This window comes from Paracoccus albus (assembly GCF_027913035.1).
GTDB classification, from domain to species: domain Bacteria; phylum Pseudomonadota; class Alphaproteobacteria; order Rhodobacterales; family Rhodobacteraceae; genus Paracoccus; species Paracoccus albus.
Genome location: NZ_CP115775.1, coordinates 731,026 through 843,572 on the forward strand (window position 1 = coordinate 731,026; position 112,547 = coordinate 843,572).

The window sequence follows — 112,547 nt, forward strand, 5'->3', positions numbered from 1 at the left end:
GCGTGACCGGCGTCATCGCCCATTCGAAGCTTGGGACGAAGCGGTCGATAAAGTCCGAACGCATCGCCTCTGCCCGTGGGCTGTCGATGCGCCAGAACAGAAACAGGGCCAGCAGAAAAAGACCAAGCAGGCCGATCAGGATACGGCGAACCGGGGTGGCAAAATCGTAACCCTTGCGGGCCATCGCGCCAGCCCCGCCTTAACTGTCGTAATCGATGACGTGGCGCAGCTGCTTTTCGAACTCAAGCGCCTTGCCGGTGCCGAGAGCCACGCAGCTCATCGGTTGATCGGCAATCGAAATCGAAAGCCCGGTCTGCTCGCGCAGTGCCAGATCCAGCTCGCCCAGCATGGCACCGCCGCCGGTCAGCATCACGCCGCGGTCAACAATATCGGCGGCCAGATCAGGGGGTGTCGCTTCAAGGGCCACCATCACCGCCTCGCAAATCTGCTGAACGGGTTCGGCAAGGGCCTCGGCAACCATCGCCTGGGTAATCTCCAGCTCACGCGGGACGCCATTCAGAAGATCGCGGCCACGCACGGCCAGCGTTGCACCGCGCCCGTCATCGGGCATCCGCGCCGTCCCGATCGATGTCTTGACCCGCTCTGCCGTCTGATCGCCGATCAGCAGGTTATGATTGCGGCGCAGATAGTTGATGATCGCCTCATCCATCCGGTCGCCGCCGATCCGGACCGAGCGCGCATAGACTACATCACCCAGCGAAAGCACGGCCACTTCGGTCGTGCCGCCGCCAATGTCGACAATCATACTGCCGGTTGGTTCGGTGATGGGCATGCCCGCCCCGATCGCCGCCGCAATTGGTTCGGCAATCAGCCCGGCCTTGCGCGCACCTGCGGAAAGAACAGACTGCCGGATCGCTCGCTTTTCGACAGGGGTCGCGCCATGCGGGACGCAGACGATGATCTTGGGCTTCGAGAATGTGGTCCGCTTGAAAACCTTCTTGATGAAGGTCTTGATCATCTCCTCGGCGCTGTCAAAATCGGCAATGACACCTTCGCGCATCGGCCGGATCGCCTCGATGCTGCCCGGCGTGCGGCCGAGCATAAGCTTGGCGTCCTCACCCACCGCCAGCACCTGCTTCTTGCCGTCCTTGACGTGATAAGCCACGACCGAAGGTTCATTCAGAATGATGCCTTTGCCCTTAACGTAGACGAGCGTATTTGCCGTCCCGAGGTCAATCGCTATGTCCGTCGAAAACAGCCCGAAGAACGCCATGCCTGTATCCTTTTCGTGCCGGTTGATCCGGTCTGTCCATATGAATCCGGGCGCTGCGGGGAATCGTCGCCGGTGCAGCGCGTCGCCCCATATAAAAGGCGAAGGCACATCGTGAAAGCCCTCTTTCCAGCTATTATTGGCTTGTGGCGAGAGGTTGCGCAGCGTTCCGGCGAGATGTTCGAACTGGTTGCCACGCAAGCCGTGCCGGGCATAACTAGTCCGCGAATGTGCCCGCAAGATTGAATACAGTGCCACTAATGAATGACAAGATCGTGGGAATTTGCCGTTTTTCCTTTCTGGGGCGCGGTGATTGGATCGGTATGCGCGGATCAAAAGCAGTTTATCCGGCGCTGCTGGAGAAACAGGCGAAGCTGATCTACGCGCCTGAACGTCTCGCGCGTCGGTTTGCGGCCTTTGAGACCGTGTTTCTGCCTTGGGTTCGCGCCCAGACCGATCAGGATTTCGAACTTTGGTTGCTGACCTCGCCCGAATTGCCGGGGCAGGCGATGGAACGTCTGCAATTGCTTTGCAACGCCGTGCCGCAGATGCGCGTCCTCACTTCGGATGAGCGCGTCACCGATAGCGCATTGGCTGATGCACTGGAACAGGCTGCGGAAGCTGCTGGTGGTCCGGTCATGCAGTTTCGCATTGACGATGACGATACGCTCAGCAGGCACTACATCGCCCGGCTTCGCGCCTGTATGCGCCGTTTCGATGGCATCGACGGTATGGCGATCAGCATGGCGGGCGGCCTGATCGTCCGAAGCTATGCCAATGAACCGCTCAGCTATTGGGCGGCCAAGCAGATATTCGGCAGCGCGGGTGCCGCTGCCCGTTTCAGCTCTGCGGCACGTTCAATCTATTCCCGCAACCATTTTGACCTTCCCCGCCATCTGACAGCTTTCAGCGAGGTGCAGAACCTGAACTATGTGCAGCTTCGCTGGGATGAGGGCGATTCCGCCCCGCGCGCGCAGGGCAACTGGGACAGACGGCATGTCGCACTTGATCCTGAGGGGTTTGAACGGCTGATCGAAGACGATTTTCCGTTCCTGCTGGGTCAGGACCTCAGCTTTATGCTGACCCCGGAATCATGAGCGTCTTGTTGCGCTGACGTCCACGCCTGCGAGCGCCCCGGCCATCATCAGTCCCGCAAGCAGGGATCCGGCAGCACAGCCGAGGATCCCAGCAAGCAACGGCAATGCCGGTTCACCTGCAAATGCCGCCGCGCCAAATGCGACAACAAAGACGCCGAGCGCGAAGGCAAATCCCGCCAGCATCAAGGGCAGTGACATCCGGGCCTGTGGAAGCGCACCGCCGATAACCAGTAATGCAACGACGATGGCATCGGCGACCATGAATTCGGGCGGGTGCGACCCTGCGAGCATGAGAAAGGCGGTAACGCCTGCGATCACGAAGGCGGCAATGCGCAATAGTTTCATAAAATATGCCTCATCAAAAATGAAAGCGCCGCCTCGGATGGGCGGCGCTTGAAGTTTTCAGTGCGAGTACATGCTGACCTGCTTGGCATCGCCATCCTTGCCGATGGCCTCGCGGCGGGCCCTCAGCCGGTTCAGCGCACCGACATAAGCTTTGACAGAGGCGAGGATCGTGTCGGTATCGGCGGCCTGCCCGGTGGCAATCCGGCCTTCCTCCTCCATCCTTACCGAAACAGTGGCCTGTGCATCCGTCCCTTCGGTCACGGCATGAACTTGATAGAGTTGCAGCACAGCCTGATGCGGGTAGATCTCTGTCACAGCGTTGAACACCGCATCGACCGGGCCATCGCCTGTGGTCGCTGCCGTCTTTTCTTCACCATCAACGATCAGCGTAAGATCGGCTGACTGCCCATCGCTGCCGCAGACGACGCGCAGATGTTTGACCTGCAGATAGTCATACTCGGTATTGGCGGCGCTGTCCTGCATCAGCGCGACGATATCCTCGTCATAGACCTCTTTCTTGCGGTCGGCCAAAGCCTTGAAGCGCACGAACAGGTCCTTCAGCTGGTTGTCGCCCACTTCATAGCCCAGATCGGACAGCTTGGAACGCAGCGCCGCGCGGCCCGAATGCTTGCCCATGACGATGTTATTTTCGTTCAGACCGATATCGGCGGGCTTCATGATCTCGAACGTCTCGACGTTTTTCAGCACGCCGTCCTGATGGATACCGGATTCGTGCAGGAAGGCGTTCTTGCCGACGATGGCCTTGTTATATTGAACCGCAAAGCCGGAAACCTGCGCGACGCGGCGGCTGATCCCCATGATTTTTGTCGTGTCGATGCCGGTATCGAAGGGCATGATGTCATTGCGCACCCGCATCGCCATCACGACTTCTTCAAGCGCCGTATTACCCGCACGCTCACCCAGCCCGTTTATCGTGCATTCGATCTGACGCGCCCCGGCCTCGACTGCCGCAAGAGAGTTCGCCGTCGCCATGCCCAGATCGTTGTGGCAATGCGTGGCAAAGATGATCTCATCCGCGCCGGGAACGCGCTCGATCAGCATACGGATCAGATCGGCGCTTTCCTTGGGTGCGGTATAGCCCACCGTGTCAGGGATGTTGATCGTCGTGGCACCGCATTTGATCGCGATTTCGACGACCCGGCACAGGTAATCATGCTCTGTCCGTGTGGCATCCATTGGGGACCATTGTACATTGTCGCACAGGTTGCGGGCATGGGTCACGGTCTGCTCGATCCGCTCGGCCATCTGGTCCATGTCCAGATTCGGGATGGCGCGATGCAGGGGCGAGGTGCCGATGAAGGTGTGAATGCGCGGCCGTTTCGCGTGCTTGATCGCTTCCCAGCAGCGGTCGATATCGGGCAGTTGCGCCCGCGCCAGCCCGCAGATCACGCTGTTCTTCGATTGCTGCGCAATCTCTGATACGGCCTTGAAATCACCTTCAGATGCGATGGGGAATCCGGCCTCGATAATGTCCACGCCCATCTCGTCCAGCATAGAGGCGATCTCCAGCTTTTCGGAATGGGACATGGTGGCGCCGGGCGATTGCTCACCGTCGCGCAGGGTGGTGTCGAAGATATATACGCGGTTCTTGTCGGTCATTGTCGTGCTTCTTTTGCTGAATGTGTCAGGGGCCGGGCGCTTGGCCTGACTGAGCGGCGGCCCGGCAGGACCCGCTCAGCGCAGCGTAAGAAGAAGCAGACCGCGGAGGTTCACGGCAAACGACGCGCCAGTCTGCGCGTTGCGGTAGGGTGCGATGTGTCGCGTCCGGGTCATGTGCGTGACTATACAAGCGCTTGCGGTGATGAAAAGCCCTTATTTTTTGTCGACAGGCGCAGGCGTGGACGGTTTGACACTGTTGGCTTCGGTGCGACTCTCCGTCGCTCGAACTTTTCGGGTGCGAACAGGTGGTGCGCCCGATTGCGTCCCGCCTGTCCGGATTTTCTCGATCCGCGCGGCCAGCTTTCTGGCGCGCCTGCGGTGATAGGCGCGGATCACAGGGACTGTCATGTAATGCGCGGCGATGGCGGCGAACGTACCCAGAATCAGGCCGCCGACGAGATAGGGCAGATACACATCGTAGAAAAAGGACCGCAACTGATCCCAATGCGCCGTTTCCGGCCCGAACGCGGCGTGAATGTTGCGCCAAAGCTGCGTCGTGGCGTCCGCGAACTCGTTCAGGATCATCTTCGGCGACAGATAGCCATGAGTGCCGAGGATCTCTCGCCCCAGCCAGGTCGACGAATAAGCGATGAAGGGGAAGGTGATCGGGTTGCCGACAAAGGTCGCCAGAAGCGAAGCCAGAATATTCCCACCGATGAGCCAGGAAATCACAGCGGCAATCAGGAAATGCAGGCCGTGCAGCGGGGTGAACGACACAAACACGCCGACGGCGACCCCGCGCCCGATCTTATGCGGCTGGTCCGGCAGCCTCCGCAGCCGGTACAGCACATACTGACCCGCGCGCAGCCAGCCGCCGCGCGGATAGATCAGTTCGGTCGCGATCTGGGAATAGCTGCGGGGCTTTCGGCGCTTGAACATGGATCGAATATCAACGACTGCCTGAGAATTGTCACCAACGCGGCGCTAGGGGGCGAGTTCCGGACGCAGCAGGCGCGTGACCTGCGCCACATCCGACTCTGCCTCAAGTGCCGTTAACAAAGCGTGAAGCTGATCACTTCCGTGCAGTTCAACCTCGATTTCCAGTCGGTAGAAATCGGGTTTGCGGTCAACAAACACCAAATTCGAGATATTCGCCCCCTGACTGCCGATCAATGTGCATATCCGGCCAAGCACGCCCGCATCATGGCGAATCGTCACCGACAGGGTGACGGCATAGGCGGGCGGGTGACGACCTTCTCGCCATTGCAGATCGACCCAACGCTTCAGATCCTCTTCGCTGTCCAGTTGGGCAAGCGCCGGACAGTCGATGGAATGAATGATGATGCCGCGCCCGCGATAGGTGATGCCGACAATCCGCTCTCCGGGAATGGGCTGGCAGCAATGCGCGCGGCCGAGTGTCTGATCGACCTCCAGCCCCGCGACGGGACGAGACGGATCGACGGTTTCCTTATGCGTACTGAGTTCGGGGTAAAGGGTCGTCAAAACGTCCTGCGCCGACATTTCAGCGCAACCGATCCGCGCCAGCAACTCATCTGAATCGGGCAGGGCCAGCTTATTGGCAGCAGTGCGCAGGGCCTTGTCGGTGACACGCCTGCCGTGATGTTCAAAGCTGATGCGCACCAGTTCCGCGCCAAGCCGGATCAGCCGCGCGCGATCCTCTTCGCGCAGCGAACGCCGGATTGCGGCCTTGGCGCGTCCGGTCTGCACGATCTCCAGCCATGCTGCCTGCGGACGCTGACCGGCGGCTGTGATGATCTCAACCAATTGCCCATTCTTGAGCCGGGTCCACAAAGGCACGCGAATGCCGTCGACCTTGGCGCCGACGGTGCTGTTGCCGATCCGCGTGTGAATTGTATAGGCAAAGTCGATCGGGGTTGCGCCTTTCGGCAACTGGATCACGTCGCCCTTCGGTGTGAAGATGAAGACCTGATCGGAATACATCTCCAGCTTGACGTGTTCCAGAAATTCGTCGTGATCCTCTCCACCCAGTCTTTCGTTCAACTGCGCGATCCATTCCGCCGGATCGACGGCGAAAGGGTTGGTCGAGCGTACGCCGTCGCGATAGGCCCAATGTGCCGCAACCCCGGCCTCGGCAACCTCGTGCATCTGGCGGGTGCGTATCTGCACCTCGACCCGCTTGCCATCGCGTCCCGTGACAGTGGTGTGTATCGAGCGGTAGCCGTTTGTTTTCGGCTGGCTGATGTAATCCTTGAAGCGGCCCGGAACCGCCCGCCAACGCCGGTGGATCAGACCGAGCGCGCGGTAACATTCACTTTCCGTGCCAACGATCACACGAAAGCCGTAAATGTCCGACAGCCGAGAGAAGGTCAGTTGCTTTTCCTGCATCTTCCGCCAGACGCTGAAGGGTCGTTTGGCGCGGCCATAGACATTGGCCTCGATCCCTTCGCGGTCCAGTTCCGTGCGGATATCCTTGGTGATCTGCGCGATCACATCGCCGGATTCCTTTTGCAGCGTCAGAAAGCGTCGGATGATAGAGTTGCGGGCTTCGGGATTGATGACCTTGAAGGCCAGATCTTCAAGTTCTTCGCGCATCCACTGCATACCCATGCGACCGGCCAGCGGCGCATAGATGTCCATCGTTTCGCGTGCCTTCTTTACCTGCTTTTCCGGTTTCATCGCCCGGATCGTGCGCATATTGTGCAGCCGGTCGGCCAGCTTGACCAGGATCACGCGAAGATCGCGCGTCATGGCCATGAAAAGCTTACGGAAATTTTCGGCCTGCTTGGAATGCGCGCCCGACAGTTCCAGATTGGTCAGCTTGGTAACGCCATCGACCAGATCGGCAATCTCGCGCCCGAATTTCTCGGACACCTCTGTCCAGGTAGAGCGCGTATCCTCGATCGTGTCGTGCAGAAGTGCCGTTACCAGCGTCGCATCATCCAGCCGCATTTCGGTGAGGATGGCGGCAACGGCGATGGGATGGGTGAAATAGGGCTCTCCGGAATGGCGGAACTGGCCCTCGTGCATCCGCTGGCCGTATTCAAACGACCGGCGGATCAGGTCTTCATCTGTGCGCGGATTGTAATTTCGGATCAGCGCAAGAAGGTCTTCGACGTCGAACTTATCCAATCGAAGCCCCGCTCCCCGCTCAGCCGCGCTCGTTCGCTTCCAGCATCATGCGAAGCATTTTCTCTTCCGATTCTTCATCGGCGGGCTTCGGACGGTCAACCTCGGCCCCAAGCAGAAGCGCCATGGCATCTTCTTCCGGCTCATCGACCTCGATCTGGGTCTGGCTGGATTCGATCATCCGTTCGCGCAGATCGTCGATCTGCTGGGTTTCATCGGCGATCTCACGCAGGGCAACGACAGGATTCTTGTCATTGTCACGCTCAACGCTCAGCGGGCTGCCGGTTGCGATTTCGCGGGCACGATGCGACGCAAGCATTACAAGGTCGAAGCGGTTCGGAACTTTATCAACGCAGTCTTCGACGGTCACGCGGGCCATGAATCACCTATCGGTTCGAATCAGAAAGGGCGGAACCGGTTACTTGGTCAACGTCGGGCGAAATGTCAAGCAAAACCCGTATTCCGGCGCGATCCCCGGTGGGCAGCCTTTCCAGCATCTGATGGACCGTCAGGCCGGTGCGCGGGTGACGCCAGCCCCCGGCAATGTCCGACAGCGGTATCAGCACGAATGCGCGGTCCTGAAGCCGCGGATGCGGCAAAACCAGCCGGTCGGGCGCGGTCTGCATTTGCTTTTCAAGCGGCAATGTCCGCCACCCGTCATGAACGGCAGCATCCGGCGCTATCGTGTCGCCCATCGCCAGCAGGTCGATATCAATCGGTCTCGCGCCCCATCGCGTGCCGTCACGGTGCCGGCCCATCTCCGCCTCGATGCGATGCAGCACGCCAAGCACTTCGTCCGGGGAAAGGGAAGTGCGCAGCGCCGCGCAGGCATTCGCATAGTCCGGCCCGCTGCCGGCGGGAAAAGCTGCCGTTAGGTAAATTTTTGACACCGACGCTAGCGTCAGGCCCGCTTCCCTGCTAATCAACCGTAGCGCGAATCGTAATGAGTGAGCCGGAGAACCTGCCGAAGAAGACAAGTTTGCGCCAAGGCCTATCAGGGCTAAATTTAACGACATTCTGGTTTCGGCAATCGTTTCCAGTGCTTGCAATTACATTTTGACACCCCTGTCGAGGAGTGTCGAGGGAGACTACGTGTTCTATAAGGATGATCGCCTCGCCCTGTTTATAGATGGTGCGAATCTATATGCGGCGGCGAAGTCCCTGGGCTTCGATATCGACTACAAGTTGTTGCGGCAGGAATTTGAACGCCGCGGAAAGTTGCTTAGGGCATATTACTACACCGCACTGCTGGAGAATGAAGAATATTCTCCGATACGACCTCTGGTAGATTGGCTGCAATATAACGGCTACGCCTTGGTCACCAAATCGGCGAAAGAATATACCGACGCTGTCGGGCGTCGGAAAATAAAAGGCAACATGGATATCGAGCTTACCGTCGATGCTATGGAGCTTGCGCAACGCATGGATCACGCGGTCCTGTTTTCCGGCGATGGCGATTTCCGCCCACTGGTTGAGGCCCTGCAACGTCAGGGCGTGCGCGTTTCCGTTGTTTCGACAACTCGCAGCCAGCCTCCGATGATAGCCGACGAACTGCGTCGCCAGGCCGACAACTTCATCGAACTGGACGCATTGCGCGATGTCATCGGGCGCCCACCGAGAGAAGTGTCTGCTCCACCGCGCGAACTGGCGCAGCCGGAGCCGGTGCGAGAAACCTGAAAATTACCCCTGCGGCAAACGCAGGGGCAGGCTGAATGAGGAGGCCCGGCGGGCGCCTTTCGTCAATTCATCCGGGTCCTAGGCTTCGGGTGAAAGCCGATAAAGCCCGCCATCATCCTCATCCGTGACGACCCAGATCGTGCCATCACCCGCGACCTTCACGTCACGGATACGCCCGATGCCGGGGTCAAACCGCTCTTCGCCCGTAACGCGCTCGCCTTCAAGCGACAGGCGGACCAGGCCCGGCGGGCTCATTGCGCCGATCAGCAGATCACCCTGCCAGTCGCCAAACAGGCTGCCTTCATAGAAATCTGCACCTGACGGAGCGATCACGGGATCCCAGTAATAGACTGGCTGCTCCATCCCGTCCTGCACGGCGATTCCGCCATTGATCGGCCCGCCGCCATAGTCGATCCCGTAAGAGATCACCGGCCAGCCGTAATTCAGCCCGGCTTCCGGCTTGTTCAATTCATCCCCACCACGCGGGCCATGTTCAATCGTCCAAAGCTGGCCCGAGCCGTCCAGCGTCGCCGCCTGCACATTGCGCAGACCACTTGCATAGATTTCTGGCTGCACACCCTCGCTGCCAACAAAGGGATTGTCGGACGGGACAGAACCATCCGGCATGATGCGAACCAGCTTGCCCAGATGGTTGTCCATCTCCTGCGCAGAGTCGCGGATCGGCGTGTCGGACCGCTCTCCCAGCGTCACAAACAGGGATCCATCTCCCGCAGGTACGATCCGGCTGCCATAGTGCTTGTCGCCGTCATAGGTCGGCGTCTGGCGGAAGATCACCTGCACATCACTGACGGACGCGCCATCCTCTGCCAGCACCATCCGGGCGACGGTGGTGCCATTGCCGCCATCGCGCGGCTCGGCATAGGACAGGAAAATCACCCGGCTTTCCGCGAAATCAGGCGACAGCGCCACATCCAGCAACCCGCCCTGTCCGCGCTCATCCACCTCGGGGATGCCGGTCACATCGGTCACGCTGCCGCCGGAATAGTATTTCAGCCGTCCCGGACGTTCGGTGATCAACGCGGCGTTTTCGGGCAGCAGTTCCACCGCCCAGGGATGCTCCAGTCCCTCGATCACGGGCTCGACCTGCAGCGTCACGCCGCTGTTCATCGCCTTGGCGCGGGTCTGCCCTTCGAATGCGGGCTGAAAATCGGTATTCGCGGCGCCCTGAGGTACGGGATCGGCCAAAGCAGGGGCCGCGATCAGCGCGACAGCGGTGCTCAGCAAAAATCTCATCTCGAATCTCCTTTTCAGACGGTTCGGCTTGTTTTCACAACGCGCGGCGCAGGCTTCGGGTCCACTGGATTTTCCCGGCCCGGCGGGTTACGTCGCAGGCATGGACCAGACAAAGCCCCCTCTGACGCTATACCTCGCCGCGCCGCGCGGTTTCTGCGCGGGCGTAGACCGCGCCATCAAGATCGTCGAAATGGCGCTGCAGAAATGGGGTGCGCCGGTCTATGTGCGTCACGAGATCGTGCATAATAAATTCGTCGTCGACGGGCTGCGCGAAAAGGGCGCGGTCTTTGTCGAGGAGTTGGACGAATGCCCCGACGACCGCCCGGTGATCTTCTCGGCCCATGGCGTGCCGAAGGCTGTCCCTGCCGAGGCGCGGCGGCGCGAGATGGTCTTTGTCGATGCCACCTGTCCGCTGGTCAGCAAGGTCCATGTAGAGGCCGAGCGTCACCACGCCGCCGGCCTGCAGATGGTGATGATCGGCCATGCCGGCCACCCTGAGGTGTTGGGCACGATGGGCCAGCTGCCGGCTGGAGAGGTTCTGCTGGTCGAAACCGTCGAAGATGTCGCCGCGATCACCCCGCGCGACCCGGATCAATTGGCCTTTATCACGCAGACCACCCTTTCGGTCGATGATACCGCCGCCATCGTCGCCGCACTTCAGGCACGCTTCCCGGCCATTATCGGCCCAGCGAAAGAGGATATCTGCTACGCCACCACCAACAGGCAGGCCGCGGTCAAGGCGGTCGCGCCCAGGATCGACGCTCTTCTCGTGATCGGCGCGCCGAACAGTTCCAATTCGCGCCGTCTGGTCGAGGTCGGAAAGGCCGCCGGTTGCGATTATTCGCAGCTTGTGATGCGTGCGAATGAAATCGACTGGCGTGCGATGCAGGGCATCCGCGCCGTTGGTGTGACAGCCGGCGCCAGTGCACCTGAAGTGCTGATCAACGAAGTCATCGACGCCTTCCGCGCCCGGTTCGATGTGACGGTCGAGATTGTCGAAACCGCGCAGGAAAATGTCGAGTTCAAGGTGCCGCGCGTCTTGCGTGAATCCGCCTGATCGGGCCTTATCGCCCTCGTTTTTGTGATGAGGGAAAGATGAAGCTCTATTCCATGCCGTCTTCCGGCAACTCCTTTAAGGTGAGGCTGCTGCTCGCGCTGCTGGGGCGTGATGCGCATATTGTTTCTGTCGAGGATGATTCACCCGCTCTGGCGGATGCCAAGCAGACCGGACGCCTGCCCTTTGGCAAGGCCCCAGTACTTGAGCTGGATGACGGTCGACTTTTGCCCGAATCCAACGCAATTCTGCATTTTCTGGGCCGCGGGACAGAATTTGTTCCCGCCGACCCGTTCGATCACGCGGAAATGCTTGCGTGGATGTTCTGGGAACAGAACGCGCATGAGGGGGTGATCGCAGTGCGCGCCGGCATTCAGCACTATCCACGCCGTCGCCACCTTGCCACCCCGGAACGCCTTTCGGAATTGCTGGACCGTGGCCACGAGATCTTGCAGGTGATGGAAGACCGGCTGTCCGACCATGACTGGTTGGCGGGCGGGGCCATAAGCCTCGCCGATATCTGCCTTTACGCATACACCCATACTGCAGGCGAACGCGGCGGATTTGACATGAGCCGCTTTCCGGGCATCAATCGCTGGATCGCGCGTATTTCCGCGCTGCCAGGATATAAGGGATTGCTTGAATGAGTTGGGATTATCTGCTGACCGCCTTCATCGTGTGCCTCGCACCCGGTATCGGCGTCGTTTATACGCTTTCGACCACGCTCGGCGGCGGGTTTCGCGCGGGTTTCTGGGCCGCCACCGGCTGCACGATTGCCACCGTGATCCATATGGTCGTCGCCATGGCGGGTCTTGCGGCGGTCCTGCACACAAGTGCGATCCTGTTTCAGATCATCAAATTCGCCGGGGTTGCATACCTGCTGTGGATGGCATGGGCGGTCCTGCGCGACCACGGAGGCCTGTCCGTCCGCCCGGCAGAGCCCGCACCAGCCGCCCAACTGATTCGCCGCGGCGTCCTTCTGAACATCCTGAATCCGAAGCTGCCCTTGTTCTTCATGGCCTTCATCCCGCAATTCATGCCGGAAGGGGCGGGAACGTGGATGCTGCTGCAACTGGGCGCAGGCTTCACGGGCATGACCTTCGCGGTTTTCATGGGCTATGTCGCGCTTGCCGCGACCGGTCGCCAGCGGGTGCTGGCCAGCGAAACGGCAATGAACTGGCTGCGCCGCGCCTTCGCGGCAAGCTTCGCGCTTCTCGGCCTGAAACTCGCGACAGAGCGCGCCTGACCGCTTCCCCCCGGCGCGGGCATCGTCTAGAAGCCCGCGCATGAACGAACTTTACGCATGGACCGACGGGGCCTGCTCCGGCAATCCCGGCCCCGGAGGCTGGGGTGTTCTGATGCGCGCCATGAAGGGCAGCGACATCGCCAAGGAACGCGAGCTGTCCGGGGGCGAGGCCGACACCACCAATAACCGCATGGAACTGATGGCCGCCATCACGGCGCTTGAAACCCTGACGCGGGCCTCGGCGATCACCATCACCACCGATTCGGCCTATGTAAAGAACGGCGTCACCAACTGGATTCATGGCTGGAAGCGGAATGGCTGGAAAACCGCTGACAAAAAGCCGGTGAAGAATGTCGACCTGTGGCAGCGGCTTGATGCGGCTCAGGCCCGCCACAATGTGACCTGGGAATGGATCAAGGGCCATGCCGGCCACCCGGAAAACGAACGCGCCGATGAACTGGCGCGGGCGGGCATGGCGCCCTTCAAGCCCTGACGGAAACCTCTATTCCTTGCTGCCCTTCATCAGATCGGCCAGCCCCGCAAAGGGCTTGCGCGATTCTTCTTCATCGGCACCGTCATCGTCGGTCGCTTCTTCCGGCATCTCGGCCCCCGGCGCGATCGGCCGTACGGGCAGGGCAAGGGCCAACGCCTCCAACGCGATATCGCCAAGCTGAATCCACTGGCCAAGCGGCTCCAGGCTTTCATCGCCCATCTCGACCTCCTCCTCATCAGGGGAACTCACATGGTGTGAAAAGATCAGCGAAACATCTTCGGAAATGTCCGTCTCAACCGGATCGAGCGTAATCGCGCAGGGCTGCACGACCTTCGCCACCAGCTTGCCTGACAGCGCCCAGTCATCTGCACCCGACGCGCGGACATTGCCGGTGAAGCGCAACTGAGGCAGGGCGATCAGATCCATCCGGGCCGCAATGCGGTCGCGCGCCGCAGCATCAGGATCAATATCGAATTCATTGTCGCGACTGGGCGACAGATGCGCGACGCGAAGTCTCTGGGGTATGGGACTGCCTTCCGACATAAGCCTTTCCGAATGGATTCCTGACACTAGACCGTGAACTTCTTGAGCGCACCGGCCGAGTTTGCTAAGCCGTTCAGGCGGCGTCAACCGGGGCCGTGCATCTGGCGGGAAAGACCACATATGTTATCGATCCGCATCGTTGTTTTTGCGCTGACGATTTTTGCCGCCGGCTGTGCGCCGGTTTATCGCCATCACGGCTATGTCCCGCCCGAAACCGATCTGGCGCTCGTTCAGGTCGGTCAGACGAGCCAGTTTGAGCTTGAAAGCATGATTGGCAGGCCCGGATCGCAGGGTCTGCTGGCCGGATCGTCATGGTATTATGTCGGCTCACGCTGGCGTCACTTCGGTGCGCTGCGGCCGCAGGAAGTCGACCGTCAGGTGGTCGCTGTTCATTTCATGCCCGATGGCACCGTCTCTAATATCGAACGTTTCGGTTTGGAACAGGGGCGCGTCGTCGTGCTGTCACGCCGCGTGACCGATTCGAACGTGACCTCGATCAGCCTGATTCGTCAGCTTCTCGGCAATATCGGCAACTTTAACCCGGCAGGTGTGTTGGGAGGGGACTAGGGGCGTGATCGTGGGCTTTCGCAAAGGCTGAAAACCGGACAAGCTCGTCCCATCCATTTGCCCGGAGGATGAAGTGCCTGACGCCCGCGAACCCATCGAGGCCCACGATCCCTCGGCCAGTCTGACTGTTTCCCGGCGCCCCGTGCCGCTGCCGACGATCCTGACGACTTTTGCCGTGGCAATCACATTCGTCGTGATCTGGAAGCTGTCATTCGTTCTGCTGATGGGTTTCGCGGCCATCCTGCTTGCCATCGCGCTGCACAAGACGGCGGGCTATGTGACGCGCTACCTGAAAATTTCGCGGAACATATCGGTCTTTCTGGTGATCGGTATCGTCCTTCTGGCTGTCATTCTGCTGATCATCAATGCCGGTCCGCAGATCACCCAGCAGATGCGTCAGCTTTTCGCCGCCATCCCAGAGGCCTGGCAGCAGGTCACCGACTGGATCAACAGCTCTGCCATCGGCAATTTTCTCTTTGAGCGAACGACCGAAGGCGGGGCGACGCCACCGGATCAGCGCAGCGGGCAGACAGGTGGCGGGATGCGCGCCACTGCGGAATCCTTCACCGGCATCTTCGGCGTCGTCCGCGGCACGGTAAATGCTGTCATCGGCGGCGTCGCCAATCTCGTTCTGGTCTGTATCACCGCGATCTTCCTGGCCTTGCATCCAAAGCCCTATATTGACGGTGTCCTGCGTCTGGTCCCGATTGGCCACCGCGATGAAGCCCATGACATCATGCGAGAGATCGGCGACAAATTGTGGAGCTGGCTCGCCGGACAATCCATAGACATGCTGATCGTCGCCGCGATGACCGGCCTGGGGCTATGGCTGCTGGGCATTCCGCTCGCACTTGTGCTGGGCATCATCGCCGGTCTGACCAACGCGATCCCCTTTATCGGCCCGTTTCTTGCCGGTATCCCGGCAGTGCTGTTCTCGCTGACGCAGGGGCCACGTGATGCCTTCTATGTGCTGCTCCTGTTCATCGCGATCCAGCAGGTGGAGGGCAATGTCATCATGCCACTCATCCAGCGTCGCGCGGCCGGGTTGCCGCCGGTCATGACGATCTTCGGTGTGATCGGTTTCGGCGTGCTGTTCGGCTTGCCGGGTATCCTTGTCGCGGCACCGCTGATGGTTGTCGCCATGATCCTCGTTCAGCGGCTCTATATCGAAGGCGTGCTTGGCGACGAACTGCCCGATGATCACCAGCCGCAGGCCGATCAGGGCTGATCGGCCGCTTGCGCCTCATCGTCCAGCTCATCGGCCACCTGGCCATAGGCCAGCACGGCAAACAGCCCTGTGCCGCCCACAATATTACCCGCCAGCGTCACAAACAGCAGCGCCAATGCATGGCCCATGCCAAGCTGCCCATCCAGCAGCAACAGGAACAACTCGGTTGAACCGGCAATCACATGCGTGAAGTCGCCCATCGCGATAAGATAGGTGAACATCATGATGACAAAAATCGCCGATGCCCGCGCCGAGGGCAACATCCACACGATTGCCGCCACAAAGAACCCCGCAGGCGTGCCACGCACAAAGGCATCCCAGGCACTCAACTCGCCATAATGGGCGGAAATTGCCATCATCCCTTCCGCGTAATCTGGCGGAACCGTCCGAACCCAGAGCGTCATCATCGCGGCACCCAAAGTGCCCGCCATATTGGCAAGGAACACGATCGCCCACAGCCGCGCTGTGCACCACGCCATCTCCCGGCTGGGCCGCGACAGCAGCGGCAGAATCGCGGTGATGGTATTCTCGGTAAACAGTTGCAACCGCCCGAGGATCACCAGCACGAAGCCAACCGTATATCCCAGATTTTCGATTGCCACGCGGTAAGGATGATCCAGAAAAATCGTGTGCAGGATCCCCTCCGCCAGCACCGATGCCGAAATGGCGATCCCCGCCGCGACACCGGACCACCAAAGCGACTTGGCGGGACGGCGCAACTCCTCCATGCCCTCTTCATGCACGACGATATAAACCGATACCGGGCTCAGGCTGTGGTTGTCGGCCGCGTCCTGCTTGTCCTCTGCGGACGCATCCAGACTGGTATCTTCACGCTCGGAGTGATGATGCTTCGCCTCGTAATGTTCAGCCATCCGGCATACTCCCCCGTGTCGGGACATGCTAGCGCGGTCCGCACAACCACGCACGTCCAAGGTTCAGGCCCGCGTGCTTCCTGATCGTCTTTGGTGCACAAATACCTCGGGGGTCCGGGGGCAGCGCCCCCGGGGCCGCAGGCTCATGCCGCTTCAGGCACGAACCGGATCGCCACCCCGTTGATGCAATAGCGCAGACCGGTCGGCGGTGGCCCATCAGGGAAGACATGGCCCAGATGCGCGTCGCATTCATGGCAGCGCACCTCGGTCCGGCGCATGCCGTGGCTTTCATCGACATGCTCGTCGATCTCGCCGCCCGGTGCGGAAAAGCTGGGCCAGCCGCAATGGCTTTCGAATTTGGCATTCTGCGTGAACAGCGGGGCACCGCAACAGACGCAGGCGAAATAACCTTCGCCCTCCGGGAAGCCCTGATGGGAAAAGGGACGCTCTGTTCCGGCCTGCCGCGTCACGAAATATTCCTCATCGCTCAGCTGTGCGCGCCATTCGGCATCGGTTTTCTGAACCTTCGGCATTGAACTCTCCTGTTGCGTCATCGTTACAAGATAGGATTATGGCGAAAACTGACAAGATTGCGGCGGCGGAGTTATGGATATGATGCTCAGGAAGGGGCGCTACATCGCCCGCCTTGCCCGGAACGGCGATGACCTGATGGCCGCGCAGCGCCTGCGTTGGCTGGCCTTTATCGGAGCCCGTGCCGTGGCAGAGGATACCACCTCGCTCGATGCTGACGAATATGACGCGGCCTGCAGACATGTCCTGATCGAGGATCAGAAAACCGGGCAGCTTCTGGCGACCTTTCGTTTCATGCTGCTGGCCGACGGATCAGAGATCGAAAACAGCTACTCCGCGGGCTTCTATGACCTGCGAAAGCTGCGTGATTTTTCCGGCCCGATGGTCGAAATGGGCCGCTTCTGCATCCATCCTCAGCATTCGGATCCTGACATCCTGCGCGTCGCATGGGGTGCGATGACGCGCTTTGTCGACGATAACAAAATCCAGCTTCTGTTCGGTTGCTCTTCTTTCATGGGCACCGAAACCAACGGCTATGCCGATGCTTTCGCGCTTCTGAAAGAACGTCACCTTGCCCCGCGCCGCTGGCTGCCGCGTGTCAAAGCGCCCAAGGTCTTCAGATTCGCCAGTGCCCTTCGCCGCAAAAAGCCCGACCTGCGCCGCGCACAGGCGGGGCTGCCGCCGTTGCTGCGCAGCTACCTGATCATGGGCGGCTGGGTCAGCGATCATGCGGTCGTGGATGACCAACTTGGCACGATCCACGTTTTCACCGGACTGGAAATCGCCGCCATCCCACCCGCACGACAAAAGCTTCTGCGCGGCGTGTCTGGCTGATGACGCTTCTGGCGGCACTGGTCCTGAGCGCAGCTTTTCTTCTCCAGAACTTTGCCGAGCTTCGCGGCGGCGGCCCCCCGGTTCCGCCATTCCTCAGGCGTGATGACAAACAAACCGTGCATCGCATCCGACGGATCGCAATGATGATCGTCAGCTTGGCCGTGCCCGCCTTGCTCTTTTTGTCGCTTGCCATGTCAGTGCCCGAACTTGGCGCGATGGCAGCGGGGGCGCTCGCCGCCAATGCGTTGGCCCAGGCCGCAGCCTCGCTCTGGTCGCGCCGCATTCAACCCGGCACGCTTCCCGGTCTGCTGCTGATGCTGCCTGCCTCGATCTGGCTGATCGTGCTGCTTGATACGGGCAAGGTCTGGCCGCTTGCGGGCGCCATAGCGATGATGCCGTCCCTCGCGCTCGTCTGGCTTCTTGCGGCGCTATTGGCGGTTGGGCAGGCGCGCTAAGTCCATTTTCGCATGAAAAAGGGGCGGTCCCGCCGCCCCCGAACTCAATTATCTACGGATCGGATCAGAAGCCGAAATTCAGCGTCCGCACGATGCCCAGACGAACCGAAGGCTGCACCTCATCCAGCACGATCGGGCTGTCAGCCGCATCGCCGATGATTCGCGAATATCTCACCTCACCAAGGATCGAGGTATTCGGCGTCAGGTGATAGCGCCCCTCCAGCGAGGCAGAGGCCGTATTGAACCCGCCGCCCGGTGTGTAGGCGTTATAATTCGTGCGCGCGGCGTCCTCATCCGTTATGCCGAAATAGGTTTCGTTGAACTCGTCATCGCCATAGCCAGCCGACAGGCCAGCCCAGAGCGTAAACTTGTCATTCGTGTCCAGGCGGTATTTCGCGCCAATGTCACCCGTCAGCCCGTCATGGCCGCCGAAACCCTTGCGCAGCGTGCCATAGGCCTGCACCGGGCCGGCGCGATAAGTCACCTTCGCGCCCAGTTCATAGGCGCGGTCGATTTCATGCACACCGGTCAGGCGGTCATCGTCGTCGCGGTCACGCGGCCCGATCATGTCGAAGCTTGGGGTGATCGAAAAACCATCACGGTCACGCCCGCTGCCATCGCCGATCTTCAGGTTGCGAAAGATCAGCCAAGGAGAGGTCTCATGCTCGTCGGATCCCGGATAGGTCGGCTTGTAAGATGCGCCCACGCCCACATCGACGGAAACGCTCTGACCCGCTAGATCCTGCGCATAGACCGGCGAAGTTGCGGCGAAAGCGGCGGCGACGATCAGCGGAAGGGTGATTTTCATATGCGGGTCCTGAGAATGAATTTGCTCGGTGGCTTCAGAATGTTGCCATGCCAACCAAGCCAAATGAAATCAAGCATGGCTCACGGGTTTTACACATGACTGTGATGTGTCCGTGACTCTATGGCCACATGCATTTGACGGTAGGCGGAAATCAGCCGCGCTCGGCCTGTTCCAAACGTTCCAACGCCTCCATCCACAGCGCTTCTGCACGGACCATTGCGTCAGAGGCTTCGGCATGTTTGCGCCCCCATTTTTCGACCTCGACGGGCTTATCATAGAGGTCGGGATCGGCCATTTTCTCGCTGATCTTGTCCAGCATCTCGGTCAGCTTTTCGACCCGCGCCTCGGATTTGCGAACTTCGGCCCGCAGCTCCAGGATTTCATCGCGGCTGGCGCGTTTGGGTTTTGGGGCAGGGGCGGGCCTGGCCGGTTTGTCCTCGGGCGATGCCAGCAGCATGGCGCGGTAATCGTCAAGATCGCCCTGCCAAGGCGTGACGCCGCCCTGATCGACCAGCCACAGCCGTTCGGCCACCAGCGACAGCAGGTGCATGTCGTGACTGACCAGCACCACCGCGCCGGTATAATCGTTGAGTGCCTCGGTCAAAGCTTCGCGGCTTTCGATATCCAGATGGTTCGTCGGTTCGTCGAGGATCAGGATATGCGGGGCGTCGATGGTGGCGATCAGCAGCGACAGGCGCGCCTTCTGCCCGCCCGACAGCCGCCCGACCTGCGTTTCGGCCTGCGCCTCCATCAGCCCGAATCCCGCCAGCCGCGCCCGCAGCTTTGGAGGCGCCTCATCGGGACGCAGGCGCCGGATATGATCCAGCGGCGTTTCCCCCAGCACCAGCTCATCCACCTGATGCTGCGCGAAATAACCCACCCGCAACTTGCCCGAGCGTGTGATCTGCCCGTCCATCGGCACCAGCTTTTCCGCCAGCAGCTTCGACAGTGTCGATTTGCCCTGACCGTTGCGGCCCAGAAGCGCGATCCGGTCGTCCTGATCAATCCGCAGGTTCAGGCCCCGCAGCACGGCGCGCTCGCCATATCCGACGCTGACACCCTCCATCGCGATGATCGGCGGCGACAGGGCCTCTGGTGCGGGGAAGGTGAAGCGGTGGAACTTGGCCTCTTCCGGCGCGGTGATCGGCTCCATCTTCTCGATCATCTTGATGCGGGCCTGTGCCTGCTTGGCCTTGCTGGCCTTGGCGCGGAAGCGGTCCACGAAACTTTGCAGATGCGCCCGCCGCGCATCCTGTTTCTTGGCCTGCGCTGCCTGCACCGCACGGCGTTCCGCCCGCGTCTTGGCAAAGGTATCGTAGCCGCCCGTGTACAGATTCAGCCGCCGCTCCTCCAAATGCAGGATATGGCCGACGGCGCGGTTCAGCAGGCCGCGGTCATGGCTGATCACAATGACGGTATAGGGATAGCGCGCCAGATAGCTTTCCAGCCACAGCGCCCCTTCCAGATCCAGATAGTTCGTCGGCTCGTCCAGCAGCAGCAGGTCAGGCTGCGCGAACAGCACGCCTGCCAATGCAATCCGCATCCGCCAGCCGCCAGAGAAATCCGCGCTTGGACGCTGCTGATCGGCATCGCTGAAGCCAAGCCCTTTCAGGATGGTCGAGGCCCGCGCCTCTGCCGACCACGCATCAATATCGGCCAGCCGCATCTGGACGTCTGCAATGCGCGCCGGATCGGTCGCAGCCTCGGCCTCTGCCATCAGCGCGGCCCGTTCGGTATCCGCATCCAGAACCGTGTCCAGCACCGAGCGGTCTGTCCCCGGCGCTTCCTGCGCCACGCCGCCGATTTTCGCACGCGGCGGCAGGCTGATCGCCCCGCCATCCAGCCCCAGTTCACCCCGGATCAGCTTGAACAGAGTCGTCTTGCCGGCCCCGTTCGGCCCGACCAGCCCGACCTTATGGCCCTCGGGGATCGTGGCAGAGGCATTTTCGAACAGCGGGCGGCCCGCGATGGAATAGGATATGTCGTCAATACGCAGCATAGGCGCTGCCATGACGCAGCCGCCCGGTTGCGTCAATGCCCCTCGACGCCTATCACCGGCTGGAATCCATAAGTTGAGGCGCAGCCGCCAGCATGAACGATGATGCTCCGTTCGAATTCGGCAAATCCGGCCATCGCGCCCGCTTCATGATCGTGACGCAACCGCGCAGCGGCTCTTACCACCTTGCATCACTGCTGGGCAGCGCACCCGATGTCACCTGTCTGGGTGAGCTGTTCAAACCCAACGCGGTCGAATTGCCGCCCTGGCTGCGCCGGCAGGTCGGCTTTGCCCGCTCCGATACCGCCCTGCGCGATGCCGATCCGCATGGCTATCTTGCCCTGCTCATGGCGCATTGTGAAAAGCCTGTATTCGGGTTCAAGGAATTCCTCGACCGGATCTATGCGCGTGGGATCGGCAAGCAGACGCTGCGTTCGCGCCACTGGCAGAAGATATTCCTTTTCCGCAACCCCATCCGCAAATACCTGTCGCTGCAGCGTGCGTTAGACACCGGCAGCTATACGAAATTTCAACCGGATGCCGCACCCGGGGACAACGCCGTGGTCCGCTTCGACCCCAAGCTGTTCGACCTGACCGTCAAGCTCGACCGTCAGCTTCGTGACCATTTCGCGGACCTGAAAGCAAAAAGGCCCCGCAGGAACATGGCTCTGGATTATCGGGACCTGAACGATCCTGCGAAACTGGCAGATGTGCTGGAGTTCATTCGCGTCGAAGCTGATCCGGCAAGCCTGACCAGCAGTTACTATCGTCAGAACCCTCTGTCCTTGCGCGATAGCTTTGTTGATTACGATATTATGGCCGCCCATGCGCTTGCGAGCGGCTTTGCCGCCGAGCTGGAAGACGCGGAACATCCCGAAGCCTGACAGAAGAATTGCGCCTATACGGCATTGCTGGATGATTATTCGCGAAGTTTTCTTCTTTCTGATGATGTCGTGATTATTTTTGACCGGGATCTGGGAATCAAAGGCACGGCAGGAAAATGGCGGATATTCCTAGCGTCCCGACAATGTATATACAGAATATGGACGCGTTATTTACAGAATAAATACAGCGCCCGGATGCCCCGGATACGGCTTTTCAACATTCCGCACCCGTGATACGAGCCGCGCAGATTTTCCGCGCGGATACACGCCGCGCCAACCTTCACGGAGTATCCAATGGCTACCGAGCTGACCCTCTCGATCATCAAACCCGACGCCACCAAGCGCAACCTGACCGGCAAGATCATCTCGAAATTCGAAGATGCCGGCCTTCGCGTCGTCGCCTCCAAGCGCATCCATCTTTCGCCTTCACAGGCTGGCGCTTTTTACGCCGAACACAGCGAACGTCCTTTCTACGCTGAACTCTGCGAGTTCATGTCGTCAGAGCCGGTCGTGGTTCAGGTGCTGGCCGGTGACAACGCCATCGCTAAGAACCGTGAAGTCATGGGCGCCACCGATCCGGCAGAGGCTGCCGACGGCACCATCCGCAAGGAATTCGCTGTTTCCAAGGGCGAAAATTCGGTCCACGGCTCCGACAGCCCGGAATCCGCTGCACGCGAAATCGCCTTCTTCTTCTCCGGCCTCGAACTGGTCGGCTGATCCTGCAGCGCAGGTCTTGTGGGGGGCGCGGGCCGGTCGGTCCGCGCCCTTTGACATTGCCGTGTTCCTTTCGTCGGGTTAGGACGGTAAAAACCCGAAAGGTGACAAGAACATGCGTGCATTCGTTTTTCCGGGCCAGGGCGCCCAGACCATTGGCATGGGACGTGAGCTGGCCGAAGCTTACCCTGTCGCGATGGATGTTTTTCGCGAGGTAGATGAGGCGCTTGGCGAAAACCTCTCGAAATTGATCTGGGAAGGCGAGGCCGAGGAGCTGACTCTGACGCGCAATGCACAGCCTGCGTTGATGGCGACATCGATGGCTGCGTTCCGCGCGCTTGAAAGTGAAGGGATCAATATTTCCGCCGCCGATTATGTGGCGGGTCACTCGCTTGGGGAATATTCTGCGCTATGTGCTGCCGGGGCGTTCAGCCTTGCCGATACCGCGCGGCTGCTGCGTCTGCGGGGTCAGGCCATGCAGGATGCGGTGCCGGTGGGCGTTGGCGCGATGGCCGCGATCCTCGGGTTGGATTTCGCCGCCGTTGACGAAATCGCACGGGAGGCCGCAGGCGAAGATGTTTGCCAGGCCGCCAATGACAACGATCCCGCCCAGGTCGTGATTTCCGGGCACAAGGACGCAGTAGAGCGTGCGGCGGCCCTGGCCAAGGAACGCGGTGCGAAGCGCGCGCTGATGCTGCCGGTCTCGGCACCGTTCCATTCGGTCCTGATGCAACCCGCCGCTGCCGCGATGTCCGACGCACTTGCCGCTGTCGAAATCCAGCCGCCCGCCGTTCCGCTTGTCGCCAATGTCCGTGCCGAGCCGGTGATTGAGCCGGGCGCGATCCGTATTCTGCTGGTTGAACAGGTCACCGGATCGGTCCGCTGGCGCGAGTCGATTGAATTTCTCAGCGGTGCCGGCGTCACCGAATTCTGGGAAATCGGTGCCGGAAAGGCGTTGTCAGGTATGATCAAACGCATCACCAAAGAAGCCGAAACACGCGCGATTGGCACGCCTGCCGATATCGCCGCCGTCAAGGACGCCTGATGCGGCCTATCGGAATTCTCGGTGGCATGTCCTGGGTATCTACCGCGCACTACTATGCTACGCTGAACCGGATGGCGGCGGAAAGAATGGGCGGGCTTCATTCGGCGCGGATATTGCTGCATTCGGTGGACTTTGCACCGATTGCCCAGATGCAGAAGGATGATGATTGGGAAGGTGCGGGTGCGCTTCTGGCGGATGCCGCGCGCGGGTTGGAGGCTGCCGGTGCGGGTCTGCTGCTGATCGCGGCGAATACTATGCATCTGGTCGCCGATCAGGTTGCCGCTGCGGTCGATCTGCCGCTGATCCATATCGCCGATGCGACGGCTGCCGCGATCTCTGCCGCGGGGCTGCGCCGTCCGGGGCTGATCGCTACGGCCTATACGATGGACCGGCGTTTTTACCGCGACCGGCTGGAGGCTGCGGGCCTTTCGCCCGTGCTGCCAGATGCAGATACACGGCAAGAAATTCACCGGATCATTTTCGACGAACTGGTCCGCGACGAGGTCCGCGACGAAAGCCGTCGGTTCTATGAAAAGGCGGCAGCGAAGCTGGTGGCAGAGGGGGCGGATTGCGTGATCCTTGGCTGCACAGAGGTCGGATTGCTGCTGAATGCGGGTAATGTGCCTGCACCAGTCTTCGACACCGTCGAAATTCACTGCCGGGCGGCGATCGAGGCCGCATCTTTCGAGACAGGAGAGGTATATGTTTGATCTGACAGGGAAACGTGCGCTTATAACCGGTGCTTCGGGCGGCATCGGCGGCGCGGTGGCAGAGGCGCTGCACACAGCCGGGGCGACGGTTGCACTGTCGGGCACGCGCGAGGGGCCGCTGAACGAACTGGCGGGAAAGCTGGGAGAACGCGCCCATGTCGTCACCGCGAATCTGGGCGATCCGGATGCGGTCGAAGCGCTGCCGAAAGCCGCGGTCGAGGCGATGGGCGGGGTGGATATTCTGGTAAACAATGCCGGAATCACCCGCGACAACCTATTCATGCGCATGTCCGACGAAGAATGGGCCCAGGTGATCGACGTGAACCTGACGTCAAGCTTCCGGCTGTGCCGTGGCGTACTGCGCGGAATGATGAAGGCGCGGTGGGGACGCATCGTCAATATCACCTCTGTCGTCGGTGCGACTGGCAATCCGGGACAGGGCAACTATGCCGCTGCCAAGGCCGGGCTGGTCGGCATGTCCAAATCGCTGGCGTATGAGGTGGCAAGCCGTGGCATAACCGTCAATTGCATCGCGCCGGGCTTTATCGCCACGGCAATGACGGAAAAGCTGAACGACGATCAGAAAGGCAAGATCCTGACGCAGATACCCGCAGGCGCGATGGGCAGTCCGAACGATATCGGTGCAGCGGTGCTTTACCTTTCCAGCCCCGAATCGGGATACGTCACTGGCGCGACTTTGCACGTCAATGGCGGCATGGCGATGCTGTAATGGTTAACGGTGGCAGGCATTTCCACGCCGAAAACGCCGCGAAAGCGGTTGCATGGGCGGGTTCGACTGCTATATCCCGTTGTGAGGCACGGGGGTTACCCCGGCATCGCGGCATGGCCGCAAACCTAGGGCACGTGCCCGCGAACATGAGGATAAGACATGAGCGATATCGCTGATCGCGTGAAAAAAATCGTTGTCGAGCATCTCGGCGTGGATGAGGACAAGGTCGTTGAAACCGCGTCTTTCATTGACGATCTGGGTGCAGACAGCCTCGACACGGTCGAGCTGGTCATGGCCTTCGAAGAAGAGTTCGGGATCGAAATTCCTGACGACGCCGCCGAAACCATTCAGACCTTCGGCGATGCCGTGAACTTCATCAAAGGCGCGGTCTGATCCGTTGCTGAAGTTTTAAGAAAAGCGGCGCCTTCGGGCGCCGTTTTTTTGTTCAGGCAGTTGTCTGTCCCATCAGGTGAGCGCGGTTATTACCTGCAAGGTTCGATGACGTCTGGCATGCTAGGCGGAGATCGGTTGTGATGCCAACGCTGGTCTGGCTCAACCGCCGTAGCTGCGCGATCCGGTGCGGGAGGTGGAGGACGCGCCGAAGCCGCCTCGTTGGCTGACCTGTGCCGCTGTCATCGGTGCTTTGCCGACGGTCGAGGGTGCCTTGGTGAAGGTCGAGCCAGCGACCCTGCCTGTGCCGCGATTGTTGGCGAATGTCTGCTTGCCATCAGGTGTCGCGAAGCCGCCCTGTGCGGTGCGCACCATCGGTTGCGACATGACCCCGCGCCCGCCGCCCAGCATAGAGCCGATCATGTAGCCCATCAGCATCGGCATGAAGATAGAGCCGCCGCCGGACTGGTTTTGCGCGGCGGGATCGGTTTCGCAACTGCCGGCACCGTGTTCCTGCTCGCAAAGCTCTTTCGATTCGTATCGCGGCGCGGTCTCCAGATGGGTTTCCTGCGCCGCTGCGAACTGGGTCTGGCAATCCTGTTCGGTGAAGAACAACGATCCGTTCCGTGCCTCTGCCACGCAGCTTTCCAGATCAGGGAAGGCGGCGGCGTCGGTTTTTTCTTCCTCGCAGGCAGCCAGTGTCATCACTGCCGTTCCGGCCAAAAACAATGCGACATGGCGGGAACGTTTGCGGATCGGCTTTTTGGCAGAAGCGGTCATATTCAGCCCTCGATGTAATGCGGCTTGAAGCGCGAAAGATTATGCGTGATGCGAGAGGCGTCCTCTCGGATGCCCATACCGACACAGGTTTCGCCGACAATCCAGGCCCCGATGACGGGGTAAAACCCACCAAACTCCGGCAGCGGAGCAAGGGCCTGAACGATGCGGGCATGATGGTCATAGCTGTCATCGGGTGCCCGCTCAACCTCGCGTCCGGATTGGTGGATGACCACCCCCGCACCTTCGCGCGAAAAGATCGGCTTTGTGACATGGCCGGCGCGCAACATGTCCGCCGCACCCTCAAACGCACGGGCGATGCCGGAAGGGGGCGCTTCGCCACGCATTGCGCCCGCGACATCGGCCTCGAAAAAGGCTGGCAGAAGGTTCGGATGGCCGGGGAACATCTGCCAGAGAAGCGGCAGGATCGCTTTGTTCGACACGACGGCTTTCCAGGCGGGTTCGATAAACCGTGTCCCGGAAGAGGCAAGATGCTGTGCGAAATCGTCGCGCAGCATATCTTCCCACGGGTAAAGCTTGAAAAGCGTGCCGATCACCCTGTCTTCGTCATCGGCAAACTGACCTTCCTTTGTAAGCCCAATTCCGGCCAGATCTGTAAAATGCGCACCCATACCGGCTTCGCGCGCAGCCCAGCCGAGCGCCTCCACCGTGGCATAATCTTCTGGATTGGACTTATCCGCCGCAAAATGGATGTCCGTGCCCGGCTCTGCGATCTCAGCAATGCGGGCGACAAGCGCCTCGTGGATGGCATTGAATTGATCCGTGCCGGGCGACAACACGCCAAGGCGCTGCTGTTCTTCCAGCCAGAGCCACTGAAAGGATGCAGATTCGTAAAGTGACGTCGGCGTATCCGCATTGTATTCCAGCAGTTTCGCCGCGCCGGTACCATCGTAAGCCAGATCCATGCGGCCATAAAGTTCAGGCTCGGCCGCTTTCCAGCTGTCGGCGACGAAATCCCAATGCGCTTCGGGAACCGCCATGCGCTGCAACCATTCGTCGCTGGCAAGGGCTGTGACCACGGCCTCGCGGACCATTTCGTGCAGCGCGGTACAGGGATCTTCTATATCGTTTTCAACCTCCTCCAGCGTGAAGTGATAGGCAGAGGTTTCTTCCCAATACGGCTCCCCTCCCATATCGGCGAAGGTAAAGCCCAGCTCTTGGGCGCGGTCGCGCCAGCCGGGTCGTTCGGGCAGGTCGATTTTCTTCATGATCGGTCCGTATGACTGCGCCCTTCAAATGGCGCTTTGCCGCCGATCTTGCAAGCAATGCCTGTTAATTGTCCCAACCTGCTCTGGAATCGACGGTAGATCCGAGGCATGAAAGAGACAGTTCGTTTTATGTCGTGTCGGGAACGGTCATGCAGAATTTCATTGCTGCTGTCGTCAGCATATGTCTTTCCTCCGTATTATTGAAAAGGGGCGATTACACGCGAACCTGAGCGCGGCGGCAAGCCGTTGGGCAATATTGGTTAGGATATTCAAAGTTAAGCGGCTCTGGATTTGAGAGCCACATTTATCAGATTTGGCCACATCAGATCGGTCGGACCTTTCGGTCATTTTTTTGAGAGAACTTATGGAGTTGCTTATATGATCCGCGCCGCCAGTATTTGTTTGCTTTCAACCTTTGCGATGGCGGTCATTCCGACCACACAAGCCGCAGCACAGCCAGCACCCGGCGCGGTGGCGCAGACGCTGGAAGTGGGAACGATCACGCTCAGCGCAGAAGATGTGCCCGTCACACTCAATCTTTCTGGCGTCGCTGTCGCGAGTGAAAGCGCGCAGATCCGGCCACTGGTGCAGGGTATCGTTCAGGAAATCCGTTACAGTCCCGATCAGCAAATGGCGCCGGGCGATGAGATGTTCCAGATTGATCCAACCAGCTATGAGGCCGCGCTTGCTTCGGCAGAGGCAAACCTGCAAAGCGCAGAGGCAGCCCGTGACGAGGCGCAGTCAAACGCTGATCGCTACGAGGCGCTTGCAGGCCGTGGTGTTTCCGAAGCAGAGGCGGAATCGGCGCGTTCAGCGCTTTTGCAGGCCGAAGCCGCCGTTGCGGTTGCGCAGGCCAGCCTTCGGACGGCCCAGTTCGACCTGAACAATACGACGATCACGAGCCCGATCGAGGGGCAGGCATCGGTTTCAGAAGTTTCGGTCGGCGACCTCGTCACAAGCGGGCAGTCCGATGAACTTGCCACGGTAACACGGCTGGACCCTATCTATGCCGACCTTGCCGATACGAGCGCGAGGATGCTTCGCCTGCGTTCGATGTTCGAGGCCGGGACCGTGCAGCCGGGCGACTCGCTCGGCGTGGCGCTGATCCTTGAGAATGGTCAGACGGTCGGCGGATCGGGTGAGGTGATCTCTGTCGGTGATCAGGTGTCGACCAGCACCGGAACGTTCAACGTCAGAGTTCAGATCGCGAACCCACGTCGTCTGATCCTGCCGGGCATGTTCGTGTCGGCGCGCCTGACCATCGGTGAGCATCAGGCAATGCTTATCCCGCAGGTCGCGGCTTCGCCACAGGCCGATGGCACGCTGTCGGTCTATCTGGTCGAGGATGGCAAGGCCGTGGAACGGGCCGTGCAACCGACCGGCTCCACCGATTCAGCGTGGATCGTGCCGGAAGGGTTGGCGGACGGCGACCAGCTGATCGTCGACAATCGCGACAATCTGCGAGATGGGATGGGGGTGACCGCGGTTGCTTCGACTGTGGGAACCGGTGGCGTTGTCAGCGATGCCGGAGAGCAGGGCGAAGCCGTGTCTGAAGAGACCGGCAGCGAAGCCGGTGCATCCGATCCCGCATCGGCCGAGGCGGGGCAGTAATGTCCCGTTTCTTTATCCGCAGACCCGTCTTTGCCTGGGTCATTGCCATCGTCACGATTTTGCTTGGCGCGCTTGGGATGAACACGCTGCCGGTGTCACAGTATCCAGAGGTCGCACCGCCGACGGTCCGGATCAGCGCAAGCTATACCGGCGCCTCTGCCGAGGCCGTTCAGAACAGCGTTACCTCTGTCATCGAAGAATCGCTGACGGGTCTGGACGGGATGGTCTACATGACCTCGTCGTCGTCACGTGGCAGCTCATCCGTTTCGGTTGTGTTCGAGCAGGACGAGGATGGCGAGCAGGCCCAGATCCGCGTGCAAAACAAGGTTTCGGGCATAACGGGGCAGTTGCCATCGGCCGTCCAGCAGCGGGGTGTGACGGTTTCACGCTCAACCTCTTCTATCCTGATGATAGGTGCGCTTGTCAGCGACGACGGCAGCCGCAATACAGCCGCGCTTGCAGACATCATGTCCAACACGATTCAGGACTCGGTCGAGCGGACAGAGGGCGTGGGTGGCGTCAGCAGCTTCGGTTCCGGCTATGCGATGCGCATCTGGCTGGACCCGCAGAAGCTGCACCAGTTTGCGCTGACTCCGTCGGACGTCACCGCTGCGGTTCAGGCGCAGAACACCAATGTCTCGGTTGGCTCTATCGGCGAACAACCTGTTATCGAGGCGCAGCAATTCACCGCAGACGTCACGGCACAAAGCCAGTTGACCTCCGTCGATGAATTCCGCGCCATCATGCTGAAGACCGAAGCCAGCGGCGCGATTGTCCGGCTTGGCGATGTTGCCCGGATTGAGATCGGACAGGAAAGCTATGGCGGAGAGGCGCGGTTCAATGGCAAACCGGCGGCCGGCTTCGGGGTGAACCTGGCGACAGGGGCCAATGCGGTGGATACTGCCGAAGCCGTCCGTGCGGTGCTGGACGATCTGGCCGGTTCATTGCCGGAAGGGGTCTCAATCCAGATCCCATATGACACGGCACCCTTTGTCGAGCTGTCCATCGAAAAGGTCTATCACACGCTGGCCGAAGCGATCATCCTGGTGTTCATCGTCATGCTGGTCTTCCTGCAAAGCTGGCGTGCGACCCTGATCCCGACGCTGGCTGTGCCCGTCGTGCTGATGGGCACCTTCGGCATACTGGCTATCGCAGGATATTCGATCAACACGATGACCATGTTCGCGATGGTTCTGGCCATCGGCCTTCTGGTCGATGACGCGATCATTGTCGTCGAGAATGTCGAACGGATCATGGAAGAGGATGGCGTTGACGCCATGACCGCCACCGAAGAGAGCATGGGCCAGATCACGGGTGCATTGATCGGGACCACCGCGGTGCTTTGCGCGGTTTTCCTGCCAATGGCATTTTTCGGTGGCGCGACGGGCGTCATCTACCGGCAGTTCTCTATCACCATCATTTCGGCGATGGTGCTGTCGACTGTTTTCGCTTTGACGCTTACCCCTGCGCTTTGCGCGTCCATGCTGCGTCGGAAGGCAAAAGAACCGATTGCGCCGGCCCGCTGGTTCAATCGTGGCTTCGACCGCAGCCAGAATGGCTATGTTCGAATTCTCGGCGGGATTTTGCGTGTACCCCTTGCCGGGGTCGTGGCGCTCGCCGTGGTCGTGGCACTTGCGGTTTTCATGTATCAGCGCCTGCCTGCCTCTTTCCTGCCGGAGGAGGATCAGGGCGTTTTGATGACGATGATCAACCTGCCATCAGGCGCGACCACCGCGCAGACTGACGCCGTCATGTCCGATGTCGAGGATTATCTGCTCAACGACGAATCCGACGGTGTCGAGGCGGTGTTCGGCTCGCTCGGGTTCGGTTTCGGCGGCAGTTCACAGAATTCCGCGATGATCTTCGTGAAACTGCGCGACTATGAGGAGCGGCTGTCGCTGGACGGACAATCCGCCTCTGAAATTGCCATGCGCGCCACGATGGCTTTCGCGGCCGACCGGCGCGGGCAGATTTTCTTCATGCAGCCGCCGGCGATCATGGGCATGGGCAATACCGATGGTTTCAGCGCCTACCTTGTCGATCAGGGCGGGAATGGTCACGACGCACTTGTCAACGCTGCCCAGCAACTGGTCGCAGCGGGTCAGCAGGGCACGCAACTGACCAATCTGCGCGGTGCGGAGGATCAGCAGAAAACAGCGCTGCGCATAAATATCGACCGAGAGCGGGCAGAGCGATTTGGGCTGACCCTGACGGATGTCAACGGAATGCTGTCGACGATCTATTCCGGGACCGAGGTGAATGACTTCGAATATGGCGCGGAACTGAAGCCCGTCATCGTGCAGGGCGATGCACCCTACCGGATGCAGCCCGGCGATATCGAGGACTGGCACGCGCGCAATGCGGACAACGAAATGGTACCGTTCGGCGCCTTTACAAGCACAAGCTGGGAGGATGTGCCTGTTTCCCTTGATCGCTACGGTGGTACGGCGGCCTTGTCGCTGTCGGGGTCGCCCGCGGAAGGCGTCAGCTCTGGTGATGCGATGGACGCGGTCGAAGCGCTTGCGGCGGATCTGGATGGCGGCTATGGCATCGCGTGGAGCGGCATTTCCTATCAGGAACGTCTTTCTGGTTCGCAAGAGGTGTTCCTGTACGCGATTTCGGCGCTTGTCGTGTTTCTCTCGCTTGCCGCGCTGTATGAAAGCTGGTCTATCCCGCTGGCGGTCATGCTGGCGGTGCCGGTCGGCCTGATGGGTGCGCTTGCCGGTGCGCTGCTGTTGGGGCAGTCAAACGACGTCTACTTCAAGGTCGGACTGCTTGCGACAATCGGTCTGGCAGCGAAGAACGCGATCCTCATCGTGGAATTTGCGGTTGAGCAGCAAAGCAAGGGCATGTCCGTGCTGGATGCGACGCTGTCTGCCTCTCGTCAACGTCTGCGTCCGATCATCATGACCTCTCTGGCCTTTATCCTTGGTGTGCTGCCGCTTGCGCGCGCGACGGGGGCGGGTGCCGGGGCACAGAATGCCATCGGCTCTGGCGTCATGGGTGGTATGATTGCGGCCACGGTGTTCGGTATCTTCCTGATCCCGGTGCTGTTCCTGGTCGTCAGGCGCATCTTCGGCAGGCGCAAGGCAAAGGCCGAACCGCAACCCGCAGGTTAAGATTTGCCACGCCGATACAGCCGTTCGGCGGCTGCCTCGCCGGAGGCGCAGGCTTCAAGAAGGCAGTCTAGGTCTTGCGGCGACAGCGTCAGAAGGCGCGACCGCCTGCGTTGTGGCAGTTTGCTGGCCTGACCGACCCAGGAGGCTGGCGCCGACCCTGCGACGGCATTGCCAAGGTGTCGCGTCGTCTCGACCGGGTCGGACATCAGATCGGCGTGGCGCAGCGTTGTGATAGGGTGGTTGCGGAGCGCCGCTTCGCCGCGTTGCATCAGCGCCGACCAGAAACTGCCGCAGTCCCTCAGTGACGGCTGTCGGTTCAGTATCCGGTTCAGCGGCAGGGCGCGATCCATCCGCGAAAGGACGGGCCATATAACTCCACGCCCAAGGTGCCGCGTCGGAGAGATAGGATCAATCAGCCCAAAGCCATATTTCCATAACCAGATAGCCATTCGTCCCGGCGCGTAGTCGCGCAACGACAGAGCGGTTTCCGCACCCGAGCGCAGCAGGACAATGAGCTTCGCCTTCGTAAACCTCCGTAACAGGATCCCGGCTGCTGTAAGAGAGCCACCGGATCGCTCTGCCCAGACCGTTGGCTGCTGTGATCTGCGCGCGGCGAGCGTCCTGAACAGGAAAAGATAGTGATCAGCCAGCGTTCCATAAGCACGGGCGTCAATCATGGGGCGCAGATCATCGAAGGCGGCGTCCGGGTGATCTTCCAGATGCGGAAGGGTGATGGCAAGCAATGGCGGGCAGTTCCAAGGGTCGTGGCGCGGGTGTTTTGTCAGGTGTTAGAGGAACTCATCAGGTGCGGTATCCGGGTTTCCGATCCGTGACATTCCTGCAAGCGGCTGAGACAGGGCCCGCCAGAAGGTCGGAACATCGCAATTTGCGGGCCGAAACGCCCGTGGGCCAATCATCGCGAAGCACTCTGAAATGCTGAGCACGTCTGGATGTGCGCGCAACATATTGGACACCAAGGTCGATCCGCAACGGGCAGAGCCGAGAAGCAGCACACCAGACATGCCCCTGGCATCTTCGCACGGCGTCAGAATCTGAGAAATGCCGCTGCTCAACCCTGCTGATTTTCCAGATCGCGCAGAACGCGCAGCACCAGCACATCGGCAAGTTGCTTTGCACTGGCGGTGGTCAGTAAATCAAGCCGGTGCGAGGCACGAAGCTCGGCAAGGCCCTGAATGGCTGCGAACATGGCGGCCGCTTCCTGACGTGCATTGGGTGGCGGCAGCCTTGGCGCGGTGGCGATCAATTCCTGTGCAATCATGTCGAGAAGTTCATTGATGGCTTCCAGATACCATTCAGGGAAATTTTCAGAACGGCGCGGACCGTCAAACAGGGCGCGGAACAGCATCGGCTCCGCCTCGACCAGATCCAGGTAGTTCGAAGCAAGCGCACGAAGCCGTTCGCGGGGAGTATCTCCCGATAAGTTATTAAAAAGATCGGCGATTCTGGCGAAATTGGTTCTGTTCACTTGCCACAGTACATCGGGCAGGCTCTCGAAAAGGTTATAGATCGTGCCGGGGGTGTATCCGACGGCTTTTGCAAGCCTTCGCGCCGTCAGCGCCTCGGGGCCTTCGTCAAGGATGATCTCACGCGCCATGTCGAGCGTTTGCTGGCGAAGTTCTTTCCGAGAGCGTCGAGGGCGCGGAAATTTGTTTCCGGAAGAAGCCGGGTTATTGACTGTCATTTGCTGGGGTATATTTGCCTGAAAGTCTGATGAACTTAGTTCGGATTTAAACGTGACCTTTTAGTACGGAATGGTCAAGTTTCAACACTTGAACAGTGTTCAGGAAAGCTTGCCATGTATCTTTCATCAGAACTGCACAGGAAAATCAGCAGGCCATCCCGCCCCGTCGTTGCTGTCCGGATAGAGGGGACAGGCTGCTATCGTCCAGAGCGGATCGTGACCTCGAAAGGCATTGACCGGAGGCTCGGCTGGCAGGACGGCCATACGGAATCGCGCTATCGCATCCACGCGCGCGGTGTGGCCGAGGGGTCTGAGACAAGTTCATTCATGGCCGCGGAAGCAGCGCAACAGGCGCTTGATGCGGCGGGAGTCGCAGCGGATCAGGTCGATCTTGTTTGGCTGCCTGCGGCGTAGGAGAGCAGCCTATTCCTGCAACCGCGACATTGGTTCATCACCGGCTTGGCCTGACCGAGACAGGCATACCGGCCTATGTCATCGGCGCAACCTCCCTGTCATTTGTAACGGCGATGGATCACGCATCGCTGAAGATCGCAGCGGGTTAGGCTAGGCATGTGCTGATCGTATCGGCGGACATAGCGTCTGTCGGCCTTGACTGGACGCGGCAAGAGGCGGCGGCGATATTCGGTGACGGCGCCGCTGCGGTGGTCCTTGGCAGGGCCGATGAACGGGCAGGGTCAGGAAAAGAACCCGGACTTCTGGCGCTGCGCATGGAAACCTGGTCCGAGGGTCGTGATGCCTTTGTGCTCGCGGCGGGTGGAACGAGGGTCAATCCCCTTGTAGCGGGGGCATCGCCCCGCAAGATGCACTGTTTCATATGGACGGTCAGGCAGCCTTTCGCGTCGCGGCCCGCAGGTTGCCCAGATTTCTTGCGAGATTGATGGCTTCTGCCGGGGTGTCGCGCGATGAGATCGGCGCGGTCATCCCGCATCAGGCAAGTGCGCAAGCATTGGACCATGCGCGTGCCCTGATCGGCTTCGGCAAGGTGCAGGTCGTCGATATTTTTTCGGATCATGGCAACCAAATCGCCACTTCAATCCCGACCGCGCTGCATCACGCCACGGCCTCGGATCGTCTGCCCGCCGGAACTCTGCTGATTTCGCGACCGTGGCCCTAGGTGTTTGATCCCACGATTTGATGGTGCGATCCGTTCGCTGTAATGGAAGGAAGCATTATGGGACAAGTTCGTAAGAAACTTCGCCGCCGCCATCGCAATCGCAGCAACCATCATTCGGTCGGCCGATTGAGTCTCAACCCTAGCGCGCTTTTGCGAGCGATCAAGCTTCCGGCTGCGTTTACCGGAGGTGACATTGTCCTTTTCCCGGTGGACAGTTAAATGATTACGCCCGAACGACGGGCTGAAAACGGGCCATCCATGACACCTGCTGCACGCATAAACGCCGCAATCGGAATTTTGAACGATGTGCTGTCGGGCCAACCGGCAGAGCAGGCGCTTCTTTCGTGGTCGCGCAAAAGCCGTTTTGCCGGTTCAGGCGACCGCGCGGCTATCCGTGACCTGGTATTCGAGGCGCTTCGCCGTCGCGACAGTCTTGCCGCGCTTGGTGGCGGCCTGCACGGGCGTGGGTTAATGATCGGTTTGCTGCGTGCGAATGGGACAGATCCGGCGACCATCTTCACTGGCGAGGGATATGCGCCAGAAACGCTTAGCGCGGATGAAGTCACGGGCGGCGTCCCGGCGGCGGAAGCCACAAATATGCACGATCTTCCCGAATGGCTGTGGCCCCAATGGCAGGCGTCGCTAAAGGAAGATGCGTTGTCGGCAGCGCATCAGATGCGTTCGCGCGCGCCGATATGGCTGCGGGTGAATCCGCACAAAGCCGACCCTGCGACGATCCGCGACCAGCTTGCCCACCAAGGCATCGAAACAGAGAAGGCGCCTCAGTCTGCGACTGCCCTTCGTGTGATCGAGGGCGAGCGGCGGGTGTCGGGTTCGCAGGCATATATGGAAGGCTGGGTAGAACTGCAGGATCTTTCGCCGCAGCTGGCCTGCGAAATGCTGCCGCTGAGCACAGGAATACGGGTGTTGGACTATTGCGCGGGTGGTGGTGGCAAGTCGCTGGCACTGGCGGCCCGGGTGGATATTGAGGTGACGGCGCATGACATTGCGCCGGATCGCATGAAGGACCTGCCAGCCCGTGCAAGTCGCGCGGGCGTAGAGATTAAAATTGCGCCGACCTCACCAATTGACAAGAAATATGATATGGTCGTCGCGGATGTGCCGTGTTCAGGAACTGGAACATGGCGTCGCACACCGGATGCAAAATGGCGGCTGAAATCCGATGATCTGGAGGCCATGATTGAGACACAGGCGCAGATTTTGCGTGAAACCGCGCCACTGGTTCGTTCGGGCGGACATTTGGCCTACATGACCTGCTCCGTTCTTGAGCGAGAGAACGAAAAGCAGGCTGATAATTTCTTGCTGCATCATCCGGACTTCTCTGAGATCGCCCGTGAAAGATGGCTGAATCCGCGCGGATCGGATGGCTTCTTCCTGTCGCTGATGCAGCGCAATTGATAAGAATATTAATTGTTTCTTAAGAACTGATTCCTACCGTTTCGTTAAGCGGCGCGGGGAATCGAGATGACGAAGCTGTTAAAACGTTGGTCAGATCATCGTGGTCTGAGCGCCGCGTTTCTGGTTCTGCCAGTGATCGCTGTCGAGATCATCCTGCATGCCGCGGGGACAGGGATAACTGTCGGATCGATCTTTTTAGTCATAGGCGCCATGGCCTTGCTCGGCTCGTACTTCGTCGGTGGCGGGCTGCTCCTTGTCCGCTTGCGCCGTGGCTTTATCCGATTGGATCAGCTTGCTGACCTGCGGCCGGCAATTGCTGCGACGAGCGATGCGGAATGGGCGGTTGATTCTGATGAGATTGTCATGGCGCAATCGCCGCTGGCCCTAGAACAGTGGGGCGACTTCATCGGACGACCGCTTTCGCAACTGCTCTCGGGGCAGGTTGCGGACGCAGAAAAGGAGGCAGCGCGCATGGTCTTCCGTGCGCTTCGCCACGACAGGATAGATCTCTCGCTTCCGTCCGGCGGCATAATGAGGGCTGAACGTGCGGGCCAGCATCTGGCGCATCTGACCTTTCTACTTCACGACAGTAAAGACACCATGGCTGCCGATCTCTTTGACTATGACCGATTGCCCTTTGCCATTCTGCGCCTCAGCGATGATGGCACGGTGCAAAAGGCAAATCGCGCCGCCTCTGCCTACTGCAAGGGAGATGTCGCAGGGACACATATCTCAGAGCTTTTTGACGGCCTCGGCAGGCCATTTGCGGATTGGTTGGCGGAGGTTGCACAATCCCGCGCTCTGGCGACGCCGGAGGTTCTGCGTGCCCAAAGCGCGGGACAGGATCGCTTCATACAGGTCTCGCTTTATCCGATGGATGAAGAATGTGGGGGCCTAATCGCGGTTTTGTCAGATGCAAAGGCGATGAAAACGTTGGAGGCACAGTTCGTGCAAAGCCAGAAAATGCAGGCGGTCGGGCAGCTTGCGGGTGGTATAGCGCATGATTTCAACAATCTGCTGACCGCAATCGGCGGTCATTGCGATTTGCTGATGCTTAGGCACGATAAGGGAGACCCTGATTTCGCCGACTTGGATCAGATTCGCCAGAATGCGAACCGCGCCGCCTATCTTGTCGGCCATCTGCTGGCTTTCTCACGCAAGCAGACATTGAAGCCGCAATATCTGGACCTTCGCGAAACGCTCTCGGACCTCTCTCACCTGCTTAACCGGTTGGTGGGTGAAAAAATTGTGCTCGGACAGTCGCACGATCCGAATCTGGACATCGTTCGCGCAGATCGCGGAAAATTTGAACAAGTTATTGTAAATCTTGTCGTAAATGCGCGTGACGCGATGCCTGCCGGGGGGCGTATCGAAATCACCACGTCTAACTTTCAGGTGGATATACCAGAGCATCATGATCGTTTTACGGTTCCGCCAGGCAACTACGTTAAGATCTCAGTCGCAGATCAGGGCAAAGGGATCGAACCGGATGTCATTTCAAAGATTTTTGAGCCTTTTTTCACCACCAAGCGGATTGGTGAGGGTACCGGCCTTGGTCTGTCGACGGCGTATGGGATCGTTAAGCAGAGCGGCGGATACATCTTATGTGAAAGCCAACCTCTTCAGGGAACAACTTTCACCGTTTACCTTCCTGCGCATATTGGCGATGTGCCGACGCCATCCTGTGATGATGCCGTATCGCAAACGGTGAATCTTGAGGCCAAAGCCGAACAGCATGTCCTGCTTGTCGAGGATGAGGCACCCGTTCGTGCATTTGCAAGCCGAGCGTTGAAAATGCGTGGTTATCGGGTCACCGAGGCTTCATCGGGGGAGGAGGCTTTGTCGCTGCTGGCAGATGATCAGAAGCAGATCGACCTTTTCGTGTCGGACGTGGTGATGCCCGGCATGGACGGTGTTGCATGGGTGCGCGCCGCGCTGAAAGATCGCCCGGAAACTCCGGTCATATTCATGTCCGGCTATACCGAAGATGTGTTCGATGATGGCAGGAACCCGATCAGCAACGCGACATTCCTGCAAAAGCCATTTTCCCTGACCGATCTGATCACCAGCGTAGGCGAAAGGCTTGAAGGCAAAGCCTAGCCGACGCAGGCGTAAAGTTCGACGTCCAGCCGCAGCGCCTGCCGCAGGTCCTGCTCAATTTCCGGGGGAAGGCTGACATCCGCCTCTGGCGGGACATTCACACGGGGCAGAACAATTTCGCAACCGAGAGTTTCATCCAGGAAATGCGTGAATTTTTCGATCTCCTCATAGCGGAAGATACGATCAATCATTGGCTTTGCGCCGCCCAGAAACGCGCTCTGCGTGGCGATCCCCTGTGTGACAGATTCCGGCGCTGCGATATAGCGGCGTGCGAAATCCTCGAAACCCTTTTCCGCCGGCTGATCGGCATCCCGCAACTCGAAACGATACCAGCTCCTTAGCCACTCCACCGGTTCGCGCATCAGAGCGACAGTAGTGAACTCCTCCTCAACGGTTTCACGCAGCCAAGGCTGGATATGCCTGCGAAACCGTTGGGCATCGACGTGTTTCAGTTCCGGTGGGCGTTGTACGGCAAGGCTGGCCAAGGGCTCCAGTGCAACCTCGATTGCGGTCGAACCTGCCTTCGGAGTTGCCAGAAAGACCAGCCGTTGTTCCCAGAAAATAAGCAATGCGTCACCTCTTTGGAGCGTCGGGGCAGTTAAGCCGTGCACTCGCCGCTGTAAACCATTGGTTAAGCGATTCCTGCTAGCGATTGTTCAAACGTGCTTGCCACAAAGCAAGCATTCGCGTATGAGAACATTAACAGAACATGAACCTGCGCCGATTGAGCAGTAACAGAGGTTCTGACATAAGGAGCTGGAGTAGGCAGGATGAGCGATACGAACATGGATAAGAGATCGGCCGACAAGCAAAAGGCTCTCGACAGCGCGCTTGCGCAAATTGAACGGCAGTTCGGCAAAGGCTCCATCATGAAGCTCGGGGCGGACAACCCTGTGGCCGAAATTGAGGCGACATCTACCGGTTCCCTCGGTCTGGACATCGCGCTCGGCATTGGTGGCCTGCCCAAGGGACGTATTATCGAAATTTATGGACCGGAAAGCTCTGGTAAGACCACGCTGACGCTGCACGCAGTGGCTGAAGAACAGAAGAAGGGCGGCGTTTGCGCCTTTGTCGACGCGGAACATGCGTTGGATCCACATTACGCGCGAAAGCTGGGCGTCAATCTGGATGAGTTGCTGATCTCTCAGCCCGATACGGGTGAGCAGGCGCTTGAGATTGTCGATACATTGGTCCGTTCTGGCGCGGTCAACATGGTCGTGGTCGATTCTGTTGCTGCGCTGACGCCGAAATCGGAAATCGAAGGCGATATGGGCGACCATCAGGTCGGCGCACAGGCCCGCCTGATGAGCCAGGCGATGCGCAAATTGACTGCCAGTATCGGCCGCTCGAACTGTATGGTGATCTTCATCAACCAGATCCGCATGAAGATCGGTGTGATGTTCGGCAGTCCGGAAACAACCTCGGGTGGCAATGCGCTGAAATTCTACGCTTCTGTCCGGCTGGATATTCGTCGTATTGGTTCGATCAAGGATCGCGATGAAGTTGTCGGCAACAGCACGCGCGTCAAGGTTGTGAAGAACAAGGTTGCGCCACCTTTCCGGCAGGTCGAATTTGACATCATGTATGGTGAGGGAATTTCCAAAACGGGAGAACTGATTGACCTTGGTGTGAAGGCTGGTGTCGTCGAAAAATCCGGCTCTTGGTATTCCTATGGCGATCAGCGGATCGGTCAGGGTCGTGAAAATGCAAAACAGTTCCTGAGCGACAATCCCGACATGGCAATGGAAGTCGAAGACAAGATCCGCGCCAGTCATGGGCTGGACTTCGCAAGCTCGGAAGACGATTCCGAAGTTTTGACCGACGACTGATTTAGTTGTCATATCAATCAAAAGGGCCGGTGGTATGCACCGGCCTTTTTCGTTGCTATTGGCTGTTTCGCTGCCGGGGATGAACGGTGGCATGGGGGGCGCTGAAACTTTTCCATCGGTGGTTCGTCATCTTGCGCGCCGGACAGCCGCATCTTCACACACGCAAATAACTGCCTTTTTTACTCTGAATTCTTGTCTGCGCCGCGGGAATCTGCGAAGCCAAAGCGAAGTAGGGTCGTCGGCACCTGTCGTGATCGCGACAAGAAAGCTGCCTGATACGACCGGCAAAGCTGTCCAATCCGGGGAAGGCGCATGAGACATATCCAGTTGGTCGCGTCGGCGATTGCTTTGGCGGGCACCATTGCCCACGCCGATGTCGGCGAAGTGGCCCGCGACGTCATCGGACCGGCCTATCGGGATTTTGCCGCCGCGACGGCGGCTGCGAATGATGCAGCAATGCGGGACTGCTCTGCCGCACCGCTGCGCGATCATTATCAGGACACATGGGATGAATGGGCGAAGATCGACTTCTTCCGGCTGGGTCCGGTTGAGGAAGGGGGCAGGGCATTCGCCATCAGCTTCTGGCCCGACAAAAAGTCTTCGGGTCAACGCGCGCAGCAATCTCTTATCGACAGCAATTCCGGGGTGATCGACGATCCGGAAGCCTTTGCGACCGTCTCTGTCGCGGCTCGTGGGCTGTCGGGGTTAGAGCGGCTGCTTTATGAATCTGACCTTGAAGGTGATGAGGATGTGCTATGCCGTCTTCGCCGCGCCACGGCGGCAGACCTTGCGCGAACGGCGCAGGAAATCGCTGACGAATGGCCCTCGTTTCAGGAGCTTCTGACGAGCGCAGGTGCAGAGGGCAACAGCCGCTATCTGTCCCCGGCCGAGGCGCAGCAGGCGGTATATACGCAGATCATCACGGGGCTGGATCATCTTGTCACGAACCGCCTTGGCAGGCCCATCGGGACAGCCGAGAAACCCCGACCGGACGCAGCAGAGGCGGGCCCATCGGGTCGAAGCTTGCGCAATATTGAACTGTCACTCACCGGGTTGCGCGATGCAGCCATGGCCCTGCATCCGGAGGCCGCTGCTGTTCAGCAAAAATTTGATGAGGCGATTGCGATTGCGCAAGAGATGAACGATCCGACCCTCGCCGGAGTGGCGGATCCCGAAGGCCGCAAGCGTGCCCTGGCGTTGGCGCGGGCCGTGCTGACGGCAAAGCTGGCTGTCGAAACGGATATCGGTATGACGCTCGGCATTGGGGTGGGGTTCAATTCCACGGATGGCGATTGATGGCTGACAGAAGGACGCTGCTAAAAGGCATCGCCGCTGCTGCGATTCTGCCCGTGCGCGGCTGGGCTGCCGTCGGCGCGCCGGAATGGGTCGCCGCCGCGAAAAGACCGGATGGCAGTTACTCATTGCACGGAATCGGTGCCGACGGCGATATCACATTCGCGGTCCCGCTTCCTGATCGTGGTCATGCAGCCGCCGCCCATCCGTACCGGGCTGAGATCGTTGCTTTTGCACGGCGACCCGGCACATTCGGGTTGGTCGTCGATTGTCGCGACGGCAGCGTCCTGCACCGCCTGTCGCCGCCCGAAGGCAGGCAATTCAACGGGCATGGCGCTTTTTCGGCCGATGGAACGCGGCTGTACACGTCCGAGGTTGTGGCCGAAGGGTCTGCCGGACGTATCGGTGTCTGGGACGTCAGAAACAGGTACAGCCGGGTTGATGAGTGGGACAGCAGGGGTATCGGTCCGCATGAGTTGCGCCTGATGTCGGATGGCAATCTCGTCATTGCGAATGGCGGTATACAGACGGACCCCGAAGATCGCACGCCGTTGAATCTTGAGAGGATGAAGCCCAATCTGACGATCCTCGATGCAGCGGGGGCAGAGGTTTCGAGCAGATCGCTCGGTCCCGAGCTTGCGCAGAACTCGATCCGGCACCTAGCGTTGCTGCCAAGCGCTGTCGCCTTCGCGATGCAGTGGCAGGGCGATCCGGCAGAGCCTGTTGCTCTGCTGGGAATCGCTGCTGCGAATATGCCGCTGACCACCCATTCAGCGACAGAAGCTGACGCATATGCGATGAAGGGCTATGCGGGATCAATCGCTGCGACAACGGATATGATTGCAATCACCTCTCCGGTTGGGGGCGTCGTGATGATCCACGATGATGAAGGGGCGCATCTGACGACCTTGCGGCGGGCGGACATTTGCGGGGCGGCCACGCGTGACGGGTCAAGCTTTGCTTTGACTGACGGGGGCGGCGCGATCTGGGCGGCTGATGCCGATGGCCTGACGCTGCTATCCCGGCATGAGTTGTCGTGGGACAATCATCTGGTCAGGATATCGGCAGAAACCTAGCCGTCCTCGTCATCCTTGCCGTTTTCGTTGTCATCGCCGAAACGGGCGTCATCGTCATATTCATCCTCGCCCTCGCCGACATATTTGGCAGAGTTGCGGATAGAGATGTTGTCGTGGCCTTCGTCCATGACCACATCGGCGGGAATTTCCCCGGCCAGCCATTCGCGGACTTCTTCGCGCGCCTCTTCGGGCTCCAGGCCTTCGATTTCCGCGATATAGCGCAGGAAACGACGCTGATCCCCGTCGATTTCATCAAGGTCAGATTCGTCGGCATCCGGCCAGCGATCCACAATCGCTTCATAGAAAGCTGGCCAGTTTTCTGCCACATGATGCCATTTCATAAGTAACTCCTACAACGTTGGGCGGCAGACGGTTTCGTCTGCTGAACACGAATGCCGCCCGCCGGGTTCCCTATTGCCCGTCAGCCTTCTCCCACCAGGTTTCCGGCAGGAATCCGGGGTAATCGCCGTAGACCGGGATCTGCTCCGGGAATGTCAAACGCGCATCATGAGCCAGTCGGCTGATCGGCGAATAGCCAACCGGGATAACATAGCGGCCTGCCGTGAGGATTCGGTCAAGCGCCTTTACCGCAGCATTATACTCCTCGGGGGAGGCGGCTGTCAGCATTTCTGAAATCATCGCCTCCGCAGCGGGTGATTCCATTCCCATCCAGTTGCGCGTTCCGGGCTCTGTCACGCCAGCGGCCCCCCAATAGAGCAGCTGTTCGTTGCCCGGCGACAGTGAAAGGGCGCGGTCATACCAGGTGACGTCGAAATCGTAATTGTTGGTCCGTTCGACATATTGTGCGCTGTCCAGCGACGTGACTTTGGCCTGAATGCCATATTGCCGCAAAGCTTCGACGAAAATCTGGGCAATTTCCTTCATCTCGGACGCGCTCGTCATTGCGGCACCGGATTGGTTCAGCAGAATTTCGAACGCAAATGGCTGACCGTCGGCATTGGACAGTGCGCCGTTCTGGACGGTCCAGCCCGTCTCCTCCAGCAGCTTCAGGCCACGACGCATCGCGCGGCGGTCAACCGGCTGTTCCGACCCTTCGGGCAGCGCGTAGCCGTCTATCGTTCCGGGTGGGAGCTCTTCGGCAAAAGGTTCCAGCAATTCCTTCACGCGACCTTCGGCGGGTGCGCCTGGCGTCATCGCAAGGGTGGAGTTCGCGAAGTAAGAGGTGATCCGGTTTTCCTCACCGCCGGAAAGGGCGTTATTGATGAACGTCCAGTTGAAAGCCTCGATCATTGCCTGCCGGACACGCCAATCGGCGAAGATTGGGTTACGCGTGTTCATCACCAACCCCATGATCCCGGAGGGGCGTTCGTTCGGAATTTCGGATTGCACCACCTCGCCAGAGGCGGCGCGCGGGAAGTCGAATTCGCTCGCCCAACGGGTCGGGTCCAGCTCTCGCCAGACATCAATATCGCCTGCCTTGAATGCCTCGAACATGGCGTTGTTATCGCCGTAGTAGTCGTAGATGACCTGATCGAAGTTGTGCAGGCCCTGATTGACAGGCAGGTCCTTGCCCCACCAATCGGGATTGCGGGTGAAAGTCAGCCCACGGCCCGGATCGGCGTCCGAGATCACATAGGGCCCCGATCCGATCGGCACCTCCATCCCGCCGGCAGAGAAATCCTTGCCCTCCCATTGCGCCTTTTTCAGGATCGGCCGCATGCCCATCAACATGGCAAGTTCGCGGTCCTGCGTGTTGAAGGTGAAGCGAATTTTGTTCGGCCCGGTCTGTTCCATCTTCTCAACCTTAGACCATGCGCCGCGATAACGCGGATGGCCCTGCGTGCCGAGCGTTTCATAGGACCACATCACATCCTCAATCGTGACGGGCGAGCCGTCCGAGAAGGTGGCCTCGGGGCGCAGGGCAAATTCGACCCATGTCCGCTCCGGATCGGTCTCTACCGATTCAGCCAGCAGGCCATAAAGGGTGAATGGTTCATCCAGAGAGCGAAGCATCAGCGTTTCGGCCAACACACCCGGCATCGTGTAGACCGGCCAGGCCGGACTCCCGCGCAGCACCCAGGGCTTGAGCGAATCATATGAGCCGGGTTCTGCCATGCGAATCGTTCCGCCCTTCGGGGCGTCGGGATTCGCATATGGCAGGTGTTCGAAGCCCGCCGGCAGGGCAGGTTCACCATACATTGCAATACCATGAGCCGGTTCGGCGAGGCTTGCCAGCGGCATCGCTGCAACAGTTGAAAAGGTTAATACGACAGCGAGAATCTCGCCTGTGATCGCGCATTTGTTAGGTTTTTTGAAGATTCGCATAGGTTCCCCGGATCGCTGATGGCAAATGCCAGTGATTTCAAAGCACAGACTATCCGAGCGCATTGACCGATACAAACATGAGCCTTGGACTCACGCGCCGTTTCGCCTATACATGACTCACTGCTCGATAGGTTTCTTGCCTGTATGAAACCTGCCTCATGACTTGCGCCCGCTTCGTGCGGGCGCTTTTTTTATCGTCTCTTGGCACCGGGCATCTTGCAAGCTGCAGAGAGTTCATTCAGATCGCCGGGATACCGAAGTCAGTGAATCTGGGTCCGCGATATTCGGGCTGTGTGGAGTTCAGCGATGTCCGACCTGTCGATCCGTGATGCGCGGCGTTTCTTTTGGCATGACGCAGGCTGGCGTGCTGTGACAGCGGCTTTCACGCTGAACGGCTTGCTGTTCGGCATTTGGGCGTCGCGAATTCCCAGCTTCAAAGAGACATTTATTTTGTCTCAGGCAACGCTCGGCTTTCTGCTTCTCGGGTTGGCGGGCGGTGCAATCGTGTCCTTTCCCTTTGCCGGTGGTTTGAGCGAGCGGTTGGGCGCCGCGCGCATGACCGTTCTTTGCGGCCTCCTGTATTGTCCTGCCCTGGTTTTGCTGTCGCTGGCACCATCTGTCATTTTACTTGGTGTCGCGCTTTTCGTATTCGGCGCGCTGCATGGCTCTATGGATGTGGCGATGAATGGATGGGCTGCGAAGGTCGAGACGCGTCTGGCACGGCCCACCATGTCGATCTTTCATGCAATGTTCAGTCTTGGTGCAGGTCTAGGGGCGGCCAGCGGCTACGCGGCAGTGAAGCTTGGTCTGGCACCGTTTGCGCATTTTCTGACGCTAGCCTTGCTGGGTGGTGCGATTGCCATGTGGCAAATGTGGCCGCAACGCGATGCGACGCCACCGCAAGCCTCGGCCGTGACGGTCGAACGCAAGCTGTTTACGCTGCCGCATGGTCCGTTGCTGCTGGTTGGGCTGGTCGCGCTATCGATTTCGATGGGTGAGGGCGCCATGGCCGATTGGAGCGCGGTGTTCCTGCAGCGCGTGGTCAATGTCAGCGAGGCGCAGGCAGCGCTTGGCTACGCCGCCTTCAGCGCAACGATGGTGCTGACCCGCTTGTCGGGCGGGATTCTGGTTCAGTGGCTTGGCCCCGTGCAGGTAACGCGGTTCAGCGGGATTTTTGCCTTTGTCGGTCTGATCATCGTGATTTTCTCGCCAAGTCTGATCCCTGCACTGTTTGGTTTCGCGCTCATCGGAATTGGCTATGCGCTGATCATGCCGCTTGTCTTTTCGCGTGCCGCGAATGACCCGGATATGCCACCGGGGCCGGCCATCGCGAGTGTCGCGACCGTTGGCTATGGCGGGATGCTGCTTGGTCCGCCGGTGGTCGGCTTTGTCGCTCAGCTCGCCGGGCTTCAGGTGTCGTTCGGCTTACTTGCCCTGTTGGCCCTTTGTGCGGTGCTGCTGGCGACCGTCCTGCGACTGACGCCATCGCGCAGAAACTAGGCTTCGCCGGAATTATCTGTGGAGGTCAGCATAAGGCCGACCCGCTCACGGTCGCGGCGCAGCTTGTCAGATCGCCGCTTTGCGCATCTCATCCAGATAGATTTCGCGCAGGCGTGAGGCCACGTTGCCGGGCTTGCCGCCGCCTACTTTGACGCCGTCGATTTCTACCACCGGCATGACGAAGGCCGAGGCCGAGGTCACGAATGCCTCATCAGCCGCTTGTGCTTCTGCCACCGTGAACGCGCGTTCTTCGACCTTCATCTGGGCCTCTTTTGCAAAGCGGAGTACGGCGGCGCGTGTAATGCCATGCAGGATGTCATGGGACAGTTCGCGCGTGATGATGATGCCGTCCTTGATGATATAGGCGTTGTTGGAGGTTCCTTCGGTCACCTTGCCATCCTCAACCAGCCAAGCGTCATTTGCGCCCTTGGCCTTGGATGCCATCTTCGCCATGGACGGATAAAGAAGCTGCGTCGTCTTGATGTCGCGGCGGCCCCAACGTTCGTCCGGAACGGTGATGACCGTCCAGCCGGTCTTGGCGGCGGGGCTGTCGGCAAGACCCGGCTTGGACTGCGTGAACGCAACCACGGTTTGCGGCGTATCTTCGGGCGGATAGGTGAAGTCGCGATCACCGGGATTTCCGCGCGTGACCTGCAGGTAAATCATGCCATCTGTAATTTCGTTCCGGCTGACGAGCTCGCGGAACATGGTAAGATAATCCTCATCCGCCAAAGGGTTGCCGATCTCCAGCTCTGCAAGAGAGCGCTTAAGTCGCGCCTGATGACCGTCGAAGTCGATCAGCTTTCCGTCAAGCACGCTCACAACCTCATAAACGGCGTCGGCCATGACGAAGCCGCGATCAAAGATCGAAACCTTGGCCTCTTCTTCGGGAAGATATTCGCCATTTAGGTAAACGGTGCGGGACATTTGCGGATCCTTTTTCAGCATGACTTAAGCATTGCTTGCTTTCATGCGTCCGCATCGGGCAGCCGTCAAGCGACTGCATTCGCCAAGTTGTCATATGAATCGTTGACAGGCTGCCCTTCCGTCGTGCAGAACTGCACGAACGTCAAGCATATGTGATCGTGCCGTGACGAAACCGGATACGCAGGGTGCCGCGCGGGGAGGCAACGCACCCATATGCGGGAGGAGACAGACCCTTTGCCACGTCGCAAGGGGTCTGTTTCTTTTCAGCGCAGCCATATTGGCTGCATTCGGTGCAAGACATTCTGCCTAAGCGCGCCTTTTCGAAGTTACCGGGTTGCTCTTTCCCCGACGCTGGCGGCAGACTGCGCCCGAACCAAAGCCAAGGGGGTTGCATGGAAACGCGGTTTCATCTTGCCTATCATGTCCGCGATCTGGACGAGGCGCGCGCCTTTTATGGCGGCGTTCTGGGTTGCGAGGAAGGTCGCAGCACGGAAAATTGGGTGGATTTCGACTTCTTCGGCCACCAGATCAGCCTTCATTTGGGCGAACCGTTCCAGACGGGAAATACGGGAAAGGTTGGCGATCATATGGTGCCGATGCCGCATCTTGGGCTGGTGATGCATCAGGACGACTGGCGTGCACTGGCGGACAGGCTGGAGGCGGCGGGGACAGAATTTATTCTGGCACCTCAGACGCGTTTCAGCGGCGAACCGGGCGAGCAATCGACCATGTTCTTTACCGATCCTTCCGGCAACCCGATCGAGGTCAAGGGATTTCGCGACTGGGATGGCATCTTCGCCAAGTAGCGCAACGGCAGTCTATCGGCGCAGGGTGGCGTGTTCTGAAATATTTCTCACCGACAGGTGATGGTATTAACGCTGTGATGATCGCGCTGAAGAGGAACGGTAACGTGGCCGTGCGCGTTTCGAGGTCGAATTATCGCTGCAAGGTGATGTGCAAGTCACCGGAAAGAAAGGCATAACGGCCATATGAAAAAACTCGCTCTCGCAATCGCGCCCGTCATCGCACTTCTCGCCACCGCCCCTGCGGCGCTTGCGCAGAAGATTCCGTTGAACAACATCTCGAACTATCTGAATGGGCTGACCACGATGCAGTCCGAGTTCACGCAGATCAATCCGGATGGGACCATTTCGTCCGGCACCGTTTACATCCATCGCCCGAACCGTGTGCGCTTTGAATACAAGAACACCAACCAGCTGGTTCTGGCCTCTGGCGGTCAGGTTGCTGTGTTCGATGCGAAGTCCAATCAGGGTCCGCAGATCTATCCGCTGAGTGAGACTCCGTTGTCGATTATTCTTGCCCCCAACGTCAATCTGGCGCGTCAGGGCATGGTCACCGGCCATAGCGAGGTGAAAAACACCACCGTGGTCACCGCGCAGGACCCGGCGCATCCGGAATATGGCAATATACAGATGGTTTTCACCAACCCGACAGAGCTGCGCCAGTGGATCGTTACCGACGATACCGGCAAGAAAACAACGGTCATTCTGGGTGAGGGGCGCAAAGGCGTCAGCTTCCAGCCCTCGACCTTTGTGATTGAAAGTGAACTGCAGCGCCGCCGTTAACGCTGAGTACAATTTTCAAGGGCCGCCCGATTGGAGCGGCCCTTTTTTTGTCAGATCAACGGCAAGAGTTAAGCTGTCCGTGATACATCTCTGCCCGACGCTGGACATTGGCCGCGACCGTGATCAGCCACCCCTTGGAACGGTATGAGCCACGGGCAAAGCCAGCCCGGCCCTCGTGATAGGCGAGATACTGGGAACGGGCGTCCCATTTGGAAATGCCCAGCCGCTTGGACGAGCCGTCCATATACCAGCCCATGAAATCGGTCGCATCGCGGATATTGTCGCGGCGCGCGCGGCGTTTTCCGGTTTCCTGCAGATATTCTTCCCAGGTGCCGTCAAGCGCCTGACTGTATCCGTAGGCAGAGCTTTGGCGTCCGATCGGGATGATGCCGAGCGCGTATTGGTGCGGCGTTCGCGCATCGCCGATGAACTTGGACTCCTGGTGAATCGCTGCCATCTGAACGGCGACAGGCACGCCCCAGCGGCGTTCTGTGCTTGCCATTGCACGGTAATAAGCTGGACGCTCGCGGATGATCGCGCATGCATTGTCCAGTTCTCTGGGGGCAGAATAGTTGCCGCCGCCGCAGGATGCGACCAGCATCAGCACTGCCAGTTTCAATAGCCTGTTCATCTCTGCCTCGTTCTTCTTGTCATTCTTGTTTTCCCGCCATGATATTGGATTTGTCCCTCGGGATAAACCGCTTCCGCATCTGCCCTGTTTTTCGCCAACGCGTGGAACTTACCCTGTTCTGGCCCATTGGGTGAGGAAGGCTGACTTTTCAATGGCGGAGCAACGCGCCATCCTTGGCGGAAAGTTGCCGAGTATTGCGAGGGGCACATGTATTACAACGAAATGTTTGATGGTGAGAAGGTTCGCGAAGCCTATTCAAGCCTGTCCGACTGGATCGAAAAGATGCCGGTCGAAATACGCCAGTTGAAGCAGGCCGAGGCCGAGGCCCTGTTTCGCCGCATCGGTATTACATTTGCGGTCTATGGCGAGGGCGGGGATCCTGACCGGCTGATCCCATTCGACATGATGCCCCGCGTCTTTACGCAGGCAGAATGGCGCAGGCTGGAACGCGGCATCAAGCAGCGGGCTAAGGCGCTGAACGCCTTTCTGCGCGATGTCTACGGCCGAGGGGAGATCGTCCGGGCAGGGCGCATCCCGGCACGTCTGGTCTACCAGAACGAAGCCTATGAAAAGGCAGTGGTTGGCTTTGTACCGCCGCGCGGGGTCTATTCGCATATTATCGGCATCGACCTTGTTCGCACCGGGCGGGATGAATTCTTCGTGCTTGAGGACAATTGCCGCACACCCTCCGGCGTCAGCTATATGCTTGAAAACCGTGAAATCATGATGCGGATGTTCCCCGAACTTTTCCGCGGCAACAGGATCGAGCCGGTCGACGGCTATCCCGAATTGCTGCGCCGCACGCTGGAATCCGTGGCTCCCGCGAAATGCGAGGGTCGGCCGCGTGTCGTGATCCTTACACCCGGTCATTTCAATAGCGCCTATTACGAGCACAGCTTCCTGGCCAACCTGATGGGGGTGGAACTGGTCGAAGGCGCGGACCTGTTTGTCGAGGGCGAGTTTGTCTACATGCGCACGACCGAAGGGCCAAAGCGCGTGGATGTCATCTATCGCCGCATCGACGACGCCTTCATCGACCCGCTGTGTTTCCGGCGCGATTCCATGCTGGGTGTGCCCGGACTGATGGATGTCTACCGCTCTGGCGGCGTGTCCATTTGCTCTGCCCCCGGTGCGGGCGTGGCCGATGACAAGGCGATCTACACCTTCGTGCCGGAAATGGTGCGTTTCTACCTGGGTGAAGAGCCGATCCTGAAGAACGTCGATACCTGGACCCTGTGGAAGCCGGATGACTACAAATATGTGATGGACAATCTGGGCGATCTGGTCGTCAAGGAAGTCCACGGCTCCGGCGGATACGGGATGCTTGTCGGTCCCCGGTCGACCAAGAAGGAGATCGAGGAGTTTCGCGCGGTCATCGAAAAGAACCCGTCCAACTACATCGCCCAGCCGACCCTGTCGCTGTCGACTTGCCCCACCTTTGTCGAAGAAGGCGTGGCCCCGCGCCATGTCGATCTGCGCCCCTTCTGCCTGTGCGGCGAACGCATAGAACTCGTGCCGGGCGGGCTGACCCGCGTGGCGTTGAAAGAAGGCAGCCTTGTCGTCAACTCATCGCAGGGTGGCGGCGTCAAGGACACCTGGGTTCTGTCGGAATAAGGGGGATAATCATGCTCAGCCGTACCGCATCCAACCTGTTCTGGCTTGGTCGTCACATGGAAAGGGCCGAAACGGCCTCTCGCCTGTTCGAAGTGGGGGCGCGTATCACGCTGCTGCCCAATACTGCCGAGGGCTATCAAAATGAATGGGAATCGCTGCTTCGGGCATCCGGCTCGTCGCACCGATACAAGCAGAACTATCCCGAGGTGACCGAGGAGAACATGGAGAAATTCATGATCTTCGACCGTGATAATCCGTCCTCGGTTGCAAGCTGTATCCACGATGCCCGCGAATCCGGGCGGATCGTCCGGACGGCGCTGACCAGCCGTGTCTGGGACGCGCTGAACGTCGCCTGGCAGGAAATGCGCGGGATCGGCCCCGGAGAGGAAGATGCAGCCGATCTGGCAGATTTCGTTGCTCGACACGCTTCTACCGTTCACGGTGCGATCGACGGCACGCAACTGCGCAATGACGGTTTTCATTTCATGAAGCTGGGTTATGCACTGGAACGCGCGGACTCGACCGCGCGGGTGCTGGATGTGAAATATTTCGTGCTGCTGCCGAGGGTAGAGTTCATCGGCTCTGGTCTCGACAGTTATCAGTGGCAGGTGATCCTGCGTGCGTTATCGGCGCACCGGTCGTTTCATTGGGCCTATGGCGACGATGTCAGCGCCAGCCGTGTGGCGCATTTCCTGATCCTGAATGGCGAAGCGCCGCGTGCGCTGATCACTTCTGTGAACGAGGCGCTTTGGCATCTGGATTCGATCACACGCCGCTATGGGGACAAGGTGCCGCGCAGTGCACGCGATCGTGCACAGGCCCTGGCAGACCGGCTTGCAAGCCTAGATATCGAATACATCTTTGACGAAGGGTTGCACGAATTTCTGACCGATTTCATTCAGGAAATCGGGCAGATCGCAAACTGTGTCCAGGACGATTACTTTCACGGCAGGGGCTGAACATGCGGCTCAAGATTACGCATCATACGAACTACAATTACGAAAAGCCGGTCCGGTTCGGCGTGCAAAGCCTGCGCGTCACGCCTTCGGTTTTCGAGGGCCAGAAGGTGATCGACTGGCATGTCGACATGGGCGAGAACGGCGAAGCTGGCGCGGGTTTCCGCGACGGGGCGGGCGATTGGGTGCAGCTTTGGACCATCCACGGCCCGGCGCAACAGGTGCCTGTCCGCACAGAGGGTGTGGTTGAAACCAGCGATCTTGCCGGTGTGCTGAAAGGTCATCGAGAAATGATCAACCCGCTGGCCTATATGCGTGACACGCCTGCGACGACGCCGGATGAGGCGCTGCGCGAACTCGCCAGCCGGCCGTCTCAGGAGTTGTCAGATCTCGATCTCGCGCATGAGCTTTCGCATCTAGTTTATCAGAATGTGAAATATCAGGGTGGCGTCACCGACCTGAACACGACTGCCGCCGAGGCACTCTCTGCCGGTGCGGGCGTATGTCAGGATCATGCGCATGTGCTGATGGTGCTGGCCCGACTGAGGGATCTGCCGGCGCGATATGTTTCGGGCTATCTCCACGCCGATGCCGAGGGCAACACACATGAGGCCGCGCACGCCTGGGCCGAACTGCATATCAGCGGTCTTGGCTGGGTTGGATTTGATGCGGCCAACAAGACCTGCCCGAATGAGTTTTATGTGCGGACCGGATCGGGCCTGGATGCGCGTGATGCGGCACCCATTCGTGGGGTCACGGTCATGGGCGGCGCCGAAAAGCTTGATGTGAAGGTTGCGGTTGAACGAATCGACGCGTAGGAATCGCGACTGATCAATACTGGGCTGCTGCAGATGACTTATTGCGTTGCGCTGAAACTGAATGCCGGGCTGGTGCTGCTGTCTGACACGCGCACCAATGCTGGGCTGGATAACATTTCCACCTACCGTAAGATGTTCTTCTTCGAGGAGCCGGGTGAGCGGGTGATCGCGCTGATGACCGCGGGCAGCCTGTCGGTCACGCAAACCACGATTTCCCGACTTCAGGAAGCCATAGAATCGCCTGAATCCACTGAAAAAACCTCGATCATGAAAGCGCAGACCATGCTCGGCGTGGTCGAGATCATCGGTGACACGCTGGCCAGGACCCGCCGTGAAATCGCCATGCAATGCGCCGATCTCAAGCAAAGCCAGTCCTCTGCCAGCATCATCGTTGCCGGGCAGCGAGAGGGTGGGGATATGCGCCTGTTCCTCATCTATCCCGAGGGCAACCATATCGAGGCGACGGAGGATACGCCTTACCTGCAGATCGGCGAGCATAAATATGGCAAGCCCATCCTTGACCGGGTTGTCACCCCTGCGACTTCTCTGGAGGACGCGCAGAAAGCTGCTTTGCTTTCAATGGATTCTACGATGAAATCCAACCTGTCCGTAGGGATGCCGCTGGATCTGGCGGTGATCGAAACCGATGCTTGCCGCGTCAGCGCGAAGCGCCGCATCATGAAGGGCGACCCGCAGTTTTCGGCAATGTCGGTGGCATGGTCAGAAGCGCTGCGCGAAGCCTTTGTGGAAATGCCGCTTTAGGCTGCGTTCAGCCAGAATCTGCCTGGCGTATAGCCTCACCGAACTGCTCGGGCGTGGGGGATTGCTGGAACTGGGCGGTGCCCTCGGGCAGTGAAATCCAGCTCTGCATTCTGCTGGTCCAGATATGGGCGATGGGGCTTAAATTGTCGCTATCGTCCAGCGTACCCGCGCGCAGAAAGATCATGCCGGGCACGGCGCTGTTGCGATTGAACAGCCGGGTGAAGCAATGGGCGCAGAACACCTCTTCGAACTCTATCCCATCGGATTGGCGGCGATGGGACAGGGTGTCGGCGGGTTCGCGGAATTCAGTGGTAGGCAGGATCGCATGCAACGCAAAGGCGCTGCCGCTTCGGGTTTGGCAATTCAGGCAATGGCAGGCATAGACATGGATCGGAACGCCGCCGGTGATACCATATTCTGCTGCGCCGCATTCGCAGGCACCCGTGCGTATGATTTGGGTCTCAGTCATTCGGTCAGATCCTTTAGCTCATAAATCAGATCCAGGGCCTCACGCGGGGTGAGGCTGTCCGGATGAATGTCGCGCAGCCGTGCCTCGGCGGCGCTTTCGCTGGGTTTGACCGGCGCAGGGGCGGGCGGTGCCGCGCGAAACAGCGGCAGATCATCGATGATGGCGGCGGGTTTGGCCGCGCCTTCGCGCTCACCCGATTCGAGGCTGGCGAGGATGTCGCGGGCGCGGCTCACAACGGCATCCGGCAACCCGGCCAGACGCGCCACCTGCACGCCATAGGACCGGTCGGCGGCCCCTTTGATGACCTCATGCAGGAAGATCACCTCGCCCTCCCATTCGCGCACGGCGACTGTGGCGTTTTCGACGCCGTCAAGCCGTGCCGCGAGGGCGGTCAACTCATGGTAATGCGTCGCAAACAGCGCCCGGCAGCGGTTCACCGCCTGGAGGTTTTCCATCACCGCCCAGGCAATCGACAGCCCGTCCCACGTGGCGGTCCCACGCCCGATCTCGTCAAGGATCACAAGAGCGCGGTCATCGGCCTGATTGAGGATCGCGGCAGTCTCGACCATCTCGACCATGAATGTCGAACGGCCCCGCGCCAGATCGTCGGCGGCACCCACGCGGCTGAACAACTGGCTGACCAACCCGATATGTGCGCGGGCGGCGGGCACGAAAGATCCAGCCTGCGCAAGGATCGCAATCAGCGCGTTCTGCCGCAGGAAGGTCGATTTACCGGCCATGTTCGGCCCGGTCAGGAGCCAGATCGCGGGCGTGTCGCCATCTGTCAGCCCGCAATCATTGGCAACGAAGCTTTCGGCCTTGCGCTTCAGGGCGCGTTCGACGACGGGATGCCGACCCGCCTCGATTTCAAAGGCGCGGCTGTCATCCACGACGGGCCTCGTCCAGCCCTCGCCCGTTGCCAGATCGGCGAATGCGGCGCTCAGATCGATCTCGGCAAGCGCCCGCGCGGCCTGACCGATGGGACCGGCCGCCGCCAGCACGGCCTCACGCAGGCGGGCGAATATGCCGCGCTCTATCTCAAGCGCACGGTCGCGGGCGTTGAGGATGCGGGTTTCCAGTTCCGACAGCTTGACCGTGGTGAAGCGGACCTGATTGGCGGTCGTCTGGCGATGGATAAAAGTTTCCGACAAAGGCGGCGCCATCATCTTCTGGGCATGGGTCGCCGTGGTTTCGATGAAATATCCCAGCACGTTGTTATGCTTTATTTTCAGGCTGCTGACGCCGGAAAGCTCGGCATATTCGCCCTGCATGGTCGCGATCACGCCACGACCTTCGTCGCGCAACTGGCGGGTCTCGTCCAGATCGCTGTCGAAGCCAGCGGCGGTAAAGCCGCCATCGCGGGCGAGCAAGGGTGGTTCAGCGACAAGCGCGTCATCCAGAAGGTCGATCAGATCCTCATGCCCGACCAGATCCCGCGCGGCTTCGGCCAGCACGGCAACACTGTCATCGCCCAACATCGAGGCCACGCTGATCGCCTGCGTCAGCCCGGCGCGGATCGCCGCCAGATCGCGCGGCCCGCCCCGGTCAAGCGCCAGCCGTGACAGCGCCCGGTCCATGTCCGGGACCCGCGACAGCGCCTCTCGCAACTCGGCGGTCAGGCGGGCATCGTCTGCCAGATGCGCCACGGCGTCGTGACGGGCGTGGATGGTCTCCAGATCCCGCGAGGGCGCGGAAATCCGGCGTTCCAGCAGCCGCGCACCCCCCGCCGTCGCGGTGCGGTCGATGGCCGACAGAAGCGAGCCTTCGCGCCCGCCGGACAAGGCCTGTGTCAGTTCCAGATTTCGCCGTGTCGCCGCGTCGATCTGGACAGAGCCGGCGGCCTCTTCGCGCAGCGGCGGGCGGATCAGCGGAAGCTGTGCCTTCTGGGTCAGTTCAAGATAGGCGGCAAGCGCACCCATCGCCGCCAGTTCGGCGCGGCTGAAATTGCCGAAACCGTCCAGCGTGTCCACCTTGAACAGCGCCGCCAGTCGACGCGTTGCGGCCGCGGAATCGAAATTCTGCGGCGCAAGTTCGGTCAGCGCGGCACCGGCTTCTTCTGTCAGTTCCTCAAGTCCGCTGCCCTCGACCGCCAGCAATTCGCGCGGTGCGATCCGGGCGAGTTCCGGGGACAGCCGTGCCTGCGGGCACGTCATCACGCGCAGCGAGCCGGTCGAGATATCGACCCAGGCAAGCGCCGAATCTTCGCGCACTGTCGCGAAAGCCGCCAGGAAATTGTGGCGGCGTGCCTCCAGCAGCGATTCCTCGGTCAGGGTGCCCGGCGTCACCAGCCGCACCACGTCGCGGGCCACAACGGATTTGGAGCCGCGCTTTTTCGCCTCTGCCGGATCTTCCATCTGTTCGGCAATGGCCACGCGGAACCCCTTGCGGATCAGGGTCAGCAGATAGGATTCGGCGGCATGGACCGGCACGCCACACATCGGGATAGGCTCTCCCGCGTGGGTGCCGCGCTTGGTCAGCGCGATGTCCAGTGCGGCAGCGGCGGCGACCGCGTCGTCAAAGAACATCTCGTAGAAATCACCCATGCGATAGAACAGCAGCGCACCCGGATTCGCCTCGCGGATCGCGAGATACTGGGCCATCATCGGGGTGGGCTGGTCGGACATGGGGCCTCCTTCGCGACACGTTCTAACGCATCACGCGGTGATTGCCAGAGCGTCGCGGCTGGGGCAGGCTGAAGCGATCAAGGGAGGATGGAAGATGAAGTATGCGATTGCGATTCTGGCGCTGTCGGCGGGGCCTGCCATGGCCGAATGCCCCGCGCCCGAGACGATCTATGCGGCGGCAGAAGGCTGGCTGGCGGGTGAAAGGCTGGCCGATCCCGGCGTCACCAATATGGAGGATGCGGCCTGCGCCTATACCCATTGGCGAGAACGGCTGGAGGACGATCTGGGCCGTCCGGTCGGCGTGAAGGTCGGTTTCACCTCGAAGCCCGCGCAGGAACGGTTCGGGGTCGATGCGCCGGTGGCCGGTGCGCTGTTCCAGCCGATGTTGCTGCAAAACGGGGCCGAGGTCAGCATGACCGGATCGCGCACCCCGTTTTTCGAAGCCGATCTGATTGTCACCGTCGCCGATCCCGACGCCCTGTCGGCGGCCACGACGCGCGAGGAAGCGGCAGCGGCGCTTGGCGATGTTCAGGCCTTTGTCGAGATGCCGGATATGGCTTTGGCCGAGGGGCTGGCCCCGACCGGGCCGATCATGGCGTCTTACGGCGTGATCCCCTGGCGCGGGGTCATGGGCGATTCTGTTGCGCTGTCCGAGCTGTCCGATCCGGTGGCGGATCTTGCCGCGCTCAGCGTGACGCTGACGGCAAATGGCGAGGTCATGGATCAGGCCACGGGCGAGGCGTTGCTGGGCCATCCGCTGGATGTCGTACTGTGGCTGGTCGGGCAGGGCGGCTATGACCTGTCCGAAGGATCGGTCATTTCGCTTGGCTCGCTTGGCGCATTGCATCCCGCCACGCCGGGGCTGGAGATCAGCGCCGATTATCAGGTCGGCGGCCAGCCCCTGTCGGTCGCCTTCACGACCGTCGAATGACCGAAGGTCTCAGCCACATCACCTTCATCTGACGCGATCTGGACCGGATGGAGGAGATTCTGACCCGCGTGCTTCATGCCCGCAAGATCTATGACAGCGGGGGCGAGGGGTTTCCCTCTCGCCCGAGCGGTTTTTCGACATTGGCGGCGTTTGGGTGGCCGTGATGCAGGGCGACCCGCTGCCCGAACGCAGCTATAACCACGTCGAGTTCAGGATCGCCGATGCGGATTACGACACCCGGCTGGCGGCTGTTCGCGAACTGGGGCTGGATCTGCGCGAAAGCCGCCCGAGGGTCGCGGGCGAGGGGCGCTCCATCTATTTCCACGACGCGGATAACCATCTGTTTGGGCTGCATACGGGGACGTTGGAGGAGAGGCTGGCGCGCTATGAGGCGAGCAGTAAAACATACGTCTCGCCGATCTGAACCGCTGGCATCTTTTGGGCCCGGTGAAAGAAAATGCCCGACGCGCAGGCGCCGGGCATTCATCATGTCAGCCCATGAAGGGGCCGGTCAGGCGTTGGTCAATTACTGACCAAGTTGAGCCGGCTGATCGTTTTCGAGCGCGAGGCTTTCGTCGTACTCGAAGTTTTCTGCGGCTTCGATCTCTTCCTCGGTCAGCTCGCCGAGGATCAGATTCTCACCATCCATGGTCACGCGGCTCATCGGGACGGCCACGTCGGTGTCACCGATATTAAGGAAGCCACCGTTCGAGAAGACAAGCTGCTGGCCATTGTCGGTGTTGATGATGGCTTCAGGTTCGCCCACATCCTCGCCATTCACATCGAGCACGTTCATGCCCAGAACGTCGCCTACGGTCAGAGCGGCTGTGTCTGCCGTGGCTTCCGCTTCCGCTTCGGCTTCGGCTTCGTCGACATTGGCCTCCTCTCCGTCTGCGGCGGCATCCGTGGTTCCGGCCTGACGCTGCTCGCGTTCTTCCATAGTTTCGAGTGTCACTTCGGGTTCACCCGAGACGGCGACCTCGATCGTGGGTTCTTCCGTCATGGTAACAGAAACATTGGCTTCCGCGCCGGTATAGGACAGCTGCGGCTCGGACTGCGTGACGCTTACCTGCGGTGCCTCTTCAGACTGCACCAAACGCACAACGGGTTGCTCGGCAGCAACTTCGACATCACCGTCCGCCGTTTGTACCTCGCCACCATCGGCGGAAGCGTCAGCATCGACATCACCAGCTTCAGCGCCATCCTCTCCGACGCCGAGGTCAATGCTCAATTGAGGCTCAGCCTGGGTCACCGTGATCTCCGGCTCGCCCTGAACAACTTCGACCTGTGGATCGCGGGCGGCAACTGAAACTTCCGGGTCGCCCTGGAGCATATAGATACGCGGTGCAGGGATATCGACGCGAACGATGATCTCCGGGATCTCGACGGCGACTTGCGGCTGCTGCTGCTCTATTTCGATCTGGGTTGGTGCTTCTGTCACGCTGACTTCGGGCGACTGGGAGGTTACGGTAACCTCGGGCTGAGGTACACGAACGTCGACATTTGGCTCTGGAACGCTGACGACGGCTTCGCCTTCAACTTCGATATCCTGGGAAAGATCGACCTCTGCGGTAATTTCCTCTTCTGCGTCGGCTTCAGCAGTCGCGTCGGCCTCAGCAGTTGCGTCAGCTTCAGCGGTGGCGTCAGCGTCAGCGGTGGCGTCGGCGTCAGCGGTGGCATCCGCCTCTGCTGTTTCTGTTTCACTTGCCTCATCAGCCGCTGGCGCCGCGGAACTGGCAAGCGTTGCCTCGAAATCGGCGCATTCTGCGGCGATGTCGTTGTTGATCGCGTTCGCAATAGCGTCCGGGTCAACAGAATCGGCCGAGACTTCATTTTGGCTCAGCCACATGCCAAGCGACTGACATTCCGCTGAACTGCCTTCGAGGGCTTCGGTGTTGACACGGATCTGCTGGGCCTGGCCCGCCACCGCGAAGCTGAGCGTCAAGGCAGTGCCAAGCAAAAGCGGGCGAATTGTCGTAGGGTTGGTCATTCAAAGCTCCTTGATATTGGACATTGCTGGCCGGGATATGCTGGCCGACAAGGCCCTCTCGACGAGAGGGAAGGACGGAACAGGATCCTTCAGACACGCTCCAGGATGCGTCCGCTGCGGGCACAAGCGATGCCCGAGGTGATCAGTCCAGGCGGCTTGTCCGTTGCCCCTGTCCCGACTACACAAGCTCGTGAAGGCGGTGGTCGTTCCTATAGTATTTGTTAGTCGCCCGCTGCGCTTAGCATCCGATGGCGGCGATCAACCTATCGGAGAAACAGCCGCGTACCGTCGTGCCCTGCGACTTCGCCATAAAGCAATGTGCCTTCGGGCATGTCTCGCTCAAAGCTGACCTCGGTGAATTGCTCGGTCCGGCCAAGCCTTGGGCCCTCTGTCAGGACGCGGTGGGTGCGGCCGATCTGGGCGTTCAGATGGCGGTGCAGGGCCTCGTTTCCGGCGGCGCGAAGGCGGGCGGCGCGTTCCTTGATCACTTTGCCGTTCACAGCGGGCATTCTGGCGGCGGGGGTGCCCTGCCGCGCCGAGTAGGGGAAGACATGCAGGAAGGTCAGCCCGCAATCCTCAACCAGTTTCAGCGAGTTCTCGAACATCGCCTCGGTCTCGGTCGGGAAGCCCGCGATGATATCGGCGCCGAAGACGATCTCGGGGCGCAGGCGGCGGGCATCTTCGCAGAAGCGGATTGCATCGTCGCGCAGATGGCGGCGTCTCATACGCTTGAGGATCATGTCATCCCCGGCCTGAAGCGACAAATGCAGATGCGGCATCAGGCGCGGTTCGGTGGCGATGGCCTGCATGAGGTTCTCGTCCGCCTCGATCGAATCGATGGACGAAATCCGCAACCGGGGCAGATCCGGCACCAGTTTGAGGATGCGCATGACCAGATCGCCAAGGCGCGGCGTACTAGGCAGATCGGCCCCCCATGAGGTCAGGTCGACCCCGGTCAGAACGACCTCATTAAAGCCGCGATCGCGCAGGCGTTTGATCTGGTCGACGACGACACCCGCTGGGACGCTGCGCGAATTGCCCCGGCCATAAGGGATGATGCAGAAGGTGCAGCGGTGATCGCAGCCGTTCTGGACCTGCACATAGGCGCGGTGCCGGCCGAAGCCGTCGATCAGATGGCCGGCGGTTTCCTTAACGGACATGATGTCGTCGACGATCACACGTTCGGTCTGTCCAATCAGGTCGGGTGTCAGGCCCGCCCATGTCTCTGGCCGCATCTTTTCGCTGTTGCCGACGACGCGCGTAACCTCTGGCATCGCGGCGAAGGTGTCGGGTTCGGTCTGGGCCGCGCAGCCGGTGACGATGACCGGCGCTCCGGGATTTTCGCGCGACAAGCGGCGGATGTCCTGACGGGCCTTGCGCACGGCCTCGGCAGTCACGGCGCAGGTGTTCACGATCACCGCGCCCTGAAGCCCTGCGGCCTCGGCCATCTCTCGCATCGCCTCTGATTCATAGGCGTTCAGGCGGCAGCCATGGGTGGAAAATACCGGCGCACTCATCCCCGCCAGACCCCGTCAAAGACATGCGCGGTCGGCCCGGTCATCCAAACCCCGTCCTCGCGCCAGTCGATCTGCAACTGCCCGCCCGGCACATTCACCGTAACCTTACGCCCTGTAAGGCCACGCCGCGCGGCCGCGACCGCGGCAGCACAGGAGCACGAGCCCGACGCCAGCGTCGGCCCGGTCCCGCGTTCCCAGATGCGCAGCTTGATTTCTTCGGATGACAGGATCTGCACGAACTCAACATTCGTGCGTTCGGGGTACAGCGGATGATGCTCGTGCTCCGCCCCGCAGCGATCAAGGTCGACTGATTCGACGTCCTCAACGAAAAAGGTCATATGCGGATTGCCCATCCCGGTCGCGACGGGATCACCGGCGATCGGGAGATGGTCAATATCGATATCCTCCGCCAGCGGAATCGATTTCCAATCCAGAACTGGCGCACCCATATTGACCCGGGTCAGTCCGCCGCCCGCATCCTCGGCCAGCAGAACGGCATGATCCGTGCGCAATTGCAGGTGATTTTTGCCGGAGCCTTCCATCAAAAACCGCGCAATACAGCGCGTGGCGTTCCCGCAGGCGGCCGACCGCGAACCGTCATTGTTAAAGAACACCAAGCGCGCATCCGCTGCTTCGTCGTGGTCGATTGTGGCGAGTTGATCGAACCCGACGCCGAAATTCCTGTCAGCAATGGCTGCGATTGTCGCCGCATCGGGCGTCTCGACCCCATGACGAAGGTCGATGATGACGAAATCATTGCCGAGCCCATGCATCTTCATGAAGGGCAGGCCGGGGGTGCGGGCGTGTTCCATGCCCGCCATATAGTGCGCCTGAAAACTTTTCGCCAGATCGGTCTTTTTTGAGGTTGACGCCACCACGACGCAAAACTAGGAAAGCGCCCTGTGATGTGGGCCGTTAGCTCAGTTGGTAGAGCAACTGACTTTTAATCAGTGGGTCGCAGGTTCGAATCCTGCACGGCTCACCACCTCTCATAAAATATCCTTTCCCTGTTTGGGTTTGGTGTCGGATTTGACGAACCTCTTGGGAAGGTTCGCCAAATTGCGGTCGCCATTCGGGCGGGCGATCAGTTTCTCAATCGCGGAATCGGCCATGCCTTCGCGGCCAGCGGCCTCGGTGTAGCGTTGCACGAGGGCCAGCGTTTTGTGGCCTGTGACCGCGCCGATCTCGTGCGCGGTGGCTCCGGCTTCGGCTAGACGTCGCGCGCAAGCCTTGCGCAGCCCGTGGGCGGAACACTGAGGCAGCTCGGCCTCTTCGGTCCAACGCTGCATGAGATTGCCCAGCCCACCGGCAGAGCGCATGGTGCCTTTCTGGGTGGCCAGGAATGGGCGGTCCTTCGGCAACTTGTCCAGAACCTCCGCCAGGTCCGGGTGGATTGGCACGGACACCAGAACACCGCCTGAGCGCTGCGTCTTCTGCCGCCGGTACTCGATCTTGCCGTTGCGGACGTTCTTCGGCCCCAGCTTCACTGCATCGACCCGCGCCGCGCCGGTGTAGAGCATCAGCGTCACCGCCGTATGTGCCAGCGTGCCGGGCCTGTAGACCTTGAAGAACTGCGCCAGTTCGTCCTCGTCCCACGTGTGGAACCCGTCACCGCCCACGCGAAACGGTTTCGTCGCGCGAGCCGGGTTATCGCCGCGCCAGTCCAGAGTGATCGCGAAATCCATCAACTGGATCAGCCGCTTGCGCAGGTTGTTTGCTGCGGTGGGTGTCTCGGCCTTCTCTGCGAGGATCGTCTGCACATGCCTCCGCTGCATCAATCGCACCGGCTTGTCGCCATGCTCTTCCCGGAACTTCTCGACGATCCCGCGATAAACCTTCTGCGTGCTGGGCGAGAGATCGAGAAACTCGGGTGAGCGATACCAAAGCGCCACAAGCTGGCTGACACTGTAAGGCTTTGTCCGGTCCGCCCCAATCAGCCCACGCGTCTTGTGCCCGTTCACGGCGTCCTCATAGCGCCGAACAAAGTCCTCCGACGCGTAGTCGCTCCCCAACTCCGCCGAAAATCCACCCTTCCGGAATCGCCAACGCCGTTTCCCGTGCCGGTCGAAATAGGCCGTCGCGCCGGGAAACTGCTTTCGGCGTTTCACTGGCGATCCCACGGGTTGTTGACCTCGTCCGTCTGCTTCTCGGTGCTGTATATCACGACCTTGCCGTCACGGCTGATCTCGGACCGCACGACGGGAATGCCCGCGTCCCTGTATGCTTTGAGGTAACGTGTCAGCTCTGTCTGCGTCAGCGACGCGCGGGGCATGGCCATGGTGTGTCCTTTACTCGATCAATTCGCGCCCGAGGCCGCATCCGGCCCTTCGCTCACGGCTGCTTTAACTGTGAATTTCTCGACGTATCGCTCCCAAGCACCTTTTGGGATTTTGGGATTGCGGCGTCCTGGTGCGGTGAAAATGTGATCCAGCATGTCTTCGCGGATCAGGTAACGCACGTTGGACACGGGAATGCCCACGCGCTCGGCCAGTTCCTTGGGGGTTTCAAGCAGCTTTCCCACGCTTCGCCTCCTGTCGTCGTTGCTCACGAACTGACGCGAAAGAAATCGTTTTGCGTTCAGAATGAAACAAAACTACGCTGAAACTGCATGAATCAAGCGTGTCGCCATCGTTCGTATCTATTTTTGATACAAATGACTACGAATGAGGTCAACACAAATACAAACGAAAGTTGAACATGGCTATTGTTGGCCTTGGACATCGCCTTGCGGCAGTACGGAACATGGCGCGACTCTCTCAGGAGGAGATGTCGCAAAAGCTGGGCATCAGTCGAAGCGCTTACCAGAACTACGAGCGTGGTCAGCGAGACTTGACCGCCCAATTGCTTCTGAAAGTCTACGAGGAATTCGACGTCGATCCGCTCTGGATGCTCGATGGCGATACCGAGGACGGCAAAAACCGTAGACACGAACAGATCGCCTCGGCCAATCGAAAAATCGGCATAGCAGTCGAGCGCCGGATCATTGAACGCGGTCTGACCGTGACCCCCGAAAAAAAATGGGACGCCATCGATTTCCTCTTCGATGAGTTTCTCAACACCGACTCCTTTGCCAATGAAGGCGATGGGCCGGACACCACGAGAATTGACAGCGTATTGAGGTTGGTAAGTTGATGTTGGACGAAGAACTCCGCGAAGACGTGGTAAATCTCCGCCCGCGCAAACTGCGCTTGGGTCATGGTGTTGAGCGCCTGCTTGAGGGTGTTGCCGGTGCAGAAAGCGACCCCAAGAAGGCAGGGCGGGCCGATAGCTTGCGCCCGAAGGCCGATAGCGTCAATGCGGCCCGTTGCACAGGGTGTGGTCATGTCGAATATATCACGCGCGAATATTGTCGCTGCGGTCACTACCTTGCCGGCCAAATTGAAGACGAATACCTCGCATGGGAGCAAGGTCTCGCCGAAACCCATGAACGTCTTTCGACTGAAGCGGATCGCAAGCTGAAACCGTTCAGGGTCATGGCACTCGCAGCTCTTCCTTTCCTTATCTGGCCGCTCCTCTATCCTGTGCTCTTTGACGACTTCGGATCTTTGAGCACCTGGCTCTGGATTCTGCCCGGAATCGCGATGTTCGGCCTTTTCGGCTTGATCCATGCATTTGTGACTGCCGAGCTCAACGACAGTGCTCAAGCTCTTGCAACCGCCAACTTCGAACAATTCCTTACTGAGCGCATTCGCGTACCGAGTAATAGCTGCACATGACATTGCCCATTTTCTCCATTTCATCCCTCAACGCTTTGGTTCTGGGCAGTTTCTCTGCACTATTATGCCCCAGGAAGTTGTCACATGATCGGCTGGTCGCTCTTCGTTGCGGTCTTGGAGAAAGGAAGCCAAGGTGACGAAGCATATTGTTCGGGAGGTGGATGCAACACCCTATGCAGCATCTCTCATCGAGGGCCATCGCGACTTCGGCTACAACCTCGAGACTGCTCTCGCCGACATCATTGACAACGCCATAACCGCTGGCGCGCGCACGGTGGAACTGATCGCGGACACTGTCGCGGATGAGCCATGGATCGCGCTGTCAGACGATGGTTCGGGCATGACGGAGACCGAACTGGTCGAAGCGATGCGTCTCGGGTCGAAGAACCCGACCGACGAGCGCGAGGCCGAAGACCTCGGTCGATTCGGCCTCGGCCTCAAGAGTGCCAGCTTCTCGCAGTGCCGAAGTCTGACGGTTCTGACGCGGCAAGACGGTCGAAGGTCCTGTGCGCGCTGGGACCTGGATCGCGTCGCGAAACGGAACGACTGGAGCCTCGAACTCATCGAAAACCCCGAGGTCGTGACAGGCCATGACCTCCTCGCGGAGAGCGGAACGGTTGTCATCTGGGAGAAACTCGATCGCTTGAGTGGCGGTTACACCCATGACCGCGCTAAGCGGGCTGAGCATATGAACTCTGAGTTGTCCCGTGCCGAGCATCATCTGCGCTTGGTGTTTCACCGCTTCTTGGAGGGCGCCAAGCCACGGCTAAAACTGTCACTCAACGGTCGCCCGCTGAAACCCAACGATCCCATGGCAACGTCTCATGCCGCCACGCAGAAGGACCCGGAGGAGGTGCTTCGCCTGCGTCAGGGTGACGTCCTGATCAGATGCCACACGCTTCCCCATCACAAGCGGATGAGCCGGGAAGAATGGGAAGAAATTGGCGGTCCTGATGGGCATCTGAAGGCCCAGGGCCTGTATGTCTACCGCGAGAAACGTCTCATCATCTCGGGGGGGTGGCTGGGCCTGGCGCGCCAAACCGAACTGACGAAACTCTGCCGTATAGCAGTCGATATCCCCAACACGATGGACGCCGAGTGGAAGATCGACGTCAAGAAGGCCTCGGCCCAGCTTCCCCCGGTGGTGCGTGAGCGCCTGAAGAAGGTGGTGGAAAGGTTCGTTGGCACATCCAAACGCACCTATCGCAGCAGAGGCCAAAAGCTGGTCGATGAGACCCGTTTTCCGATCTGGAATCGGGTGCAGAAGGATGGGCAGATCGTCTTCCGCCCCAACCTGGAGCACCCGGTCTTTCGAACCTATTCCGATCAGTTGCCAGAAGAACTGCGAGAGGGTTTCGAACGTTGCCTGCGCATCGTTGGGTCTGGTCTGCCGATCGAGACGCTGCATGCTGAACTCGTCGGGAACGCGGAAGCGGTCACAGCTGACGAGACTTCAGCAACCGACCTCGAAGAGTTGGTCTATTCCCTTGCAGTGACACTGATGGAAAACGGTGTGCCCTCCGAGGCTCTGTCGGACACGATGCAGAGCAACCCATTCTTGCGAGTACGGTGGGAAGCTGCCGCACCGATTCTGGAAGACTTTTTAAGGACACGAATTTCATGAATGAAGCTATCGAGACAGTGAAGAACATGGTCGAAAGTGGCCTGTTCAATCAGGCACGTAAGACCGAAGATGAGCTTCGCAGTATGATCAGAGGCGTCGCAGCTTTGGTCCCGCCGGGCCTCAGCGGAGAAGAGATCGAGCAGATTGCGCGGGAGATCGAGCACAAGCAGGGTATCAAGGCTGGACTTGGTGCGGTGGTCGACAGCGAGGATTTCGAACCTTGGCTGGATGACGCGAAGCCGTTGATCGAGCCTTTCTACTGGAACCGCTACCAGAAATTGCTCCTGCAAAACGGCCTACCGAAAGACGTTGTGATTTCCACGGACACGGTTACGGATAAAATCCTCAGCCGACTAGGCAACCCCGAGAAACACGTACCGTGGGATCGGCGTGGCATGGTGGTTGGCCACGTTCAAAGCGGCAAGACCGCCAATTATACGGGCCTGATCTGCAAGGCGGCTGATGCAGGGTACAGGCTGATCATCGTTATTGCGGGTATTCACAACAACCTTAGAAACCAGACACAGGCCCGGATCGACGAGGGCTTCATCGGTCGCGATACCGGGAAGTCCCAGGAAACCAAGAAGGGCGGTGCAAAACACATCATCGGCGTCGGCCATTTTGACCCGAACAAAACACCGGTCAGCCTTACCAACACGCTACGGGATTTCAACAAGGCCACGGCCTCAACTAACACAAGCGAGATTGACTCCTACAAGGTTCCTGTCGTCCTCGTAATCAAGAAGCAGTCGAATACGCTCCGCAACCTGCTGCAATGGCTCAAGGACAATAGCGCTCGCGGTGACCGTGAGATGATTGATCAGCCTATGCTGCTCATTGATGACGAGGCAGACAACGCTTCGATCAATACCAAGTACAATAGGGAGGAAGTCACGACCACAAATAGGTTGATCCGCGAGCTTCTGAATACTTTCCACCGGAGTTGCTATGTCGGCTACACCGCAACTCCTTTCGCGAATATCTTCATCGACCCTGATCAAGACGATGAAATGCTGGCGGAAGACTTGTTTCCGAAGGACTTTATCATCGGCCTTGATGCGCCATCCAATTATTTCGGCGGCAAAAAGGTTTTTGTCGAAGGCTTGCCGGATGATGAGGAGCCAACTTGGCTGAGGTATGTCTACGACAATGAGGATGTTCTTCCCGTCAAACATCCACAGGACTTTGTCGTGGAAGCACTCCCAGACTCGCTGGTGAAAGCTGTTCGCGCCTTCGTGCTGACTGCTGCTATTCGCAAGCTAAGAAATCAAGAGCACAAACACTGCTCGATGTTGGTTAACGCAAGCTTCCGGAACCCAATTCAAGCACAGCTCCGGAATCGGCTACATGAAGTACTTCAACGGATTCAGAATGCTGTCAGAGTGAACGGTTCAACTGGTAGCAAGGGAATTGCGGACCCCGAGATCGCAGCTTTGAAAGAAGTATGGGAAAGCGAATTCAAGACGGCCCACTCCTCATGGGATGAGGTTCAGGCTGCAATACATGAGGCCATAGCTGCGGCACAGGTCGTGTTGGTGAACTACAAGTCGAAGGATGTCTTGGAATATCCCGATGAAGCTCGTGGCAAAGCGGGTAGAAAATACATTGCAGTCGGTGGTTTTTCTCTGTCGCGCGGTCTAACGCTCGAGGGACTGACGGTAACTTGGTTCCTGCGTAACACGAAGATGTACGATACCCTCATGCAAATGGGCCGGTGGTTTGGATACCGGACAGGATACGAGGATCTCTGCCGCATTTGGATGCCAGCCGAAGCTATTGGTTGGTACGCATATATTGCGAACGCGACAGAGGAATTGCACTCAGAAATTCACGATATGGCGTCTGTTCCGACAGCCACTCCCAGGGATTTCGGTTTGGCGGTGCGAAGTCATCCAGCTTCGTTGCTGGTCACAGCACGCAACAAGATGGGATCGGGAACAAAGGTCACGACGCTGATTGGGCTCTCCAACAAATTTGTCGAGACATCGAGAGTCAGCATTAGATCAGGTGATCTTGCCGCGAATATTGCTGCGGCTAGGTCTCTGGTTTCGAAGTTCAAAGGCGCAGGCTTGGAGGAGGAGCGATCGCCTTGGGGAGCGCTCTATCGTGGCGTGCCGGTCCAGTTCATAGACGAATTTCTCGCGGCTTGGCGCAACGCAGACCAGAGCGTAACGACTGACCCGGCCCCGGTCAGAAAGTATATCGATGCACGGAGTTCGGACGAGCTGCAAACATGGGACGTATTAGTTCCCAGCTTAACCAAAGGCGAGGCCAACGGAACGCTGGGCATGCCGATCGTGCCCGCCACGCGATATGTAGACCTGCACGATCTGCAACATGATTTCATGTCATTCAGTGGGAAGCGAATGCGTGTTGCGTCTCGGGGTATCGAGAAGGCTGGTGTAGACCCGGCAAGGGCTGAGGCAGCCGAGTCGCGGTATCGGGAAGAAAACGGGAAGGCAGACAGTGAACGCGTGAACTATCCGGACTCGATCTACCGACGAGAAAGAGATCGCGGCCTTTTCATCCTCCATTTCGTCAAGGCGAAGGCGCCAGATGGAAAGGAAGATGCCAAGCAAGTCGACCTGATCCCTGCTGACCCCGTTGTGGCGTGGGGCATAAGCCTTCCAGTTTCTTCTCGCCCGGCTGAACGCGTTGAATACGTGGTGAATACGGTGCGCTATCGGGAACTCTTCGGTGAAGAAGACGAAGACGAAGATCAGGAGGCACCTCTTGAAACCTCTTGATCCCTGGGAAAGACTGGACCCGGACGAAGCCAAACGGGTCGATGTCGCGGGCCGTTTCGATTTCTTCTGGGTGGTGCTGGAAGCAGGCATGCCCGGCCTGATGCTGAGGCTGCCAGGCCTGCCGCAACCACTGCCGCGTCTGCCGCAGTTGAAGAACCTTGTCGCGTCCTTCCGCCCTGTCTCGGGCGGATCGGCATTTGTTCTCGGCCTCAAGGAAAGAAGTCAGGTCGAGATATTCGAGACCCTTTGCCGAGATGTGGTAGAGGCTGGGGAAGCAAGCGCGGATCGCGACGAAGCGCTCTGCAGAGCGCTGCAACGCACCCGACGCTGGTATCACCTTCTGCGCGGTGGGAAGACCAATGGGCTGTCCGTTGAAGAGCAGCGAGGGCTTGTTGGCGAGTTGGCCTTCCTTCGGGAGCTTGTCTCCGCCTTCGGCCCGGACACGGCGATCGAGGCCTGGACCGGTCCGACCGGCTCGGCGAAGGACTTCGAGCTTATCGGAAGCTGCGTCGAGGTGAAGGCAAGGCGGGTTGCTGCAAAGCCGTTCGTGGCCATTTCGTCCGAAGACCAGCTCGCGGATGTCGAAGGGAGCCGCCTGTGCCTTCGTGTGATCAATGTGGCGTCGGCCGTCCTGCCGGAAGGTCAGAGCCTGCATGATCACGTGCGAATGACGGCCGAGATGTTCGAAGAAGACGGCGCGGCCTTCGATGCTTGGGAAGAGACGCTCCATTCGACTGGATATGATCCCGAGAACGACTACGACGAGCGGCGATGGCTTCTTAGCGCTGCGACCGATTACGAGGTGACAGAAGGTTTCCCCCGGATTTCCACGCCTCTTGTTCCGGGCGTGGAGAATGTCCGGTACGCGATCGCTCTCGATGCCTGCGAACCGTTCAAATTGGAAGGTGATCTGATCGACGTCATCCAAGGAGGGCTTGATCATGAGTGATCTGGAAGAATTCCATCATGAACTTATCGCCGATATCCAGGGCGATGCTGACGTCCTCGGCCTTGTCACGGTCGAGGCGTTTTTCGAGAAGGTTGGCGAACTGCTTACCGAGGCCGGGGAATTGGATGGCGCAAACAGAGCGTATTTCGAGGGCGGCGGCGCCAGCAATCCCATGCGGATCGACGGCTATGGCGGCGATCCAAGGGATGGCGATGGCGTCCTGAGCCTCGTGTTGTGCGACTTTGATCTGTCCGAGGAGGTGCGTGTTCAGAACAAGGAACAGATTCAGCGCCTTCTGCAGCGACTCTACAGATTTGTTGTTTCAAGCCTCAAGGCCGATTTCCGGGAGCAATTGGAAGAGACCAGTGCCGGGTTCGGCGTAGCCGACCTCATCGCCACGACGTGGAAGGACGTCGAGAAGGTCAAGCTCATAATCGTGACTAATGCAGATTTTCGCGCCCGTGCCGATGCGGCGAACGTGAAGGATCTTGATGGCAGACCGGTCACCCTCAGCGTCTGGGACCTGAAGCGTCTCAAGCAATACATGGAACAGGGACAGGCACGGGCGAATCTGATCATCGATTTCGACAAAGACTTCGGCGGGAGTGTTCCCCTTCTTGCGGCCTCCGGAAGCGATAGTGCGCTCGAAAGCTACCTGGCGGTCATTCCCGGAAAGCAGCTGGCCGCCATCTACGACAAGTGGGGACCACGCCTGCTCGAGGCCAACGTGAGAAGCTTTCTTCAAGCACGCGGCAAGGTGAATCAGGGCATCCGCAACACGATCCGCGATGAGCCGCACATGTTCTTTTCCTACAACAACGGCCTCAGTGCGACAGCCGACGCGATAGAGGTGGAGCAAGGAGATCATGGCCATCTCTTGGTTCGCGCGGACAATCTGCAGATCGTCAATGGTGGGCAGACCACGGCCTCACTCCACGCAGCGCGAAAGGCGTTTGTCGAGCAGTTGGAACAGGTTCATGCCCAGATGAAGTTGACCATCGTTCCGCGAGAACAGTCCGAACTCGTTGTCCCGCGCATCTCCGAATACGCGAACAGTCAGAACAAGGTGAATGCAGCAGACTTCTTCGCCAATCACCCCTTCCACATCCGGACTGAAGAGCTGTCGCGCAAAGTTCTGGCGCGGGGAGAGGACGGGTATCGGGACACGAAATGGTTCTATGAACGCGCACGAGGACAATATGCGGACGAACGAGGGCGAAGGACCATCGCAGAGCGAAAGAAGTTCGATGCCGAGTTCCCGCGCTCCCAGTTCCTCACGAAGACCGATTTGGCCAAGTTTGAGAACACCTGGGCTTGCCTGCCGCACATCGTGAGCCTTGGTGCGCAGAAGAACTTCGCGGAATTCGCCAAGCATATCGGCAAACGTTGGGGTTCCGAAGGTGCGGCGTTCGATGAGCTCTGGTACAGGCGCATGATCGCAAAGACCATCATCTTCCGGGCCACTGAAAAACTGGTCTCGGGCGCGGAATGGTATGAAGGCGGCTACCGCGCCAACATCGTGACCTATGCGATTGCCAAGCTCGTGCATGATGCAGAGGAACGGGAGATGGTGGTCGACCTGGACGCCGTCTGGAGATACCAGGATGTCACGCCTGATCTGAAGGCGGCACTGTTGGTTGCTGCGGCAGAAGCTCAGGACGTGATCACGCACCCGCCCGAGGGCGTGCGAAACTTCAGCGAATGGGCCAAGAAGCAGGCTTGTTGGAAGGGGCTGGAGGATCGTGAGTTGAGCTATCCGGAGGAATTCGATCGAGTACTGATTTCACCGGACCTGGCCAATGAGCGCGCGAGAGAGGCCCGTGCGGACAAGGCTGTCGAGACCAGCGTCGAGGCCGAGCTTGAGGTGCATAGGCTCGGCGCCGCGTTCTGGGCAGAAGCCCGGAATTGGGCGCGGGAGCGTGGGCTTCTGTCCCCGCGGGAAAATGGCGTTCTGGAAACGTGCGCCGCGATCCCGAGCAAGATGCCGTCGGACAAGCAATGCGCGATTGCGATGAGCGCGCTCAAAAAGCTTCAGGATGAAGGTTTTTCAACTGGCGTGGGCGTCGATGCAACCTGAATCGAACAGGAAGCTGTACAAGTTCAGTGGTCCAACCGAGTACGCTCTCCAGAACCTGGAGAACGGGGTGATTTTTTGTCAGCACTACTCAGCTTACAATGATCCATTCGAATTCTGGAGCAACATCTACGAAGGCATCCCCGATCCAAAGGTCGAACCAGAAAGATTTCTTGCCGCTGCATCGGCGTGGGGGTTCGGTACCAAGCCTGCCGAATGGAGCTACGAACGCGAACGACGTTTGTTGGTGCAGTCTGATCGTGACGACGAATTGCCGATCCTGCGCAAGTACCCCGCTGACGCCATCACGCAAATCGTGGTGGGCGAGAGGATGCCATCCGACTACCGACGCCGCCTCGAAGCCGTTCTGTCGAAAAACTACGGCAGTGTTCCAATCTCCACCGCGCGACGGTCACCGTCGACTTACCGCTTGGAAATCGAGTGAGCCGAGGTTCGGCGAAGAGCTTCTGTTGAATGAATACACGGCGCTGCTAGAGACTGTCAAAGATCGGCAATAGGACCTCCGCAATCTGCCGCGCAAGAAACGGCGGCACGGCGTTCCCGACCTGCACGAATTGCTCGGTGCGATTGCCCATGAAATGGTAGTTGTCGGGGAAGGTCTGCAGCCGTGCGGCCTCGCGCACCGTCAGGCTGCGGCACTGCGTCGGGTCGGGGTGAATGAAGTAGTGCCCATCTTTCGAGATGTGGCTCGTTACCGTCGAAGCCGGAGCGTTGCCAACTTGAACTCGAAACCGGTCGTTGAACTTGCCCGTTTTCCAGTTCTTGTGGTTCGGTGCCAGGATGTCTGGAAACTGGTGCGCACGCGGGCTCAGGCCCTCGGCCTTCGCGAAACAGGCGGCATAGAGGTAGCGGGCAAGATCGGATGGCATGTGTCCACGGGTTTCGTGACCCGAGACGCCTATCAGGTTCGGGTCGTCGAGGAACGCGGCCAGCTCTGGCTGCAGTTTCCTTGATAGGGGTTTTCGCGCGTGGCTCGTTCGGCCCATCTGAGACGTTGCCAGCAAACGTTCCTCGACACGATCCAACTCGTCCCGAAAGCTGCTAAAGTTCTCGCCTGGGTATTCTCGAGTGATCTGACCAGCGGCTTCGATCGCATCTACAACAGCGTCATACCAGGCATGTTCGTCGTCGCGTCTACTCAATCCGCTTCTCAGCCGCGGCAAGCCGGTCAACATGTCCTTAACCTGTACCATCGAGCTCCGCCGATGAAGTTTGGGAGCGGCACTCGCGTCAATATCCGATCTGATACCAACGATGATCACCCTGTGGCGTGCCTGCGGCACTCCGTGGTCTTCTGCGCGAATGACGAAATCCTTCGGTTCGGGATGATCACCCGGCAGAATGCTGGCCGACAAGGACAAGAGTCTGTAGCCGGGACCAGCATGTTGGAGATCAGACATGACCTGTTCGAAGATCGCCAGCCCCTCGACAGTCGAAGAGAGCATGCCCTTGACGTTCTCCATTACGAACACTGCGGGGCTCAGCTCATTCAATACACGACAATATTCACGATAGAGGAAATTGCGCTCGTCGTCTTTCGGTCGGTAGTCCTCAATCCCTGCGTTACGTGAGCGCCCGGCAAGAGAGTATGCTTGGCAAGGCGGACCACCGATCAAAAGCGTTCGATCGCCTGCTGTTCTGTTGGTTTCGGAAATCCTCTCCGACAAGAGCGCGGCGGTTTCTGCTTTACCAAGCTCTGCGCAAACGGCCTCATTCTCGGCGGCTTTCCATTCACGCGGAAAGAGGTTCTTCCAATCCGGGCAGTCGTGCTTTCCGGAAATCCATGAATAGTACTCGGGTGGAAACTTGCGGAACTGACGCAAGAACGCGCGAAGTCGGAGTGTCTTGTGCGCAGCACTATCCTTCTCAATCGACACAGAAATCTCGTAGGCACGAGAACCATCCGCGTGCATGCACGATGAAAATCCTTCCCCAAGGCCGCCCGGGCCAGAGAATAGATCAATTATCTGAACGGGTTTTGACACTGCATTACTCCTCGATCTCCTCTTTCCAGGTTTTCGGACTCATGGCAAGGAGTAGGAATGGTAGACATCGTTGATACCAGAACCCGCTCACAGATGATGAGTAACATTCGCGGCAAGGATACAAAGCCCGAGCTTGCTCTCAGAAGGGCTCTTCACGCGCGGGGTTTTCGATTCCGGCTGCATGTGAAGGATGTCCCCGGAAGGCCTGACATCGTGTTTCCAAAGTATCGCGCGGTCGTGTTTGTTCATGGGTGCTTCTGGCACCGTCATGCCGGTTGTCGATATGCAACCGTCCCCAAGACCCGTGCGGAATTTTGGAAGACGAAATTCGCCGCAAACGTATCAAGAGACGCTGCGGTCCACGACAAGTTGATCAGGAAGGGGTGGCGAGTTGCCACCGTTTGGGAATGCGCTTTGCGGAACCCCAAAGCATTGACGCAAACGACAGAGATGGTGGCAACTTGGCTCAAGTCAGATGAGCCTGAAATGGAACTTGGTGAGCTTCAGGTCGAGCCGCATTAGGCAATGGCGCACCGGGCCGTTGTTGTTGGCCTGTCAATATGCTTGAAGCATCTGCATCGAACGCCGCCCTATAAGGTTGTCGATTGACAACTTAACATAGAAAGCCTATATCATGTCTCGTAAACCGCACAAGTCCAAGGAGATCGAGGCGGTCTTGCGTGAGCTGGAAGCCTTGGGGTGGACGGTCACTTTGCGTTCCGGGCGCGGGCATGCCTGGGGCCTGATCAGGTGCCCGAACAACGATCCGGACTGCCGGTGCGGTGAGTTTTGTCAGATGGGTGTCTGGTCGACGCCACAGAATCCGGGCCGGTTTGCCCGGCAACTGAGGAACCGTGCGCTTGGCTGCACGAAGCTAGGCAATGCCGATGATGGCGCTCAAGAGGATGAATGACATGGCAGAAATCGAATTCGAACTGATCTTCGCCCTTCCCGGAGGTGATCACGATGCGTTCGAACTGATGGATGCGGTTTTCGAGGCCGGATTCGAGGACGCCATCGTTGGCACTGGTGTCCCTGGCATGATCGGGATCGCGCTGGAAGCTGCCAGCGATCACGCCGAAGATGCCATTCTAGACGCCGCGCGCGCGATCCAGAAACAGCTTCCTGCTGGGTCTGTACTGCGTGAAGTGCGCCCGGACCTGGTCAGCCTCGCTGATGTTGCAAAGCGGCTCGACGTGACACGTCAGTCTCTCCAGAAGCGGAAAATGCCCTTGCCCAGCCAGGGCGGTCTGTTCCGCATGGAAGAGGTTGCCGTCGTCATCATGGAAGCCGCGCAAGGTAAGGGCGCAGGAACCCGCAAGGGGCGTTTCTCGATCGAGAAGGCTGCTAGATGGCTGAGCGCCGGCAAACCTGCGCGCAGGGTCAACGCTGGTCTTGCCGTCGGCGTCATTGACGGTGCGACGCTGGAAGTGCGCGAGGATGCCAAGCACTTCATCTACGCGGACAATCCGGCAACCGACCCACGGAATAGTGCTGGCGCGGTCTGAACTCCCCAATGGTCTTTCGCGCGCCAAACCATAGCATGGCAAAGGGCGCGCATTTGCCAACCTGTAGCTTGGCAAATGGCTCAATGCGTCAGCCCCCGGTCCATGTCCCGATCGCGCACTTCTAGCTCTGTCTCAGCCGTTCTTCGGCGTCCCTCGCTAAGCTCAAGCTCTCGTTCAACTTCGCGTCCAGCGCGTTGTAGGTGGCCTCTTCGCTCAGCAAGCCACGCAACGCCTGCATTGACGCGATCTGCGAGCGTATGAGCAACGTCGCGCAACCCGCGAAACCATCCAACTGGGCTTGCAGCCTCTTCGTCGAGCGCGCCTCTAACCCGCTCAATTCCACTGCTGAGGTTTCGCAGGCCGTCACCAACCGCTCGACGCAGGCGAGCAAGTCGCGCTCCAAGGCTGTCAGGGGTGTCGTCATTCATCTCTCCTCGATCTTGATGCAGATGACCGGCGTCCCGGCCAGTGTGCAGGTCTTCAGCTCGGTCCTGTCCGGGTCCAGCGTCAGCCAGGTCTCTTCCCTCTGCTCGATCCGCGTCAGGCCCAGTTCCGTCAGCTCCGAGCGCGTCAGCATGGACGTCCAGAACCAGCTCGCGGCCATCATCGAGGCGATCCCCGTCACGATCAGCCCCGAGATCACCCAGGGCGAGATCGTCAGCCAGCGCCTGATCTGTTCGGTCCGCGTCTCGAACAAGCTCCTGTTCTCGTTCAGGAAGCCGCGCAGTACCTCGGGCAGGGGATCGCGTGTAACCGTCAGCGGCTGGCCATCGGCATCACGCACCAGGTCGCGGTTGCCGTCATAGGCCAGCACGCGCTCGGCCACGAGATAGCCGACCGGCCCCTCACCTGCGCCTTTGCCGTTGGGGAAGATACCAGATAGAGGTTCCTTTGATATTGGCGCGCCCCAATACACACGCATCCTGCCTCGCTGCCCCTTTGCCTAAGATCAATTCGAGTGCGAGGCGTGCGAGGCTGCCAGACGGATGAGCAACGGAGGATTTCTGGTTCATCGAAGCCACTAAGGAGCGAAGATGAACAAGAAATCCGGAACAAGCAAAGATGCGGCTGACAAGTTGGTCCGTGGCATTAAGCGCAAGGCACGCAAACATTACTCTGCCGAAGAGAAGATCAGGATTGTCCTGGCGGGATTGCGGGGCGAAGAGAGCATCGCTGCGCTGTGCCGCCGAGAGGTGGAGTAGCCCCCTGAAAGTGGTCCACCAACTGGGATAGATTGTCCCGTATATTGGAGGATCAGCGATGGCTGGGAAACGAGAGAAGCCCGAAGATGTTGTATCGAAGCTTCGGCAGGTAGAAGTTCTGCAAGGGCAAGGCGCAACGATTGCCGAGGCGGTGCGCCAGATCGGCGTGACGGAGCAGACGTTTTACCGCTGGCGTAAGCTCTATGGCGGGATGCAGCGGTCGCAGCTCACGCGGCTGAAAGAGCTGGAGAAAGAGAACCAACGGCTGCGACGGGCGGTGTCCGATTTGACCTTGGACAAGCTCATCCTGACGGAAGCGGCGAAGGGAAACTTCTAAGCCCTTCGCGTCGTCGCAAGTGCATCGACCATGTGCGGCGGGAACTCGGCGTGTCCGAACGCCGCGCCTGCCGCGCGCTCGGTCAGCATCGATCTACGCAGCGCAAGATACCGCAGGGCCGCGCCAATGAAGAGCGTCTGACCGATGACATCATCGAACTGGCCGACAAATACGGGCGCTATGGATATCGCATGGTGACGGGTCTGCTGAACAACGCGGGCTGGTGTGTGAACCACAAGCGGGTCGAGCGCATCTGGCGACGTGAAGGGCTGAAGGTCCCGCAAAAGCAAAAGAAGAAAGGGCGGCTCTGGCTGAACGATGGGTCATGCGTCCGGCTCAGGCCGGAGCGTCCAAACCATGTCTGGTCATACGACTTCGTTCAAGACCGCACTGCTGACGGGCGGGTCTATCGGACGCTGAATATCATTGACGAACACACCAGGGAGGCGCTGATGATCCGCGTCGATCGCAAGCTCAACTCAACCGATGTGCTGGATGCATTGACCGACCTGTTCATCCTCCGCGGCACGCCGGAATACATAAGATCCGACAATGGGCCGGAATTTATCGCGCAGAAGGTGCGGGAGTGGATTGCAGCCGTCGGCGCGAAAACGGCTTACATCGAACCAGGCTCACCATGGGAAAACGGATACTGTGAAAGCTTCAATGCCCGGTTCCGCGACGAACTGCTCAACGGAGAAATCTTCTACAGCCTAAGGGAGGCCCAAGTCCTGATCGAGCAATGGCGTATCCACTACAACACAGTCAGGCCGCACAGCGCATTGGGTTACCGTCCGCCTGCGCCCGAAAGCATCGTCCCGATGGACCAGAGGCCCACGATGCACTAACAATCAAACCGGACCACCCGATGGGGGCACGCCATCGGCGCCTTCCCCGATGGAAAATCCTGCCTCAACCTGGCTGCGGCCAGGTTGAGGCACATTGCCTGCACCCAATGGTCGACGCGGAAATAAATGAATATGACCCCGCTATTCGCGGATCAAACCAAAGGAGCCGTCGTCGCGTGAACAAATCTGCCAAAGAGTCTTGACGCTACCACAACAACTAAAGCCTCAGCATAGGCAACGGCGGTCTCGCGCCCGCCTTGAAACTGAACGCATGGCACTTTACGAAAGCGCCCCTTTATAACGATGAGAATTACCTATTCAGTAGGTGTGTCTCCCTACCGCAAGCCATTGCGATTGATAGAAACTATTCTCCTCAGAAGTGCCGCTCGTAGATTCAGGGTGGCAATGAGTCCTGGTGAAGTGTGGCCCAATACGATCTATTCGCTCATCGCTCATCGCTCATCGCTCAGCCAGAGAAAGTTGTCATCGTTCAAGTCTGCTTACGAAGTATGGATGATAACAAACACGCGAAGCCAATGGATGTGGAGCAATGCCTTATGGGAACAATTCCAGATATCCGGTGTTATCGTCAATGGAACGATCAAGATCAACATGAGGTATTAAGAAATGGCTATTCTGAATGGAACACCCGGCGCTGATGAAATATTCGGCACAGAGTTTTTTGATATCATAAACGGATTGACCGGAAGCGACACGATCTTTGGCTACAACGGTGCAGATGAGCTTTATGGCAATGCCGGCGATGACAGGATTTGGGCTGGTTATGGCGACACCGGGAATGACAGCGTCTGGGGCGGATCCGGAGATGACGCCTTGGCTGGCGGAGACGGGAACGATCATCTGGAAGGCGATGAGGGCAACGACACCCTTTGGGGTGGCGATGGCGTTGACATGCTCAAAGGCGAAGAGGGCAGCGATCTGCTTGGCGGCGGTGCCGATGACGATTCGCTACTGGGAGAAGCGGGCAACGACACCCTCTGGGGTGGCACCGGGTCGGACTGGCTAGAAGGCGGAGTGGACAACGACCTCATGGGTGGCGGCACGGGAAATGACAGCCTGTATGCTCAGGGTGGGGATGACCGCGTCTACGGCTATCATGGAGACGACTTCCTTGATGGCGGCGATGGGGACGACCTGCTCTACGGTGGCGAAGGCAATGACGAGGTTTATGCGGGCAATGGCATGAACATGCTCTGGGGCGGCGCCGGGGATGATCTCCTGTATAGTCAGAATGGTAGTGAAGAAGATACCTTCGGCTTCCTCATGGGTCATGGCCATGATGAAGTTTACGGTTTCGATGCTGGCCCTGAAGAAGGTGATGTCATCGACATCTCGGCTTTGGGCTTGGAAGGCCAACTCTCGGACCTGATTGACAATGGCACTATCACCCATGGTGGAGGGAATGTGGTGATAAACACCGCGGATGACTCATCTATCACCATTGTCGGAATGTCGATTTCGGATCTTCACGAGAACGACATCCTTATCTGAATTTCGGATTGGTAATTTTTCCGCCAGAATGCGCCCTGAAACGGGCGCATTCGTCATGTCGATCACTGTATCTAACAGGCCTCTGAAATAGTCCCGGATCCGGAACGCTGTCCCTGCATCACGGCTACGTCACACGAACGCGCTGCCTCTTGGCGCATTCGGTGTCTGAGCGACAGGGCGTAGCCCTCATGCCGGGTGGTTCGGCCGTCGATTGCCGAACGTCTCGTCTTCCGAGCGACATGTGCCGTGACGCAGGCCTGCCACAGATCGGCGACGAACCCACCTGCGTCATATCCCTTGTCGGTACCCGGCCTCAGCCGCCGGGGTGATCCCGGGGACTGGCGTGGATCATGTCCGGAGCTGCCTTTCGCCCGGCCTGACCGTCGCCCTGCACGATCAGGCCGCGCGGTTTTCTATCAGCGAATGCCCGATGAAACACAGCATCGCCCCGGTGCCGGGGGATTTCCTGTGGAGCCGCGCGTCGGGGTCTGTGGGCGAGGCATGGGTGGTATTCGAACGCGTCTCGCCCCCGAGTGAGGGCAGGAATACCATCGGTTCGAATGACTGCCCGAACGACCTCGGCACTACGATGGGGTTTGCCGTTTCGGGGCATCTGGTCGGTCTCGGCTGATGTATCGGAAGGCTCGGTTTGGGACGTGACATCCGGGGCGGGCGGATCGCACGGCCCGTCATCTTCAGGCGGGGCGCGGCATCAGCCTTCGGCTGAAAGCTCTTCATCGAGGCCCATGCCCTGGCCTGCGTCCCATCGAGCGAAAAAGGCTCATCCGACAGCAGCGGTGCGACCTCGCGCTGCGCCAGGATCGCCGCCATCACCTTGCGCGACATATCCGTCGTCAGCAACCGGTAGCGGTTCTTGGTGAAGACCGTGGGGACCCAGACCGATCGTCGATCCCGAGGCCAACACACCAGCGGAACATCAGCTTATCGTCCATCTGCTCCATCAACTGCCGCTCGGAGCGGGTCGAGAACAGGATTTGCAGCAGGCTTGCCCAGATCAGCCGTTCCGGCGCAATCGAGGCGCGGCCGAAATCGATGTAACGCGACCCGAACGCCGCATCGAGGCTGGCCATCGCATCATTGACCACCTGTCTGATCTTGCGCAGCGGGTGCCGCGGCGCGATGCGCTCTTCCAAATCGACATCGCTAAACAGCGACCAGATCAACTCGCCCGTTCCGCGCATAGGTCACCACCGCCGTTACCGTGCCAAGGGTGAATCATGCTCTCACATCGCCGTGGCGGGTCGATTATTTAAGCAGACTGTTAGAGCATTTTCGGATCAATTTTTCTCATATCCTGAGTTTGCAAAGTAATTGGCGCATTCGTCTGGGGTGAATGCTTCGAGGAGAGTGGCGGTGGCCGTTTCAAGGGCCTCAACAGTTCTTGCGGCCGCCTTGCGCAGGAGGGCTTTGAACTTCCCGGTCCTGTTCGCTCGCATGCGGCGTCTTTTCTGGAAGCTGATGCCGTGGCGGCGGAAGACGTCATGGATCGTTGAGAGGGCAAAACGCTCGCCCCGTTCTTCGACAAGGCGGTCGCGCAACTCGGCAAGGTCCATGTTGGGGATCTCTTCAATAGCGGCCATCAGGAAATCGTGCTGTGTGCTGTGCCTCGATTCTTCCCGAGCGCCGGTCGCCGCCGCGTGGCTTGGGGGTGGTGCGTCCGGTCCGCAGATAGTCGTCCATCCTGCGCACCGCACTGGCGATGCTCACGCCGAAATGGCGGGCGGCGGCATTGCGCGACATGCCGCTCTCAACAGCACGGATCACCCGGATGCGAAGGTCTTCGGAAAGATATTGAGCCATGCATGCTGGCCTCCTCCGCCAGCACACATGGTGAATCAGACTTCCGCCCGAACGGGAATCCCATTCGATTCAGTCAGACAAAGAAGTGCTTTAGCAGACCACTGCCTCGGGCGATGAGCTGGCTACAACTGCCAGGATATTGCGAACCACTGCTGGTGTCGGTACGTCGGCAGCACCATGTTGATTGCCGATAGGCGCAAAATCTGCCAAATCTTGGGCGAGAAGGCAGAAGCGTTCACAACCCTTTCGTCTATTAACCACGACAACGGCGAAACGCGCGGCGAGCGCCTAATTGCGACGGTCAACGACTGCTTTGGCACGTGATTTGCCAAGCGTTCCCGTCGTCGATTATCTCAATTCTGCCCTCAAAACCTTCGTAGATTGGCTGCGTGTAAGGAAAACCATGCGACGCCCAAACCACGCAAAAGCACCATCGTGACGGTCGTTCGAGAGTAAGCGTGATCGTCAATGCGCTCGTGAAAGCGGGGACACGTGGAAAGCTCAGATTCATGAGAAACAGGGCTGCGAAACGCTGGCCGATCTTTCAAGGCGTTGCGAACGCTCGGAACCAACAACGGGTTCTGCAAAAAGCGTTTGGTATCGCGCGAGCTGACAACGCCTGTTACCCGCGCGTGATGTCAAAACTACCAATGAAACCCCGGCCCGATCATGCGGGCCGGGGTTCAGATTGGCCCAGCCTTATTGAGCAGCCGGGGCTTCTTCTGCTGTACTTTCAGCGTCTGTGGCATCAGCGACAGTAATGCGGCCGTCGGTTTCCGGGGCGAAGTCGGGCCCTTGTTTGGCGATGTATTCCGCCAGAACATCCGCCAGGTCCGGGCCGAAATCATAGGCTTTCATGCCGTTTGTGGCAAAAACCTCATATCCGTCGCCGCCGCTGCGCATGTAGTTGTTGGAAACGATACCGTAATCTGCGCCCTCATCAATCGGGGCCCATTCGCCATCCGCCATGACCTGCACATCGCTGATCCGGCTGCCCGGTTCCGCCGCAGGATCGACGGTGTATTTCAGGCCCGCGACCTGCGAGAAACGACCTGCCTCTTCCTCGATCTGGCTTGCACCGTTTTCAAGCGCTGCGACCACGTCAGAGCCCTTCAGAACAAAGGTAGACAATGTGTTCTGGAAAGGCAGGACAGAAATCACCTCGCCCATCGAAATCGGTCCGGCATCAATCGAGGCACGCAGACCGCCGCCATTCTGGATTGCGATCTGGATTCCCTGATCCTTGACCCGGTCCAGCATGGCATCGGCAACCAGCGATCCCATGACACATTCCCGCGCGCGGCAATCGGCGCGGTCGGCACCGATGGGCGTTGCCGTTTCCGCGACCAGCTTGTTTTTCAGCTCTTCAATCGGCGCGCCCAGTTCTTTGATACGGGCAAGTATCTCGGCATCCGGTTCGACGGAATTGTCTATCAGGATCGGCTCACCCTCTGCCGCGATCACCTTGCCTTCGTCGTCGAAGGTCAGCTTCAGATGCCCCAGATATTTGCCGTAGGATGCGGCCTGAACCACCGGAACCTGCGTTCCATCGGCACCGGCGACCATCGTGGGATACGGCCCCTCTGCGCTGTCATCGGTGCTGGACAGGTAGGTGTGCGAGTGACCGCCGACAAGTGCGTCAAGCCCCGGCACTGCCGCCGCAATTTCCTGTTCGTGACCATAGCCGATATGGGTGACGGCGATGATCTTGGTCACGCCTTCCTCGGTCAGCTTTTCGACATCGGCGGTAATCCCTTCAATGTCGTCCTGAAAGATCAGCGCGTCACCTGGAGAACTGATTTCCGGTGTATCCATCGTCGTGCCGCCAACCAGACCAATCGTTTCCCCCCCGACCTCAACAGTGGTCGAGCGCAGCAGCTTGTCTTTCAATACATTCGACTGGCTGGCGTCGATATTGGCTGAGATGATTGGAAATTCTGCCCGCTCGATCAGTGCCGCGAGTGTTTCCGGCCCATCGTCAAATTCGTGGTTGCCGACGGCCATCGCGTCGTAGCCGAGCTTGTTCATGAACTCTGCCGTGTCTTCGCCCTTATAGGTCGTATAGAACAGGCTGCCCTGAAACTGATCGCCCCCATCCAGCAGGATCACCGGCTCACCCGCCGCTTCGAACTCGGCCCGCAATTCGGCAATCTTGGTCGCAAGCCGCGCGGTTCCGCCAAAGCATTCGCCGGCCTCCTCGGTTTCGGCATCGCAGGTCGAATCGTATTTGTTGATCGATTCGACGCGGCTGTGGAAGTCGTTCGTGTGCAGGATGTGCAGCACCGAATCTGCCTTGGCGGTGCCGGCGGTCAGGGCCAGCACGGCGGCAGAGGCCAGAAGACGGGTCTTGGTCATCAGAAACTCCTTCGAGGGTACGTCATCAGAACGTCACGATACTGATACATTGCCGCGCACGATGCGGCGCGTCAAACGTGGAAGTGATAACGGCGGAATGCAAAAGCCTTATGACGGTCGCAGCCCCTTGACCGCGCGCCGCCAACAGCCGAAATACGCGCCATGATGATCTACAAGGTGCTTCGCAGCCCCGAATGGCGACAGCTTCAGGATCAGGGCGAAACGGCGGGCGCGCCGGTCGACCTGGCCGATGGCTATATCCATTTCTCTACCGCTGACACACTGGCCGGAACGCTGGACAAACACTTCGGCGGTGAGGACGGTTTGTGGCTGCTGGGCTGTGATGCCGATGCCTTGGGCGAAGCCTTGCGGTGGGAGCCTTCGCGCGGCGGTCTGCTTTTTCCGCATCTTTATCGAGCCCTTGTCCTGCAAGAGGTCACTTGGGCACGCCCTCTGCCTCTTGGACCAAACGGGCATGAGATCGGAGAACTGCCGTGAAGATGGTCGAACGCGTCGGCCTGCGCTTTCTTCACCGCCTGCACCCGGAATCCGCACATGACCTGTCGCTGCGCGTTCTGTCCAGTGGCCTGGTGCCAATGCCGGGCGGGCCAGTCACCTCTCCCCGGCTGAAGACGCGCATTGCCGGGATGGACCTGCCCAACCCGGTCGGGCTGGCTGCTGGCTTCGACAAGAATGCCCGCGTCGTCGGCAATCTTATGCGGGCGGGTTTCGGATTTATCGAATGCGGGGCCGCAACGCCGCGACCACAACCCGGCAACCCAAAACCTCGTCTGTTCCGCCTGCGCGATGATCAGGCGATCATCAACCGGTTCGGGTTCAATAATGACGGTGCCGAAGCGATTGCCGAGCGGTTGTCGCGGCGAAAGGCCGGTATTCCGGTCGGGCTGAACATAGGCGCCAACAAAGACAGCCTCGACCGGGCAAAGGATTTTGCCGAAGTGGTACGCGTGGCAGGGCTTGCCGCCGATTTCCTGACGGTCAATGTGTCCTCGCCGAATACCGAACGGCTGCGGGATCTTCAGGGTGCGGACGCGCTGACGGGGTTGCTGCGAGATGTGATGGCCGCTCGCGACGCCTTGTCCGAACATCGGCCCGTATTCCTGAAAATTGCGCCCGACCTTGATGATAACGGGCTTGCCGACATTGCCAATATCGCGAATTCGGTTGGGGTGGACGGCATTATCGCGACGAATACAACATTGTCGCGCGACGGAATTTCCGGGCCGCATAGCAATGAAGCAGGCGGTCTGTCAGGTCGCCCGCTATTTGAACGCTCGACCCGCATTCTTGCCCGCCTCTATCGTATGACGGGCGGACGGATACCGCTGATCGGCGTCGGCGGCATCGGCGATGTCGAAGACGCGTGGCAAAAGATCCGTGCCGGGGCAAGCGCGGTTCAACTGTACTCGGCCCTGATCTATCACGGTTTTTCCTTGACCGCTGAAATCGCGCGCGGCCTAGATGAACGTGCGGCGGGCGAAGGGCTGACCAGCCTTTCGGAACTGACCGGGACGGGGGTCGAGGATTGGATCTAGGATCTCTGTCGCAGTCCAGACCCGGTGCAAGTAACATTCGTCGTGTTCGCCTCTGACGGCCGGTTCGCTAGCGGGCGCACTCGATACCTGCGCAGATTTTGACCTTCAGACCCGGCTTCGCTTGGATCCATATGGAAAGCTGCCGGTTTTTTGGGGGGCGCTATTCGACCCACGTCCCGATCTCTATTTGATTTCAAGTTGCTGCAGCTTGAGGTTGCTGAGGCATGCGTGTGGCGTTTCTAGGTTGCCGTTCACCTGATAGTCATAACCGTCACGCAATCCTATCATTTCACTTCCGCTAAGAAACAGCCAACGATCTGCAAAGAGTCCTGACGACAGACAGAACCAGAACTCAGTCGATGGCGGAATCCAAGATGCGGACACGCTTAGCTTTCCGTTGAAATCGGATACGGATCGGCACCGCATGAAGTCCACACCATGCTTTTGCCTGCGTCAGCGGCCGCAATGATCACGCTTACGCTCTTCTGCAACCTAATCGTATCCAAAGAATTCCGGTTATACAGCAGTACCGAAGCCGCGCCGGCGCTACGCCGTTAAAGCGGCGTAACGCGATCTTGTGCTACCAAACCATGTGGCGTTCCGCGAATGGTCAAGCCTTGCTCAGTTCAAGCAAAGTTCCTCAATTGCGCGGCGGCGGTTTTTGGAGAGGCGCTCTGCGATCTTCCGGCCCTTCGCACCCTTTATGAGCGGGCGCACCGATGGCGGAATAGCATTCCCGTCAAGGCTGGCCCGCAGTTCAGGAAAAATCCCCAGAATTTCGGAAACTGAGGCTTCCGGCAGCGTCTTTGCGGTCTGTTTGCCGAAATAAAGCGTCTCTGTCGGCGTGCCGTCGGCGAAGACGACCTCGTGCTGGTCACACATGAAGTGGACGTAAGTCACGCTGTCCATATCGTCGGCAATCTCGATACCTGGAAGACCGGCGAGTTGTTTCGCTGCAACCAGGCATTCTGCCGATCCGGCAACCCTTAGTGCAACTTTGTTGCGCAGCAGAATGCGGTGCTGCTGGCTGACCAGAAGGTCATTGGCTGGAATGTTGCGGCCAAGCGCACCTGCACGGATCATGACAGGCCGAAGGTTCGGGCTATCCTGCATTTGCTGGCGGTCGAATTCGCGCAGGCCAGTCCACCGGACCGGCTGCAGGCCGCGATCCATCGTCTTGACCAGATCACCCGGCGCAAGATCGGCCGCGCGGACAGGGCCTTCCGAGGTGTCGATCATCGTATCGGCGGTGAAGCATATGACACCGACAATTTCGAAGTTGTCGGTACGGAACGTATCGCCGCCCGTTAAAGTAACGTCCCAGCGACCGCCGTCATCGAGACCAGCGTTAATCACCGATTCGTCCGTGACGCCAACGGTGTAGACTGGACCCGAAGGAGAATTCCTGATCATCGCGCCGTTTTCGAGCAGCAACGTATCGACACCGCTGCCGGCGTTCAAAGAAGCGGAGGCTTGAGACCCAGTGCCAAGCGTCGAGTCGTTGCTGACGAAAACAAAGTCGTTTCCGCCGTCAAAGCTGGAAGTGTCTTCAATATATGTACCGTTCTGAACATATAGCGTATCGTCGCCATCGCCCAAAGATACTCTATTTGGGGAAGTACCGCCTGCGATTGTCGCCTTATCGAGGACGATGGACCCGCCACCTTGCATCCGAGCGATGTTGACATCGTTGACCTCGGCGTTGGTGATCGAAATGTCATATGTATTCAGAGTACTATACGTCGCTTGAGCATGGTTTATAGCATCGGACAGCGTAGAGCCGTCGATCTGAATTTCGTGGTGTCCATCACCTAGCTGGACAACTCCGCCTACCGATGCCCCATTTTCTACGACGATTGACGTATCGCCATCCGCCAGGTGGATCAAACCCGTGACAGTCGAGTCGTCCAGAACCAGCGTATCGCCGCCAGTGCCTCCGCCGCCCCCCGAAATGTTTCCGGATATCGTAGAGTTCGTAAGCGACATCGTGACATCGCCGGTATTACCCGGAGGAGTGGATCCATTGTTCTCGCGATAAATCCCGCTCGAGATGCTGGAGTCGTCTATAATGACTGTTGAAGGCTGGCCCGCGTCGTAACGAAGCTGGCCGTCCACCGTCGAGTCGGTGAAGCTAAGACTGTTTTCGCCGACATGCTCGTCAAGGTTGATATTACCTGTCCTTGACCCCGTAACATTCAGCGTCACACCAGAATCAACATTGAAGGACGTGAAGTCGTCCGTGATATCGTTCACAGTACTGTCTGTGATATCCACATCAACATCTGCGCCGGTTCCAATGCGGACCTGTCCGCCGACGCTGCTGCCGTTCAGAATGTCCAGGCTTTCGGTTCCGCCGCCGATATCTGTTCCCGACCAGCCGAGTTCAAGATTGCCGGTTACTGTCGAGTTGTCGATCGTAACGCTATCAATTCCTTCGCCGGTGCTAATCTCGGTAGCTGTGCTTCCGCCTGCTACTGTAATCTGATCGTCGCCATCGCCAGAACTAACCGCCTTAAGGCTGCTGTTGTTTGAGACCAGTGCAGCATTGTTGCCGTTGTGAAGCGATACGTTGCCACCAATCGAACTGTTTGAAGCTGTAAAGGTGTCATCGCCATTGAGACCACCTTCTACATAGCCCCCGACTGTAGAGCCAGTAATCGACAGTGTGGCATGACCCTCACTTCCAGGTGCCGGCGCGGTTCCAGTAGCGACCCCCCAGTTTTCACGATCAATGGAACCTGCAACGCTTGAGTCGATCAGCTCGATCGTTGCTGTGGTCGCCGCATCATAGTAGATATTCTGAGACAGCGTTGAGTTTTCGAGCCGGATACTGCTGCCGTTGACATGATCGTCAATGCGGACATATCCACCTTCCGAGTCCGTCATGTTGAGCGTTATGCCCGTATTTCGGTCAGCGCCAATGTCGTCGCTAAAATTGCCGAATTCGCTGTTATTCATCTCAACAGAGAGACCTGCACCGGTGTTGGCGAGGATATCTGAGACAGTACTGTTGCTAAGATTGATCTCTTCGGTTCCGAGAGTTTCGTCCGCACCGTTTGTATCGGTCATGTCTATGGCCCGGGCGCTGCTCCCAGTTAACGAAATTGTATCAATTCCGTCGCCAGCAAATATATGGCTGTTAATAGTGCTGTTTGTCGCCTCGATATAGTCGTTGCCATCGTGCAAATAGGCACTTCCCGTGACCTGCGTCGCGGAAACGCTGGCATTGGTGATCGTCACGCGGTCGTCGCCGTCATAGAGGTTAATGTTATTGGCCCGCTCACCTGACGTTAGTGTCACTCCGGGGCTGCCGGTTACCGTGACATCGGTGCCTGAAGTGCCACCAGTTGCATCAACGGAGACGCTGTCCCCACCAGTGGTTCCTGTGATGTTGGCCATCTTTTAACTCTCGAATCGATTATGCGTCATTGCTGGTGGGGACTTAACCTAAATTATCCACTCAGACCGTATCGTTTTGGCTGCTTACGCCTGTATTTTTGTATAGTTTTCCGTTTGTTGTCATATATTTACCTCAATAATTTTAATGCTTGACATTCTTAAAATGTTGTAGATAGCACCACGAGGCGCTTAATTTTCCGTGCAATTCTCGCAAATTCGATCCCGGCGTATCGTCACTGCGGCAGGTTCCCGTAAGTCATTGACAACTTGAAAGAGTTCGTTTTTCTGAGAGCTGATGTGGTATAATTTTAACCATGTTTGAAATGACAGGGATCGACGCATGACTACCCCATATCTCCGCTATGACGACCTGCGGTTGCTCAGGGTCAATGCGCAGGTAAAACACGACGAGCCTGCCGTGGCCGCTACGGTGCGAACGCTGATTGCCTATGCCATGCAGGGTGGTCTTTCCGTGCTGTCAGCGCCCGTCGTCGGCATCTCCGAACAGATCGTCATCCTGAAGTCTGACACCAGCTATATCGAGATGCTGAACCCCACTGTCGTGCGGGCAGAGAATTTTGAGTTTTTGGCGCATGAAGCGACAGTCCTTGCCCCGAATGTCACTTTTCCGGCGTGGAGGCCCGGCAGGATTGTTGTGAAATGCCAGCGTCTCGATGGTCGTGTCATTGATGCCACCGTTGAGGGCGAGAAAGCGCGCCTCATCGCGCAGCATCTGGAGTATATGCGTGGCGCAACGCCTGTGACGCGAATTAGCCCGTTTCAGCGGCTTGTCGCGGCAAATGTTGCGAGCTGTGTCGATTTGCAGCAGGCTTTCATGCGCGAAACGGTTGCACCGCTTGCCGGCGACAAAGCGCCAGAGCCGTTCAAGCTTTACAGAGCCGAAGACGGCCTTTTGCGATATGCATTGGCGACCGAGAGGGGCCAGATTACTTCGGTGGTGGATGAGGCAAATCCATACACCTGCCAGAACGACCGCCAAAGCGGGATCCTGTCGGTACTCGGTTTGGTTTCGACTGGCGCGACCGTGCTTATTGATCGCCTGACTACGCCGCTGTTCCCGCTTATGGCGGCCGAATTGCGTGGGGATCTGAGCCATTGCGTTTGTGATCCTGAACCCGACGCCATTGCGCTCGCGAAACGTCTGATGCCTGAGTCGGTTCAGAATGTGGTATTCGAAGCCGCTGCATTGCCAGACCATGCCGCCAAGCTGGCTAAGCGTTCAGTTGGCGCGGTTTTGTCGGATGTGCCACTGGGATTGCTCGTCGAAAGCAGTGAAAAGAAGATCGAGGCCTATTTCCGCCCGATAAGCAAGGCGTTGACATCGAACGGCTTCGTTGCACAATATGTTGGGCCTCAGTCAACGCTGATCGCGAAGGTTCAGGCAGCAATGCTGCGGATATTCCCCGACGTGTATGTGCGCGACCTGCCAAGCGGTAGTATCGTGGTCGGCGCGCGCACTGCATTCGAAGACAATAAAGTAGTGCCCAATAGTCTGCTGATACGCCCCCGGCCTATTGAGATCATTCCCGCAGCAACGCCGCCCTTGTCGCTTACGCATGTTCGCAAAGATACCGATGCCGAAGCAGAATGCGAGATCGCCTGAAACATGAAGATTCTATTGGCGCACAATGCCTATCTCGGGCAGTTTCAGCATTTTGGCCCGTGGCTGAAAGCCCGCGGTCACGACGTTATGGTTCTACATCGAAACGATGTGCCCAAGGATGCCGATCTGCCGCGCGCGCAATTCAGGGATGCCCGGCACCGCGCGCAGCAACAAGAGCGGATCTTGCAGGAGATCGAAAACGCGCTCTGCTCTGGCATGGGGTCGGCGGCGGGTGCGATAGCGCTGCGGGATCAGGGATATAGCCCCGATATCATTATTTCGCATTGCGGTTGGGGGACGGGACTGTTCCTGAAGGAAGTCTGGCCCGAGGCGGTCTATATCGCCTATCACGAATGGTACTATAATCTGGATGCGCTTTCCCCGGCCGACCAAATTCAGCCCCTGACGCGAGACCAAATCCTGCAATCCGGGCACAACATGGCGCGCAATATGCCCATCGTTTCAGAGTTCGTTCATGCAGATGCCTGCTGGAGCCCGAACAGATTTCAGGCAGGGCAGTTTCCGCGTCACCTGCGCGAGAAAATTGTCATCACGCATGACGGTGTCGACACCTCGCTCAATAAGCCAATTCCGAATGCGAAGATCAACTTTCCCTGGCTTGATCTCAGTAGCAGCGACAAGATCGTGACTTATATTGGTCGCGGGTTCGAGCCGACGCGCGGTTTTCCAACTTTCATGGAAGCCGTCAAGAAGGTGCAAGAAAAGTCTGCCGACGCCCAGGTCGTTATCGTCGGAAGTAATCGTGTCGCATATGGCGAAGCGTTGTCGCAGGGGGATAGCTGGCTTCACCGAATGCTGGACGATCTGGATATTGACCTGTCCCGCGTCCACATCACTGGAACCATTGAACTGCCCGATTTGCGCAAGGTTCTGGCTGCGTCTTCGGCGCATGTCTATCTGACGGTGCCGTTTGTTTTGTCTTGGTCGATGATGGAGGCGATGGCGATCGGCTGTCCGGTCATCGCGAATGATTTGCCCGCGACCAGCGATATTATCACCAACGGCGAGAACGGATTCCTTGTCACAACCAACGATGCCGACGCGTTGGCCGATCGGATCTTATTCTGCCTCGACAAACCGGAAATGATGAAAAAAATCGGGCGAAACGGCAGGAAGTCCATTGCCGAGCGTTTTGAAATGGACACCGTCTTCTCGGAGCGTGAAAAGATGATGGAAGACTTGCTGAGGACGCAGCGCAATCACCTGTGAAGGCGTGGTTTGATACAACCGCGACCGGGGGCCAGCAGTTATGACGCTGATCGACGTAGTTTTTTGTGATCGCCCGGCCGATAAAGCTCTATTTCGCACAGCGAGGCGGACGCTGCGGTGGTTGGCTTCAAGTGTAAGCCTGCAGCCAGTTGGTACCCGAACGACGAACTTTCCCGAACAGTCTCAAACAGGCTTTGCATCGCCCCTTAAGGGGGAGATTTTGCGATTACAGCGCCCTTGGTGAAGCTTTGCTGTCCAGTTCATCCCTTGCGCGTTTCATTCCATCTTCAGCTTGCTGCGCTGTTCAGGGCGATGCTCAAATACTTGTTATAAAATACGTATTTCACAAGCGGCGTTGCTTTGCTAGCAGGACCGCCCAAAAACAATCCTATCAGGAAATCAAGGAGATACGTTTTGAAGGCAGGAATAATGCTCATGTGTGGTCTGACGCTGCTATCGGCTTGTGCATCGAACGAACCCGAACAAAAGGAATTCTACCGCATGAGCTGCAGCGAGCTGGCCTATCACGAAGGCAAGCTTGACGGCGAACTGGACGCGGCGAGGTCGAAGTCACTGACAGGCGGGCTGACCGCGGCACTTGGCGGACCGGACGTGCAAAGCTATGGGCAGACGCAGGCCATCATTGGCGGGGTCGAAGAACGCCGCGCGATAAGGGTCAATGACAAGGTGCAGATCGCCAAGGCTTTGAAGCGCTGCTGAGTGGTTCCGGGCGCTGTCATGTGGCAAGCGGGAACAAAAAAAGGGACGCCCTGCGCGTCCCTTTTTCATTCAAGCTGCCTAATGATCAGCGCAGGATCGACTTGCCCGCATAAACCGCTGCATCGCCCAGCATCTCCTCTATCCGGATCAGCTGATTGTATTTCGCCAGCCGGTCGGACCGCGCCAGCGAACCCGTCTTGATCTGGCCGCAATTGGTGGCGACGGCAAGGTCGGCGATGGTGGAATCCTCTGTCTCGCCAGAGCGGTGCGACATCACCGAGGTAAAACGGGCACGGGTGGCCATCGCGACCGCATCCAGTGTTTCGGAAAGCGTGCCGATCTGATTGACCTTCACAAGCAGAGAGTTGCCACAGCCTTTCTTGATGCCTTCCTCAAGGCGCGTCGGATTGGTCACGAACAGGTCGTCGCCAACCAGCTGAACCTGGTCGCCCAGCTTGTCGGTCAGCAGCTTCCAGCCTTCCCAGTCATCCTCGGCGCAGCCATCTTCGATGGACAGGATCGGATAATCAGCGCAAAGCGCGGCAAGGTAATCGACATTCTCGGCAGAGCTCAGCACTTTGCCTTCGCCTTTCATGTCGTATTTGCCGTCTTTGAAATACTCGGTCGATGCGCAGTCGAGCGCCAGCATGATGTCATCTCCCGGCTTGAAGCCAGCCTTGTCGACGGCTTTCAGGATGAAATCCAAAGCGTCGCGCGTGCTGGACAGGTTGGGGGCAAAGCCGCCCTCGTCACCGATACCAGTGGACAGACCCGCCGCAGACAGCTCTTTCTTCAGCGTGTGGAAGATTTCTGAACCCATGCGCACCGCCTCGCGGATGTTCGCGGCGCTGACCGGCATGATCATGAATTCCTGAATGTCGATCGGGTTGTCGGCATGTTCGCCGCCATTGATGATGTTCATCATCGGAACCGGCAGGATATGCGCGGACGCACCGCCGACATAGCGGTACAGTGGCAGGGCAGAGGCGTCGGCGGCCGCTTTCGCAGCGGCCAGCGACACGCCAAGGATGGCGTTCGCACCAAGGCGGCCCTTGTTCGGCGTGCCGTCCAATTCGATCATCAGCGCGTCGATTGCGCGCTGCTCTGTCGCGTCCTCGCCAATCAGGGCCTCCGCGATCTCGCCATTCACGCTGTCGATGGCGTCAAGCACGCCTTTGCCCATATAGCGCAGCTTGTCGCCGTCGCGCTTCTCTACGGCCTCATGCGCGCCGGTCGAGGCGCCAGAGGGCACTGCGGCACGGCCCATCGTGCCGTCTTCCAGGGTCACGTCGACTTCAACTGTGGGATTGCCACGGCTGTCGAGGATTTCACGGGCGTAGATGTCGATGATCGCGGTCATTTGTCCCTCCTGATCCGTTGGGGCGGGTATATCGCCGCGTCAGACCGGGTGAAAGCCGCAAAATTCGTTGCATCAGAGATGACCGGATCATTCGCCGGGAAGGGTGATATCTGCCCAGATCGGCAAATGGTCCGATGCCTGCCGTGCAAGCGGGCTGTCACCGACGCCGGTGGCGCGGATTTCGATGCAATGCGAAACGGCAATGCGATCCAGCCGCAGGCGCGGCATCGGTGCCGGATAGGACGGGCCGGGGGCAATGATCCGCAGCATCTCCAGCGACTCCAGACCGCGATCATCGCGCCATTCGTTGAAATCGCCCATCATCATGACAGCATCGCCCGCCAGCCGCGATGCCTTCGCCGCCAACCGCGCCAGTTGCGCACGGCGAGACGACCGCGCCAGTCCAAGATGAACCCCGATCAGGGTCAGCCCCGCAACGCGGACAGCCAATGCGCCGCGCGGTTCGATCCCCGGAAGCGGCAAGCGGCGTGTCACCGCGCTCTCTGCCAGATCGGGGCGCATCAGAATTGATTGGCCGTGCCAGCCCAAAGAGGTTTCCCCGGTTGTGCGCATCTGGATCGGCACCAGCCCGGTCATCTCTTCGATCATGGCGCGCGGCAGGGCCTCTGGCCGGGCACCGAAGCGGAAATCCACCTCCTGAAGCGTAATGATGTCGGGCGAAAGCTCTGCAATGACCTGCAGGTTCCGTTCAGGCGCGTGGGGGCCCGTCAGCCCGCGTCCCTTGTGCAGATTATAGCTGGCGATCCGTAGCTTCATGTCCCGCAGAATGTGCGGGTCACGCGTTCGGATTCAAGTGGTGCAATCGCCAGATCGTCCCATTCGGGCCGGTTTTCAAACGGCGAATGCAAAGCCTCATCCAATTTGTGAAACGGCGCGAAGTCATCCACTATAGCAGCCTGTATCGCCTCTTCCACGCGGTGATTGCGCGGGATGCGAACAGGATTGGTTTTCGCCATCAGTTCAGGATCGGGCTTTGCCTTCTGCCAATCGCCGTACCAAGCGTCGAAGGCATCGCGGGCCATGAACTCATCCCGCGCCTCGCCCGAGGCCAGCCCCGCAAAAACGCGTGTAAAATCGGCACGTTCAGCCGCCATCAGGTCCAGCAGCCGGTCGATAAATGCCTTAGCAGAGTCAGAGGGTTGCAGGCCGATCTTGGCGCAGAAATTCTGCATCCACGCCGCTTGATACAGGTCGGGGAAGCCGTGGACTGCGCGCGTCGCGTCCTCGACCGCCTTTTCCTCATCTGCGCCCATCAGCGGGATCAGGCAGGACGCAAACTGCGCAAGGTTCCAGATGGCCACATGCGGCTGTTCGGCCCATGCATAGCGCCCATGCCGGTCAATCGAAGAAAACACCGTGTCGGGATGATAGCCGTCCATGAAAGCGGCAGGTCCGTAATCAATCGTTTCGCCGGAAATCGCCATATTGTCGGTGTTCATGACCCCATGCACGAAGCCAAGGGCCATCCATCGCGCAATCAGGCTGGCCTGCGCCGCAATCACCCTCTCCAGCAGTTCCAGCGGTGACCGGGCATCGCGATAGTGCCGCGCGACGACGTGGTCCACGAGTGCACGCGTCGCCTCTATATCGCCACGGATGCCGAAATATTCGAATGTGCCGACGCGTATATGGCTGGCAGCGACGCGCGTCATGATCCCGCCGGGCAGGGTGGTTTCGCGATGCACCTGCTCTCCGGTGGCGACGGCGGCAAGGGCGCGGGTGGTGGGTACGCCCATGGCGGCCATGAACTCGCTGTCCAGATATTCGCGCAATACCGGGCCAAGCCACGACTTGCCGTCGCCCTGACGAGAGAAGGGAGTTCTGCCGGCACCTTTCAGTTGCAGGTCGAAACGCTTGCCATCCGGTGCCACCACCTCGCCGATCATAAGTGCGCGGCCGTCACCAAGCTGCGGCGAGAGATGCCCGAACTGATGCCCGGCATAGGCTTGCGCGATTGACGCTGCACCCGGCGGCAGATCATTGCCGGACAGCATCGCCAGCCCCTGTTCCCCGGCCAGCCAGTCAGGGTCCAGTCCAAGGCGCCTGGCCAGCGGACGGTTCAGGGCAATCAACTTTGGCTTCGGACTGCCGGCGGCATCGACCTGCGCATACATGCGCGGCGGGAGCGTGGCGTAGCTGTTGTCAAATACAGGTGCGTTCATAGCTGAAAATGTAGGCAGGCGCGTGAGAATGAAAAGGGGCCGCGAAATGCGACCCCTTTAAATGCCTTGCGCTCAGCCTTGCGGGCGTACATGCGGCGAACGCGTGATACCTGCGCCGTGCAGCGCCCCGGCAAGCGCTCCGCCAGCCAGCGGCGCTGCAAAGAAGACCCACAGATCGGCAAGGGCCTGACCGCCGACAAACAGGGCGGGACCGAAGCTGCGGGCCGGGTTCACCGACACGCCGGTGACGTCGATGCCGACAAGGTGAATAGCAGTCAGCGTCAGGCCAATGGCCAGCCCGCCAAAGCCGACCGGCGCGTCGGATTGGGTTGCACCAAGGATCACGGTGACAAACAGGAAGGTCGCCACGAATTCGAACAGCAGCGCCGCGCTCAGCGTATATTCGCCGTTATAACCCGCGCCATAACCGTTCTGGCCCAGACCGTTTGCCGCAACCGTATAGTCTGCCTGGCCCTGCGCGATCAGCATGACTACGAGTGCCGCGAGCGTCGCGCCGGTCAGCTGCGCGATGACATAGGCGACGAAATCCGAAACGCTCAGCCGGCCCGACAGCAGGAAGCCCAGTGACACCGCCGGGTTCAGCTGTGCGCCCGAGATGACGCCGAACCCATAGGCCGCCGCCACGATCGACAGGCCGAAGGCAAAAGCGATGCCCTGAAAGCCGATATGCTCTCCCATCAGCACGGCAGCGCCGCAGCCGAAGAAAACCAGAATGAAGGTGCCGATCATTTCGGCGATGAATTTATGAGACATTTTTCCCTCGTTCGCCGCCTCATGCGGCAGGTGCAGTTGAACCGGAACTTGCTAAAAATCAAGTCACGACTTCGCTTCCCTTGCAGCTTTGGCCGACAGCGCGTATCGCCTGCGCAAAGGAGTGTTGCGATGAAATTTCTCGATCTGGCCAAGGTCTATATCCGTTCGGGCGGCGGCGGCGCGGGTGCTGTCAGCTTCCGGCGCGAGAAATACATTGAATATGGTGGCCCCGACGGCGGTGATGGCGGTCGCGGTGGTGATGTGGTCGCCGAAGCGGTCGAAGGGCTGAACACGCTGATCGATTTCCGCTACCAGCAGCATTTCTTCGCCAAAAGCGGGCAGCATGGCATGGGCCGTCAGCGGACCGGTGCGGGCGGCGACGATATCGTGCTGAAGGTGCCCGTTGGGACCGAAATCCTTGAAGAGGATCAGGAAACGGTCATTGCCGACCTGACCGAGGTCGGGCAGCGGGTTGTTCTGGCCAAGGGCGGCAATGGCGGCTTCGGGAACCTGCATTTCAAATCCTCGACCAACCGTGCGCCACGCAATGCCAATCCGGGGCAGGAGGGGGTGGAGCGCACGATCTGGCTGCGCCTGAAACTGATCGCGGATGCGGGGCTGGTCGGCCTGCCCAATGCCGGGAAATCGACATTCCTCGCCGCGACATCTAACGCGCGACCGAAGATCGCCGATTACCCGTTCACGACATTGCACCCGAACCTTGGGGTTGTTGGCATTGATGGCCGCGAATTCGTTGTTGCGGATATTCCGGGCCTTATCGAAGGCGCGTCCGAAGGCAGGGGCATCGGTGATCGCTTTCTAGGCCATATCGAACGCTGCTCGGTTCTGCTCCATCTGATCGATGCAACTGCGGACGATGTGGTTGCCGATGCGCAGACCGTATTGGAAGAGCTGGCGGCCTATTCCAGCGTGCTGATGGAAAAGCCGAGGGTGACGGTGCTGAACAAGGTCGACTCTGTCGATGAAGAAGAGTTGAGCGAGAAAAGCGCGGCCTTGTCAGCGGCGCTTGGCACCGGGGTCATGGCAATGTCCGGGGCCACTGGCAAAGGCGTGCAAGAAGTGCTGCGCGCGCTTTGGGTGGAAATCGCCCCCTCGCGCGAGGTTGAACAGAAAGACACCGGCGCATGGCGGCCCTGAGCCCGGACATTTCCGCAGCACGGCGGCTGGTGGTCAAGGTCGGATCGGCCCTGCTGGTCGGGCCGGACGGTCTGCGCGCAGACTGGCTGCGCGGCCTTTGTGATGATGTCGCGCAATGGCGCGCGCAGGGCGCCGATGTTGTCCTCGTTTCTTCCGGGGCGATTGCCCTTGGCCGCCGCGTGCTGGGCCTGCCTGCAGGTGCGTTGTCGCTTGAGCAGGCGCAGGCATCTGCTGCGGTGGGTCAGATCAGGCTGGCCCGCGCTTATGAAGAAGCGCTCGCCCCCCACGGTGTTTCGACCGCGCAGGTGCTGGTTACGCTTGAAGACACGACCGATCGCCGCCGCTATCTGAACAGCCGCGCGACGATGCAGGCTTTGCTGAACTACGGCGTCGTGCCCATCGTGAACGAAAATGATACGGTTGCTACCGACGAAATGCGCTATGGCGACAATGACCGCCTGGCCGCGCAGATCGCCGTCACAGCAGGTGCGGATCAGTTGTTGCTGCTGTCCGATGTCGATGGTCTTTATACCGCGAACCCCAAAACCGACCCTGCGGCGCTGCATCTGCCCGTGGTCGAACGCATCACCCCTGAGATCGAGGCAATGGGTGGAGACCCCGTTTCCGGCCTTTCTAAGGGCGGCATGAAAACCAAGCTGATGGCGGCGCGAACGGCGGTCAGTGGCGGGTGCGCAATGGCGATAGCCGAAGGATCGGTCATCCGCCCGATTTCCGCTGTGGCCAGCGGCGCTCGCGTCACATGGTTCTTGCCAGATGGTGATCCTCAGCTTGCCCGCAAACGCTGGATCGCGGCGATGAAGCCGAAGGGTGAGTTCATTATTGATGCAGGGGCCGCGACCGCGCTGAAAGGCGGCAAATCGCTGCTGCCCGCCGGCGTCACCCGCGTTCTGGGCGACTTCGGTCGGGGAGAGCCGGTTTCCGTTCTGGGCCCGTCGGGCGAAACGCTCGCGCGGGGGCTGACCCGCTATACCTCGGACGAGGCGCGTGCAATCGCCGGGCATCGCAGCGAGGAGATCGCCGAAATCCTTGGCTTTGCCGGTCGCGCGGCGCTCGTCCATCGCGATGATATGGTGGTCTAGGCCCGCTCAGGCAGCAAGTTGCAGACCGACGCCTCCGGCTGCGGCAAGGATGACGACCAGCCACGACGGTGCTTTCCACGCCACAAGCGACACGAAACAGGCGAGGGCCAGGGCGAAATCACGCATATCGCCAACCGCGCTTGTGAATACAGGGTCGTAAAGCGCCGCTGCAAGGATACCGACGACAGCTGCATTGGCACCTTGAATGGCAGAGCTGATGTCCTGCCGTTGGCGCAGCGTTCCCCAGAATGGCAAGACCGCGATCAGGATCAGGAAACCGGGCAAAAACAAGGACAGCAGTGCCAGAGTCGCGCCTGCCATGCCATTCGGTCCCGGCTCCAGCAATGCGCCAAGATAGGCCGCAAATGTGAACAGCGGCCCCGGAACTGCCTGCGCGGCACCATAACCGGCAAGGAACTGATCGGCAGAGACCCAGCCGGGTGCGACAACCTCTGCCTCAAGCAGTGGCAAGACCACATGCCCGCCACCAAAGACAAGCGCACCGGCGCGAAAGAAGCTGTCTGCGACCGCCCAGCTTTGCGAAAGCTGGTGGAGCAACGGCAGGAAAACCAGCAGAACCAGGAAGCAGGTAAGCGAGAGTATTCCCTGTGATCTGGTGACCGGGATGGACAGCCGATCCGCCGCTGGCCCGGCCTTGGCTTTGCACCACACCAAGCCCGCCAACCCACCGATAATGATGGCCCCGATCATTCCGGTGGCCCCGGGCAGAAACGCGATCATGGCGACGGCTGCAACAGCGATGCTTGCCCGCTGACGGTCCGGGCACAGGTTTCGCGCCATACCCAGAACAGCCTGCGCGACAATGGCGACGGCGACGATCTTCAACCCGTTCAGCGCCCCTGTTCCAATCGGACCCGAAACAGCCGCAGATGTCAGCGCGAAAACCAGCAGAATGATCGCCGATGGCAGGGTAAATGCGACGAAGGCGGCCATCGCGCCCAGCCATCCTGCGCGAGACAGGCCAAGCGCGAAGCCAACCTGCGACGATGCCGGACCGGGCAGGAACTGACACAGCGCCACCAGTTCTGCATAGCTGTCATCGTGCAGCCAACGCCTTCGGGTTACAAATTCGTCCCGGAAATAGCCCAGATGCGCGATTGGGCCGCCAAATGATGTCAGACCAAGCTTGAGAAAGGCGAAAAGGACCTCGGCAGGCGTGCCACGGGCGGGACCTCTTTCAACGCTTTCACCTGTCATGACGAACTCCGTTTTAGCCTGATCCCTGCTCAGGATGCGGCAGTATCATGACATTCTTTTGTCAGCCGTCAGAGGTGTTTTGTTCTACGTGTCGCATGAACCAGTTCGAACCGCAGGATGGGCTGAACCCCACCCTACGGGTTTGGAAAAAATGCGTAACGACTACTCTGGCAGCACGCGGACCGCACCCTTGTCCGCACTGGCGGCAAAGGTCGCGTAGGCCTTCAGCGCGGTCGTCACATTGCGCTTGCGCTTTTCGGCGGGACGCCAGCCAAGCTTGTTCTGCTCGACACGGCGCGCCTCAAGCTCTGCGTCGTCCACCGCCAGATGGATGGTGCGGTTGGGAATGTCGATTTCGATCCGGTCGCCGTCACGCACAAGGCCGATCATACCGCCCTGCGCGGCCTCGGGTGAGGCGTGACCGATGGACAGGCCCGACGTGCCGCCGGAGAAGCGGCCATCCGTGACCAAAGCGCAGGCTTTGCCCAGACCCTTGGATTTCAGATAACTGGTCGGATACAGCATTTCCTGCATCCCCGGCCCGCCTTTCGGCCCTTCATAGCGGATGACGACGACGTCGCCTTCCTTGACCTTGCCGGTCAGGATGCCGCTGACAGCCGCGTCCTGGCTTTCATAGACGACCGCCGGACCGGCAAATTTCAGGATGGATTCGTCCACGCCAGCCGTTTTCACGATACAGCCGTCCAGGGCGATATTGCCCTTCAGCACCGCCAGACCACCATCTGCCGAGAAGGGAGAGTTGACCGAGCGGATCACCCCGCCCTGACGATCTAGATCCAGCGTGTCCCACCGTTGGGACTGCGAAAAGGCGGTTTGCGTCGGCACGCCGCCGGGGGCTGCGGAATAGAATTTGTGAACCGCCTGATCCTCGGTCCGCGAGATATCCCACTGGTCGATTGCCTCGCCCAAGGTTGCCGCGTGAACCGTGGGGCTGTCGCGATGGATCAGGCCGCCGCGCTCCAACTGGCCAAGGATCGCCATGATGCCGCCTGCGCGGTGGACGTCCTCCATATGCACATCCTGTTTGGCTGGCGCGACCTTGGACAGACATGGCACCTTGCGGGAAAGCGCGTCGATATCGTCCATGTCGAACTCTATCCCGCCTTCATAAGCGGCGGCGAGGATGTGCAGCACCGTATTCGTGGACCCGCCCATCGCGATATCCAGCGACATGGCGTTCTCAAACGCTTTCTTGTTGGCGATATTTCGGGGCAGGACGCTGGTGTCCTCCTGCTCGTAGTAGCGCTTCGCCAGCCCGACAATTCGTTGGCCGGCTTCCTCGAACAGACGCTGGCGGTCGGCATGGGTCGCCAAGGTAGAACCATTGCCGGGCAGCGACAGGCCAAGCGCTTCGGTCAGGCAGTTCATCGAATTGGCGGTGAACATCCCCGAACAAGACCCGCAGGTCGGGCAGGCAGAGCGTTCGATCGCTGCCACGTCCTCGTCACTGACATTGTCATCGGCGGCGGCGACCATGGCGTCAACCAGATCGAGCGCCTGCATCTTGCCGTCTTTCAGCACGACCTTCCCAGCCTCCATCGGGCCGCCGGACACGAAAATCGCCGGAATGTTCAGCCGCATCGCCGCGTTCAGCATACCCGGCGTGATCTTGTCGCAATTCGAGATACACACCATCGCGTCGGCGCAATGCGCGTTGACCATATATTCGACGCTGTCCGCGATGATTTCGCGCGAGGGCAGGGAATAGAGCATCCCGTCATGGCCCATCGCGATGCCATCGTCGACGGCGATGGTGTTGAACTCCTTGGCGACACCGCCCGCCTTTTCGACTTCACGCGCGACCATCTGACCAAGGTCCTTCAGGTGGACGTGACCGGGCACGAATTGGGTGAAGCTGTTTACAATCGCGATAATCGGCTTGCCGAAATCGCCATCCTTCATCCCTGTTGCACGCCACAGGCCACGAGCGCCCGCCATATTGCGGCCATGAGTCGAGGTACGGGAACGATAGGCAGGCATGTCGGCTTCCTTCAATTTGGCATGGCCGGTCGAGTCTGACCCTCCGGCAGCTACAGCAGCTATATCTAGCGCCTTTTGTCAGAGGTCGCCAGAAGGCAGGAAGGGTTTATGTTCCTTTCCGCTCAGATCATGTCTGACGAAAGAAAATGTCGGCTTGGCGCGATGCGCTGAGGCCATAAACTCATATGGAAGCGGTTTTTTCTGATGAATCTTGGGTGCGGTGATGTGTTGCTGGCCTGCCCTCGTGATCGGTCCCCAATTGAATACGGCGACCCGATCGGACGAGGTGCAACCGGCAATGGTACAGGCGAAGTAACCGCCAAGGACCTCCGGATCGCGCAGGTTTCGCCGATGCATTTTCAGGTATGATGTTCGAGCTGGCGGGGCGGCTTGTTTGTTCGTCACCTTGGTTGGCGTGCTGACGATATCTCTGATCCTACATTGTCTTTGATGACATCCTGTTCAATTGATGACTAAAGAGGTTGATCGGTATGTTTCTGCTTGTCTTTATCCTGCTGCAGAAAAACTGCTGATACTGTCGCGTTCCCGTATGTCTGGATATTCCGCATGAAGCCCTTCGATTATCGATTCTGCGAATTGGATGAGGGCGTGCTTTAGCATCCGTGGATGCAGTAAATGTTTTGATTCGAAATTTTAGACCTGCACCTTCGGTTACGCGACGACAGTGGGCAGGAGGAATGATCCTCGCAGCTATATCGGCGGATCGGAACGGAACCAGTTTCCATGACGTAAGGGCAAATCCGTCAGGCGGTTCTTGCTGGGTGGAATGGGCAAGTCGGCGGAGAAGAGATTAGTTAAAACTTATCGCCTGTTGGGTGTGGTTCGGGGTGTCTTCCATAACCTCTCCATTTTCCAACGCCATCTTCTTTCCGCCGGATAGTGAAAGATTCTTATGCGCTGATACGCCAACCGACAAGGCTTGGTCTCAGCCTCGTGTCAGAGAGTGGTGGCCGCAGGGCCTATGCCGGTTGCTGCTCTATCTTGCGGATCGGGATCTCGGCCCCACTGGTCGTCGTCGATTCTTAAAATACTACTTGCATTGCCTGTATGTCACGATGCTCTTGCATGCTGAGAGACATTCACACCAGATTCCCTCGGGCGAGAGTCCGTCTCGAACTTGTCCAGAAGATGCGTCAGGTCGTTGACCTGCGATGAAAGCGAGGAGGCCGCGGTCGCATAGCTTTCGGACATTGACAGGTTCGCCTGATTGACGCTGTCGAGATGTGAAAGGGCCGAAGATACCTCCTGCACGCCGGTCGATTGTTCAGCGGTTGCGTGGGCGATGCCAGAGATATTGGTGACCACGCCGCGCACGGCTGTCTGGATGTCGTTCAGTGCCGAGCCTGTCTGCCGAACCAGTTCGACGCCAGACTGAACTTCGGCTTCGCTCTTGCCGATCAACTCGGCAATGCTTTGCGAAGCTTTACCCGATTGCTGGGCGAGGTTGCGTACCTCTTGGGCGACGACGGCAAAACCGCGACCGACTTCGCCTGCACGCGCGGCTTCGACCGCCGCATTGATCGAAAGCAAATTCGTTTGGAAGGCAAAATTCTCAATCACGCGGGTGAATTCGCCCATGCTTTTGGTATGTTCTTCGATACGTTCGATGGCTGAGACCGCATCTACCACGACGTCGTTGCCATGTTTGACGACCTTTTCAGCCTCTTGCGCTGCGCCGTTCGCGTCTTGCGCCGCCGAGCTGGTCATGGAGGTGTTGCCCGAAATCTGTTCGACCGCTGCCGCTGTTTCTTCCAGTGATGCTGCCTGGCTTTCACCACGTCGTGCCAGATCATCCGCGCCTTTCGCAATCTGACTGGCTTCTTCATGGATCATTGATGCACGCTGGCGGATGTCGTCCACCATCGTCGCGAAATTTTCCATTGTGCGATTGAAACTGTCACGTACGGCACGGAATTCGGGCGGAAACTCCTGCGTCAGGCGATGGGTCAGTTTGCCATCTGCAAGCTTTCCAAGCGCGTCAATTAGATCATCTACCGCCGCCTTCTTCTCTGTCACGTCGGTTGCCATTTTCAGGACACCCGCAACCTCACCGGCAGAGTTGATCAGCGGGACGTAGCTGCCATTGATCCAGACAGTCTTGCCCGAGCGCGTCACCCGGTCGAATTCACCTGTGAAGGCCGCGCCTCTGCCCAGCTGACGCCAGAAATCTGCGTATTCAAGTCCGCTCGCGAATTCCGAGCGGACGAAAATCCGGTGGTGCTTTCCGATGACATCTTCCCGGCGGTAGCCCATGAATTGCAGAAAGTTGTCATTCGCTTCGACAATGGTGCCGTCAGATGTGAATTCGATCATCGCCTGCGCGAGGCTGAGCGCCTTAACGCGATCGCTGTCGCTGAGAGTGGGTGATTCGGTCATGGCCGTCCTCGTGTTTGATCCGGGATCAGCTATAGCGGCCATGTATTAATAACTCTTTGATCATAAATCTAAAATTATCATGGTTTTCCATATGGGCGCTGCAGTGGACTTTCCGGCGCCGCATTCGATACAACGGCTGCAATCTGACGGGATCTGATATGCGCATACTGTTTCTGGGCGACGTGATGGGCCGTGCGGGCCGCGCCGCCATAGCTGAGAGGCTGGCCGAACTGCGGAGCCGGCTGCGTTGCGACTTTTGCGTGGTGAACGGCGAAAATGCCTCTGGCGGGATGGGGCTGACGGGCGGACATGCACAGCTTCTTCTGGATTCGGGTGCTGACGTGGTGACGCTTGGCGATCATGCTTTTGATCAGAAGGATATGCTGGGCTTTGTTCAGAAAGAGCCGCGCGTTCTGCGACCATTGAACTTCGCCAAGGATGCGCCGGGTCGCGGGGTCGGGGTTTTCGAGGCAAGTCGCGGACGTAAGGTCATGGTGGCACAGGTCCTGGGTAACGTATTCATGCGCCGTGCCTTCGACGATCCGTTTTCGGCATTGGACAGCGCCTTACGCGCCCACCCGATGAGCGCGATGGCCGGGGTGCAGGCGGCTGTGATCGACTTCCATGCAGAAGCGACGTCGGAAAAGATGGCGGCGGGGCATTTTTGCGATGGCCGTGTCAGCCTTGTCGTTGGCACGCATACGCATGTGCCGACCGGCGATACACAGATTTTGCCCCGTGGTACCGGTTATATGACAGATGCGGGTATGTGTGGCGACTATGACAGCATCATCGGCATGGATAAGGCAGAGCCGATGCGCCGTTTCGTGACCGGCATGTCGAAGGAGCGGTTCAGTCCGGCCGTGGGCGATGTCACCTTGTCAGGGGTTTTGGTGGAAACAGATGATCGCAGCGGTCTTGCAACTGCCGTCTGGCCGGTTCGAGAGGGCGGGCGCTTGTCGCAATCGCTGCCGCCGAGACAGCAATAGTTCAGCGTGGCTTGCACAGCGCCCGCGTATCGTCCAAAGATGCGCCGATTGGCCGGTTGAACCGGCGGCGTGCTTGAGGCTTCAATGTTCGGCATTGAACTAACGGAAACCACTTCTGCGATTGTTACGATACTGATCATCGCGGGGATGCTGACGCTGTTTGTGCGCGAGCAGTTTCCACCCGAAGTGACGGCGATTCTTGGCGCGGCGGTTCTGCTTGTGCTTGGTGTGCTGCCGATGGCCGATGTGCCGTCAGTGCTGGCCAACCCGGCACCGTGGACCATTGCATTCATGTTCATCATTGTCGGTGGGCTGGTCAGAACAGGTGCGCTTGACTGGATCGGTCAGCACGCGGCGCGCCATGCCAAGCAGCGCCCCTTTGCAACGCTTGCAGGCCTGTCCGCGACCGTTCTGGCGATGTCCGCATTTGTGAACAACACGCCCCTTGTCGTGGTCATGATGCCTATTTTCATGCAGCTTGCACGGGAACTCGATCAGGCCCCGTCCAAGCTGTTGATGCCCTTGTCGTATCTGTCGATCCTTGGCGGGACCGTCACGATGATCGGGACCTCGACGAACCTGCTGGTCGATGGTGTTGCGCGTCAGGCCGGAGAAGAAGCTTTCGGAATTTTTGAGATCGCGCCAGTTGGCCTTGTCATGGCGACGGTCGGGCTTTTCTACTTGCTGTTCATCGCGCCGCGATTGCTGCCAGAGCGGGATTCAATGTCCGCGCTCATGTCTTCCTCGCGTTCCAGGATGAAGTTTTTCACCGAGGTTGCCATCCCCGAAGACAGCACGCTTGTCGGTAAGAAGCTGGACGAGATCGACATTTTCACCCGCGAGAATGCACGTGTCATCGACGTATTGAGAGGCGATGCATCGCTGCGCCGCGATCTGGCCGCCGTCACGCTGGAGGCGGGCGACCGCGTCGTGCTGCGCACGCCCATGTCAGAAGTCCTCGGCCTGCAGGGCAACAAGGACCTGCGAATGGTCGATAAGCTGAGCTCTGTCCAGACGAACACCGTTGAGGTGCTGATTACGCCCGGATGCCATATGATCGGGCGTTCGCTGGGCTCCATGCGCCTGCGTCGTCGCTATGGGGTTTATGTGCTGGCAGCGCATCGCCGGAACCAGAATATCGGGCGCCAGCTTGACGATCTGGTGGTCAGGGTCGGCGATACATTGCTGCTGGAGGGGGCGCCCGCCGATATCCAGCGTCTTTCGGCTGATATGGAGATGGTTGAGGTGACGGTTCCGTCTGATCGCGCCTATCGCCGCCGTCATGCCCCGATTGTCGTGGCCGTGCTGGCCGGCGTCGTGATCCTGTCGGCCTTTGAGGTCGCACCGATCCAGCTTCTGGCCTTTCTTGGTGTCGCCATTGTGCTTGGCACGCGCTGTATTGACGCGGATGAGGCATTGAGCTTTGTGGATGGTCGCCTGCTGGCGCTGATTTTCGCCATGCTTGCGGTTGGCGCAGGGCTTGACCAGTCGGGCGCGGTCGAACTGGTGGTTAATTGGATCTCGCCGACGCTGGCCGATTTGCCGCATTGGGCACTGGTCCTGGCCGTCTATCTGCTCGCGACGACGTTGACCGAAACGGTGACCAACAACGCTGTTGCGGTAATCGTGACGCCTGTTGCGATCACGCTGGCCCATTCGCTGGGCGTGGATGCCAGACCGCTTATCATCGCGGTGATGATGGGTGCCTCAGCCAGCTTTGCCACGCCGATCGGCTATCAGACGAACACCCTCGTCTACGGGCCGGGCGGCTATCGTTTCAGTGATTTCATTCGTGTTGGTCTGCCGCTGAATTTGCTGATGGCGATGACGGCATCTCTGGTAATCCCGATCTTCTGGCCATTGTAGGGAGTATACCATGTCTATTAAGCAGGTCGTAATCGCGGGTATTGCAACCGCGGCCGTGTCAGCTTGCGCCATTCCAAATGAGCGGGCGGTTCCTGATGATGTGAACCTCATTGGCGCTCGCCTGACGGTTTTCTTTTCGAACGGGATGCAGTGCCATGCCGACAATATCGTCGGTTCAACCTCCGGGGTGTTCGCGGATTGCCCCATTCCGGTGCGCTACGACGTGACGATGAAATCGCAGGGACATCTGATCGCCGGATTGTTTGAGCCCTATGCCGACGTGCTGGTCACGATGCCCGACGGGCGCAGCAAGATGCTCAAGACACCAGAGTCGCGGAACTGACGGCTCAGGTCCTTTATGACTCCGACCACAATGACGATTGATATCGACTGAAGGGACGCATCGGCAGATCTGACGCACACCTCGTTTGGATTTTGGCACTGTTGATGATTGCAGCTTTTCCTAAAGCGGCCAGACGGTCAGCAGCATCGGGACGGATACCAGCATCACAATCATTTCCAGCGGCAGGCCCATTCGCCAGTAATCGCCGAAGCGATAATCGCCCGGTCCCATGATCAGCGTGTTGTTCTGATGCCCGATCGGCGTCAGGAACGCGCATGCCGCCGATACGGCAACCCCCATCAGAAACGCATCGGCATTCACGCCAAGCTGTTCGGCAAGGCGAATTCCCACCGGAGCCGCGATGATTGTGGTCGCATTGTTGTTCAGGATGTCTGACATGAACATCGTCGTCACCATCAGCAATGTCAGCGCGACCCATGCAGGATAACCTGATGTCAGCTGCGCAAGGGCGCCTGCAATCAGTGTCGTGCCGCCGGTCGAATCGAGCGCTTGACCAAGCGGGATCATCGACCCCAACAGCACGATGACGGACCAGTCGATATGGTCGTAAACCTCGGTGATCGACAGAACGCCGAACAGCACATAGGCTACGACAACGCAGCCAAGCGCGATTGGCATTGTCACCACCCCGAGGCTGGTAAAAAGCACCGCGGCCACGAAAAGGCCGATCGTCAGGGCCATCTGCCATTCCCGCATCACGGTATGACCTGCACCTTCCAGCGGCAGCAGGCCCATTGCGGCGACAATCCCGTCCAGATGACCCTCGGGCACCAGCAGAAGCATGAGGTCGCCTGCCTCGATCCGTTCGCGGCTGAGCTTGCCAGAGATGATCCGTCCGCGCCGACGCAGCCCCATCAGCACCGTATCGTGACGATTGATAAGCCCCGCGCTTTGAACCGTTCTGCCGACAATATCCGCACCGACCGGCACGAGACATTCGATCAGGCTCTCGCTCTGGTCCTGTCGTGGCCGGGCGCGGGCTTCTGCCCGGCCGTCGGGATAGCTGAGCCGCTGACCGGCGCGGAATTCGTCCAGTGCCTCGGCCGAACTGCGCAGCGTGATCACATCATCCGCCGAAAGGATGATCTCTTCGGGCTCGCCCTCCACTGTGTGATGATGATGGCTCAGCCGGATAACGCGAATGCCAGAGGATCGCCCGGCCTCCTGCAGCTCTGCCAGCGTTCCTTCCACCAACGGGCTGTTTTCCGTCACGACCAGTTCAACCTGATAGCGGCGCATACGTTGCGATGGGTTGGCTCCTGTTTCGCCCGTATGGCGCTGCGGTATCAGACGCCAGCCGATCAGCGCGATGAAGACGATCCCGGCGATGGCAACGACGCCGCCCACCGGCATGAAGTCGAACATGCGGAACGGCTCGCCAAAGACATCCTGCCGAAAGCCGGACACGATCAGGTTCGGCGGCGTGCCGATCAGTGTCAGCATACCGCCAAGGATCGTCGCAAAAGCCAGCGGCATCAGCGTCAATCCGGCCACGCGGCCCATGCGCCGCGCGACCTGCATGTCGATCGGCATCAGTATCGCGAGCGCGGCGATATTGTTCATGAAGCCGGACAGAAATCCGCCAATGCCACTCATGACCGCGATATGCAGGCTGATCGGCCGATCATCCTTTATCAGCAGCCTTGTCAGCACCGCCACAGCGCCAGAGCGCATCAGCCCCGCCGTCGCGATCAGGATAAGCGCCACGACCATGGTCGCCGGATGCCCGAAGCCGCTGAAAGCGTTGTCAGATGGAACGACACCTGTCACCACACCCACCATCAGGCCGGCAAAAGCCACCAGATCGTGGCGCCAGCGACCCGTGAACATAACCACCATGACAACGGCAAAAATCGAAAAAAGAATAATCTGAGGAATCGTCAAAGGAACTGCCCCCGGAAAAACACGCGATCAGGATAGCCGGACGGCCAGAAACCGCAATCGCCGCTGATCCCTTGCAGTCGGTGTGCAGGCTGGATTAAAAGCGCCGGAAACCCGCAAATGCCGAATATCGAAGGACCACCGATCATGGCAGGCCATTCCAAATGGGCGAACATCCAGCATCGCAAAGGTCGCCAGGACGCGATCCGCTCTAAACTTTTTTCCAAGCTTGCAAAGGAAATCACCGTCGCGGCGAAAATGGGCGACCCCGACCCCGACAAGAACCCGAGGCTGCGGCTTGCGGTCAAGGAAGCTAAATCGAACTCTGTCCCAAAGGATGTGATCGAACGCGCGATCAAGAAGGCCATAGGCGGCGATGCCGAGAACTATGACGAGATCCGCTATGAGGGCTATGGCCCGAACGGCATTGCAGTCATCGTGGAAGCGATGACCGATAACCGCAACCGCACGGCGTCGAACGTGCGCAGCTATTTCACCAAATCCGGCGGTGATCTGGGTCAGACCGGATCGGTCAGCTTCATGTTCGACCGCGTGGGCGAGATCAAATATTCCGCCGACGCGGGCGATGCCGACAGCGTGATGATGGCGGCAATCGAAGCGGGTGCCGATGATGTCCAATCCGATGATGACGGCCACTGGATCTATTGCGCCGATGGCGACCTGAACGATGTCTCTACCGCTTTGGAGGAATCGCTAGGTGAATCGGAAACCGCCAAGCTGATCTGGAAGCCGCAGGCCCCGACAGAGATTTCGGATCTGGACACCGCACAAAAGCTGATGCGCCTGATCGAGACACTGGAGGATGACGACGACGTGCAGAACGTCACCGGCAACTTTGATCTGACCGATGAGGTCGCGGCCCAGCTTTGATCAGGGCTGAATAAGAACATCCCGCGCGGCCCTTCGGATTGCGCGGGTCAGACCGGCGAGCTGTGGTGCGAAGATCCGCGTCACCTGCCAGAAAAGCGGAACGTCAAGCGTGGCGCTCTCTGTCAGCGGGACGAGACGACCGGTTTTCAGATCCTCTGAGATAAGTATTTCGGGGTTCATCCCCCAGCCCATGCCCAGAATGGCTGCCTGATGGAATCCCTGCGTCGTGGGGATCAGATGCGTCGGCGGGGCAATCCGCTCACCGGTCTGTATTGTGATCCATTGGGTCTGCAAGCCATCCTTGGCATTGAAGGTGATCGCTGGCGCCCGTCGCAGCGAGGCGGCATTCACGCCGCCACCGAAATATGCCGCGACGAAGGCTGCCGAGGCCGTCGCCACATATCGCATTTTCCCAAGCGCAAAGCTGTCGCATCCCGCCACCGGGCCGGGTTCAGCCGTTATTGCCGCGCTGACCAGACCTGCCCGCAGCCAGCTTTCCGCGTGGTCCTGATCGTCGATAACCAGATCGACCAATCCCGGTGCCTCTGGCAGGGCGTGAATGGCCCATGTCGCCAGATTGTCCGCCGTCACAGCGATGCGGATTGTGGGCGTCCCGGCGTCGTCTCCCAATGGTCCATCCAACCCGGCCTCCAGCAAGCGGACCTGATCGAAATGGGCAACCAGCCGCAGGCCCGTATCGGTCGGCGCAGCTGGCGGTCCGCGATCCAGCAGGATCTGTCCGACGCGCCCCTCCAACGCCTTGATGCGTTGTGAGATAGCAGATTGTGTGACGCCAAGCGCATGGGCCGCAGCCTCGAAGGAGCCACGGCGAACAACCTCTGACAAGGCAGCGAGGGCGCGATAGTCGAACATTAGAAGTACTAATACCGTATTATATGATTTAATTTTACTAATGAGTATCAGCAAGGCAATACCTGCGGCAATGACAGGAGCCGATATGCACGCTTATCTTACCGGTCTGGGCACCGGACTTTCACTGATCCTTGCAATAGGTGCGCAGAACGCCTTTGTCCTGCGACAGGGGCTGCTGCGAAGCCATGTCTTCGCCATCTGTCTGTTCTGCGCCGTTTCAGACGCCATTCTGGTGACCCTCGGCGTTTTTGGCGCAGGCCTTCTAAGCCAGGTTGCGCCCTGGTTCACAGAAGTCATGCGTTGGGGCGGCGCGGTTTTCCTGCTTTGGTATGGGATGCGGGCGTTTCGGTCCGCGCTCAAAGGCGGCGACGCATTGCGGGCAGCGGGGCAGGCGCAGCCGTTTTGGGCCGCCATGGCGACCGTTGCGGCGCTGACATGGGCCAACCCGCACGTCTATCTGGATACGGTCGTGCTTCTGGGGGCGGTTTCGGCTGACTTCGCAGATAAGCGCGCATTCGCTGCAGGCGCGGTGACCGGCTCTTTCCTTTTCTTTTTCGCGCTCGGATACGGTGCACGGCTGCTGGCACCTGTTTTTGCAAGGCCAAAGGCATGGCAAGTGCTTGATCTGGTCATCGCCCTGGTGATGTGGTCTATCGCGGTATCACTCATCTGGGGCTAGGGCATGGATGCCAGACAGCGCAGCGATCTGGCGGGCATAGGATGGATGGTCCTGACGGGCATTCTGTTCGTCCTCTTCAATGCGCTTGTCAAAATGTTTGGACAGGGGCTGCCAGCCGCTCAATCCGCTTTCATCCGCTTTGCCTTCGGTATCATCCTTGTCGCGCCGGTGCTGCTACGCGTTCCGCGACAAGGTTTTGCAAAAGGGCTGACGGGGCTTTTCGTTCTGCGCGCGGCGCTGCATGTCTGTGGT

Annotated in this window: 107 protein-coding genes, 1 tRNA gene and 3 pseudogenes (2 of these 111 only partly in view); 62 read left to right on the plus strand and 49 right to left on the minus strand. The window is 59.2% G+C overall.

The features are described from left to right. Nucleotides 1–184, minus strand: the beginning of a protein-coding gene (gene mreC, locus PAF20_RS03655) for a rod shape-determining protein MreC (protein ID WP_271072390.1). The gene continues 755 nt to the left of window position 1, outside the view; only the first 184 of its 939 coding nucleotides appear in the window; it begins with the start codon at nucleotides 182–184; the stop codon falls past the left edge of the window. Between the two features lie 15 nt (nucleotides 185–199). Further along, on the minus strand, nucleotides 200–1,234 hold the full coding sequence (locus PAF20_RS03660; protein WP_271073246.1) for a rod shape-determining protein: 1,035 nt from the start codon (nucleotides 1,232–1,234) through the stop codon (nucleotides 200–202). Between the two features lie 257 nt (nucleotides 1,235–1,491). Between PAF20_RS03660 and PAF20_RS03665 the strand changes: the two genes are divergently transcribed. Beyond that, a complete protein-coding gene (locus tag PAF20_RS03665; RefSeq protein WP_271073247.1) occupies nucleotides 1,492–2,328 on the plus strand; it encodes a glycosyltransferase in 837 nt (278 codons plus the stop codon). On the opposite strand, the gene PAF20_RS03670 is transcribed toward PAF20_RS03665, so the two are convergent. The 6 genes from PAF20_RS03670 to folK all read right to left on the minus strand — a co-directional run bounded on the left by PAF20_RS03670 (nucleotide 2,323) and on the right by folK (nucleotide 8,417). Next, entirely contained in the window at nucleotides 2,323–2,673 is a 351-nt protein-coding gene (locus PAF20_RS03670; RefSeq protein ID WP_271072391.1) for a hypothetical protein, read from the minus strand. The genes PAF20_RS03665 and PAF20_RS03670 overlap by 6 nt on opposite strands. Before the next feature lie 57 nt (nucleotides 2,674–2,730). Next, nucleotides 2,731–4,293: a 2-isopropylmalate synthase gene (locus tag PAF20_RS03675; protein ID WP_271072392.1), complete on the minus strand. Its 1,563-nt coding sequence runs from the start codon at nucleotides 4,291–4,293 to the stop codon at nucleotides 2,731–2,733. Between the two features lie 213 nt (nucleotides 4,294–4,506). After that, complete coding sequence (locus tag PAF20_RS03680) at nucleotides 4,507–5,232, minus strand: DUF2062 domain-containing protein (RefSeq protein ID WP_271072393.1); 726 nt, start codon at nucleotides 5,230–5,232, stop codon at nucleotides 4,507–4,509. 45 nt (nucleotides 5,233–5,277) lie between these two features. Then, entirely contained in the window at nucleotides 5,278–7,404 is a 2,127-nt protein-coding gene (locus tag PAF20_RS03685; RefSeq protein ID WP_271072394.1) for a RelA/SpoT family protein, read from the minus strand. Nucleotides 7,405–7,423: 19 nt separating this feature from the next. Continuing rightward, the gene (gene rpoZ / locus PAF20_RS03690; RefSeq protein ID WP_271072395.1) at nucleotides 7,424–7,780 is read right to left on the minus strand and encodes a DNA-directed RNA polymerase subunit omega; all 357 of its coding nucleotides are present in this window, start codon (nucleotides 7,778–7,780) and stop codon (nucleotides 7,424–7,426) included. 7 nt (nucleotides 7,781–7,787) lie between these two features. Beyond that, on the minus strand, nucleotides 7,788–8,417 hold the full coding sequence (folK, locus tag PAF20_RS03695) for a 2-amino-4-hydroxy-6-hydroxymethyldihydropteridine diphosphokinase (protein WP_271072396.1): 630 nt from the start codon (nucleotides 8,415–8,417) through the stop codon (nucleotides 7,788–7,790). A gap of 76 nt (nucleotides 8,418–8,493) precedes the next feature. Here folK and PAF20_RS03700 point away from each other — a divergent pair, with 76 nt between their 5' ends. Beyond that, nucleotides 8,494–9,078, plus strand: a complete 585-nt coding sequence (locus tag PAF20_RS03700) for a LabA-like NYN domain-containing protein (protein WP_271073248.1) — start codon at nucleotides 8,494–8,496, stop codon at nucleotides 9,076–9,078. A 78-nt stretch (nucleotides 9,079–9,156) separates the two neighbouring features. On the opposite strand, the gene PAF20_RS03705 is transcribed toward PAF20_RS03700, so the two are convergent. Further along, nucleotides 9,157–10,332 (minus strand): PQQ-dependent sugar dehydrogenase, encoded by a 1,176-nt coding sequence (locus PAF20_RS03705; RefSeq protein WP_271072397.1) that lies wholly within the window; start codon nucleotides 10,330–10,332, stop codon nucleotides 9,157–9,159. A gap of 100 nt (nucleotides 10,333–10,432) precedes the next feature. Between PAF20_RS03705 and ispH the strand changes: the two genes are divergently transcribed. The 4 genes from ispH to rnhA are packed head-to-tail and all read left to right on the plus strand — an operon-like array spanning nucleotide 10,433 to nucleotide 13,125. Further along, the gene (ispH, locus tag PAF20_RS03710) at nucleotides 10,433–11,389 is read left to right on the plus strand and encodes a 4-hydroxy-3-methylbut-2-enyl diphosphate reductase (protein WP_271073249.1); all 957 of its coding nucleotides are present in this window, start codon (nucleotides 10,433–10,435) and stop codon (nucleotides 11,387–11,389) included. A 38-nt stretch (nucleotides 11,390–11,427) separates the two neighbouring features. After that, the gene (locus PAF20_RS03715) at nucleotides 11,428–12,033 is read left to right on the plus strand and encodes a glutathione S-transferase family protein (RefSeq protein WP_271072398.1); all 606 of its coding nucleotides are present in this window, start codon (nucleotides 11,428–11,430) and stop codon (nucleotides 12,031–12,033) included. Then, nucleotides 12,030–12,632 (plus strand): LysE family translocator, encoded by a 603-nt coding sequence (locus PAF20_RS03720; protein ID WP_271072399.1) that lies wholly within the window; start codon nucleotides 12,030–12,032, stop codon nucleotides 12,630–12,632. Before PAF20_RS03715 ends, PAF20_RS03720 begins: the two co-directional genes overlap by 4 nt. Nucleotides 12,633–12,672: 40 nt before the next feature. Continuing rightward, entirely contained in the window at nucleotides 12,673–13,125 is a 453-nt protein-coding gene (gene rnhA, locus PAF20_RS03725; protein WP_271072400.1) for a ribonuclease HI, read from the plus strand. A 9-nt stretch (nucleotides 13,126–13,134) separates the two neighbouring features. Here rnhA and PAF20_RS03730 read toward each other — a convergent pair whose 3' ends face one another. Then, a complete protein-coding gene (locus PAF20_RS03730) occupies nucleotides 13,135–13,668 on the minus strand; it encodes a YceD family protein (protein WP_271072401.1) in 534 nt (177 codons plus the stop codon). A gap of 120 nt (nucleotides 13,669–13,788) precedes the next feature. Between PAF20_RS03730 and PAF20_RS03735 the strand changes: the two genes are divergently transcribed. After that, nucleotides 13,789–14,235 carry an outer membrane protein assembly factor BamE gene (locus PAF20_RS03735; RefSeq protein ID WP_271072402.1) on the plus strand — a complete coding sequence of 149 codons (447 nt, stop codon included), beginning with the start codon at nucleotides 13,789–13,791 and terminating at the stop codon, nucleotides 14,233–14,235. Nucleotides 14,236–14,308: 73 nt separating this feature from the next. Then, a complete protein-coding gene (locus PAF20_RS03740; RefSeq protein WP_271072403.1) occupies nucleotides 14,309–15,463 on the plus strand; it encodes an AI-2E family transporter in 1,155 nt (384 codons plus the stop codon). On the opposite strand, the gene PAF20_RS03745 is transcribed toward PAF20_RS03740, so the two are convergent. Continuing rightward, complete coding sequence (locus tag PAF20_RS03745) at nucleotides 15,454–16,335, minus strand: formate/nitrite transporter family protein (protein WP_271072404.1); 882 nt, start codon at nucleotides 16,333–16,335, stop codon at nucleotides 15,454–15,456. The two genes, PAF20_RS03740 and PAF20_RS03745, sit on opposite strands and share 10 nt — an antisense overlap. Nucleotides 16,336–16,478: 143 nt before the next feature. After that, complete coding sequence (gene msrB, locus PAF20_RS03750; protein WP_271072405.1) at nucleotides 16,479–16,868, minus strand: peptide-methionine (R)-S-oxide reductase MsrB; 390 nt, start codon at nucleotides 16,866–16,868, stop codon at nucleotides 16,479–16,481. Nucleotides 16,869–16,941: 73 nt separating this feature from the next. Here msrB and PAF20_RS03755 point away from each other — a divergent pair, with 73 nt between their 5' ends. Both PAF20_RS03755 and PAF20_RS03760 read left to right on the plus strand, forming a co-directional pair. Continuing rightward, nucleotides 16,942–17,700 (plus strand): GNAT family N-acetyltransferase, encoded by a 759-nt coding sequence (locus PAF20_RS03755; RefSeq protein WP_271072406.1) that lies wholly within the window; start codon nucleotides 16,942–16,944, stop codon nucleotides 17,698–17,700. Between the two features lie 143 nt (nucleotides 17,701–17,843). After that, nucleotides 17,844–18,155, plus strand: a complete 312-nt coding sequence (locus PAF20_RS03760) for a hypothetical protein (protein WP_271072407.1) — start codon at nucleotides 17,844–17,846, stop codon at nucleotides 18,153–18,155. A 64-nt stretch (nucleotides 18,156–18,219) separates the two neighbouring features. Here PAF20_RS03760 and PAF20_RS03765 read toward each other — a convergent pair whose 3' ends face one another. Together PAF20_RS03765 and PAF20_RS03770 are read right to left on the minus strand one after the other, a co-directional pair. After that, nucleotides 18,220–18,963, minus strand: coding sequence for a MipA/OmpV family protein (locus PAF20_RS03765; RefSeq protein WP_271072408.1), 744 nt, complete (start codon nucleotides 18,961–18,963; stop codon nucleotides 18,220–18,222). Nucleotides 18,964–19,114: 151 nt separating this feature from the next. Continuing rightward, the gene (locus tag PAF20_RS03770; RefSeq protein ID WP_271073250.1) at nucleotides 19,115–20,962 is read right to left on the minus strand and encodes an ABC-F family ATP-binding cassette domain-containing protein; all 1,848 of its coding nucleotides are present in this window, start codon (nucleotides 20,960–20,962) and stop codon (nucleotides 19,115–19,117) included. Nucleotides 20,963–21,054: 92 nt separating this feature from the next. On the opposite strand from PAF20_RS03770, the gene PAF20_RS03775 reads away from it, so the two are divergent. From PAF20_RS03775 to PAF20_RS03800, 6 genes are all read left to right on the plus strand, one after another. Then, the gene (locus PAF20_RS03775; RefSeq protein WP_271072409.1) at nucleotides 21,055–21,843 is read left to right on the plus strand and encodes a hypothetical protein; all 789 of its coding nucleotides are present in this window, start codon (nucleotides 21,055–21,057) and stop codon (nucleotides 21,841–21,843) included. 294 nt (nucleotides 21,844–22,137) lie between these two features. Then, nucleotides 22,138–22,560, plus strand: coding sequence for a nucleoside-diphosphate kinase (gene ndk, locus PAF20_RS03780; protein WP_271072410.1), 423 nt, complete (start codon nucleotides 22,138–22,140; stop codon nucleotides 22,558–22,560). 112 nt (nucleotides 22,561–22,672) lie between these two features. Beyond that, nucleotides 22,673–23,602: an ACP S-malonyltransferase gene (gene fabD, locus PAF20_RS03785; RefSeq protein WP_271072411.1), complete on the plus strand. Its 930-nt coding sequence runs from the start codon at nucleotides 22,673–22,675 to the stop codon at nucleotides 23,600–23,602. Beyond that, nucleotides 23,602–24,312 carry an aspartate/glutamate racemase family protein gene (locus PAF20_RS03790; RefSeq protein ID WP_271072412.1) on the plus strand — a complete coding sequence of 237 codons (711 nt, stop codon included), beginning with the start codon at nucleotides 23,602–23,604 and terminating at the stop codon, nucleotides 24,310–24,312. The genes fabD and PAF20_RS03790 overlap by 1 nt, the downstream gene beginning before the upstream one ends. Further along, entirely contained in the window at nucleotides 24,305–25,042 is a 738-nt protein-coding gene (gene fabG, locus PAF20_RS03795) for a 3-oxoacyl-[acyl-carrier-protein] reductase (protein ID WP_271072413.1), read from the plus strand. Before PAF20_RS03790 ends, fabG begins: the two co-directional genes overlap by 8 nt. Before the next feature lie 159 nt (nucleotides 25,043–25,201). Further along, nucleotides 25,202–25,435 carry an acyl carrier protein gene (locus tag PAF20_RS03800; protein WP_101498706.1) on the plus strand — a complete coding sequence of 78 codons (234 nt, stop codon included), beginning with the start codon at nucleotides 25,202–25,204 and terminating at the stop codon, nucleotides 25,433–25,435. 159 nt (nucleotides 25,436–25,594) lie between these two features. On the opposite strand, the gene PAF20_RS03805 is transcribed toward PAF20_RS03800, so the two are convergent. Both PAF20_RS03805 and PAF20_RS03810 read right to left on the minus strand, forming a co-directional pair. Then, nucleotides 25,595–26,212 carry a DUF1190 domain-containing protein gene (locus PAF20_RS03805; RefSeq protein WP_271072414.1) on the minus strand — a complete coding sequence of 206 codons (618 nt, stop codon included), beginning with the start codon at nucleotides 26,210–26,212 and terminating at the stop codon, nucleotides 25,595–25,597. A gap of 2 nt (nucleotides 26,213–26,214) precedes the next feature. After that, a complete protein-coding gene (locus tag PAF20_RS03810) occupies nucleotides 26,215–27,438 on the minus strand; it encodes a glutathionylspermidine synthase family protein (RefSeq protein WP_271072415.1) in 1,224 nt (407 codons plus the stop codon). Between the two features lie 420 nt (nucleotides 27,439–27,858). Between PAF20_RS03810 and PAF20_RS03815 the strand changes: the two genes are divergently transcribed. Both PAF20_RS03815 and PAF20_RS03820 read left to right on the plus strand, forming a co-directional pair. Continuing rightward, nucleotides 27,859–29,049, plus strand: coding sequence for an efflux RND transporter periplasmic adaptor subunit (locus PAF20_RS03815; RefSeq protein ID WP_271072416.1), 1,191 nt, complete (start codon nucleotides 27,859–27,861; stop codon nucleotides 29,047–29,049). Beyond that, nucleotides 29,049–32,168, plus strand: coding sequence for an efflux RND transporter permease subunit (locus PAF20_RS03820; protein ID WP_271072417.1), 3,120 nt, complete (start codon nucleotides 29,049–29,051; stop codon nucleotides 32,166–32,168). Before PAF20_RS03815 ends, PAF20_RS03820 begins: the two co-directional genes overlap by 1 nt. Here the strand turns inward: PAF20_RS03820 and PAF20_RS03825 are convergent. Together PAF20_RS03825 and PAF20_RS03830 are read right to left on the minus strand one after the other, a co-directional pair. Beyond that, nucleotides 32,165–32,911, minus strand: a complete 747-nt coding sequence (locus tag PAF20_RS03825; RefSeq protein WP_271072418.1) for a sulfotransferase — start codon at nucleotides 32,909–32,911, stop codon at nucleotides 32,165–32,167. The two genes, PAF20_RS03820 and PAF20_RS03825, sit on opposite strands and share 4 nt — an antisense overlap. 326 nt (nucleotides 32,912–33,237) lie before the next feature. Next, complete coding sequence (locus PAF20_RS03830; RefSeq protein ID WP_271072419.1) at nucleotides 33,238–33,783, minus strand: TetR/AcrR family transcriptional regulator; 546 nt, start codon at nucleotides 33,781–33,783, stop codon at nucleotides 33,238–33,240. Nucleotides 33,784–33,984: 201 nt separating this feature from the next. Between PAF20_RS03830 and PAF20_RS03835 the strand changes: the two genes are divergently transcribed. From PAF20_RS03835 to PAF20_RS03850, 5 genes are all read left to right on the plus strand, one after another. Next, the gene (locus PAF20_RS03835) at nucleotides 33,985–34,284 is read left to right on the plus strand and encodes a beta-ketoacyl-[acyl-carrier-protein] synthase family protein (protein ID WP_271072420.1); all 300 of its coding nucleotides are present in this window, start codon (nucleotides 33,985–33,987) and stop codon (nucleotides 34,282–34,284) included. 158 nt (nucleotides 34,285–34,442) lie between these two features. Further along, nucleotides 34,443–34,769, plus strand: coding sequence for a hypothetical protein (locus tag PAF20_RS18820; RefSeq protein ID WP_353620607.1), 327 nt, complete (start codon nucleotides 34,443–34,445; stop codon nucleotides 34,767–34,769). Continuing rightward, a complete protein-coding gene (locus tag PAF20_RS03840) occupies nucleotides 34,769–35,005 on the plus strand; it encodes a 3-oxoacyl-[acyl-carrier-protein] synthase III C-terminal domain-containing protein (RefSeq protein WP_271072421.1) in 237 nt (78 codons plus the stop codon). Before PAF20_RS18820 ends, PAF20_RS03840 begins: the two co-directional genes overlap by 1 nt. Before the next feature lie 258 nt (nucleotides 35,006–35,263). After that, a complete protein-coding gene (locus tag PAF20_RS03845) occupies nucleotides 35,264–36,424 on the plus strand; it encodes an RsmB/NOP family class I SAM-dependent RNA methyltransferase (RefSeq protein WP_271073251.1) in 1,161 nt (386 codons plus the stop codon). A 66-nt stretch (nucleotides 36,425–36,490) separates the two neighbouring features. Continuing rightward, a complete protein-coding gene (locus PAF20_RS03850) occupies nucleotides 36,491–38,524 on the plus strand; it encodes a hybrid sensor histidine kinase/response regulator (protein ID WP_271072422.1) in 2,034 nt (677 codons plus the stop codon). On the opposite strand, the gene PAF20_RS03855 is transcribed toward PAF20_RS03850, so the two are convergent. Then, nucleotides 38,521–39,093: a hypothetical protein gene (locus tag PAF20_RS03855; RefSeq protein WP_271072423.1), complete on the minus strand. Its 573-nt coding sequence runs from the start codon at nucleotides 39,091–39,093 to the stop codon at nucleotides 38,521–38,523. The two genes, PAF20_RS03850 and PAF20_RS03855, sit on opposite strands and share 4 nt — an antisense overlap. A gap of 201 nt (nucleotides 39,094–39,294) precedes the next feature. Between PAF20_RS03855 and recA the strand changes: the two genes are divergently transcribed. From recA to PAF20_RS03870, 3 genes are all read left to right on the plus strand, one after another. Beyond that, nucleotides 39,295–40,353 (plus strand): recombinase RecA, encoded by a 1,059-nt coding sequence (recA, locus tag PAF20_RS03860; RefSeq protein ID WP_271072424.1) that lies wholly within the window; start codon nucleotides 39,295–39,297, stop codon nucleotides 40,351–40,353. 312 nt (nucleotides 40,354–40,665) lie between these two features. Then, the gene (locus PAF20_RS03865) at nucleotides 40,666–41,649 is read left to right on the plus strand and encodes an imelysin family protein (RefSeq protein WP_271072425.1); all 984 of its coding nucleotides are present in this window, start codon (nucleotides 40,666–40,668) and stop codon (nucleotides 41,647–41,649) included. Continuing rightward, complete coding sequence (locus PAF20_RS03870) at nucleotides 41,649–42,722, plus strand: DUF1513 domain-containing protein (RefSeq protein WP_271072426.1); 1,074 nt, start codon at nucleotides 41,649–41,651, stop codon at nucleotides 42,720–42,722. Before PAF20_RS03865 ends, PAF20_RS03870 begins: the two co-directional genes overlap by 1 nt. Here the strand turns inward: PAF20_RS03870 and PAF20_RS03875 are convergent. Both PAF20_RS03875 and PAF20_RS03880 read right to left on the minus strand, forming a co-directional pair. Next, entirely contained in the window at nucleotides 42,719–43,063 is a 345-nt protein-coding gene (locus PAF20_RS03875) for a hypothetical protein (protein WP_271072427.1), read from the minus strand. The genes PAF20_RS03870 and PAF20_RS03875 overlap by 4 nt on opposite strands. Nucleotides 43,064–43,133: 70 nt before the next feature. Further along, complete coding sequence (locus tag PAF20_RS03880) at nucleotides 43,134–44,924, minus strand: extracellular solute-binding protein (protein ID WP_271072428.1); 1,791 nt, start codon at nucleotides 44,922–44,924, stop codon at nucleotides 43,134–43,136. Between the two features lie 390 nt (nucleotides 44,925–45,314). On the opposite strand from PAF20_RS03880, the gene PAF20_RS03885 reads away from it, so the two are divergent. Next, the gene (locus PAF20_RS03885) at nucleotides 45,315–46,508 is read left to right on the plus strand and encodes an MFS transporter (RefSeq protein WP_271072429.1); all 1,194 of its coding nucleotides are present in this window, start codon (nucleotides 45,315–45,317) and stop codon (nucleotides 46,506–46,508) included. A 66-nt stretch (nucleotides 46,509–46,574) separates the two neighbouring features. Here PAF20_RS03885 and PAF20_RS03890 read toward each other — a convergent pair whose 3' ends face one another. Further along, nucleotides 46,575–47,435 (minus strand): D-amino-acid transaminase, encoded by an 861-nt coding sequence (locus tag PAF20_RS03890; RefSeq protein WP_271072430.1) that lies wholly within the window; start codon nucleotides 47,433–47,435, stop codon nucleotides 46,575–46,577. A gap of 392 nt (nucleotides 47,436–47,827) precedes the next feature. Here PAF20_RS03890 and PAF20_RS03895 point away from each other — a divergent pair, with 392 nt between their 5' ends. Both PAF20_RS03895 and PAF20_RS03900 read left to right on the plus strand, forming a co-directional pair. Further along, nucleotides 47,828–48,241: a VOC family protein gene (locus PAF20_RS03895; protein ID WP_271072431.1), complete on the plus strand. Its 414-nt coding sequence runs from the start codon at nucleotides 47,828–47,830 to the stop codon at nucleotides 48,239–48,241. 183 nt (nucleotides 48,242–48,424) lie between these two features. After that, complete coding sequence (locus PAF20_RS03900) at nucleotides 48,425–49,021, plus strand: LolA family protein (protein ID WP_271072432.1); 597 nt, start codon at nucleotides 48,425–48,427, stop codon at nucleotides 49,019–49,021. 55 nt (nucleotides 49,022–49,076) lie between these two features. Here PAF20_RS03900 and PAF20_RS03905 read toward each other — a convergent pair whose 3' ends face one another. Continuing rightward, nucleotides 49,077–49,652, minus strand: a complete 576-nt coding sequence (locus PAF20_RS03905) for a transglycosylase SLT domain-containing protein (RefSeq protein ID WP_271072433.1) — start codon at nucleotides 49,650–49,652, stop codon at nucleotides 49,077–49,079. A 207-nt stretch (nucleotides 49,653–49,859) separates the two neighbouring features. Between PAF20_RS03905 and PAF20_RS03910 the strand changes: the two genes are divergently transcribed. The 4 genes from PAF20_RS03910 to PAF20_RS03925 are packed head-to-tail and all read left to right on the plus strand — an operon-like array spanning nucleotide 49,860 to nucleotide 53,802. Continuing rightward, nucleotides 49,860–51,266 carry a circularly permuted type 2 ATP-grasp protein gene (locus PAF20_RS03910; RefSeq protein WP_271072434.1) on the plus strand — a complete coding sequence of 469 codons (1,407 nt, stop codon included), beginning with the start codon at nucleotides 49,860–49,862 and terminating at the stop codon, nucleotides 51,264–51,266. Between the two features lie 11 nt (nucleotides 51,267–51,277). After that, nucleotides 51,278–52,225 (plus strand): alpha-E domain-containing protein, encoded by a 948-nt coding sequence (locus tag PAF20_RS03915; protein ID WP_271072435.1) that lies wholly within the window; start codon nucleotides 51,278–51,280, stop codon nucleotides 52,223–52,225. Nucleotides 52,226–52,227: 2 nt separating this feature from the next. Next, nucleotides 52,228–53,040, plus strand: coding sequence for a transglutaminase family protein (locus PAF20_RS03920; RefSeq protein WP_271072436.1), 813 nt, complete (start codon nucleotides 52,228–52,230; stop codon nucleotides 53,038–53,040). A 33-nt stretch (nucleotides 53,041–53,073) separates the two neighbouring features. Further along, nucleotides 53,074–53,802, plus strand: coding sequence for a proteasome-type protease (locus tag PAF20_RS03925; RefSeq protein WP_271072437.1), 729 nt, complete (start codon nucleotides 53,074–53,076; stop codon nucleotides 53,800–53,802). Nucleotides 53,803–53,809: 7 nt separating this feature from the next. Here PAF20_RS03925 and PAF20_RS03930 read toward each other — a convergent pair whose 3' ends face one another. After that, nucleotides 53,810–54,271: a GFA family protein gene (locus PAF20_RS03930; protein ID WP_271072438.1), complete on the minus strand. Its 462-nt coding sequence runs from the start codon at nucleotides 54,269–54,271 to the stop codon at nucleotides 53,810–53,812. Continuing rightward, the gene (gene mutS, locus PAF20_RS03935; RefSeq protein WP_271072439.1) at nucleotides 54,268–56,895 is read right to left on the minus strand and encodes a DNA mismatch repair protein MutS; all 2,628 of its coding nucleotides are present in this window, start codon (nucleotides 56,893–56,895) and stop codon (nucleotides 54,268–54,270) included. Before mutS ends, PAF20_RS03930 begins: the two co-directional genes overlap by 4 nt. Nucleotides 56,896–56,989: 94 nt before the next feature. On the opposite strand from mutS, the gene PAF20_RS03940 reads away from it, so the two are divergent. Beyond that, nucleotides 56,990–57,826 carry a hydratase gene (locus PAF20_RS03940; protein WP_271072440.1) on the plus strand — a complete coding sequence of 279 codons (837 nt, stop codon included), beginning with the start codon at nucleotides 56,990–56,992 and terminating at the stop codon, nucleotides 57,824–57,826. A gap of 47 nt (nucleotides 57,827–57,873) precedes the next feature. Further along, nucleotides 57,874–58,250: pseudogene (locus tag PAF20_RS03945) on the plus strand (VOC family protein). Nucleotides 58,251–58,352: 102 nt separating this feature from the next. Here the strand turns inward: PAF20_RS03945 and PAF20_RS03950 are convergent. From PAF20_RS03950 to dapF, 3 genes are all read right to left on the minus strand, one after another. Further along, entirely contained in the window at nucleotides 58,353–59,816 is a 1,464-nt protein-coding gene (locus PAF20_RS03950) for a PRC-barrel domain-containing protein (protein WP_271072442.1), read from the minus strand. A 263-nt stretch (nucleotides 59,817–60,079) separates the two neighbouring features. After that, nucleotides 60,080–61,333: a tRNA (N(6)-L-threonylcarbamoyladenosine(37)-C(2))-methylthiotransferase MtaB gene (mtaB, locus tag PAF20_RS03955; RefSeq protein ID WP_271072443.1), complete on the minus strand. Its 1,254-nt coding sequence runs from the start codon at nucleotides 61,331–61,333 to the stop codon at nucleotides 60,080–60,082. Beyond that, the gene (gene dapF / locus PAF20_RS03960) at nucleotides 61,330–62,154 is read right to left on the minus strand and encodes a diaminopimelate epimerase (protein ID WP_434802938.1); all 825 of its coding nucleotides are present in this window, start codon (nucleotides 62,152–62,154) and stop codon (nucleotides 61,330–61,332) included. Before dapF ends, mtaB begins: the two co-directional genes overlap by 4 nt. Nucleotides 62,155–62,242: 88 nt before the next feature. On the opposite strand from dapF, the gene PAF20_RS03965 reads away from it, so the two are divergent. Then, nucleotides 62,243–62,318: transfer RNA gene (locus PAF20_RS03965), tRNA-Lys, on the plus strand. Between the two features lie 4 nt (nucleotides 62,319–62,322). On the opposite strand, the gene PAF20_RS03970 is transcribed toward PAF20_RS03965, so the two are convergent. From PAF20_RS03970 to PAF20_RS03980, 3 genes are read right to left on the minus strand one after another with little or no spacing between them, the layout of a single operon-like run. Further along, a complete protein-coding gene (locus PAF20_RS03970) occupies nucleotides 62,323–63,441 on the minus strand; it encodes a site-specific integrase (RefSeq protein WP_271072445.1) in 1,119 nt (372 codons plus the stop codon). Then, on the minus strand, nucleotides 63,438–63,611 hold the full coding sequence (locus PAF20_RS03975; protein WP_271072446.1) for a hypothetical protein: 174 nt from the start codon (nucleotides 63,609–63,611) through the stop codon (nucleotides 63,438–63,440). The genes PAF20_RS03970 and PAF20_RS03975 overlap by 4 nt, the downstream gene beginning before the upstream one ends. 18 nt (nucleotides 63,612–63,629) lie before the next feature. Beyond that, nucleotides 63,630–63,854 (minus strand): MerR family transcriptional regulator, encoded by a 225-nt coding sequence (locus PAF20_RS03980; RefSeq protein WP_271072447.1) that lies wholly within the window; start codon nucleotides 63,852–63,854, stop codon nucleotides 63,630–63,632. Nucleotides 63,855–64,030: 176 nt separating this feature from the next. Between PAF20_RS03980 and PAF20_RS03985 the strand changes: the two genes are divergently transcribed. The 7 genes from PAF20_RS03985 to PAF20_RS04015 all read left to right on the plus strand — a co-directional run bounded on the left by PAF20_RS03985 (nucleotide 64,031) and on the right by PAF20_RS04015 (nucleotide 72,888). Beyond that, on the plus strand, nucleotides 64,031–64,465 hold the full coding sequence (locus PAF20_RS03985; RefSeq protein ID WP_271072448.1) for a helix-turn-helix domain-containing protein: 435 nt from the start codon (nucleotides 64,031–64,033) through the stop codon (nucleotides 64,463–64,465). Continuing rightward, nucleotides 64,465–65,049, plus strand: a complete 585-nt coding sequence (locus PAF20_RS03990) for a hypothetical protein (protein ID WP_271072449.1) — start codon at nucleotides 64,465–64,467, stop codon at nucleotides 65,047–65,049. Before PAF20_RS03985 ends, PAF20_RS03990 begins: the two co-directional genes overlap by 1 nt. Nucleotides 65,050–65,182: 133 nt before the next feature. Continuing rightward, nucleotides 65,183–66,673 carry an ATP-binding protein gene (locus tag PAF20_RS03995; RefSeq protein ID WP_271072450.1) on the plus strand — a complete coding sequence of 497 codons (1,491 nt, stop codon included), beginning with the start codon at nucleotides 65,183–65,185 and terminating at the stop codon, nucleotides 66,671–66,673. Beyond that, nucleotides 66,670–69,420, plus strand: a complete 2,751-nt coding sequence (locus PAF20_RS04000) for a Z1 domain-containing protein (protein ID WP_271072451.1) — start codon at nucleotides 66,670–66,672, stop codon at nucleotides 69,418–69,420. The genes PAF20_RS03995 and PAF20_RS04000 overlap by 4 nt, the downstream gene beginning before the upstream one ends. Next, nucleotides 69,407–70,369 carry a PD-(D/E)XK motif protein gene (locus tag PAF20_RS04005; protein ID WP_271072452.1) on the plus strand — a complete coding sequence of 321 codons (963 nt, stop codon included), beginning with the start codon at nucleotides 69,407–69,409 and terminating at the stop codon, nucleotides 70,367–70,369. Before PAF20_RS04000 ends, PAF20_RS04005 begins: the two co-directional genes overlap by 14 nt. Further along, nucleotides 70,362–72,446, plus strand: coding sequence for an AIPR family protein (locus PAF20_RS04010; RefSeq protein ID WP_271072453.1), 2,085 nt, complete (start codon nucleotides 70,362–70,364; stop codon nucleotides 72,444–72,446). Before PAF20_RS04005 ends, PAF20_RS04010 begins: the two co-directional genes overlap by 8 nt. Next, entirely contained in the window at nucleotides 72,406–72,888 is a 483-nt protein-coding gene (locus tag PAF20_RS04015) for a hypothetical protein (RefSeq protein ID WP_271072454.1), read from the plus strand. The genes PAF20_RS04010 and PAF20_RS04015 overlap by 41 nt, the downstream gene beginning before the upstream one ends. A 46-nt stretch (nucleotides 72,889–72,934) precedes the next feature. Here PAF20_RS04015 and PAF20_RS04020 read toward each other — a convergent pair whose 3' ends face one another. Then, complete coding sequence (locus PAF20_RS04020; protein WP_271072455.1) at nucleotides 72,935–74,449, minus strand: DNA cytosine methyltransferase; 1,515 nt, start codon at nucleotides 74,447–74,449, stop codon at nucleotides 72,935–72,937. Between the two features lie 57 nt (nucleotides 74,450–74,506). Between PAF20_RS04020 and PAF20_RS04025 the strand changes: the two genes are divergently transcribed. The 3 genes from PAF20_RS04025 to PAF20_RS04035 all read left to right on the plus strand — a co-directional run bounded on the left by PAF20_RS04025 (nucleotide 74,507) and on the right by PAF20_RS04035 (nucleotide 75,957). Continuing rightward, nucleotides 74,507–74,971: a very short patch repair endonuclease gene (locus PAF20_RS04025; protein ID WP_271072456.1), complete on the plus strand. Its 465-nt coding sequence runs from the start codon at nucleotides 74,507–74,509 to the stop codon at nucleotides 74,969–74,971. Nucleotides 74,972–75,083: 112 nt separating this feature from the next. After that, a complete protein-coding gene (locus PAF20_RS04030) occupies nucleotides 75,084–75,362 on the plus strand; it encodes a hypothetical protein (RefSeq protein WP_222451870.1) in 279 nt (92 codons plus the stop codon). Between the two features lies 1 nt (nucleotide 75,363). Then, nucleotides 75,364–75,957: a hypothetical protein gene (locus PAF20_RS04035; RefSeq protein ID WP_271072457.1), complete on the plus strand. Its 594-nt coding sequence runs from the start codon at nucleotides 75,364–75,366 to the stop codon at nucleotides 75,955–75,957. Nucleotides 75,958–76,078: 121 nt separating this feature from the next. Here the strand turns inward: PAF20_RS04035 and PAF20_RS04040 are convergent, their stop codons facing one another. Both PAF20_RS04040 and PAF20_RS04045 read right to left on the minus strand, forming a co-directional pair. Next, entirely contained in the window at nucleotides 76,079–76,381 is a 303-nt protein-coding gene (locus PAF20_RS04040) for a hypothetical protein (RefSeq protein WP_271072458.1), read from the minus strand. Next, nucleotides 76,382–76,879 carry a hypothetical protein gene (locus tag PAF20_RS04045; protein WP_271072459.1) on the minus strand — a complete coding sequence of 166 codons (498 nt, stop codon included), beginning with the start codon at nucleotides 76,877–76,879 and terminating at the stop codon, nucleotides 76,382–76,384. A 112-nt stretch (nucleotides 76,880–76,991) separates the two neighbouring features. Here PAF20_RS04045 and PAF20_RS04050 point away from each other — a divergent pair. From PAF20_RS04050 to PAF20_RS04060, 3 genes and pseudogenes are all read left to right on the plus strand, one after another. Continuing rightward, nucleotides 76,992–77,150 (plus strand): annotated as a pseudogene (locus tag PAF20_RS04050) (IS3 family transposase); the annotation flags it as partial. A 67-nt stretch (nucleotides 77,151–77,217) separates the two neighbouring features. Beyond that, nucleotides 77,218–78,344, plus strand: a protein-coding gene (locus tag PAF20_RS04055; protein WP_271072460.1) for an IS3 family transposase whose coding sequence is annotated in 2 segments (ribosomal slippage) — nucleotides 77,218–77,482 and nucleotides 77,482–78,344 — 1,128 coding nt in all. Because the reading frame shifts where the segments join, the coding sequence is not laid out codon by codon here. Nucleotides 78,345–78,971: 627 nt separating this feature from the next. Continuing rightward, a complete protein-coding gene (locus tag PAF20_RS04060) occupies nucleotides 78,972–79,856 on the plus strand; it encodes a calcium-binding protein (RefSeq protein ID WP_271072461.1) in 885 nt (294 codons plus the stop codon). A 71-nt stretch (nucleotides 79,857–79,927) separates the two neighbouring features. Here the strand turns inward: PAF20_RS04060 and PAF20_RS04065 are convergent. From PAF20_RS04065 to PAF20_RS04080, 4 genes and pseudogenes are all read right to left on the minus strand, one after another. Continuing rightward, nucleotides 79,928–81,058, minus strand: a pseudogene (locus PAF20_RS04065) (transposase). 96 nt (nucleotides 81,059–81,154) lie between these two features. Next, nucleotides 81,155–81,457: a hypothetical protein gene (locus PAF20_RS18930; RefSeq protein ID WP_434802939.1), complete on the minus strand. Its 303-nt coding sequence runs from the start codon at nucleotides 81,455–81,457 to the stop codon at nucleotides 81,155–81,157. After that, nucleotides 81,444–81,677 carry a helix-turn-helix domain-containing protein gene (locus tag PAF20_RS04075; protein WP_271072462.1) on the minus strand — a complete coding sequence of 78 codons (234 nt, stop codon included), beginning with the start codon at nucleotides 81,675–81,677 and terminating at the stop codon, nucleotides 81,444–81,446. Before PAF20_RS04075 ends, PAF20_RS18930 begins: the two co-directional genes overlap by 14 nt. Before the next feature lie 699 nt (nucleotides 81,678–82,376). Further along, nucleotides 82,377–84,032 (minus strand): bifunctional metallophosphatase/5'-nucleotidase, encoded by a 1,656-nt coding sequence (locus PAF20_RS04080; protein WP_271072463.1) that lies wholly within the window; start codon nucleotides 84,030–84,032, stop codon nucleotides 82,377–82,379. Between the two features lie 162 nt (nucleotides 84,033–84,194). On the opposite strand from PAF20_RS04080, the gene PAF20_RS04085 reads away from it, so the two are divergent. Further along, the gene (locus PAF20_RS04085) at nucleotides 84,195–84,530 is read left to right on the plus strand and encodes a DUF952 domain-containing protein (RefSeq protein ID WP_271072464.1); all 336 of its coding nucleotides are present in this window, start codon (nucleotides 84,195–84,197) and stop codon (nucleotides 84,528–84,530) included. Next, the gene (locus PAF20_RS04090; protein ID WP_271072465.1) at nucleotides 84,527–85,588 is read left to right on the plus strand and encodes a quinone-dependent dihydroorotate dehydrogenase; all 1,062 of its coding nucleotides are present in this window, start codon (nucleotides 84,527–84,529) and stop codon (nucleotides 85,586–85,588) included. Before PAF20_RS04085 ends, PAF20_RS04090 begins: the two co-directional genes overlap by 4 nt. Before the next feature lie 621 nt (nucleotides 85,589–86,209). Here the strand turns inward: PAF20_RS04090 and PAF20_RS04095 are convergent. Further along, on the minus strand, nucleotides 86,210–88,987 hold the full coding sequence (locus PAF20_RS04095; RefSeq protein ID WP_271072466.1) for a Hint domain-containing protein: 2,778 nt from the start codon (nucleotides 88,985–88,987) through the stop codon (nucleotides 86,210–86,212). A 340-nt stretch (nucleotides 88,988–89,327) separates the two neighbouring features. Here PAF20_RS04095 and PAF20_RS04100 point away from each other — a divergent pair, with 340 nt between their 5' ends. Together PAF20_RS04100 and PAF20_RS04105 are read left to right on the plus strand one after the other, a co-directional pair. Continuing rightward, nucleotides 89,328–90,611 (plus strand): peptide deformylase, encoded by a 1,284-nt coding sequence (locus tag PAF20_RS04100; RefSeq protein WP_271072467.1) that lies wholly within the window; start codon nucleotides 89,328–89,330, stop codon nucleotides 90,609–90,611. Nucleotides 90,612–90,698: 87 nt separating this feature from the next. Beyond that, the gene (locus tag PAF20_RS04105) at nucleotides 90,699–91,841 is read left to right on the plus strand and encodes a glycosyltransferase (protein ID WP_271073252.1); all 1,143 of its coding nucleotides are present in this window, start codon (nucleotides 90,699–90,701) and stop codon (nucleotides 91,839–91,841) included. A gap of 287 nt (nucleotides 91,842–92,128) precedes the next feature. On the opposite strand, the gene PAF20_RS04110 is transcribed toward PAF20_RS04105, so the two are convergent. Continuing rightward, nucleotides 92,129–92,278 (minus strand): hypothetical protein, encoded by a 150-nt coding sequence (locus PAF20_RS04110; protein WP_271072468.1) that lies wholly within the window; start codon nucleotides 92,276–92,278, stop codon nucleotides 92,129–92,131. Nucleotides 92,279–92,342: 64 nt separating this feature from the next. On the opposite strand from PAF20_RS04110, the gene PAF20_RS04115 reads away from it, so the two are divergent. Continuing rightward, nucleotides 92,343–92,561, plus strand: a complete 219-nt coding sequence (locus tag PAF20_RS04115) for a hypothetical protein (RefSeq protein WP_271072469.1) — start codon at nucleotides 92,343–92,345, stop codon at nucleotides 92,559–92,561. An 85-nt stretch (nucleotides 92,562–92,646) separates the two neighbouring features. Here PAF20_RS04115 and eno read toward each other — a convergent pair whose 3' ends face one another. The 4 genes from eno to PAF20_RS04135 form a co-directional block, all read right to left on the minus strand. Beyond that, nucleotides 92,647–93,921, minus strand: a complete 1,275-nt coding sequence (gene eno, locus PAF20_RS04120; protein WP_271072470.1) for a phosphopyruvate hydratase — start codon at nucleotides 93,919–93,921, stop codon at nucleotides 92,647–92,649. An 87-nt stretch (nucleotides 93,922–94,008) separates the two neighbouring features. Continuing rightward, nucleotides 94,009–94,698, minus strand: coding sequence for an endonuclease/exonuclease/phosphatase family protein (locus tag PAF20_RS04125; protein WP_271072471.1), 690 nt, complete (start codon nucleotides 94,696–94,698; stop codon nucleotides 94,009–94,011). Continuing rightward, nucleotides 94,695–96,104, minus strand: a complete 1,410-nt coding sequence (locus PAF20_RS04130; protein WP_271072472.1) for a protein adenylyltransferase SelO — start codon at nucleotides 96,102–96,104, stop codon at nucleotides 94,695–94,697. The genes PAF20_RS04125 and PAF20_RS04130 overlap by 4 nt, the downstream gene beginning before the upstream one ends. Nucleotides 96,105–96,176: 72 nt before the next feature. Continuing rightward, on the minus strand, nucleotides 96,177–96,878 hold the full coding sequence (locus PAF20_RS04135; protein ID WP_271072473.1) for an aquaporin: 702 nt from the start codon (nucleotides 96,876–96,878) through the stop codon (nucleotides 96,177–96,179). Between the two features lie 129 nt (nucleotides 96,879–97,007). Between PAF20_RS04135 and obgE the strand changes: the two genes are divergently transcribed. Both obgE and proB read left to right on the plus strand, forming a co-directional pair. Further along, entirely contained in the window at nucleotides 97,008–98,036 is a 1,029-nt protein-coding gene (obgE, locus tag PAF20_RS04140; RefSeq protein ID WP_271072474.1) for a GTPase ObgE, read from the plus strand. Then, entirely contained in the window at nucleotides 98,024–99,136 is a 1,113-nt protein-coding gene (proB, locus tag PAF20_RS04145; RefSeq protein WP_271072475.1) for a glutamate 5-kinase, read from the plus strand. Before obgE ends, proB begins: the two co-directional genes overlap by 13 nt. A gap of 6 nt (nucleotides 99,137–99,142) precedes the next feature. On the opposite strand, the gene chrA is transcribed toward proB, so the two are convergent. From chrA to PAF20_RS04160, 3 genes are all read right to left on the minus strand, one after another. Beyond that, nucleotides 99,143–100,354 carry a chromate efflux transporter gene (gene chrA, locus PAF20_RS04150; RefSeq protein WP_271072476.1) on the minus strand — a complete coding sequence of 404 codons (1,212 nt, stop codon included), beginning with the start codon at nucleotides 100,352–100,354 and terminating at the stop codon, nucleotides 99,143–99,145. 162 nt (nucleotides 100,355–100,516) lie between these two features. Next, nucleotides 100,517–102,355: a dihydroxy-acid dehydratase gene (gene ilvD, locus PAF20_RS04155; protein ID WP_271072477.1), complete on the minus strand. Its 1,839-nt coding sequence runs from the start codon at nucleotides 102,353–102,355 to the stop codon at nucleotides 100,517–100,519. A 1,071-nt stretch (nucleotides 102,356–103,426) separates the two neighbouring features. After that, entirely contained in the window at nucleotides 103,427–104,752 is a 1,326-nt protein-coding gene (locus tag PAF20_RS04160; protein WP_271072478.1) for a methyl-accepting chemotaxis protein, read from the minus strand. Between the two features lie 158 nt (nucleotides 104,753–104,910). Between PAF20_RS04160 and PAF20_RS04165 the strand changes: the two genes are divergently transcribed. The 3 genes from PAF20_RS04165 (at nucleotide 104,911) to PAF20_RS04175 (ending at nucleotide 107,950) form a co-directional block, all read left to right on the plus strand. Continuing rightward, nucleotides 104,911–105,741 carry a TIGR00282 family metallophosphoesterase gene (locus PAF20_RS04165; protein WP_271072479.1) on the plus strand — a complete coding sequence of 277 codons (831 nt, stop codon included), beginning with the start codon at nucleotides 104,911–104,913 and terminating at the stop codon, nucleotides 105,739–105,741. 84 nt (nucleotides 105,742–105,825) lie between these two features. Continuing rightward, nucleotides 105,826–107,607 carry an SLC13 family permease gene (locus tag PAF20_RS04170; protein WP_271072480.1) on the plus strand — a complete coding sequence of 594 codons (1,782 nt, stop codon included), beginning with the start codon at nucleotides 105,826–105,828 and terminating at the stop codon, nucleotides 107,605–107,607. A gap of 10 nt (nucleotides 107,608–107,617) precedes the next feature. Further along, on the plus strand, nucleotides 107,618–107,950 hold the full coding sequence (locus tag PAF20_RS04175; protein ID WP_271072481.1) for a hypothetical protein: 333 nt from the start codon (nucleotides 107,618–107,620) through the stop codon (nucleotides 107,948–107,950). Between the two features lie 120 nt (nucleotides 107,951–108,070). On the opposite strand, the gene PAF20_RS04180 is transcribed toward PAF20_RS04175, so the two are convergent. Then, nucleotides 108,071–109,810 (minus strand): SLC13 family permease, encoded by a 1,740-nt coding sequence (locus tag PAF20_RS04180; protein WP_271072482.1) that lies wholly within the window; start codon nucleotides 109,808–109,810, stop codon nucleotides 108,071–108,073. Nucleotides 109,811–109,999: 189 nt separating this feature from the next. Here PAF20_RS04180 and PAF20_RS04185 point away from each other — a divergent pair, with 189 nt between their 5' ends. After that, nucleotides 110,000–110,743: a YebC/PmpR family DNA-binding transcriptional regulator gene (locus tag PAF20_RS04185; protein WP_271073253.1), complete on the plus strand. Its 744-nt coding sequence runs from the start codon at nucleotides 110,000–110,002 to the stop codon at nucleotides 110,741–110,743. Here the strand turns inward: PAF20_RS04185 and PAF20_RS04190 are convergent, their stop codons facing one another. Then, nucleotides 110,744–111,616 carry a LysR family transcriptional regulator ArgP gene (locus PAF20_RS04190; protein ID WP_271072483.1) on the minus strand — a complete coding sequence of 291 codons (873 nt, stop codon included), beginning with the start codon at nucleotides 111,614–111,616 and terminating at the stop codon, nucleotides 110,744–110,746. 85 nt (nucleotides 111,617–111,701) lie between these two features. Here PAF20_RS04190 and PAF20_RS04195 point away from each other — a divergent pair, with 85 nt between their 5' ends. Further along, entirely contained in the window at nucleotides 111,702–112,295 is a 594-nt protein-coding gene (locus PAF20_RS04195) for a LysE/ArgO family amino acid transporter (protein WP_271072484.1), read from the plus strand. Nucleotides 112,296–112,298: 3 nt separating this feature from the next. Beyond that, nucleotides 112,299–112,547, plus strand: partial view of a DMT family transporter gene (locus tag PAF20_RS04200; protein WP_271072485.1) — the beginning only. Its footprint extends 651 nt past the window's final position; the window shows 249 of its 900 coding nt (coding positions 1–249); the start codon lies at nucleotides 112,299–112,301; the stop codon falls past the right edge of the window.

Bases quoted from the DNA above. Each gene is read 5' to 3' on its own strand.
- PAF20_RS03660 (WP_271073246.1), bottom strand. From the start codon at position 1,234: ATGGCGTTCTTCGGGCTGTTTTCGACGGACATAGCGATTGACCTCGGG.
- PAF20_RS03665 (WP_271073247.1), top strand. From the start codon at position 1,492: ATGAATGACAAGATCGTGGGAATTTGCCGTTTTTCCTTTCTGGGGCGC.
- PAF20_RS03670 (WP_271072391.1), bottom strand. From the start codon at position 2,673: ATGAAACTATTGCGCATTGCCGCCTTCGTGATCGCAGGCGTTACCGCC.
- PAF20_RS03675 (WP_271072392.1), bottom strand. From the start codon at position 4,293: ATGACCGACAAGAACCGCGTATATATCTTCGACACCACCCTGCGCGAC.
- PAF20_RS03680 (WP_271072393.1), bottom strand. From the start codon at position 5,232: ATGTTCAAGCGCCGAAAGCCCCGCAGCTATTCCCAGATCGCGACCGAA.
- rpoZ (WP_271072395.1), bottom strand. From the start codon at position 7,780: ATGGCCCGCGTGACCGTCGAAGACTGCGTTGATAAAGTTCCGAACCGC.
- folK (WP_271072396.1), bottom strand. From the start codon at position 8,417: ATGTCGTTAAATTTAGCCCTGATAGGCCTTGGCGCAAACTTGTCTTCT.
- PAF20_RS03705 (WP_271072397.1), bottom strand. From the start codon at position 10,332: ATGAGATTTTTGCTGAGCACCGCTGTCGCGCTGATCGCGGCCCCTGCT.
- ispH (WP_271073249.1), top strand. From the start codon at position 10,433: ATGGACCAGACAAAGCCCCCTCTGACGCTATACCTCGCCGCGCCGCGC.
- PAF20_RS03715 (WP_271072398.1), top strand. From the start codon at position 11,428: ATGAAGCTCTATTCCATGCCGTCTTCCGGCAACTCCTTTAAGGTGAGG.
- PAF20_RS03720 (WP_271072399.1), top strand. From the start codon at position 12,030: ATGAGTTGGGATTATCTGCTGACCGCCTTCATCGTGTGCCTCGCACCC.
- rnhA (WP_271072400.1), top strand. From the start codon at position 12,673: ATGAACGAACTTTACGCATGGACCGACGGGGCCTGCTCCGGCAATCCC.
- PAF20_RS03730 (WP_271072401.1), bottom strand. From the start codon at position 13,668: ATGTCGGAAGGCAGTCCCATACCCCAGAGACTTCGCGTCGCGCATCTG.
- PAF20_RS03735 (WP_271072402.1), top strand. From the start codon at position 13,789: ATGTTATCGATCCGCATCGTTGTTTTTGCGCTGACGATTTTTGCCGCC.
- PAF20_RS03745 (WP_271072404.1), bottom strand. From the start codon at position 16,335: ATGGCTGAACATTACGAGGCGAAGCATCATCACTCCGAGCGTGAAGAT.
- msrB (WP_271072405.1), bottom strand. From the start codon at position 16,868: ATGCCGAAGGTTCAGAAAACCGATGCCGAATGGCGCGCACAGCTGAGC.
- PAF20_RS03755 (WP_271072406.1), top strand. From the start codon at position 16,942: ATGGATATGATGCTCAGGAAGGGGCGCTACATCGCCCGCCTTGCCCGG.
- PAF20_RS03760 (WP_271072407.1), top strand. From the start codon at position 17,844: ATGATCGTCAGCTTGGCCGTGCCCGCCTTGCTCTTTTTGTCGCTTGCC.
- PAF20_RS03765 (WP_271072408.1), bottom strand. From the start codon at position 18,963: ATGAAAATCACCCTTCCGCTGATCGTCGCCGCCGCTTTCGCCGCAACT.
- PAF20_RS03770 (WP_271073250.1), bottom strand. From the start codon at position 20,962: ATGCTGCGTATTGACGACATATCCTATTCCATCGCGGGCCGCCCGCTG.
- PAF20_RS03775 (WP_271072409.1), top strand. From the start codon at position 21,055: ATGAACGATGATGCTCCGTTCGAATTCGGCAAATCCGGCCATCGCGCC.
- ndk (WP_271072410.1), top strand. From the start codon at position 22,138: ATGGCTACCGAGCTGACCCTCTCGATCATCAAACCCGACGCCACCAAG.
- fabD (WP_271072411.1), top strand. From the start codon at position 22,673: ATGCGTGCATTCGTTTTTCCGGGCCAGGGCGCCCAGACCATTGGCATG.
- PAF20_RS03790 (WP_271072412.1), top strand. From the start codon at position 23,602: ATGCGGCCTATCGGAATTCTCGGTGGCATGTCCTGGGTATCTACCGCG.
- fabG (WP_271072413.1), top strand. From the start codon at position 24,305: ATGTTTGATCTGACAGGGAAACGTGCGCTTATAACCGGTGCTTCGGGC.
- PAF20_RS03800 (WP_101498706.1), top strand. From the start codon at position 25,202: ATGAGCGATATCGCTGATCGCGTGAAAAAAATCGTTGTCGAGCATCTC.
- PAF20_RS03805 (WP_271072414.1), bottom strand. From the start codon at position 26,212: ATGACCGCTTCTGCCAAAAAGCCGATCCGCAAACGTTCCCGCCATGTC.
- PAF20_RS03810 (WP_271072415.1), bottom strand. From the start codon at position 27,438: ATGAAGAAAATCGACCTGCCCGAACGACCCGGCTGGCGCGACCGCGCC.
- PAF20_RS03815 (WP_271072416.1), top strand. From the start codon at position 27,859: ATGGCGGTCATTCCGACCACACAAGCCGCAGCACAGCCAGCACCCGGC.
- PAF20_RS03820 (WP_271072417.1), top strand. From the start codon at position 29,049: ATGTCCCGTTTCTTTATCCGCAGACCCGTCTTTGCCTGGGTCATTGCC.
- PAF20_RS03830 (WP_271072419.1), bottom strand. From the start codon at position 33,783: ATGGCGCGTGAGATCATCCTTGACGAAGGCCCCGAGGCGCTGACGGCG.
- PAF20_RS03835 (WP_271072420.1), top strand. From the start codon at position 33,985: ATGTATCTTTCATCAGAACTGCACAGGAAAATCAGCAGGCCATCCCGC.
- PAF20_RS03840 (WP_271072421.1), top strand. From the start codon at position 34,769: ATGGCTTCTGCCGGGGTGTCGCGCGATGAGATCGGCGCGGTCATCCCG.
- PAF20_RS03845 (WP_271073251.1), top strand. From the start codon at position 35,264: ATGACACCTGCTGCACGCATAAACGCCGCAATCGGAATTTTGAACGAT.
- PAF20_RS03850 (WP_271072422.1), top strand. From the start codon at position 36,491: ATGACGAAGCTGTTAAAACGTTGGTCAGATCATCGTGGTCTGAGCGCC.
- recA (WP_271072424.1), top strand. From the start codon at position 39,295: ATGAGCGATACGAACATGGATAAGAGATCGGCCGACAAGCAAAAGGCT.
- PAF20_RS03865 (WP_271072425.1), top strand. From the start codon at position 40,666: ATGAGACATATCCAGTTGGTCGCGTCGGCGATTGCTTTGGCGGGCACC.
- PAF20_RS03870 (WP_271072426.1), top strand. From the start codon at position 41,649: ATGGCTGACAGAAGGACGCTGCTAAAAGGCATCGCCGCTGCTGCGATT.
- PAF20_RS03875 (WP_271072427.1), bottom strand. From the start codon at position 43,063: ATGAAATGGCATCATGTGGCAGAAAACTGGCCAGCTTTCTATGAAGCG.
- PAF20_RS03880 (WP_271072428.1), bottom strand. From the start codon at position 44,924: ATGCCGCTGGCAAGCCTCGCCGAACCGGCTCATGGTATTGCAATGTAT.
- PAF20_RS03885 (WP_271072429.1), top strand. From the start codon at position 45,315: ATGTCCGACCTGTCGATCCGTGATGCGCGGCGTTTCTTTTGGCATGAC.
- PAF20_RS03890 (WP_271072430.1), bottom strand. From the start codon at position 47,435: ATGTCCCGCACCGTTTACCTAAATGGCGAATATCTTCCCGAAGAAGAG.
- PAF20_RS03895 (WP_271072431.1), top strand. From the start codon at position 47,828: ATGGAAACGCGGTTTCATCTTGCCTATCATGTCCGCGATCTGGACGAG.
- PAF20_RS03900 (WP_271072432.1), top strand. From the start codon at position 48,425: ATGAAAAAACTCGCTCTCGCAATCGCGCCCGTCATCGCACTTCTCGCC.
- PAF20_RS03905 (WP_271072433.1), bottom strand. From the start codon at position 49,652: ATGAACAGGCTATTGAAACTGGCAGTGCTGATGCTGGTCGCATCCTGC.
- PAF20_RS03910 (WP_271072434.1), top strand. From the start codon at position 49,860: ATGTATTACAACGAAATGTTTGATGGTGAGAAGGTTCGCGAAGCCTAT.
- PAF20_RS03915 (WP_271072435.1), top strand. From the start codon at position 51,278: ATGCTCAGCCGTACCGCATCCAACCTGTTCTGGCTTGGTCGTCACATG.
- PAF20_RS03920 (WP_271072436.1), top strand. From the start codon at position 52,228: ATGCGGCTCAAGATTACGCATCATACGAACTACAATTACGAAAAGCCG.
- PAF20_RS03925 (WP_271072437.1), top strand. From the start codon at position 53,074: ATGACTTATTGCGTTGCGCTGAAACTGAATGCCGGGCTGGTGCTGCTG.
- PAF20_RS03930 (WP_271072438.1), bottom strand. From the start codon at position 54,271: ATGACTGAGACCCAAATCATACGCACGGGTGCCTGCGAATGCGGCGCA.
- mutS (WP_271072439.1), bottom strand. From the start codon at position 56,895: ATGTCCGACCAGCCCACCCCGATGATGGCCCAGTATCTCGCGATCCGC.
- PAF20_RS03940 (WP_271072440.1), top strand. From the start codon at position 56,990: ATGAAGTATGCGATTGCGATTCTGGCGCTGTCGGCGGGGCCTGCCATG.
- PAF20_RS03950 (WP_271072442.1), bottom strand. From the start codon at position 59,816: ATGACCAACCCTACGACAATTCGCCCGCTTTTGCTTGGCACTGCCTTG.
- mtaB (WP_271072443.1), bottom strand. From the start codon at position 61,333: ATGAGTGCGCCGGTATTTTCCACCCATGGCTGCCGCCTGAACGCCTAT.
- dapF (WP_434802938.1), bottom strand. From the start codon at position 62,154: ATGGCGGGCATGGAACACGCCCGCACCCCCGGCCTGCCCTTCATGAAG.
- PAF20_RS03975 (WP_271072446.1), bottom strand. From the start codon at position 63,611: ATGGCCATGCCCCGCGCGTCGCTGACGCAGACAGAGCTGACACGTTAC.
- PAF20_RS03985 (WP_271072448.1), top strand. From the start codon at position 64,031: ATGGCTATTGTTGGCCTTGGACATCGCCTTGCGGCAGTACGGAACATG.
- PAF20_RS03990 (WP_271072449.1), top strand. From the start codon at position 64,465: ATGTTGGACGAAGAACTCCGCGAAGACGTGGTAAATCTCCGCCCGCGC.
- PAF20_RS04000 (WP_271072451.1), top strand. From the start codon at position 66,670: ATGAATGAAGCTATCGAGACAGTGAAGAACATGGTCGAAAGTGGCCTG.
- PAF20_RS04010 (WP_271072453.1), top strand. From the start codon at position 70,362: ATGAGTGATCTGGAAGAATTCCATCATGAACTTATCGCCGATATCCAG.
- PAF20_RS04015 (WP_271072454.1), top strand. From the start codon at position 72,406: ATGAAGGTTTTTCAACTGGCGTGGGCGTCGATGCAACCTGAATCGAAC.
- PAF20_RS04025 (WP_271072456.1), top strand. From the start codon at position 74,507: ATGGTAGACATCGTTGATACCAGAACCCGCTCACAGATGATGAGTAAC.
- PAF20_RS04030 (WP_222451870.1), top strand. From the start codon at position 75,084: ATGTCTCGTAAACCGCACAAGTCCAAGGAGATCGAGGCGGTCTTGCGT.
- PAF20_RS04035 (WP_271072457.1), top strand. From the start codon at position 75,364: ATGGCAGAAATCGAATTCGAACTGATCTTCGCCCTTCCCGGAGGTGAT.
- PAF20_RS04040 (WP_271072458.1), bottom strand. From the start codon at position 76,381: ATGACGACACCCCTGACAGCCTTGGAGCGCGACTTGCTCGCCTGCGTC.
- PAF20_RS04045 (WP_271072459.1), bottom strand. From the start codon at position 76,879: ATGCGTGTGTATTGGGGCGCGCCAATATCAAAGGAACCTCTATCTGGT.
- PAF20_RS04060 (WP_271072461.1), top strand. From the start codon at position 78,972: ATGGCTATTCTGAATGGAACACCCGGCGCTGATGAAATATTCGGCACA.
- PAF20_RS18930 (WP_434802939.1), bottom strand. From the start codon at position 81,457: ATGGCCGCTATTGAAGAGATCCCCAACATGGACCTTGCCGAGTTGCGC.
- PAF20_RS04075 (WP_271072462.1), bottom strand. From the start codon at position 81,677: ATGGCTCAATATCTTTCCGAAGACCTTCGCATCCGGGTGATCCGTGCT.
- PAF20_RS04080 (WP_271072463.1), bottom strand. From the start codon at position 84,032: ATGACCAAGACCCGTCTTCTGGCCTCTGCCGCCGTGCTGGCCCTGACC.
- PAF20_RS04085 (WP_271072464.1), top strand. From the start codon at position 84,195: ATGATGATCTACAAGGTGCTTCGCAGCCCCGAATGGCGACAGCTTCAG.
- PAF20_RS04095 (WP_271072466.1), bottom strand. From the start codon at position 88,987: ATGGCCAACATCACAGGAACCACTGGTGGGGACAGCGTCTCCGTTGAT.
- PAF20_RS04100 (WP_271072467.1), top strand. From the start codon at position 89,328: ATGACTACCCCATATCTCCGCTATGACGACCTGCGGTTGCTCAGGGTC.
- PAF20_RS04105 (WP_271073252.1), top strand. From the start codon at position 90,699: ATGGTTCTACATCGAAACGATGTGCCCAAGGATGCCGATCTGCCGCGC.
- PAF20_RS04110 (WP_271072468.1), bottom strand. From the start codon at position 92,278: ATGAGCATTATTCCTGCCTTCAAAACGTATCTCCTTGATTTCCTGATA.
- PAF20_RS04115 (WP_271072469.1), top strand. From the start codon at position 92,343: ATGAGCTGCAGCGAGCTGGCCTATCACGAAGGCAAGCTTGACGGCGAA.
- eno (WP_271072470.1), bottom strand. From the start codon at position 93,921: ATGACCGCGATCATCGACATCTACGCCCGTGAAATCCTCGACAGCCGT.
- PAF20_RS04125 (WP_271072471.1), bottom strand. From the start codon at position 94,698: ATGAAGCTACGGATCGCCAGCTATAATCTGCACAAGGGACGCGGGCTG.
- PAF20_RS04130 (WP_271072472.1), bottom strand. From the start codon at position 96,104: ATGAACGCACCTGTATTTGACAACAGCTACGCCACGCTCCCGCCGCGC.
- PAF20_RS04135 (WP_271072473.1), bottom strand. From the start codon at position 96,878: ATGTCTCATAAATTCATCGCCGAAATGATCGGCACCTTCATTCTGGTT.
- obgE (WP_271072474.1), top strand. From the start codon at position 97,008: ATGAAATTTCTCGATCTGGCCAAGGTCTATATCCGTTCGGGCGGCGGC.
- proB (WP_271072475.1), top strand. From the start codon at position 98,024: ATGGCGGCCCTGAGCCCGGACATTTCCGCAGCACGGCGGCTGGTGGTC.
- chrA (WP_271072476.1), bottom strand. From the start codon at position 100,354: ATGACAGGTGAAAGCGTTGAAAGAGGTCCCGCCCGTGGCACGCCTGCC.
- ilvD (WP_271072477.1), bottom strand. From the start codon at position 102,355: ATGCCTGCCTATCGTTCCCGTACCTCGACTCATGGCCGCAATATGGCG.
- PAF20_RS04160 (WP_271072478.1), bottom strand. From the start codon at position 104,752: ATGACCGAATCACCCACTCTCAGCGACAGCGATCGCGTTAAGGCGCTC.
- PAF20_RS04165 (WP_271072479.1), top strand. From the start codon at position 104,911: ATGCGCATACTGTTTCTGGGCGACGTGATGGGCCGTGCGGGCCGCGCC.
- PAF20_RS04170 (WP_271072480.1), top strand. From the start codon at position 105,826: ATGTTCGGCATTGAACTAACGGAAACCACTTCTGCGATTGTTACGATA.
- PAF20_RS04175 (WP_271072481.1), top strand. From the start codon at position 107,618: ATGTCTATTAAGCAGGTCGTAATCGCGGGTATTGCAACCGCGGCCGTG.
- PAF20_RS04180 (WP_271072482.1), bottom strand. From the start codon at position 109,810: ATGGTGGTTATGTTCACGGGTCGCTGGCGCCACGATCTGGTGGCTTTT.
- PAF20_RS04185 (WP_271073253.1), top strand. From the start codon at position 110,000: ATGGCAGGCCATTCCAAATGGGCGAACATCCAGCATCGCAAAGGTCGC.
- PAF20_RS04190 (WP_271072483.1), bottom strand. From the start codon at position 111,616: ATGTTCGACTATCGCGCCCTCGCTGCCTTGTCAGAGGTTGTTCGCCGT.
- PAF20_RS04195 (WP_271072484.1), top strand. From the start codon at position 111,702: ATGCACGCTTATCTTACCGGTCTGGGCACCGGACTTTCACTGATCCTT.